This window comes from Mycolicibacterium parafortuitum, from assembly GCF_002086815.1.
GTDB lineage: Bacteria > Actinomycetota > Actinomycetes > Mycobacteriales > Mycobacteriaceae > Mycobacterium > Mycobacterium parafortuitum.
Genome location: NZ_MVID01000018.1, coordinates 1 through 112923, shown reverse-complemented (window position 1 = coordinate 112923; position 112923 = coordinate 1). Strand labels below are relative to the sequence as shown.

At 69.6% G+C, this 112923-nt stretch carries 117 protein-coding genes (1 of these 117 only partly in view); 38 read left to right on the top strand and 79 right to left on the bottom strand.

The annotated features are described in order from the left end of the window. The 4 genes from BST38_RS18935 to eccCa all read right to left on the bottom strand — a co-directional run. Nucleotides 1-39, bottom strand: partial view of a WXG100 family type VII secretion target gene (locus BST38_RS18935; protein ID WP_083144996.1) — the start only. It extends 258 nt beyond the left edge of the window; 39 of the gene's 297 nt are visible here — the first part of the coding sequence; its start codon is at nt 37-39; the stop codon falls past the left edge of the window. A gap of 7 nt (nt 40-46) precedes the next feature. After that, a complete protein-coding gene (locus tag BST38_RS18930) occupies nt 47-376 on the bottom strand; it encodes a WXG100 family type VII secretion target (protein ID WP_083144995.1) in 330 nt (109 codons plus the stop codon). 76 nt (nt 377-452) lie between these two features. Further along, a complete protein-coding gene (locus tag BST38_RS18925) occupies nt 453-1574 on the bottom strand; it encodes a type VII secretion-associated protein (RefSeq protein WP_237160839.1) in 1122 nt (373 codons plus the stop codon). Next, on the bottom strand, nt 1571-5038 hold the full coding sequence (gene eccCa / locus BST38_RS18920; RefSeq protein ID WP_083144994.1) for a type VII secretion protein EccCa: 3468 nt from the start codon (nt 5036-5038) through the stop codon (nt 1571-1573). Before eccCa ends, BST38_RS18925 begins: the two co-directional genes overlap by 4 nt. 97 nt (nt 5039-5135) lie before the next feature. Between eccCa and eccD the strand changes: the two genes are divergently transcribed. Together eccD and mycP are read left to right on the top strand one after the other, a co-directional pair. Further along, complete coding sequence (gene eccD, locus BST38_RS18915) at nt 5136-6449, top strand: type VII secretion integral membrane protein EccD (RefSeq protein WP_083144993.1); 1314 nt, start codon at nt 5136-5138, stop codon at nt 6447-6449. Beyond that, nucleotides 6446-7756 carry a type VII secretion-associated serine protease mycosin gene (gene mycP / locus BST38_RS18910; protein ID WP_083144992.1) on the top strand — a complete coding sequence of 437 codons (1311 nt, stop codon included), beginning with the start codon at nt 6446-6448 and terminating at the stop codon, nt 7754-7756. The genes eccD and mycP overlap by 4 nt, the downstream gene beginning before the upstream one ends. Here the strand turns inward: mycP and eccB are convergent. Together eccB and BST38_RS18900 are read right to left on the bottom strand one after the other, a co-directional pair. Next, nucleotides 7698-9038, bottom strand: a complete 1341-nt coding sequence (gene eccB, locus BST38_RS18905; RefSeq protein ID WP_083145013.1) for a type VII secretion protein EccB — start codon at nt 9036-9038, stop codon at nt 7698-7700. The genes mycP and eccB overlap by 59 nt on opposite strands. Before the next feature lie 44 nt (nt 9039-9082). Then, nucleotides 9083-9634 carry a CGNR zinc finger domain-containing protein gene (locus BST38_RS18900; RefSeq protein ID WP_083144991.1) on the bottom strand — a complete coding sequence of 184 codons (552 nt, stop codon included), beginning with the start codon at nt 9632-9634 and terminating at the stop codon, nt 9083-9085. A gap of 88 nt (nt 9635-9722) precedes the next feature. Here BST38_RS18900 and BST38_RS18895 point away from each other — a divergent pair, with 88 nt between their 5' ends. The 4 genes from BST38_RS18895 (at nt 9723) to BST38_RS18880 (ending at nt 12820) form a co-directional block, all read left to right on the top strand. After that, nucleotides 9723-10772, top strand: coding sequence for an EamA family transporter (locus BST38_RS18895; RefSeq protein ID WP_083144990.1), 1050 nt, complete (start codon nt 9723-9725; stop codon nt 10770-10772). After that, on the top strand, nt 10756-11433 hold the full coding sequence (locus BST38_RS18890) for a cutinase family protein (protein WP_083144989.1): 678 nt from the start codon (nt 10756-10758) through the stop codon (nt 11431-11433). Before BST38_RS18895 ends, BST38_RS18890 begins: the two co-directional genes overlap by 17 nt. Before the next feature lie 87 nt (nt 11434-11520). Further along, a complete protein-coding gene (locus BST38_RS18885; protein ID WP_083145012.1) occupies nt 11521-12129 on the top strand; it encodes a cutinase family protein in 609 nt (202 codons plus the stop codon). 28 nt (nt 12130-12157) lie between these two features. Beyond that, nucleotides 12158-12820 carry a cutinase family protein gene (locus tag BST38_RS18880; RefSeq protein WP_083144988.1) on the top strand — a complete coding sequence of 221 codons (663 nt, stop codon included), beginning with the start codon at nt 12158-12160 and terminating at the stop codon, nt 12818-12820. Here BST38_RS18880 and truA read toward each other — a convergent pair. From truA to infA, 8 genes are all read right to left on the bottom strand, one after another. Next, on the bottom strand, nt 12817-13701 hold the full coding sequence (gene truA / locus BST38_RS18875; RefSeq protein ID WP_083144987.1) for a tRNA pseudouridine(38-40) synthase TruA: 885 nt from the start codon (nt 13699-13701) through the stop codon (nt 12817-12819). The two genes, BST38_RS18880 and truA, sit on opposite strands and share 4 nt — an antisense overlap. Nucleotides 13702-13708: 7 nt before the next feature. Then, nucleotides 13709-14269 carry a 50S ribosomal protein L17 gene (rplQ, locus tag BST38_RS18870; RefSeq protein WP_083144986.1) on the bottom strand — a complete coding sequence of 187 codons (561 nt, stop codon included), beginning with the start codon at nt 14267-14269 and terminating at the stop codon, nt 13709-13711. 71 nt (nt 14270-14340) lie between these two features. Continuing rightward, complete coding sequence (locus tag BST38_RS18865) at nt 14341-15393, bottom strand: DNA-directed RNA polymerase subunit alpha (RefSeq protein WP_083144985.1); 1053 nt, start codon at nt 15391-15393, stop codon at nt 14341-14343. An 82-nt stretch (nt 15394-15475) separates the two neighbouring features. After that, complete coding sequence (gene rpsD, locus BST38_RS18860; RefSeq protein ID WP_083144984.1) at nt 15476-16081, bottom strand: 30S ribosomal protein S4; 606 nt, start codon at nt 16079-16081, stop codon at nt 15476-15478. Nucleotides 16082-16101: 20 nt separating this feature from the next. Further along, nucleotides 16102-16512, bottom strand: a complete 411-nt coding sequence (gene rpsK, locus BST38_RS18855) for a 30S ribosomal protein S11 (RefSeq protein ID WP_083144983.1) — start codon at nt 16510-16512, stop codon at nt 16102-16104. Nucleotides 16513-16518: 6 nt separating this feature from the next. Further along, a complete protein-coding gene (rpsM, locus tag BST38_RS18850) occupies nt 16519-16893 on the bottom strand; it encodes a 30S ribosomal protein S13 (RefSeq protein WP_083144982.1) in 375 nt (124 codons plus the stop codon). Nucleotides 16894-17097: 204 nt separating this feature from the next. After that, nucleotides 17098-17211, bottom strand: a complete 114-nt coding sequence (gene rpmJ / locus BST38_RS18845; protein WP_003879483.1) for a 50S ribosomal protein L36 — start codon at nt 17209-17211, stop codon at nt 17098-17100. A gap of 38 nt (nt 17212-17249) precedes the next feature. Next, entirely contained in the window at nt 17250-17471 is a 222-nt protein-coding gene (infA, locus tag BST38_RS18840) for a translation initiation factor IF-1 (RefSeq protein ID WP_003418601.1), read from the bottom strand. A 295-nt stretch (nt 17472-17766) separates the two neighbouring features. Here infA and BST38_RS18835 point away from each other — a divergent pair, with 295 nt between their 5' ends. Next, nucleotides 17767-18642, top strand: coding sequence for a universal stress protein (locus BST38_RS18835; RefSeq protein ID WP_083144980.1), 876 nt, complete (start codon nt 17767-17769; stop codon nt 18640-18642). A gap of 6 nt (nt 18643-18648) precedes the next feature. Here the strand turns inward: BST38_RS18835 and BST38_RS29695 are convergent, their stop codons facing one another. Continuing rightward, nucleotides 18649-19095: a transporter associated domain-containing protein gene (locus BST38_RS29695; RefSeq protein ID WP_237160837.1), complete on the bottom strand. Its 447-nt coding sequence runs from the start codon at nt 19093-19095 to the stop codon at nt 18649-18651. Continuing rightward, nucleotides 19032-19916 (bottom strand): hemolysin family protein, encoded by an 885-nt coding sequence (locus tag BST38_RS18830; protein ID WP_237160836.1) that lies wholly within the window; start codon nt 19914-19916, stop codon nt 19032-19034. The genes BST38_RS29695 and BST38_RS18830 overlap by 64 nt, the downstream gene beginning before the upstream one ends. Nucleotides 19917-20014: 98 nt before the next feature. On the opposite strand from BST38_RS18830, the gene ppsA reads away from it, so the two are divergent. The 5 genes from ppsA to BST38_RS18805 all read left to right on the top strand — a co-directional run bounded on the left by ppsA (nt 20015) and on the right by BST38_RS18805 (nt 29009). Then, the gene (ppsA, locus tag BST38_RS18825) at nt 20015-22297 is read left to right on the top strand and encodes a phosphoenolpyruvate synthase (protein ID WP_083144979.1); all 2283 of its coding nucleotides are present in this window, start codon (nt 20015-20017) and stop codon (nt 22295-22297) included. Next, nucleotides 22294-24912, top strand: a complete 2619-nt coding sequence (gene mgtA / locus BST38_RS18820; RefSeq protein ID WP_083144978.1) for a magnesium-translocating P-type ATPase — start codon at nt 22294-22296, stop codon at nt 24910-24912. Before ppsA ends, mgtA begins: the two co-directional genes overlap by 4 nt. A 70-nt stretch (nt 24913-24982) precedes the next feature. After that, nucleotides 24983-25774, top strand: a complete 792-nt coding sequence (locus BST38_RS18815; protein ID WP_083144977.1) for a universal stress protein — start codon at nt 24983-24985, stop codon at nt 25772-25774. 27 nt (nt 25775-25801) lie between these two features. Further along, the gene (locus BST38_RS18810; protein ID WP_083144976.1) at nt 25802-26698 is read left to right on the top strand and encodes a universal stress protein; all 897 of its coding nucleotides are present in this window, start codon (nt 25802-25804) and stop codon (nt 26696-26698) included. After that, complete coding sequence (locus tag BST38_RS18805; RefSeq protein WP_083144975.1) at nt 26691-29009, top strand: heavy metal translocating P-type ATPase; 2319 nt, start codon at nt 26691-26693, stop codon at nt 29007-29009. Before BST38_RS18810 ends, BST38_RS18805 begins: the two co-directional genes overlap by 8 nt. Nucleotides 29010-29014: 5 nt before the next feature. Here BST38_RS18805 and BST38_RS18800 read toward each other — a convergent pair whose 3' ends face one another. The 4 genes from BST38_RS18800 to BST38_RS18785 all read right to left on the bottom strand — a co-directional run bounded on the left by BST38_RS18800 (nt 29015) and on the right by BST38_RS18785 (nt 33258). After that, on the bottom strand, nt 29015-30475 hold the full coding sequence (locus BST38_RS18800; protein WP_083144974.1) for a bifunctional aminoglycoside phosphotransferase/ATP-binding protein: 1461 nt from the start codon (nt 30473-30475) through the stop codon (nt 29015-29017). Next, complete coding sequence (locus tag BST38_RS18795) at nt 30472-31530, bottom strand: alcohol dehydrogenase catalytic domain-containing protein (RefSeq protein WP_083144973.1); 1059 nt, start codon at nt 31528-31530, stop codon at nt 30472-30474. The genes BST38_RS18800 and BST38_RS18795 overlap by 4 nt, the downstream gene beginning before the upstream one ends. 12 nt (nt 31531-31542) lie before the next feature. Then, nucleotides 31543-32343, bottom strand: a complete 801-nt coding sequence (locus BST38_RS18790; protein ID WP_083144972.1) for a ribosome hibernation promotion factor — start codon at nt 32341-32343, stop codon at nt 31543-31545. Nucleotides 32344-32406: 63 nt separating this feature from the next. Beyond that, nucleotides 32407-33258, bottom strand: coding sequence for a universal stress protein (locus tag BST38_RS18785; protein ID WP_083144971.1), 852 nt, complete (start codon nt 33256-33258; stop codon nt 32407-32409). A 147-nt stretch (nt 33259-33405) separates the two neighbouring features. Between BST38_RS18785 and BST38_RS18780 the strand changes: the two genes are divergently transcribed. Genes BST38_RS18780 through BST38_RS18760 form a run of 5 tightly spaced genes read left to right on the top strand, consistent with a single transcriptional unit; the run spans nt 33406 to nt 39725 of the window. Further along, nucleotides 33406-35070: an NAD(P)/FAD-dependent oxidoreductase gene (locus tag BST38_RS18780; protein ID WP_083144970.1), complete on the top strand. Its 1665-nt coding sequence runs from the start codon at nt 33406-33408 to the stop codon at nt 35068-35070. Between the two features lie 6 nt (nt 35071-35076). Next, nucleotides 35077-36540 (top strand): ATP-binding protein, encoded by a 1464-nt coding sequence (locus BST38_RS29790; RefSeq protein WP_083144969.1) that lies wholly within the window; start codon nt 35077-35079, stop codon nt 36538-36540. Then, entirely contained in the window at nt 36533-37993 is a 1461-nt protein-coding gene (locus tag BST38_RS18770; protein ID WP_083144968.1) for an ATP-binding protein, read from the top strand. Before BST38_RS29790 ends, BST38_RS18770 begins: the two co-directional genes overlap by 8 nt. Then, on the top strand, nt 37986-38825 hold the full coding sequence (locus BST38_RS18765; RefSeq protein WP_083144967.1) for an LLM class F420-dependent oxidoreductase: 840 nt from the start codon (nt 37986-37988) through the stop codon (nt 38823-38825). Before BST38_RS18770 ends, BST38_RS18765 begins: the two co-directional genes overlap by 8 nt. A 9-nt stretch (nt 38826-38834) precedes the next feature. Further along, nucleotides 38835-39725 carry an LLM class F420-dependent oxidoreductase gene (locus BST38_RS18760; RefSeq protein WP_083144966.1) on the top strand — a complete coding sequence of 297 codons (891 nt, stop codon included), beginning with the start codon at nt 38835-38837 and terminating at the stop codon, nt 39723-39725. Between the two features lies 1 nt (nt 39726). Here the strand turns inward: BST38_RS18760 and BST38_RS18755 are convergent, their stop codons facing one another. Further along, nucleotides 39727-40437: an LpqN/LpqT family lipoprotein gene (locus BST38_RS18755; protein WP_083144965.1), complete on the bottom strand. Its 711-nt coding sequence runs from the start codon at nt 40435-40437 to the stop codon at nt 39727-39729. Between the two features lie 87 nt (nt 40438-40524). Here BST38_RS18755 and rfbB point away from each other — a divergent pair, with 87 nt between their 5' ends. The 4 genes from rfbB to mmsB all read left to right on the top strand — a co-directional run bounded on the left by rfbB (nt 40525) and on the right by mmsB (nt 45213). Then, complete coding sequence (gene rfbB / locus BST38_RS18750) at nt 40525-41532, top strand: dTDP-glucose 4,6-dehydratase (protein WP_083144964.1); 1008 nt, start codon at nt 40525-40527, stop codon at nt 41530-41532. 79 nt (nt 41533-41611) lie between these two features. Beyond that, nucleotides 41612-43132, top strand: coding sequence for a CoA-acylating methylmalonate-semialdehyde dehydrogenase (locus BST38_RS18745; RefSeq protein WP_083144963.1), 1521 nt, complete (start codon nt 41612-41614; stop codon nt 43130-43132). Nucleotides 43133-43156: 24 nt separating this feature from the next. Next, nucleotides 43157-44317 carry an acyl-CoA dehydrogenase family protein gene (locus BST38_RS18740; RefSeq protein WP_181792109.1) on the top strand — a complete coding sequence of 387 codons (1161 nt, stop codon included), beginning with the start codon at nt 43157-43159 and terminating at the stop codon, nt 44315-44317. Between the two features lie 14 nt (nt 44318-44331). Continuing rightward, nucleotides 44332-45213, top strand: a complete 882-nt coding sequence (mmsB, locus tag BST38_RS18735) for a 3-hydroxyisobutyrate dehydrogenase (RefSeq protein WP_083144962.1) — start codon at nt 44332-44334, stop codon at nt 45211-45213. Nucleotides 45214-45220: 7 nt separating this feature from the next. Here mmsB and BST38_RS18730 read toward each other — a convergent pair whose 3' ends face one another. Next, the gene (locus BST38_RS18730) at nt 45221-45994 is read right to left on the bottom strand and encodes an HAD family hydrolase (protein ID WP_083145010.1); all 774 of its coding nucleotides are present in this window, start codon (nt 45992-45994) and stop codon (nt 45221-45223) included. 67 nt (nt 45995-46061) lie between these two features. On the opposite strand from BST38_RS18730, the gene BST38_RS18725 reads away from it, so the two are divergent. Further along, nucleotides 46062-46691: a response regulator gene (locus BST38_RS18725; protein WP_083144961.1), complete on the top strand. Its 630-nt coding sequence runs from the start codon at nt 46062-46064 to the stop codon at nt 46689-46691. Further along, nucleotides 46688-47917 carry a GAF domain-containing sensor histidine kinase gene (locus BST38_RS18720; RefSeq protein WP_083144960.1) on the top strand — a complete coding sequence of 410 codons (1230 nt, stop codon included), beginning with the start codon at nt 46688-46690 and terminating at the stop codon, nt 47915-47917. Before BST38_RS18725 ends, BST38_RS18720 begins: the two co-directional genes overlap by 4 nt. On the opposite strand, the gene BST38_RS18715 is transcribed toward BST38_RS18720, so the two are convergent. From BST38_RS18715 to secY, 6 genes are read right to left on the bottom strand one after another with little or no spacing between them, the layout of a single operon-like run. Continuing rightward, on the bottom strand, nt 47914-48411 hold the full coding sequence (locus BST38_RS18715; RefSeq protein WP_083144959.1) for a MarR family transcriptional regulator: 498 nt from the start codon (nt 48409-48411) through the stop codon (nt 47914-47916). The genes BST38_RS18720 and BST38_RS18715 overlap by 4 nt on opposite strands. A 17-nt stretch (nt 48412-48428) precedes the next feature. Continuing rightward, nucleotides 48429-49139, bottom strand: coding sequence for an anti-sigma factor family protein (locus BST38_RS18710; protein WP_083144958.1), 711 nt, complete (start codon nt 49137-49139; stop codon nt 48429-48431). Beyond that, complete coding sequence (locus BST38_RS18705; protein WP_083144957.1) at nt 49136-49651, bottom strand: sigma-70 family RNA polymerase sigma factor; 516 nt, start codon at nt 49649-49651, stop codon at nt 49136-49138. Before BST38_RS18705 ends, BST38_RS18710 begins: the two co-directional genes overlap by 4 nt. Nucleotides 49652-49693: 42 nt before the next feature. Then, a complete protein-coding gene (map, locus tag BST38_RS18700; RefSeq protein WP_083144956.1) occupies nt 49694-50494 on the bottom strand; it encodes a type I methionyl aminopeptidase in 801 nt (266 codons plus the stop codon). Then, nucleotides 50495-51040, bottom strand: a complete 546-nt coding sequence (locus tag BST38_RS18695) for an adenylate kinase (RefSeq protein ID WP_083144955.1) — start codon at nt 51038-51040, stop codon at nt 50495-50497. After that, nucleotides 51037-52374: a preprotein translocase subunit SecY gene (gene secY, locus BST38_RS18690; RefSeq protein ID WP_083144954.1), complete on the bottom strand. Its 1338-nt coding sequence runs from the start codon at nt 52372-52374 to the stop codon at nt 51037-51039. The genes BST38_RS18695 and secY overlap by 4 nt, the downstream gene beginning before the upstream one ends. Nucleotides 52375-52655: 281 nt before the next feature. On the opposite strand from secY, the gene BST38_RS18685 reads away from it, so the two are divergent. Genes BST38_RS18685 through BST38_RS18675 form a run of 3 tightly spaced genes read left to right on the top strand, consistent with a single transcriptional unit; the run spans nt 52656 to nt 55433 of the window. Continuing rightward, nucleotides 52656-53582 (top strand): SAM-dependent methyltransferase, encoded by a 927-nt coding sequence (locus BST38_RS18685; RefSeq protein ID WP_083144953.1) that lies wholly within the window; start codon nt 52656-52658, stop codon nt 53580-53582. Nucleotides 53583-53601: 19 nt separating this feature from the next. After that, a complete protein-coding gene (locus BST38_RS18680) occupies nt 53602-54537 on the top strand; it encodes an SAM-dependent methyltransferase (protein WP_083144952.1) in 936 nt (311 codons plus the stop codon). After that, the gene (locus BST38_RS18675; RefSeq protein WP_083144951.1) at nt 54534-55433 is read left to right on the top strand and encodes a class I SAM-dependent methyltransferase; all 900 of its coding nucleotides are present in this window, start codon (nt 54534-54536) and stop codon (nt 55431-55433) included. Before BST38_RS18680 ends, BST38_RS18675 begins: the two co-directional genes overlap by 4 nt. 4 nt (nt 55434-55437) lie before the next feature. Here BST38_RS18675 and sppA read toward each other — a convergent pair whose 3' ends face one another. The 20 genes from sppA to BST38_RS18575 all read right to left on the bottom strand — a co-directional run bounded on the left by sppA (nt 55438) and on the right by BST38_RS18575 (nt 69071). Then, nucleotides 55438-57210: a signal peptide peptidase SppA gene (gene sppA / locus BST38_RS18670; RefSeq protein ID WP_083144950.1), complete on the bottom strand. Its 1773-nt coding sequence runs from the start codon at nt 57208-57210 to the stop codon at nt 55438-55440. A 30-nt stretch (nt 57211-57240) separates the two neighbouring features. After that, nucleotides 57241-57591: a DUF732 domain-containing protein gene (locus BST38_RS18665; protein WP_083145009.1), complete on the bottom strand. Its 351-nt coding sequence runs from the start codon at nt 57589-57591 to the stop codon at nt 57241-57243. 127 nt (nt 57592-57718) lie between these two features. Then, nucleotides 57719-58162, bottom strand: a complete 444-nt coding sequence (gene rplO, locus BST38_RS18660) for a 50S ribosomal protein L15 (protein ID WP_083144949.1) — start codon at nt 58160-58162, stop codon at nt 57719-57721. Nucleotides 58163-58164: 2 nt separating this feature from the next. Next, nucleotides 58165-58377 carry a 50S ribosomal protein L30 gene (gene rpmD, locus BST38_RS18655; protein WP_083144948.1) on the bottom strand — a complete coding sequence of 71 codons (213 nt, stop codon included), beginning with the start codon at nt 58375-58377 and terminating at the stop codon, nt 58165-58167. Nucleotides 58378-58379: 2 nt separating this feature from the next. Next, nucleotides 58380-59048 carry a 30S ribosomal protein S5 gene (gene rpsE, locus BST38_RS18650; RefSeq protein ID WP_024446213.1) on the bottom strand — a complete coding sequence of 223 codons (669 nt, stop codon included), beginning with the start codon at nt 59046-59048 and terminating at the stop codon, nt 58380-58382. 25 nt (nt 59049-59073) lie between these two features. Next, on the bottom strand, nt 59074-59487 hold the full coding sequence (rplR, locus tag BST38_RS18645) for a 50S ribosomal protein L18 (protein ID WP_083144947.1): 414 nt from the start codon (nt 59485-59487) through the stop codon (nt 59074-59076). Between the two features lie 3 nt (nt 59488-59490). Beyond that, the gene (rplF, locus tag BST38_RS18640) at nt 59491-60030 is read right to left on the bottom strand and encodes a 50S ribosomal protein L6 (RefSeq protein ID WP_083144946.1); all 540 of its coding nucleotides are present in this window, start codon (nt 60028-60030) and stop codon (nt 59491-59493) included. Nucleotides 60031-60044: 14 nt separating this feature from the next. Then, nucleotides 60045-60443 (bottom strand): 30S ribosomal protein S8, encoded by a 399-nt coding sequence (gene rpsH / locus BST38_RS18635; protein WP_011895861.1) that lies wholly within the window; start codon nt 60441-60443, stop codon nt 60045-60047. Nucleotides 60444-60542: 99 nt separating this feature from the next. Beyond that, nucleotides 60543-60728 carry a type Z 30S ribosomal protein S14 gene (locus BST38_RS18630; RefSeq protein WP_011778599.1) on the bottom strand — a complete coding sequence of 62 codons (186 nt, stop codon included), beginning with the start codon at nt 60726-60728 and terminating at the stop codon, nt 60543-60545. A gap of 4 nt (nt 60729-60732) precedes the next feature. Then, entirely contained in the window at nt 60733-61305 is a 573-nt protein-coding gene (gene rplE, locus BST38_RS18625) for a 50S ribosomal protein L5 (RefSeq protein ID WP_083144945.1), read from the bottom strand. 3 nt (nt 61306-61308) lie between these two features. Beyond that, nucleotides 61309-61626 (bottom strand): 50S ribosomal protein L24, encoded by a 318-nt coding sequence (gene rplX, locus BST38_RS18620; RefSeq protein WP_083144944.1) that lies wholly within the window; start codon nt 61624-61626, stop codon nt 61309-61311. Beyond that, nucleotides 61627-61995, bottom strand: a complete 369-nt coding sequence (gene rplN, locus BST38_RS18615) for a 50S ribosomal protein L14 (protein WP_003892852.1) — start codon at nt 61993-61995, stop codon at nt 61627-61629. It abuts the gene before it with no gap. A gap of 203 nt (nt 61996-62198) precedes the next feature. Continuing rightward, nucleotides 62199-62630, bottom strand: a complete 432-nt coding sequence (locus BST38_RS18610) for a RidA family protein (RefSeq protein ID WP_083144943.1) — start codon at nt 62628-62630, stop codon at nt 62199-62201. Continuing rightward, complete coding sequence (locus BST38_RS18605; protein ID WP_083145008.1) at nt 62620-64176, bottom strand: gamma-glutamyltransferase family protein; 1557 nt, start codon at nt 64174-64176, stop codon at nt 62620-62622. The genes BST38_RS18610 and BST38_RS18605 overlap by 11 nt, the downstream gene beginning before the upstream one ends. Before the next feature lie 41 nt (nt 64177-64217). Continuing rightward, nucleotides 64218-64574 carry a Rieske (2Fe-2S) protein gene (locus tag BST38_RS18600; RefSeq protein WP_083144942.1) on the bottom strand — a complete coding sequence of 119 codons (357 nt, stop codon included), beginning with the start codon at nt 64572-64574 and terminating at the stop codon, nt 64218-64220. Between the two features lie 29 nt (nt 64575-64603). Then, on the bottom strand, nt 64604-66055 hold the full coding sequence (locus tag BST38_RS18595) for an aldehyde dehydrogenase family protein (protein ID WP_083144941.1): 1452 nt from the start codon (nt 66053-66055) through the stop codon (nt 64604-64606). Then, nucleotides 66052-67299: an NAD(P)/FAD-dependent oxidoreductase gene (locus BST38_RS18590; protein WP_083144940.1), complete on the bottom strand. Its 1248-nt coding sequence runs from the start codon at nt 67297-67299 to the stop codon at nt 66052-66054. Before BST38_RS18590 ends, BST38_RS18595 begins: the two co-directional genes overlap by 4 nt. Beyond that, nucleotides 67296-67655, bottom strand: coding sequence for a Rieske (2Fe-2S) protein (locus tag BST38_RS18585; RefSeq protein WP_083145007.1), 360 nt, complete (start codon nt 67653-67655; stop codon nt 67296-67298). Before BST38_RS18585 ends, BST38_RS18590 begins: the two co-directional genes overlap by 4 nt. A gap of 73 nt (nt 67656-67728) precedes the next feature. Continuing rightward, a complete protein-coding gene (locus BST38_RS18580; RefSeq protein ID WP_083144939.1) occupies nt 67729-68448 on the bottom strand; it encodes an iron-containing redox enzyme family protein in 720 nt (239 codons plus the stop codon). A 170-nt stretch (nt 68449-68618) separates the two neighbouring features. Further along, the gene (locus BST38_RS18575; protein ID WP_083144938.1) at nt 68619-69071 is read right to left on the bottom strand and encodes a GlcG/HbpS family heme-binding protein; all 453 of its coding nucleotides are present in this window, start codon (nt 69069-69071) and stop codon (nt 68619-68621) included. 209 nt (nt 69072-69280) lie between these two features. Here BST38_RS18575 and BST38_RS18570 point away from each other — a divergent pair, with 209 nt between their 5' ends. After that, on the top strand, nt 69281-70954 hold the full coding sequence (locus BST38_RS18570) for a PucR family transcriptional regulator (RefSeq protein WP_083145006.1): 1674 nt from the start codon (nt 69281-69283) through the stop codon (nt 70952-70954). Here BST38_RS18570 and BST38_RS18565 read toward each other — a convergent pair whose 3' ends face one another. Next, the gene (locus tag BST38_RS18565) at nt 70955-72361 is read right to left on the bottom strand and encodes an MFS transporter (protein WP_083144937.1); all 1407 of its coding nucleotides are present in this window, start codon (nt 72359-72361) and stop codon (nt 70955-70957) included. Nucleotides 72362-72711: 350 nt separating this feature from the next. Between BST38_RS18565 and BST38_RS18560 the strand changes: the two genes are divergently transcribed. From BST38_RS18560 to BST38_RS18550, 3 genes are read left to right on the top strand one after another with little or no spacing between them, the layout of a single operon-like run. Continuing rightward, nucleotides 72712-74283 (top strand): hypothetical protein, encoded by a 1572-nt coding sequence (locus BST38_RS18560; RefSeq protein WP_083144936.1) that lies wholly within the window; start codon nt 72712-72714, stop codon nt 74281-74283. Beyond that, nucleotides 74283-75071, top strand: coding sequence for a YoaK family protein (locus BST38_RS18555; protein ID WP_083144935.1), 789 nt, complete (start codon nt 74283-74285; stop codon nt 75069-75071). Before BST38_RS18560 ends, BST38_RS18555 begins: the two co-directional genes overlap by 1 nt. After that, a complete protein-coding gene (locus BST38_RS18550) occupies nt 75031-75630 on the top strand; it encodes a sigma-70 family RNA polymerase sigma factor (RefSeq protein WP_083144934.1) in 600 nt (199 codons plus the stop codon). The genes BST38_RS18555 and BST38_RS18550 overlap by 41 nt, the downstream gene beginning before the upstream one ends. Here BST38_RS18550 and BST38_RS18545 read toward each other — a convergent pair. The 20 genes from BST38_RS18545 to BST38_RS18455 all read right to left on the bottom strand — a co-directional run bounded on the left by BST38_RS18545 (nt 75566) and on the right by BST38_RS18455 (nt 94315). Beyond that, nucleotides 75566-76759 carry an alpha/beta hydrolase gene (locus BST38_RS18545; RefSeq protein WP_110781796.1) on the bottom strand — a complete coding sequence of 398 codons (1194 nt, stop codon included), beginning with the start codon at nt 76757-76759 and terminating at the stop codon, nt 75566-75568. The two genes, BST38_RS18550 and BST38_RS18545, sit on opposite strands and share 65 nt — an antisense overlap. Continuing rightward, on the bottom strand, nt 76756-77118 hold the full coding sequence (locus tag BST38_RS29080; protein ID WP_110781789.1) for a hypothetical protein: 363 nt from the start codon (nt 77116-77118) through the stop codon (nt 76756-76758). Before BST38_RS29080 ends, BST38_RS18545 begins: the two co-directional genes overlap by 4 nt. A gap of 19 nt (nt 77119-77137) precedes the next feature. Further along, nucleotides 77138-77992 carry a helix-turn-helix domain-containing protein gene (locus tag BST38_RS18540; RefSeq protein ID WP_083144933.1) on the bottom strand — a complete coding sequence of 285 codons (855 nt, stop codon included), beginning with the start codon at nt 77990-77992 and terminating at the stop codon, nt 77138-77140. 48 nt (nt 77993-78040) lie between these two features. Continuing rightward, nucleotides 78041-80392, bottom strand: a complete 2352-nt coding sequence (locus tag BST38_RS18535; protein WP_083144932.1) for an arylsulfatase — start codon at nt 80390-80392, stop codon at nt 78041-78043. Between the two features lie 74 nt (nt 80393-80466). Further along, nucleotides 80467-82143, bottom strand: coding sequence for an ABC transporter (locus tag BST38_RS18530; protein ID WP_083144931.1), 1677 nt, complete (start codon nt 82141-82143; stop codon nt 80467-80469). Beyond that, entirely contained in the window at nt 82140-83555 is a 1416-nt protein-coding gene (locus BST38_RS18525) for a glycosyltransferase family 2 protein (protein ID WP_083144930.1), read from the bottom strand. The genes BST38_RS18530 and BST38_RS18525 overlap by 4 nt, the downstream gene beginning before the upstream one ends. Continuing rightward, nucleotides 83552-85060, bottom strand: coding sequence for a hypothetical protein (locus BST38_RS18520; RefSeq protein ID WP_083144929.1), 1509 nt, complete (start codon nt 85058-85060; stop codon nt 83552-83554). Before BST38_RS18520 ends, BST38_RS18525 begins: the two co-directional genes overlap by 4 nt. 1 nt (nt 85061) lies before the next feature. Then, nucleotides 85062-86930 (bottom strand): cellulose biosynthesis cyclic di-GMP-binding regulatory protein BcsB, encoded by a 1869-nt coding sequence (locus BST38_RS18515; protein WP_237160835.1) that lies wholly within the window; start codon nt 86928-86930, stop codon nt 85062-85064. Between the two features lie 142 nt (nt 86931-87072). Next, nucleotides 87073-87381, bottom strand: a complete 309-nt coding sequence (gene rpsQ / locus BST38_RS18510) for a 30S ribosomal protein S17 (protein WP_083144927.1) — start codon at nt 87379-87381, stop codon at nt 87073-87075. Next, on the bottom strand, nt 87381-87614 hold the full coding sequence (rpmC, locus tag BST38_RS18505) for a 50S ribosomal protein L29 (protein ID WP_083144926.1): 234 nt from the start codon (nt 87612-87614) through the stop codon (nt 87381-87383). Before rpmC ends, rpsQ begins: the two co-directional genes overlap by 1 nt. Further along, nucleotides 87614-88030: a 50S ribosomal protein L16 gene (gene rplP / locus BST38_RS18500; protein ID WP_083144925.1), complete on the bottom strand. Its 417-nt coding sequence runs from the start codon at nt 88028-88030 to the stop codon at nt 87614-87616. The genes rpmC and rplP overlap by 1 nt, the downstream gene beginning before the upstream one ends. Nucleotides 88031-88032: 2 nt before the next feature. Next, complete coding sequence (rpsC, locus tag BST38_RS18495) at nt 88033-88854, bottom strand: 30S ribosomal protein S3 (RefSeq protein ID WP_083144924.1); 822 nt, start codon at nt 88852-88854, stop codon at nt 88033-88035. Continuing rightward, nucleotides 88854-89312 (bottom strand): 50S ribosomal protein L22, encoded by a 459-nt coding sequence (gene rplV, locus BST38_RS18490; RefSeq protein ID WP_083144923.1) that lies wholly within the window; start codon nt 89310-89312, stop codon nt 88854-88856. The genes rpsC and rplV overlap by 1 nt, the downstream gene beginning before the upstream one ends. A gap of 2 nt (nt 89313-89314) precedes the next feature. After that, nucleotides 89315-89596 carry a 30S ribosomal protein S19 gene (rpsS, locus tag BST38_RS18485; protein ID WP_010908582.1) on the bottom strand — a complete coding sequence of 94 codons (282 nt, stop codon included), beginning with the start codon at nt 89594-89596 and terminating at the stop codon, nt 89315-89317. Nucleotides 89597-89608: 12 nt separating this feature from the next. Then, a complete protein-coding gene (gene rplB / locus BST38_RS18480; protein WP_083144922.1) occupies nt 89609-90445 on the bottom strand; it encodes a 50S ribosomal protein L2 in 837 nt (278 codons plus the stop codon). A 35-nt stretch (nt 90446-90480) separates the two neighbouring features. After that, the gene (gene rplW / locus BST38_RS18475; protein WP_083144921.1) at nt 90481-90783 is read right to left on the bottom strand and encodes a 50S ribosomal protein L23; all 303 of its coding nucleotides are present in this window, start codon (nt 90781-90783) and stop codon (nt 90481-90483) included. Then, on the bottom strand, nt 90783-91451 hold the full coding sequence (gene rplD, locus BST38_RS18470) for a 50S ribosomal protein L4 (RefSeq protein WP_083144920.1): 669 nt from the start codon (nt 91449-91451) through the stop codon (nt 90783-90785). The genes rplW and rplD overlap by 1 nt, the downstream gene beginning before the upstream one ends. Then, on the bottom strand, nt 91451-92107 hold the full coding sequence (rplC, locus tag BST38_RS18465; protein WP_083144919.1) for a 50S ribosomal protein L3: 657 nt from the start codon (nt 92105-92107) through the stop codon (nt 91451-91453). The genes rplD and rplC overlap by 1 nt, the downstream gene beginning before the upstream one ends. A gap of 15 nt (nt 92108-92122) precedes the next feature. Next, the gene (gene rpsJ, locus BST38_RS18460) at nt 92123-92428 is read right to left on the bottom strand and encodes a 30S ribosomal protein S10 (protein WP_003883485.1); all 306 of its coding nucleotides are present in this window, start codon (nt 92426-92428) and stop codon (nt 92123-92125) included. A gap of 288 nt (nt 92429-92716) precedes the next feature. Then, a complete protein-coding gene (locus tag BST38_RS18455) occupies nt 92717-94315 on the bottom strand; it encodes a carboxylesterase/lipase family protein (RefSeq protein WP_083144918.1) in 1599 nt (532 codons plus the stop codon). Nucleotides 94316-94386: 71 nt separating this feature from the next. Between BST38_RS18455 and BST38_RS18450 the strand changes: the two genes are divergently transcribed. After that, entirely contained in the window at nt 94387-95634 is a 1248-nt protein-coding gene (locus BST38_RS18450; protein WP_083144917.1) for a cytochrome P450, read from the top strand. A 13-nt stretch (nt 95635-95647) separates the two neighbouring features. On the opposite strand, the gene BST38_RS18445 is transcribed toward BST38_RS18450, so the two are convergent. Beyond that, on the bottom strand, nt 95648-97213 hold the full coding sequence (locus BST38_RS18445) for an MFS transporter (RefSeq protein WP_083144916.1): 1566 nt from the start codon (nt 97211-97213) through the stop codon (nt 95648-95650). A 133-nt stretch (nt 97214-97346) separates the two neighbouring features. On the opposite strand from BST38_RS18445, the gene BST38_RS18440 reads away from it, so the two are divergent. Then, a complete protein-coding gene (locus BST38_RS18440) occupies nt 97347-98597 on the top strand; it encodes a cytochrome P450 (RefSeq protein WP_083144915.1) in 1251 nt (416 codons plus the stop codon). On the opposite strand, the gene BST38_RS18435 is transcribed toward BST38_RS18440, so the two are convergent. After that, nucleotides 98563-99195 carry a TetR/AcrR family transcriptional regulator gene (locus BST38_RS18435; RefSeq protein ID WP_083144914.1) on the bottom strand — a complete coding sequence of 211 codons (633 nt, stop codon included), beginning with the start codon at nt 99193-99195 and terminating at the stop codon, nt 98563-98565. The two genes, BST38_RS18440 and BST38_RS18435, sit on opposite strands and share 35 nt — an antisense overlap. A gap of 95 nt (nt 99196-99290) precedes the next feature. On the opposite strand from BST38_RS18435, the gene BST38_RS18430 reads away from it, so the two are divergent. Together BST38_RS18430 and BST38_RS18425 are read left to right on the top strand one after the other, a co-directional pair. After that, the gene (locus tag BST38_RS18430; RefSeq protein WP_083144913.1) at nt 99291-100979 is read left to right on the top strand and encodes an MFS transporter; all 1689 of its coding nucleotides are present in this window, start codon (nt 99291-99293) and stop codon (nt 100977-100979) included. Further along, nucleotides 100903-101523: an aspartate/glutamate racemase family protein gene (locus tag BST38_RS18425; RefSeq protein ID WP_237160841.1), complete on the top strand. Its 621-nt coding sequence runs from the start codon at nt 100903-100905 to the stop codon at nt 101521-101523. The genes BST38_RS18430 and BST38_RS18425 overlap by 77 nt, the downstream gene beginning before the upstream one ends. On the opposite strand, the gene mftG is transcribed toward BST38_RS18425, so the two are convergent. The 7 genes from mftG to mftA all read right to left on the bottom strand — a co-directional run bounded on the left by mftG (nt 101507) and on the right by mftA (nt 107990). Further along, the gene (gene mftG / locus BST38_RS18420; RefSeq protein ID WP_083144911.1) at nt 101507-102919 is read right to left on the bottom strand and encodes a mycofactocin dehydrogenase MftG; all 1413 of its coding nucleotides are present in this window, start codon (nt 102917-102919) and stop codon (nt 101507-101509) included. The two genes, BST38_RS18425 and mftG, sit on opposite strands and share 17 nt — an antisense overlap. After that, nucleotides 102916-104328 (bottom strand): mycofactocin biosynthesis glycosyltransferase MftF, encoded by a 1413-nt coding sequence (gene mftF, locus BST38_RS18415; protein ID WP_083144910.1) that lies wholly within the window; start codon nt 104326-104328, stop codon nt 102916-102918. The genes mftG and mftF overlap by 4 nt, the downstream gene beginning before the upstream one ends. Beyond that, the gene (gene mftE, locus BST38_RS18410; RefSeq protein WP_083144909.1) at nt 104325-105080 is read right to left on the bottom strand and encodes a mycofactocin biosynthesis peptidyl-dipeptidase MftE; all 756 of its coding nucleotides are present in this window, start codon (nt 105078-105080) and stop codon (nt 104325-104327) included. The genes mftF and mftE overlap by 4 nt, the downstream gene beginning before the upstream one ends. Before the next feature lie 102 nt (nt 105081-105182). Next, nucleotides 105183-106358 carry a pre-mycofactocin synthase MftD gene (gene mftD / locus BST38_RS18405; protein ID WP_083144908.1) on the bottom strand — a complete coding sequence of 392 codons (1176 nt, stop codon included), beginning with the start codon at nt 106356-106358 and terminating at the stop codon, nt 105183-105185. Between the two features lie 8 nt (nt 106359-106366). Next, nucleotides 106367-107572 (bottom strand): mycofactocin radical SAM maturase, encoded by a 1206-nt coding sequence (gene mftC / locus BST38_RS18400; RefSeq protein WP_083144907.1) that lies wholly within the window; start codon nt 107570-107572, stop codon nt 106367-106369. Next, complete coding sequence (gene mftB, locus BST38_RS18395; protein WP_083144906.1) at nt 107569-107895, bottom strand: mycofactocin biosynthesis chaperone MftB; 327 nt, start codon at nt 107893-107895, stop codon at nt 107569-107571. The genes mftC and mftB overlap by 4 nt, the downstream gene beginning before the upstream one ends. A gap of 2 nt (nt 107896-107897) precedes the next feature. After that, entirely contained in the window at nt 107898-107990 is a 93-nt protein-coding gene (mftA, locus tag BST38_RS18390; RefSeq protein ID WP_083144905.1) for a mycofactocin precursor MftA, read from the bottom strand. A 104-nt stretch (nt 107991-108094) separates the two neighbouring features. Here mftA and mftR point away from each other — a divergent pair, with 104 nt between their 5' ends. The 4 genes from mftR to BST38_RS18370 are packed head-to-tail and all read left to right on the top strand — an operon-like array spanning nt 108095 to nt 111174. Further along, nucleotides 108095-108685: a mycofactocin system transcriptional regulator MftR gene (gene mftR, locus BST38_RS18385; RefSeq protein WP_083144904.1), complete on the top strand. Its 591-nt coding sequence runs from the start codon at nt 108095-108097 to the stop codon at nt 108683-108685. 1 nt (nt 108686) lies between these two features. Next, nucleotides 108687-109334: a sensor domain-containing protein gene (locus tag BST38_RS18380; protein ID WP_083144903.1), complete on the top strand. Its 648-nt coding sequence runs from the start codon at nt 108687-108689 to the stop codon at nt 109332-109334. A 44-nt stretch (nt 109335-109378) separates the two neighbouring features. After that, nucleotides 109379-109900 carry an RNA polymerase sigma factor gene (locus BST38_RS18375; RefSeq protein WP_083144902.1) on the top strand — a complete coding sequence of 174 codons (522 nt, stop codon included), beginning with the start codon at nt 109379-109381 and terminating at the stop codon, nt 109898-109900. After that, nucleotides 109897-111174 carry a VOC family protein gene (locus tag BST38_RS18370; protein ID WP_083144901.1) on the top strand — a complete coding sequence of 426 codons (1278 nt, stop codon included), beginning with the start codon at nt 109897-109899 and terminating at the stop codon, nt 111172-111174. Before BST38_RS18375 ends, BST38_RS18370 begins: the two co-directional genes overlap by 4 nt. Before the next feature lie 55 nt (nt 111175-111229). Here BST38_RS18370 and BST38_RS29680 read toward each other — a convergent pair. Then, nucleotides 111230-112923 (bottom strand): HNH endonuclease signature motif containing protein (locus BST38_RS29680; RefSeq protein WP_237160834.1); only part of this gene is annotated, 1694 nt, incomplete at its 5' end.

Sequence of the window (112923 nt, the reverse complement as noted above, 5' to 3'; positions counted from 1 at the left end):
CTCGATCTCGCCGAAATCATAGGACAGGGTGTCGGTCATCGCCGGCTCACAGACTCTGCGCGACGGAAGCGATGCGCTGCGAGTGGCCCTCGGCGGCGTCGCGCAGGACGCGTTCGTTGTCACGGATCGTCTGGGCGATGCGCTGCAGAGCGGAATGGAGTTTCGCCGACTCCGCGTTCCACCGCTCCACCACCTCCCGGAAACGCACCGCGGCGACACCGCCCCACACCGACGGCGGCACACTGCTCATCGCGCCGATGAACTGCTGCAGCATCGCGCGGATCTCGTCGTTGCGGAGGTCGGTCTTGTCGGCCACCGACACCATGAGCTCGAAATCGGTGGCCAGTGCGGGCCCGTGTGGACCTGACGGTGTCATGGGGATCCTTTCGTCGTTTCCTGCGTCTATAGAGTTGGACGCGCCGTGAGCCAATACGGTTCCGTGTGAGCCGAATTCATTTCACGGCGTGCGCTGAGCGCACCGCATCGACGCACTCCGGGGCGAGCTGCCCGCGGGATGGTTCGTCCTGGCATCCGATCGCGATGCGTACCTCGCCGTCGGTCAGCACCGCCCAGCGCGTCAGGGTGTCCGACCGTCGTTCGACGTAGGTCACCGCCGGCCGTCCTGCGCGTTCACCCGCCGGGTCGAAGTCGGTGAACACGCCGTCCGGTTCGAGTTCGAGAGCCCGCCGCAGAGACTCGGCGACCTCCTGCAGCGCCACCGCACCACCGACGGATTGCGTGATGTGCAGTGCGGGAAGCCCATTCGGCGCACTCACACGTACCCGCGCCGACCCGGAACCGCGCGTCACGCGCTCGGCCGTCCAGCGGGCGGGTACCCGGACGGCGACCCGCCCCTCGACGAGCATCCGGGTCGCCTCCGGCGCAGACGCGGTGCGCGTCTCGGCGGCCCATCCGCCGGCCACCGCCGCCGCTGTCACCGCGGCACCGGTCAGCACCGCGGCCATCCGGGGCGATACCCGCGGGCGCACTCGTTCGACGGGAACCGGTGAACGTCGGGTCAGCACCGCCGCGGCGGCCGCCTCGACGAGTCGGGGTGTGCTGCGCCGCAGGCCGATACCGCGGTGGCGCAGTTTCGCGACGAAGTCGGGGGACGGTTCAGCGACACCGGCCGGGATGTCGACGAGCACGCAGCCCGCAGCAGGCAGGTACTGCGCCAGGTCCGGCGAATCACGCGCCACGGCGACAGGATCGGAGGACGGCGTCACGATCACGGCATGATCGGGCGCGAACTCCAGCACGGTGACTTCGCCGTCCTCGAACAGCGACGCCCGCCGCACGACGACGGGATCTGCGAAGACGCCGGCTGCCGCGGTGGCGACGACCTCGACACGGCCGGCCGGCCACCAGGTCGGGACGACCACGACCACTGTCGATGCGGTGTCGCCGCACGCGGTCCGCAGCACGTCACACCACAGTTCGGGCACCGGCACGGCCTCGTCGCCGACCAGTGCGACGGGATCGTCGATGCCGTCCAGCGCTGCGGCGGCGAGCGATTCCGGCACCGGGCACGGCCCGCGCAGGGTGTGCGGGCCGACCTCGACGACCGTCGTCACGGCGGATCCACCCACCCGACCTGGATCAGCTCGTCCTGCCGGCCCCGCACCACGAGCGTGCCGCGTCCGGCAGGCAGCCGGGCAGGCCGGACGCCGCCCAGTAATACGCCGTCGTCGGCCGTGGCGCTCATCATCAAACCCGCGCAACCCATATCGCGCATCCGGGCCAGCACCGGGTCGAACATCGCCCGCGCCGCTCCGCCGGATCGGCGCGCGACGATGAGGTGCAGCCCGAGGTCCTTGGCGTGCGGCAGGAACTCGGCGAGTGGGTTGAGCGGATTCCCGGTGGCGCCCGCCACCAGGTCGTAGTCGTCGACCAGCACGTACAGCTCCGGGCCCGACCACCAGGACCGGTCCCTCAGCTGCCGTTGCGTCACGTGTTCGTCGGGCATTCGCGCGGTCAGGGTTTCGATCAGCGCGGCCAACCGCGATGTCACCGCGGTGCCCGTCACCGCATAGCCGGTGAGCCGCGCGGATTCGACGACACCGAGCAGCGTGCGCCGGACGTCGACGATCTCCAACCGCAGATCGCGTGGTGCGGCTTCGAGTTCGGTGCACAACAAGCGCAGCACCGCGGTCTTGCCGCACTCGTTCTCCCCGAGGATCAGCAGATGTGGGTGCTCGTCGAAGTCGAGTGTCACCGGTGTCAGGTCGCGCTCCCCCAGTCCCAGCAGCACCTCGCCGCGCCGTGCGACGGCCGCGATGGACCGCCGGTCGATACGGGCGGGCAGCAGTTCCACCGGTGGGGCGGTGTGCGCACCGGTGCGCACAGCGGTCACGTCGGGTACCGCGATCGCCATCTCGCTGCCGTCGCGCGTGAGGCCGTGGCCCACCGGCCGGTCGGCGATCTCCCGGGCGCGCCGGCGATCCATCTCGGATTCGGACGGATCCCCCAGCCGCAGTTCGATGCGTGTGCCGATCTGGTCTTTCAGCGCCGGGCGCAGGTCCGCCCAGCGCGACGCCGCGAGAACCACATGGACGCCGTAGGCCAGTCCTTGCGCGGCAAGCGCGGTGATCGCCGGTTCCAGCCCGTCGAAGTCCTGCCGCACGGTCGTCCACCCGTCGACCACCAGGAACACATGCGTGTCCCGGCCCGCCGATTCCGATTCCCGTTGGCGCAGTACCGCTTCGACGTGCGCGACGGTACGCCGGGCGAGATCCGCGTCGCGCCGTCCCGCCACCGCGCCGACGTGGGGCAGCGTTTTCAGCCGGGCCAGTTCGCCGCCGCCGAAGTCCAGACAGTAGAACTGCACCGCACCGGCGTCGTGTGTGGCGGCCAGCGCGGTGATCATCGTCAGCAGTGTCGTCGACTTGCCCGCCCGCGGCGCTCCGACGACGGCGACGTTGCCCGCCGCCGCGGACAGGTCGACGAGGTGCGGTGTCTGGCGCTGTTCGAACGGGCGGTCCACCACGCCGATCGGCACGTTCAGCAGCCGGGCGGGTGCGGCGGCCAGCAGTTCGGCAAGGCTGGGAGCGCAGCGCAGCGGCGGCAACCACACCCGGTGCGCCTCCGTGCCGCGGCCGCACACCTGCCCGAGGACCGTGTCCAGCAGCGACGCCGTCGCCTGCGGCGTGGGGTCAGGTCGGGTGTCGGAGCGGGTGAAGCGCCGCACCTCGGCCGCGGGCTGCTGCCCCGGGGCCGCCGGGGTGTAGCCGCCGGAGACGAACGCGGTCTGAAAGCGGGTCAGCTCACCAGATGCGGTCTTCAGGTAGGCCGCGCCCGGCTCGGACGGCAACGCATACGCATCCGGCACCCCGAGTACCGCGCGGGATTCGGCGGCGGAGAACGTCTTGAGACAGATGCGGTAGGACAGGTGCGTCTCCAGTCCACGCAGTCGACCCTCGTCGAGGCGCTGGCTGGCCAGGAGCAGGTGGATGCCCAGCGACCGACCCAGGCGGCCGATCGCGACGAACAGGTCCGCGAAATCGGGATGCCGGCTCAGCAATTCGGAGAACTCGTCGACGATGACGAACAGTGCGGGCAGCGGGGGCAGGCCGCCGTCGCGGGTGCGGGCCCGGGCGTACTCACCGATGTTGGCCAGGTTGCCCGCCGCCCGCAGGGTCTCCTGCCTGCGATTGATCTCCCCGGACAGCGCGTCACGCATCCTCGACACCAGGGGCGCCTCGTCGGCGAGGTTGGTGATCACCGCCGAGACGTGCCGGGCCTTCTCCAGACCGAGGAAGGTCGCGCCTCCTTTGAAGTCGACCAGGACCAGGTTGAGGAGCTCCGGCGGGTGATCGGTGATCATCCCGAGCACGAGCGTGCGCAGAAACTCCGACTTCCCCGAACCTGTTGCGCCGACGCACAATCCATGCGGCCCCAGGCCGCCGGCGGCGGACTCCTTGATGTCCAGCACGACGACCGAACCGTCCTCGGCCACCCCGATGGGCGCCCGTAGCCGGCCGGACTCCGAACGCGGTGACCATCGGCTCCGCACATCGATCGCGGTGGGGTCGTCGATACCCGCCAGCGCACACCAGTCCCGCCGACCGCGGGGCCGCGCCGTCCCATCGCGTCGCCGGCCGGTGATCCGACGGGCGAAGGCCAGCGCATCGGCAGGTGACATCACGTCGTAGACGGCCGCGACCGGACTGCCGTCGACGCTGACCCCGACGTCACCGGTGCCGGCGGCGACGGTGATCGACGTGCCCGGACTCGGTGGCGCGGCAACACCGTCGGTGACGACGACACGAAGCCGACAGGATTCCGAATCACGTTGGTGAGGTAACCATTTCAGCCAGTCCCAGTCCCGCCCCGGGGGTGCCGCCACGGACACCAGGTCGGGGTGGTGCCACGCGGCGACCTGACACACCATCGCCGACACCACCGACCTCGCCGTGTCCGGGTCGCCGGTGACGGTGATCCGTGTGCCCGCGCGCAGCGCGACCGTCACCGGCACGTCGAGCACGACGGACCGGTTGCCGATCATCCGGTGCACGGCGTCCGCGGTGACCGGGTCGGCTTTGTCCGCGGACCCGAAATCCGGTGCCACCGCCGTGATCGCGCACGGTTGCTCGCCGATTCCGATCCGGATCACGCCGAAATCGCCGTCGCCCTCGGCGCGTTCCCACATCCGCGACGAGCCCGCCAGCGTCCACAGCGATGTGGGTTCGGGATGGGTGCAGTGCAGTCGGCGGTGCTGCGCTTCGGCGCTGCGGGCGAGCAGATCGTCGACGGTGTCCAGATACCGCAGGTACTCGGCGCGTTGTGCGGTGAGCTCACCGGCGCGGCCCGCGCCCCGACCGCCGTAGGCGAGGGTGCCGATCAGCGAAACCAGCATCATCACCGGGAAGAACAGGAACATCGGGCTGCGCGTCGCGGTGTCGGTCGAGGTCATGTACAGCACGGTCATGCCGCCCATGGCGGCGATCATCGCGACGGGCATCAGCCGCGCCAGCGGGTTCGTCCGGGTCGGCTCCGGTGGGGCCGGGGGTGCGTCGATGACCATCCGGCCGGTGTCCATATAGGAGTAGACGCACCAGGCCGGTCCGGGGTTCCCCGGAAAGTGGTGCCCAGAAAAGGTGCACAGCGCCGGCACTGGGCCGAGTTACGTTGATCCGGTGCCGGATACGTTGCGCAGGATCGTCGTCGAGGTCGCCGCGGAGGGCCGATCGCGCAGCGTGGATCTGGTGCTGCCCGCGCAGCGCCCGGTCGGTGAGCTGGTCCCGTCGATCATCGACACGGTGTTGGGGGACACGGGACCGCACCGCCGCTGGCACCTGAGCCGGCTGGCCGGACCGCCGTTGGACCCTCCATTGTCTCTGCGCGACAACGGCGTCCGTGACGGTGACGTGCTGACGATGACCTCGGCGCCGATCACTCCCCCGCGCCTGCTGCCCACCGAACCCTGCGCTGTGGTCGCGACGGTCTGCGATACGACCACCACCGCGGCCCGTGCCGCCGTGGTGACGGCGGTCGGGGTTCTCGGTGTTCTGGTGGGTGCGGTCGCACTCGTCGGGTCCGGTCTGACGACCGGGCACGGGGGGCATCTCTGGTCGGCGGCGGCGCTGTCGGCCGTCGCCGCCACCACGTCGGTGGCCGTCGGACGCGGCGATCCCGCCCTCGCCTCGGTGCTCAACACGGCCGCGATCGTGTTCGCCGTCGCGACAGGGGTTCTCGCGGTTCCCGGAGCGGCACCGCCTGCGGTGCTGCTGTTGTGCGCGACCTCGGCGCTGGCGATGGCCGCAGTGCTGCTGTGGACCGCGCGCCGGGGCGGGGAGCTGCTCGGCTTCGCCGCGGTGGCCTCCGCACTGACGCTCGCCGCGTCGGTCGGCGCCGTCGTCGACCCGCGCCCGCAGACGGTCGGCGCCGCACTGCTCGTCGTGTCCTTCGTCGCCGTCGCGGCCGCACCCAGGATCACGATCCTGGCGGCCCGGCTGGGGCCGCCGAGGGAGGTCGTCGGCGAAGCGCAGGCCACCGGCGCACACCGGGTTCTGACCGCCCTGATCGCGGGCTGGTCGCTGTCGGCCGCACTCGGGTCCGCCGGAGTCGGGGCGGCAGCGTGGCGGGCTGATGCGCCGGGCCCGGTCGCCGCAGGGCTGTGCGTGGCCGCCGGGATCGCGTTGATGCTGCGCGCCGGCTCACATGCCCACCCACTGCGCCGAATATGGCTGATCACTTGCGGATTCGTGTCCGTGGCGATCGGTGTGCTGGTGGTGGTGTGCTGGGCTCCCGGTCAGGGTTGGTGGATCGGCGCGGCAGCGGTGCTGGTGTGCACCGCGGGTGTCCGGTGGGCGGGCCGGCCTGCGACGCTGACGCCGACGGCGCGCCACGCGGTGCAGGTGTGCGAATACGTCGCCCTCGCGGCGGTGGTGCCGTTGGCGTGCTGGGTGTCCGGCGTCTACGGGTTGGTCCGGGACGCGAGCCTGTCATGACCGTGCGCGCATGCCGGGTGCTGGCGGTCAGCATGATCGCGCTGACGCACACCGCACCCGTGGCGGCCGCGGTGAACCCGCCCGCGGTCGACGATCTGCGCCTGCCTGCTGCCGGACCGGTCGCCCCGGCGCACCCCACCGCCCAGTTCAACGCCTGCATCTCCGCACCCCCGGCCGCGACCGCCGCGCCGGGCCAACTCACCGGCATCGACCTGCCCAGCGTGTGGGCGCTGACCCGGGGCGCCGGCCAGACCGTCGCGGTGATCGATACCGGGGTGGCCCGCCACCGCAGGCTGCCCCATCTGGTGGCCGGTGGCGATTTCGTGTCCCACCACGACGGGACCCATGACTGCGACGGGCACGGCACGATCGTCGCCGGGATCATCGGGGCCACCCCCGACGCGGCCGATCCCGGCGGGTTCACCGGTATCGCACCGGATGTGTCGCTGCTGTCAATCCGCCAGTCCAGCACCAAGTTCCACGCGATCGACGATCCGGGCGGTGGTGGTGTCGGCGACGTCGAGACACTGGCCGCGGCCGTGCGCACCGCGGCCGACCTCGGGGCCACCGTCATCAACATCTCGACGGTGGCGTGCCTGCCGGTCGGCTCCGAGTTCGACGACCGTGCGCTGGGCGCCGCGCTGTCCTACGCCGTCGAGGTCCGCAACGCCGTCGTGGTGACCGCGGCAGGCAATGTCGGCGGGCCGGGTCAGTGTCCGCAGCACAACACACGCGAGGCGGCCGGCGCCGGAGACGTCAGCGTGGTCGCCAGCCCCGCCTGGTACGACGAGTACGTGCTCGCCGTCGGTTCCGTCGGCCCCGACGGGACGCCGTCCGAGTTCAGCCTGGCCGGCCCGTGGGTCGACGTCGCCGCGGTCGGTGAGGGCGTGGTGTCCCTGGCCGCGGCCGCCGACGGCCTGGCCGACGTGACACCGTCGGGCACCGCGATCTCCGGTACCAGCTATGCGGTGCCGGTGGTCGCCGCGGTCGCGGCGCTGGTGCGTGCCCGCTTCCCCGAACTACCCGCGCGGCAGGTGATGCGGCGCATCGAGGACACCGCGCGGCGCCCCGCGGCCGGATGGGATCCGGTGGTCGGACACGGAATCGTCGACGCGCTCGCGGCGATCAGTGGACCCGGGGCGCTGCCGGATCCGCCGCGCGGCGGCCCGCCGGTCGCTCCCGCCGGACCCGACGTCGTGCCACCGCAGAGCGCCACCGCGGTGCGCGGCGCGGTGATCTGCCTGGCCCTCACCGCGACGGTTGCGGTGGGGGCGACGTTCCTGTCCGGAGTGCGGCGTCGCGGCTGAGTTCGGGGCCGGCCGGCAGGAGCGCGAGCACCGGCCACGGCGCGGGCACCGGATCATCGGGCAGACCCAGTGCGGTCGCGGTGCCGGCGTCTCGGATTCCGTAGCGCGTGCCGGTGTCGGTGACCAGGAACAGTGACCCGCTGCTGTGCCCGCCACCGGTCAGCCCGACCGATCGGACGAACAGACTGCGACCCGTCGGGACGGTCGGCCCCGCCGGTGCCTGCGCACCCACCCGGATCCTGGTGTGCGATCCATCCTGCCCCCGTTCGGGACTCCACACCGCGCAGACGACAGCTTCCGTGACCACCCCGGCATGCTCGGGATATGTCCCGACCGGCAGGGAGGTCACCACCGGCACCGCACCGACGACATCGGACGCGACCGCCGGGACACCCGCGCCCGCCTGCGGGCCGGTGAAGCGGATCAGGTCCGCGGCGACCTCGCCGATGCGCTGCAGCCCGCCGTCGAGGACCACGTAGAAGTCGCCGGCCCCGCCGTCGGCGCGTGCGACCGTGACGACGGCACCGACGGGCTGGTCGCGCAGAATGCCGGGTCCCGCGGCGCCACGACCGGGGATGTGCGGCGGGACGATGGCGGGTGCCTCGGGCACGGCTGCCAGCAACTCCGGCGACACCGCTTGTGGCACAACACCGTCGAGTTTCAAAGCCCGTACGACGGCGCTGTGGCGCAGGTCGACGCGCGACCGCCTGCCGTCGTGCAGCAGGTAGGTCAGCGCCGCGCTCTCCCCGCGCGGGGTCACCAGTACGTTGCCGGCCACCGTGGCGGCGCCGGCGGCCGGTCCGGCGGTCACCGTGGCACCCTGCTGCCCGTCGCACACCGTCCACTGAGCCTGCTCGGTGCCCAGCGGCGGGGAAATCTGTTCGGGCGCACCGGGAATACCGAGCTGAGACCCGGTCGCTGTGCGTTCGAGCGCGCGCTGGGAGACCACCCGGGGCGCCGCCGCCTCGCCGAGGACCAGCCGCGCCGACGCCAGGTTGAAGACCGGGTGCATCACGTCGTCGACCCGGACGTACACCGCGCCGGACTCCCGGACCACCACGATCCGGGCGTCACCGAGGCTGCCGCCGGGCCGCAGCACGGCCAGCACCGCGCAGACCGCGACGGCGATCACCGCGGCCACCGCTCCCGCGGCGAGCGAGATCGATTGCGTGCGAAGCGGATCGTCGAGCATCCCGGTATCGCCGCGCACAAGCGCGTGCGCCATCCGGTGTGCCAGGAATCGGTGTCCGCTGAGCTGCAGCCGTGCCCTCGGATCTCCCATCACCACCCCTCGGCCAGCGTATCGGCCGCCGCCGGAGGGTCAGATCACTTGTTGGAGCGGCGTTCCCGGTAGGCCGCGACGTGCTGACGGTTTCCGCAGTTGCCGGTGTCGCAGAACTTGCCGGACCGGTTGCGGGACAGGTCGACCAGCGATGCCTCGCAATCCGGGGCGGCACAGATCTTCAGGCGTCGCAGTTCCCCGGCGCGGATCAGGTCGGCCAGGGCCATCGCCATCTCCGCCCCCATCCGTTGCCACAGCGGGTCGTGGATGGACGCCAGGTGCAGATGCCACTCGGGCATCTCGGGGTGCCGGGTCAGCCACGGCGACGCCCTGGTATCGGACAGCAGCGCGTTGACCTGCCCCACCGCGCGCTCCTCGTCGTCGGCGGCCCCCCAGATTCGACCCAGCCGGTCGCGCAGCTTGTGCACCGACGCCAGCTCCGCGTCGTCGTGGTCCCGGCGGCCGGTCCAGCCGAAGTGGTCGAGGTACGCGTCGAGCGCGGCGAGATCCGCCAGCTGATCGCCGTCGACGCGGTTGGTGTTGATCAGCACACTCGCCGCACGCAGCGTGAGCTCGGTGTCATAGGTGAAAAGCATTTGACTCCTGACTCGGCTCGGCGGTAGCGTCATCACCAAAGTTGATTTTACTCATGTCACCCCTGTCGGACCCCGGAGGACTTCAGTCATGGCTGCGTTGGATGCTGGGCAGTTGGATGCTGGGCCGGCCCGCGCACGCGCAGACCGCTTCCGCTCAGGTCTACTCTTCGCGATCGGATCGGCGTTCGCGTTCGGCTGCTCCGGCCCGTTCGCGAAGTCCCTGATGGAGGCGGGCTGGACCCCGACCGCCGCGGTCACCGCCCGGCTGGCCGGCGGCGCGCTCGCGATGGCGCTGTTCGCCTCGATCGTGCGTCCCGGGTGGCTGCGCGAGGCACGCCACCACGCGAAAACGGTGGTGCTCTACGGTCTGGTCCCGATCGCGGGTGCCCAGTTCTTCTACTTCAACGCCGTCTCCCATCTGTCGGTCGGGGTCGCGCTGCTGCTCGAGTACACCGCGCCGGTGCTGGTGGTCGGCTGGCTGTGGGCGACCACCCGCAGACGCCCGACCACTCTGACGCTGACCGGCGTGGCGCTGGCCATCGCCGGGATCACGTTGGTGCTCGGGATCTTCGGACCCGGTGGTGTGGCCGCCGCGCAGGTGAACCTGATCGGCGTCGGCTGGGGTGCCGCCGCCGCGGTGTGTGCGGCCTGCTACTTCCTGATGTCGGACAAAGTCGGCGGCGCCGAGGGCCCCGAGGGCCAACCCTCATTGCACCCGATCACGCTCGCGGCCGCCGGGCTCATCGTCGGTGCCGTCACGGTGGCCGCGATCGGCGTGTCCGGTCTGATGCCGCTGCGGTTCACCGCCAACGACGCCGTCGTCGCCGGTTGGTCGACGCCGTGGTTCATCCCCGTCATCGCGCTCGCGCTGATCCCGACCGCGATCGCGTACACGCTCGGCATCGTCGGGATCGCGCGACTGCGCCCGCGGTTCGCGTCGCTGGTCGGTCTGTCCGAGGTGATGTTCGCGGTGCTGGCCGCCTGGGTGCTGCTCGGCGAGTCCATCTCCGCGATGCAGGCGGCCGGCGGCGCGGTGGTGCTGCTGGGTCTGGCGCTGGCGCGCCAGGGCGACCGGGAGGAACTACCCGATCCGGACGCCCTGACCCCGCTAGCATCGACACGTGCAGATCGATCTTGAGTCGCTGACCAGCAAGGTTTCCGCGCTCGCCGCGTCCCTCGTCACGGCCCTCGTCATGGCTGGGGCCCTGCTCGTCGCACCGGCGGTCCCCGCGCCGACCGCCAACGCCCAGGGCTGCACCGACATCCAGGTCGTCTTCGCCCGCGGGACCGACGAGCCCCCGGGCCTCGGCCGCGTCGGCGCGGCGTTCGTGGACTCGCTCAGCCGACGGGTCGGCGGCCGCTCCGTCGGCTCCTACGCCGTCGTCTACCCGGCGACCTTCGACTTCCTCGCCGCCGCGGGCGGCGCCAACGACGCCAGCAACCACATCCAGTGGATGATGGCCAACTGCCCCCAGACCCGGCTGGTTCTCGGCGGTTACTCGCAGGGTGCCGCGGTCATCGACGTGATCGCCGCGGTCCCGTTCCCGGCCGTCGGGTTCGACCGCCCGCTGCCCCCGAACACCCCCGACTTCGTGGCCGCGATCGCGCTGTTCGGCAACCCCACCGCGAAGGTCGGACTACCGATCACGACCAGCCCTGTCTGGGGGTCACGCTCGATCGACCTCTGCACCCTCGGCGACCCGGTGTGTTCGGCCGGGGACGACATCGCCGCGCACAGCAACTACGGTCCCGCGGGTCTGACCGACCAGGCGGCGGCGTTCGTCGCCGGTCTCGTGTAGCTCAGCTATGCGATACCGTGTCTTGTGCTTTTTCGTCGTTTGAGCCGCCGCACGCTGGCGGCCGCAGCCGCCGTCGCGGCGGTGCCGATGGCCGCGGCCGCGGTGCAGCCCGTGTCCATCGCGTCCGCCCAGCCCTGCCCTGACGTCGAGGTCGTCTTCGCACGCGGCACCAGCGAGCCCCCCGGCATCGGACGTGTCGGGCAGGCCCTGGCCGACACGCTGCGCAACCAGCTCGGCGGCCGCACCGTGGGCACGTACGGCGTGTCCTACCCCGCCACCTACGACTTCTTCGGATCCGGGGACGGGGCGATCGACGCCACCAACCGCATCTCGGCGATGGCGGCGCAGTGCCCGAACACCCGCATCGTGCTGGGCGGCTACTCGCAGGGCGCGGCCGTGGTCGACATGCTGGCCGGGGTGCCGCCACTGGGTGACCGCATCGGCGACGTGGGGCTGGCGCCGCCGCTGCCGGGCGCACTGCACGGCAACGTCGTCGCGGTCGCGGTGTTCGGCAACCCGTCGGCCAAGTTCGGCAGCCCGGTCTCCACGCGCGGCTCGTTCGCGGGTAAGGCTCTCGACCTGTGTGCCGACGGCGATCCGATCTGCTCGCCCGGGCGCAACCCGTTCGCGCACACGAGCTACGAACGCTCCCCGCTGATCGTCCAAGCTGCGAGCTTTGCCGCAGGCCGCATCTGAGTCCGCTCGGCCGGTTAAGATCGGCGAAGTGATTCGTCAGCTGCGAAAATCCCGGGTCCTTCCGCTGGTGGCTGCACTCCTGATGGGTGCAGCCTCCCTGGTTCTGCCGCCGGCGGCCTCCGCGCAGGCCTGCCCCGACGCCGAGTTGATCTTCGCTCGCGGCCGCATCGAATCACCTGGTCCCGGCCAGATCGGCAACGCGCTGATCAGCGCGCTGCGGAACCGGACGAACAAGGACATCGACCTCTACGCCGTGAAGTACCCGGCCGACACCGAGGTCGACATCGGCGCCAACGACATGAGTCAGCGCATCCAGTACATGGCGGCGAACTGCCCCGATACCCGGCTGGTGCTGGGCGGCTACTCGCTCGGTGCGGCCGTGACCGACGTCGTCATCGCCGTGCCGATCGCGGCGTTCGGGTTCAAGAGTCCGCTGCCCGACGGCGTCGACCGGCACATCGCCGCCGTCGCGCTGTTCGGCAACGGCAGCCAGTGGGTCGGTCCGATCGCCAACTTCACCAACCCGGCGTTGCGCGACCGGATCGTCGAGTTGTGCCACGGGGACGACCCGATCTGCAATCCGACCGCTCCGGAGAACTGGCAGGACTACTGGCCCGCGCACCTCGCTCCGGCCTACATCGGCGCGGGCATGGTCAACCAGGCCGCCGACTTCATCGTGGGCCGGCTCTAAAGCTCATCGGGAGTGCGCAGGTCGCGGGTGATCAGATTCCGCGCGGCCAGATCCTCGTCGGCGGGATAGTCGACGCCGATCAGCGTCAACCCGCGCGCGGGCGCGGCGGCGAAGTCGCTGGACCGGCGTGGGCAGCCCAGCAGTGCGGCCACCCACGGCGCGTCACGGCGGCCCTCGCCGACGGCCAGCAGGGCACCCACCAGTGAGCGCACCATGTTCCAGCAGAACGCGTCGGCGCTGACGTGCACCGAGATCCGGTCGGCGTCGCGTACGCAGTCCAGCCGCTGCAGTTCCCGGATCGTGGTCGCACCGGCGCGGTGCCTGCAGAACGCGGCGAAATCGTGCAGCCCCAGCAGGTTGCGCGCGGCAGCCGCCATCGCGTCCACGTCGAGCGGGCGCGGCCACGCGGTGACGAACCGGGCCTCCGCCGGTTCGGCCCCGTACGGTGCCGTGGACAACCGGTAGACGTAGTGGCGGCGCAGCGCCGAGAACCGGGCGTCGAATCCCGGTGCGGCGCGCACGATCCCGCGCACCCGGACGTCCTCGGTGAGCATCCGGCCCAGCCGCCGCACCAACGGGCCGAACTCGGCCTCCCCGGGCCGCACCGTGCGCGGGTACGCGTGACTCAGCGCGTCGGCGGGTACGTCGACGTGCGCCACCTGACCGGTGGCGTGTACCCCGGAATCCGTGCGTCCCGCGGCGCGGGTCACCACCGGGGTGCGGAAGACCGTCGACAGTGCCTCGTCGATGACCCCGGCCACCGTGCGCTGGCCGGACTGGGTCGCCCAGCCCGCGAAATCGGTGCCGTCGTAGGCAAGATCAAGGCGCAAGCGGACAGATGCGACAAGCCCGCCACCGGTGTCGGTGGCGGGCTCGTTCATCGGATGACTACTTGGCGTCGTCGGCCTTGTCCTCTGCTGCAGACTCCTCGGAAGCTGCCGACTCCTCGGCCGGGGCCTCGGCTTCAGCCTCTTCGACAGCCGGCGCCTCTTCGACAGCCGAAGCCTCTTCGGCAGCCGGCGCCTCGTCGGCCTTGGCCGCCTTCTGAGCCGCGTCGACACGGCGGGCACGGTTGGCCTCGGAGGTCACGGTCTTCTCCCGCACCAGCTCGATGACCGCCATCGGGGCGTTGTCGCCCTTGCGGTTCTCGACCTTGATGATGCGGGTGTAGCCGCCGTCGCGGTCGGCGAAGAACGGGCCGATCTCGGCGAACAGGACATGGACGATGTCCTTGTCGCGGATCTTCTTCATCACCTCACGCCGGTTGTGCAGCGTGCCCTTCTTGGCATGGGTGATGAGCTTCTCCGCGTACGGACGCAGCGCCCGTGCCTTCGGCTCGGTGGTCTTGATCCGGCCGTGCTCGAACAGCGACGTGGCCAGGTTGGCCAGCAGCGCCTTCTGGTGCGAGGACGACCCGCCGAGGCGAGGACCCTTGGTGGGTTTGGGCATTGCGACTATCTCCTATTCGGGGCCGGCCCCCGTATCAGGTAGGACCGGGACGGTTCTCTTACGAGATCGGGTTAGAGCTGTTCGGTTTCTGCGTAGTCCTGGGTGTCGTCCAGGTCGTAGCCGGCATCGCTGTTCCAGGTGCCCGTGGCCACGTCGTAGCCGGCCACCTCGGACGGATCGAAGCTGGCGGGGCTGTCCTTGAGCGACAGACCCAGCTGGTGCAGCTTGATCTTCACCTCGTCGATGGACTTCTGGCCGAAGTTACGGATGTCCAGAAGATCGGACTCCGTGCGGGCGACCAGTTCGCCCACGGTGTGCACACCCTCGCGCTTGAGGCAGTTGTACGACCGCACCGTCAGGTCCAGATCGTCGATCGGCAGCGCGAAGTGCGCGGCCTGATCGGCTTCGGCGGGCGACGGGCCGATCTCGATGCCCTCGGCCTCGACGTTGAGTTCCCGTGCCAGACCGAACAGTTCGACCAGGGTCTTACCGGCCGAGGCCAGCGCGTCACGCGGGCTGATCGAGTTCTTGGTCTCGACGTCGAGGATCAGCTTGTCGAAGTCGGTGCGCTGCTCGACACGGGTGGCCTCCACCTTGTAGGTGACCTTGAGGACCGGCGAGTAGATCGAATCGACCGGGATACGGCCGATCTCGGCGCCGGAGGCCTTGTTCTGCACGGCAGGCACATAGCCGCGGCCCCGCTCGACGACCAGCTCGACCTCGAGCTTGCCCTTGTCGTTCAGGGTGGCGATGTGCATGTCCGGGTTGTGCACCGTGACACCGGCCGGCGGGACGATGTCACCGGCGGTGACCTCACCCGGGCCCTGCTTGCGCAGGTACATCGTGACGGGCTCGTCCTCCTCGGAGGACACGACCAGGCCCTTGAGGTTCAGGATGATGTCGGTGACGTCTTCCTTGACCCCGGGGACGGTGGTGAACTCGTGCAGCACACCGTCGATGCGGATGCTGGTCACGGCCGCGCCCGGGATGGACGACAGCAGCGTGCGACGCAGCGAGTTTCCGAGGGTGTAGCCGAATCCGGGCTCCAGCGGTTCGATGACGAACTGGGAGCGATCCTCGGCAAGGACCTCTTCGCTCAGGGTGGGGCGCTGAGAAATCAGCATGGTGTTTCGTTTCTCCTTCTCGGCAACCGCTATTTGATGCCGTTAGGTGGCCTGAGCCCCGGTGGATTCCGGGGTCAGGTGACTACTTCGAGTAGAGCTCGACGATGAGCTGCTCGGTCAGCGGCACGTCGATCTGCGCGCGCTCGGGCAGCTGGTGCACGAGGATGCGCTGACGCTCGCCGACGACCTGCAGCCAACCCGGGATCGGGCGCTCGCCGGCGGTCTGCCGGGCCACCTCGAACGGGAGGGTGTTGATCGACTTGTCCCTGATGTCGATGATGTCGTACTGCGACACCCGGTAGCTGGGAACGTCGACCTTCACGCCGTTGACGGTGAAGTGACCGTGGCTGACCAGCTGACGCGCCATGCGGCGGGTGCGGGCCAGGCCTGCGCGGTACACGACGTTGTCCAGCCGGCTTTCCAGGATGCGCAGCAGGTTGTCACCGGTCTTACCGGGAAGGCGGTTGGCCTCCTCGTAGTAACGGCGGAACTGCTTCTCCATCACGCCGTAGGTGAAGCGGGCCTTCTGCTTCTCCTGCAGCTGGGTGCGGTATTCGCTCTCCTTGATCCGCGCGCGACCGTGCTGGCCGGGCGGGTAGGGGCGCCTCTCGAAGGACTGATCTCCACCGACGAGGTCGACGCCGAGACGGCGCGACTTGCGGGTGACGGGTCCGGTATAACGAGCCATGACTCTCTAACTCCTTCTTCCTAGACCCGGCGCCGCTTGGGCGGACGGCAACCGTTGTGCGGCTGGGGGGTGACGTCGGCGATCGCGCCCACCTCGAGGCCGGCGGCCTGCAGCGAGCGGATGGCGGTCTCACGACCCGAGCCCGGGCCCTTCACGAAGACGTCGACCTTCTTGACGCCGTGCTCCTGCGCCTTGCGGGCCGCGTTCTCGGCGGCCAGCTGCGCGGCGAACGGGGTGGACTTACGCGACCCCTTGAAACCGACATGTCCCGACGACGCCCAGGCGATGACGTTGCCCTGGGGATCGGTGATGGACACGATCGTGTTGTTGAACGTGCTCTTGATGTGGGCGGCGCCGTGCGGGACGTTCTTCTTTTCCCTGCGACGGGTCTTCTGACCCTTCTTCGCGGTGCCCTTCTTTGCCTGTGCCATCCGGGGTTACCTGGCCTTCTTCTTGCCGGCGATGGTGCGCTTGGGGCCCTTGCGGGTACGCGCATTGGTCTTGGTCCGCTGGCCACGCACCGGAAGGCCGCGGCGGTGCCGCAGACCCTGGTAGCAGCCGATCTCGATCTTGCGGCGGATGTCGGCCTGCACCTCGCGGCGCAGGTCACCCTCCACCTTGAGGTTGGCTTCGATGTAGTCACGCAGCTGGGTGACCTGGTCGTCGGTCAGATCCTTGGTGCGCTGATCCCGGCTGATGCCGGTGGCTTCCAGGATCTCCTGGGAGCGGGTACGGCCGATGCCGTAGATGTAGGTCAGCGCGATCTCCATGCGCTTGTCGCGCGGGAGATCAACGCCCATGAGACGTGCCATCAGGCAGTGTTCCTTTTCTCTGCGGAGGTCTGATCCCAGTCCGTTCCCGGAACTCTTGCCGGGGCCCGGCCTCCGTGCCGGACGTTTCCGATGCTCTTCGCGCAAGCGCTCATCGGTTTCGAGGGGCTCTTCTTCTACAAAAACCAGCCGCTCAGTGGTACTGGGAGGTCATCATTCAGTTGTGGGTACTGCGTAGCTGAGTGATCAGCCTTGCCGCTGCTTGTGGCGCGGATCGGAGCAGATCACCATGACCCGCCCGTGCCGGCGGATCACCCTGCACTTGTCGCAGATGGGCTTGACGCTCGGGTTCACCTTCACGGCTTGTTCGATCCTTCTTCTCAGTGCTGGTTCTGGGATTACTTGTAGCGGTACACGATGCGACCCCGGGACAGGTCGTAGGGCGAGAGCTCCACCACGACACGGTCCTCGGGAAGGATGCGGATGTAGTGCTGCCGCATCTTGCCGCTGATGTGGGCGAGGACCTTGTGTCCGTTCTCCAGCTCAATGCGGAACATCGCATTGGGCAGGGGCTCGACGACACGACCCTCAACCTCTATGGCACCGTCTTTTTTGGCCATACTCTGTAACGATCCTTGCTTTCGTTTCGTACCAACTGCGCTGGCCTGCTCGGCACAGCCCTCCATCCGACTTGAAAACGTGGGCCGGATCCGGGGCATTCCCCGCCGTCAGGCGGGTCCTCCCGATGGGGCACGCAAAAAGTCGGCGCGGAAGCCGCACCGTTGATCCATGGTACGCGCACACGGCGCTACCCCAAAATCCGCGCCGCAGGGCCCAACGACACGCACCTCACCCACCCATGACCGGTGGCAGAGCGCACTGCGCCCCGTCACGCGCACGAGAACAGGAGTGACGATGCCCGCTGATCCAGAGAATTCGAAGGTGGTCGTCGGCGTCGACGATTCGCCGGCGTCACTGCCCGCCCTGAAATGGGCCGCCGCGGAGGCGGCGCTGCGCGACGCTCCGCTGGTCATCCTGTACGCGACCACCCTACCGGTCGGGGCCTGGCCGGCGGTTCCGGTGCCGACCGGGTTCCTGGACTGGCAGCGTCAGGTCGGCGAGGACATCCTCACCGACGCGCGCCGCGTTGCCGAGCAGCTGACCGGCGGCGCGGTGCCGGTGCGCATGGAGTTCGCCGTCGCGACCCCGACGGCGGCGTTGGTGGAGCAGTCCCAGGACGCACAGATGGTGGTCGTCGGCTCCCGCGGCCGCGGCGGGCTCGCCCGCAGGATGCTCGGCAGCACCAGCATGGGGCTCGTGCACCGGGCGCACGGCCCGGTCGTGGTGGTGCACGACGAGGGACCCGAGCCCGACGCCGGCGCACCGGTGCTGCTCGGGTTCGACGGCTCGTCGGCGGCCGAAACCGCCGTCGAGATCGCCTTCGAGGAGGCGTCGCGCCGGCGGGTGGGTCTGGTCGTGCTGCACGCGTGGTGGTCGCCGGGTGCGTTCGAGATGCCTGGCTTCGACTGGGAGGAAACCCGCCCCGAGGTCGAGCGCGAGGCGGCCCGCCAGCTCGCGGACTGGCGAGAGCGTTATCCCGACGTCGGGGTCGAGCTCGTGGTGGTACCCGACGAACCGGCGCGCAGGCTCGTCGAGCGCGCCGAGACCGCACAACTGGTGGTGGTGGGCAGCCACGGATACGGCGCGGTCACCGGCACACTGCTCGGCTCGGTCAGCGGGGCGGTGGTGCAGGCGGCGAAGGTTCCGGTGATGGTGGTCCGTCCGCGCTGACGGCACTCACCCGGGCGGGCTCAGGCGCACCTCGGTGATGGCGTGCCGGTCCACCGCCAGCACCTCGAACCGGTAGCCGGCGACCTCGACGTGGTCGCCGGGCTCGTCCGGTATCCGTCCCAGGCGGCTGAGCACCAGCCCGGCCACCGTCGTGTAGTCGTCGCCGGCGAGCTCGGGGGCGTCGATTCCGACGTCGATCAGATCGTGGATCGGGAACGAGCCCGGCATGATCCGGCTGCCGTCGGGCAACACCCGTACCGCTTTGACGTCCTCGTCCTGTTCGTCGTAGATCTCGCCGACGACCTCTTCGAGGAGGTCCTCCAACGTCACGATCCCGGTGACGCCGCCGTCTTCCGCGATCACCAGGGCGAACTGCTCGCGCTCGGCCATCAGCCGCGACATCGCGCCGGTGACCCGCAGGCTGTCGGGCAACAGCACCGCCGGGCGCGCCACGTCGGCGACCGTGCCGTCGTCCCCGAGCAGATCGCGCAGGTGCACCACCCCGACCGCGTCGTCCAGCTCGTCACCGGGCACCACCGCGCCCGGACGTGCCCCGACTCCCCCAGCACCGAACGGGCTTGTGGCACCGGGAGATCGGCACGCAGCCGGAACACCGACATCCGCGGCACCGCGACCTCGTGCAGGGAACGTTCGTGGATCTCCAGGGCACCGGAGATGATCCTGCGCTGTTCGTCGCTGAGGCCGCTGTGGCTGACGATCAGCTCCCGCAGCTCGCCGAACGTCGGTTCCTCCTTCCCGACCTGCGGGTCACCGCCCAGCGCCGCGACCACCACGTCGGTCGCCTTGCCGAGGAACCACACGACGGGCGTGGCCAGGACCGCCATCGCCCGCAGCGGCCGGGCCACCAGCCGAGCCCAGCGACGGGCGTACTGCATGCCGAGCCGTTTGGGCACCAGCTCGCCGACCACCAGCGTGGACGCGGTGACCAGCACGGTCACCAGCGCGATACTGACCGGACCCGCTGCGGCGCCGAGGAATTGCAGCCGGGCCCGCAGCGGTTCGGCAAGCGACACCGCGGCGGTGGCCGAGGCGAGGAACCCGGCGAGGGTGATGCCGAGCTGGATGGTCGCCAGGAAGCGGTTCGGCTCCCGGGCCAGGCGCACCACGATCCGGTCGACGCCGCCGCCGCGGCGTTCCATCTCCCGCAGCTGCTCCTCTCCGAGGGCGATGAACGCGGCCTCGCTGCCCGAGAGCGCGCCGTTGATCAACACGAGCACCGCGACCAGCGCCAGATCTGTCCAGTACCCGGTCACCGGCGCCCCTCCCCTCTCGTTCCCTCTCGTTCGAAGAAGCGAGATCGAGCCGCGTCAAACGCTACGCATGAGCCGCGGCCGAGGCGCAGGATTGGCTGATGGACGCAGGAACTCGTCGCCGCAGCGTCCGCGACATCACCGCGCTGACGATCCGCGACGCGGAGGAGGCCGGCGGCAAGGGCGCCAACATGGGCGAGCTCGTCGCCGCGGGCCTGCCGGTGCCGCCGGGCTTCGTGCTGCTGCGGGACTGCTACCTGGACTCCATGCGGGCCGCCGGCGTGGACGCCGAACTGGCCGCGCTGCACCGGCAGGCACTCGACGAGGTCGCCGACACCGCCCGGCTCGGCGAGCTGTGTGACCGCCTGCAGGAGCTGGTGCGGACGGCAGGCATCGACGAGACCACCAGGTCGCTGACGCTGGCCGCCTACCACGCGCTGGGTCCCGCCGCGGTCGTCGCGGTGCGGTCCTCGGCCACCGGCGAGGACGGCGCCGACGCGTCGTTCGCCGGGATGAACGCGACCCTGACCAACGTCACCGGCGACGACGGCCTGCTCGCCGCGGTGACGCGCTGCTGGATGTCGTTGTTCAGCCCCCGCGTGATCACCTACCGGGCCAGCCGGGGTTTCCTCGACGCACCGGCGATGGCCGTGGTGGTGCAGCAGATGATCGGGTCGGAAAAGTCCGGTGTCGCGTTCACCGCCGACCCGAGCACCGGCGCGCGGGACCGCGTCGTGATCGAGGCGGCGTTCGGCCTCGGCGAGGTCGTGGTCTCCGGCGAGGTGGAGCCCGACACCTACGTGGTGTCCAAGGAGACGCTGCGGCCGATCGACATCCGGGTCGGCCACCAGGATTTCGAGATCGTGCGGGGCCCCGACGGCCACGACACCACGGTGCGCCTCGACGAGGAGCGGGCGTCGGCGCGGGTGCTCGACGACGACGAACTGCGCACGATCGCCGAGCTCGCGATCGCCACCGAACGGCACAACGAGTGCCCGCAGGACACCGAGTGGGCGATCAGCGACGGTGCGACGTACCTGGTTCAGGCCCGGCCGATCACCACGCTCGGTCACACCACGCCGCCGGCCGCGGCCGAACACGTGGTGCTGGCGCGCGGGCTGGCCGCCGCACCGGGCATCGCGTCGGGAAAGGTCCGGGTGCTGCAGACCCCCGACGAGGGCCACCGGCTGCAGGACGGCGAGATCCTGGTCGCCCAGATGACCAATCCGGACTGGCTGCCGACGATCCGGCGCGCGGCCGCGCTGGTCACCGACAGCGGCGGTATGACCTGTCACTCGGCGATCGTGGCGCGCGAGTTGGGTGTTCCGTGCATCGTCGGCACCCGGAGTGGGACCCGGGACCTGCACGACGGCACCACCGTCACCGTCGACGGGGCCCGCGGCGAGGTGGTGTCGGGGCGGGCGCGGCCGACGTCGACGGTCACCGCCACCGTGCGCTCCGCCGCCGGCACCGCAGCGACCGGCGAGGTCACCGGCACCCGGGTGTATGTGAACCTGGCGATGCCCGACAGCGCGGAAACCGTTGCCGCGCAGCCGGTGGACGGCGTCGGACTGCTCCGCGCGGAGTTCATGCTGACCGAGGCGCTCGGCGGCCGCCACCCCCGCGACCTGATCGCGCGGGGCGAGCAGCAGACACTTGTCGAGAAGATGGTGGCCTCGGTAGGCAGGATCGCCGCGGCGTTCGCTCCGCGGCCGGTGGTCTACCGGGCCACCGACTTCCGCAGCAACGAGTTCCGCGGACTGGCCGGCGGTGCGGAATACGAACCGGTGGAACACAATCCGATGATCGGTTTCCGCGGCTGCTACCGGTACATCAGGCAGCCGGAGTTGTTCGCGCTCGAGCTGGAGGCGCTGGCCCGGGTGCGTGATCGGTACCCGGCCGTCGCGCTGATGATCCCCTTCGTGCGCACCCGGTGGGAGCTCGAAGAGTGCCTTGCGCTCGTCGACGCCAGCGCGCTGGGCCGCCAGCGGGGCCTGCACCGGTGGGTGATGGCCGAGGTGCCGTCGGTGGTGTACTGGCTGCCCGAGTACATCGGCATGGGCATCGACGGGGTGTCCATCGGCAGCAATGACCTGACCCAACTGGTGCTGGGCGTCGACCGCGACTCCGACGTGTGCGCCGAACTGTTCGACGAATCCGATCCGGCGGTGCTGCACGCCATCGGCCGGATCGTCGACACCGCCAACGAGTACGGGATCACCTCCTCGCTGTGCGGCCAGGCACCGTCGACCAATCCCGCATTCGCCGAACACCTGGTGCGCCTGGGCATCACGTCGGTGTCGGTCAACCCCGACGCCGCCGACGCCACCCGCCGGGTGGTGGCCGCCGCCGAACGCCGGATCCTGCTCGCCGCCGCGCGATGACCGCGCCACCGGCCGTCGCGCCGCCCAGCCGGGACCGCATCGCCTCCGGCTCGGTCGGCGACACGTTGGCGCTGCTCGGCACCTCGACCGAGGGGCTGTCGAGCGCCGAGGCGCAGGCGCGGCTGCACAGCATGGGCGCCAACGTGGTGCACACCCACACGGTCAGCGCGCTGGCCGTGCTGCGCCGTCAGCTCGCCAACGCCCTGCTCGGCCTGCTCGCGGTGACCGCGGCGCTGTCCTACTTCCTCGGCGACTCCACCCAGGCCGTCATCATCGGGGTCATCCTGGTGATCAGCGTGGGGCTTGGGTTCTTCAACGAGTACCGCGCCGAGCGCGCTTCTGCGGCAATGCATTCGGCGATACGGCACAGCGCGGTGGTGCGGCGGGACGGGACGTTTCGCCGCGTCGACGTCAGCGAGCTGGTTCCCGGCGACGTGATCCGGCTGACCATCGGCGAGCTGGTGCCCGCCGATGTACGGATCATCGAGGTCAACGGATTGGAGTGCAACGAGGGCATTCTCACCGGGGAGTCCGCGATGGTCGAGAAGTCCACCGCGCCCGCCCCCGCCGGATCGTCGCCCGCGGACTGCGTCGACCTGGCCTTCATGGGTACGGTGGTCAGCGCCGGTGAGGCCGTCGCGGTGGTGTTCGCCACCGGCCCGAATGCCGAATTCGGGCGAATCGCGGTGGGTTTGGCCGAGAGTGCACCCGAGACCGCGTTCCAGGCCGGTCTGCGCAGGTTCTCCTATCTGCTGCTGCGGGTGGCGCTCACGCTCACCGTGGTGATCTTCGTGACCAACATGCTGCTCGGCCGTGCGCTGATCGATTCGGCGCTGTTCGGGTTGGCCATCGCCGTCGGTATCACCCCGCAACTGTTGCCCGCCATCGTCAGCACCAGCCTGGCGACCGGGTCGCGCCGGCTGGCCAAGGCCAAGGTTCTGGTCAAGCGGCTGGTCTGCATCGAGGACCTCGGCGACATCGACATCCTGATCACCGACAAGACCGGGACGCTGACCGACGGTCAGGTGGCGTTCGTCGACGCCGTCACCCCGGCAGGACTGTCCTCGGAGCCGTTGGTGCGCAAAGGAATTCTGGCCACCGATGTCGACCCGGCAGCAGGGGGCGCGAGCGCCAACGACCTCGACGCGGCGCTGTGGGCGGGCCGGCAACCGCTGCCCGATGTCATACGGGTGGCGTTCCTGCCGTTCGACCACGATCGGCGCGCCAGCTCCGCGCTCATCGACGACGGCCCCGCCCGGATCCTGGTGGTCAAGGGCGCCCCCGAGCAGGTGATGGCGCGCTGCACCGAGGTTCACCCGCAGGCCCAGCAGACCCTCTCGGACCTGTTCGCCGACGGCCGCCGGGTGGTGGCGGTGGCCTCCCGCTCCGCCGCCTCGCTGACAGCACTGACCGCCGACGACGAGGCGGGTCTGACCCTCGACGGGTTCCTCGTCTTCGCCGACAACCCCAAACCCGCCGCGCGGGACTCCCTGGCCCGGCTCGCGGCGCTGGGTATCGAGGTCAAGATCGCCACCGGGGACAACCCGCGGGTCGCCGAGAAGGTCTGTGCAGAACTGGGTTTGGTCTCGCGGGGCACGCTGACCGGAGCCGAGCTGGAGCAGCTCGACGACAGCCAGATCGACGCAGCGGCCCGCGACCACACCATCTTCGCCCGCATCTCCCCCACCCAGAAGGCCCGGATCGTGTCGTCGCTGCGGCGCACCGGCCGCTCGATCGGTTTCCTCGGTGACGGCGTCAACGACGCACTGGCGCTGCACGCCGCCGATGTCGGCATCTCGGTGGACACCGCGACCGACGTCGCCAAGGACGCCGCCGATGTGGTGCTGCTGGAGAAGGATCTCGGCGTGCTGGCCACCGGCGTCGCCGAGGGCAGGCGGATCTTCGCCAACACCGTCAAGTACGTGCTGATGGGAACCTCGAGCAACTTCGGCAACATGTTCAGCGCCGCGGCGGCCTCGGCGGTGCTGCCGTTCCTGCCGATGCTGCCGGGCCAGATCCTGCTCAACAACCTGCTCTACGACACCTCCCAGCTCGCCATCCCGGCCGACCGGGTCGACGAGGAGCAGCTGCACGCGCCCGCGCATTGGGACATCGCGTTCATCCGCCGGTTCATGTTGACGTTCGGACCGGTCAGCTCGCTGTTCGACTTCCTGACGTTCGGGTTGATGCTGGGGGTGCTGCACGCCGGCCCGGTGGAGTTCCGCACCGGCTGGTTCGTCGAATCGCTGGCCACCCAGACGTTGATCATCTTCGCCATCCGCACGAGGAAGGTGCCGTTCCTGCGCAGCCGGCCCGCCGGCGCACTGGTGCTGTCCACCGGCCTGGTGATCGTCGTCGGGATCGCCGTGACCCTCTCCCCCGTCGCCGCGAACCTGGGGTTCACACCGCTGCCCTGGCAGTTCTTCGCGGCGCTGGTGGCGCTGACGGTCGCCTATTTGGTCCTCGTCGACATCACCAAGACGATGTTCTACGCCGAACCGATGCGCGCCGCCGGCCCACCCGAGCGCACCCGCGGCCACGCCCACCGGGTGCACCGGCGGGCGGCCCGGTTCAGCGCGAACCGGGCGGGGCGAGCCGATGACCAAGGCCGATGACCAAGGACCCTAGACGGGCACGCGGTGTAGCGCATAGCGTCGGAAGGCGCACCCTCGATCGGAGCCCGCGATGACAGCCGCGAATATCTCTGGACCCGTGGTCGCCGGCATCGACGGTTCGGCGGCGGCACTGCACGCAGCGCTGTGGGCGGTCACCGAAGCCGCCGCCCGGGCAACCACACTGCGGTTGGTCTACGTGCTCACCCCGGACGACCGCACCGCCCCCGAGTACGCCGAGGATGTCGCGCGCGCCCACGAAAGCCTGCACACCGCACGCACCACCGTCGAGGTCGTCGACGCCCCGGTGACGGTCGAGACCGCGATCCTGGACGGTCCGGCCTCCGAAGCGCTGATCGCCGAATCGTCGGGCGCACAGCTCATTTGCGTCGGTACGGTCGGTATCGGCCGGTACGCCCGATCCGTCGTCGGCTCCACCGCGGCCGATCTGGCCGAGAAAGCGCACTGCCCGGTCGCGGTGATCCGCACCGACCTGCACCCCGAGGCGCCGCTGCACTGGATCATCGTCGGGATCGACCGGCCGGGTGATGACGCGGTCGTCGAGTACGCGCTGCGGGAGGCGGCGCTGCGGCACGCCCCGGTGCTGGCCCTCGGCGACGGGACCGCCGGCTCCGCAGAAACACGCGGGGACCGGATCCAGGCCTGGCGTGCCCGCCATCCCGACGTCCACATCCATCCGATCGACGGCGCGGGGGACGCCGCGCACTTCCTCAAAAAGCACGACGAACCCGTCGCGCTGGCCGTGATCGGACCCGACGAAGCCGGCGAGCTCGCGCAGATCGCCGGGCACGGCCATTCCCTGTTCCGACACGGCGCCGCCTCGGTGCTCGTGGTCCGACCCTGATTCACCGCCAACCCCAGGAGGCAGAACGTGTCCGAAACAGCAACAGACATCGGGGTTCTCGTCGCCGTGGACGGCTCACCGGAGTCCGACGCCGCGGTGCGGTGGGCAGCGCGGGAAGCCGTGCTGCGCAACCGGCCGGTCACCCTGATCCACGTCGTGGCGCCCGTCGTGGTCACCTGGCCGATCGACGGGGTGATGACGGACTTCTACGACTGGCAGGAAGACAACGCCCGCACCGTGGTCGCCGCGGCCGAGAAGATGCTCACCGCCGCCGCGGAGGGCCACACGCTGCCGGCGGTCAACGTCGAGATCCGCCACGACGGCATCGTTCCCGAGCTGACCGCCGCATCCGAGCACGCCGATCTGCTCGTGCTCGGCAGTCGCGGACTCGGTCGCATCGGCGGGGCGCTGCTGGGTTCGGTCAGCCGCACCCTGCTGCACCATGCGCGCTGCCCCGTCGTCGTCACCAAGGAGGTCGTCACCGAAGAGTCCGGGGCCGGCAAGCAGCACGACACGCTGCCGGTGGTGCTGGGCATCGACGGCTCTCCGGCGTCGGAGAACGCGACGGCGTTCGCCTTCTCCGAGGCGTCGTTTCGTGGCGTCGACCTGATCGCGCTGCACGCGTGGAGCGATGTCGCGGTCTTCCCGGCGCTCGGAATGGACTGGCGCCAATACGAAGAACAGGGACACGAGATCCTCGCCGAGCGCCTCGCCGGCTGGCAGGAGCGCTACCCCGACGTCCACGTGCAGCGCCGCCTGGTAAGCGACAAACCGGCACGCTGGCTCATCGAGGAATCCGCCAACGCCCAGTTGGTGGTCGTCGGCAGCCGCGGCCGCGGAGGCATCTCCAGCATGCTGCTCGGCTCGGTCAGCACCGCTGTCGCCGAATCGGCCCTCGCGCCGGTCGCGGTACTTCGTGGCTGACGGTACCGGCCGGTGGCGGGCTCTGCTGGAGCCCGCGCTGGTGGTGCTCACCGTCGGGGCGCTGGCCGCGGGCGGTCTCGCCTGGCTGTTGGGCGCCCGCACGGTCGCTGACATCTGCTGGGCCGCAGGCACTCTGATCGCCGTCGTGCCCGCGGTGGCGTGGGTGGTCGGCGCGCTGCGTCAGGGCCGGCTCGGCGTCGACCTGATCGCGGTGCTGTCGTTGGTCGGGACACTGTGGGTCGGCGAGTATCTCGCGGGCTCGCTCATCGCGGTGATGCTGGCGGGTGGCCGCGCGCTGGAATCCGCCGCGTCCAGGCGCGCCTCGCGCGACCTCAAGGCGCTGCTCGAGCGGGCGCCGAGATTTGCCCGCCGCCGGGTCGGCGACCAGGTCACCACGATTGCCCTCGGCGAGGTGGCCGCTGGCGATCTGCTCGTCATCGCGCCCGGGGACGTGGTGCCCGTCGACGGGCGGGTCGCCGACACGGTGGCGGTTCTCGACGAGTCGGCGCTGACCGGCGAACCCCTGCACGTGGAACGGCCCGTCGGGGACACGGTCCGCAGCGGCGTGGTCAACGCCGGCGGAGCGTTCGAGCTCAAGGCCACCGCGACCGCCGAGGACAGTACCTACGCCGGCATCGTCCGGCTGGCCCAGCAGGCCGGCGCCGAGAGTGCACCGGTCGTGCGGCTCGCCGACCGCTACGCGGCCTTCTTCCTGCCGCTGTCGCTGCTGATGGCCGGCGCGGCGTGGCTGGCCAGCGGCTCGGCGGTGCGTGCGGTGGCCGTGCTGGTGGTGGCCACGCCGTGCCCGCTGCTGCTCGCGGCGCCGGTGGCGATCGTGTCCGGGCTGTCGCGGGCGTCCCGGGTCGGGGTCGTGATCCGCAGCGGTGGAGCGCTGGAGAACCTCGGCCACGCCTCGACGTTGGTGATGGACAAGACCGGCACGCTGACGATGGGTCGCCCCCAGGTCGTCGACGTCGTCGCGGCGCCGGGTACCGACGCCGGCGAGATCCTGCGGCTGGCCGCCTCGGTGGACCAGCTGTCCCAGCATGTGCTCGCCGAAGCCATCGTCACCGAGGCGACGGCCCGCGGACTGCAGCTGTCGATGCCCACCGACTCCGCCGAGGAGGCCGGGCGCGGGGTGAGCGCCACCCTGGACGGCGTCCGCGTCACCGTCGGGAGGTTGAGCGACACCGCCACGTCCACCGACGACTGGATGCAGACCGCGCTCAACCGCGCCCGGCTGGACAGTGCGGCGATGGTCTGGGTCGCGGTCGACGGCGAGCCGCGCGGTGCCGTGTTGCTGCGGGATCCGTTGCGCCGGCAGGCTCCCCGGACGATGCGCAGACTGCGCAGCGCCGGGATCGACCGCCTGGTGATGCTCACCGGCGACCGGGCCGAGCCGGCGCGGGAGGTCGCCACCGTGCTCGGCCTCGACGAGGTCTACGCCCAGCAGACCCCGGCCGACAAGGTCGCGGCGGTGCGCGCCGAACGCGAACGTGCGGTGACGGTGATGGTCGGCGACGGCATCAACGACGCGCCGGCGCTGGCTGCCGCCACCGTGGGCGTGGCGATGGGTGCGCGCGGCGCCACCGCGTCGTCGGAGGCCGCCGACGTGGTGCTGACCACCGACCGGCTCGACCGCCTCGCCGACGCGATGGACATCGCCCGCTGGTCGCGGCACATCGCGGTGCAGTCCGCCGTCGTCGGCATGACGTTGTCGGTCGCGGCGATGGCGGCCGCCGCGTTCGGCCTGCTCCCCCCGGCGGCCGGCGCGCTGCTGCAGGAGGCCATCGACGTATCGGTGATCCTCAACGCGCTACGGGCACTGCGCGCCAATCCGCGTACCGAGGTGCCGTTGCCGGCGGACACCGAGGCGCTGCTGCGCGAGTTCGCCGCCGAGCACGACGAACTGCGCGACACCCTCGCCCAGATCCGGGACAGCGCAGACAGATTGGTGCAGCGCCCCGACGCGGCAGCGCTGGACTCGGTGCGCCGCACCAACCGGCTGCTGATCGAACGGATCCTGCCGCACGAACGCGCCGAGGAGACCACGCTGTACCCGGCGCTGGCCGTACCGCTGCACAGCGGCGAGGCGACGGCCACCATGAGCCGCACCCACGCCGAGATCCAGCGCCTGGCCGACCGGATCGGCACACATGTGCAGCTGGCCGAGCAGGCCGGCGGGATCGAGCCCGAACAGGTCGACGATCTGCTGGCGTGTCTCTACGGCCTCTACGCGGTGCTGCGGCTGCATTTCAGCCAGGAGGAGGAGAACTACTTCGCGCTGGCGCAGGACGACGCCGACAGCTGACCGGGTCAGAGCGCGTCGAGGCACAACCGGTGGGCCGTGGCGACCGTGTCGGGCAGCGGCGCGCCGGTGTCGAGCGGATACGCGCCGGGCCAGTCCGTCTCCCACCGCGACAGCTCGGCCGCCAGTTCCGGGGTGGCGTCCGAGGTCGTCGGCCCTCGGTGCGCGATCCGCCGCTGCGCTTCGGAAACCGGTACGGTGCACCGCAATTCGATGAGGGCGGAGTGCGTGTCCGCCGCCACGGCGTGTGCGCGGTCGCGGTGCCCGGCGTCGCGCCAGGTGCCGTCCAGCACCACCGAATGCCCGGCCCCGAGCCAGGCGCGCGCCCGGTCGAGTACCTCGTCGTAGACCGCCGACACGTTCTCCTCGGAGTAGAGACCGGCGCCGAGGTCCCCTGCCCGGCCGTGCACCGCGCCGGCGCGGATCAGCTCGCGCCGCACGTCGTCGGTCGAGATCACCTGTGCGTCAAGTTTTTCGGCCAGCCCGCGGGCCACGGTGGTCTTTCCCGTGCCGGGGCCGCCGCCGACCATCACCAGCCGCACCGCGCCCGACCGCAGATGCGCCAGCGCCATCGAGAGGTGGTGTCGCGCTTCGGGCACCGAGTCGTCGCGACCCTGGCCGGCCCGCACACAGTCGGTCTTGGCGCGCACGGTCGCGCGGTAGGCGATGCAGAAGTGCCGCAGGGAGGCCGGGGCGGCGTCGCCGGCGCGGCGGCAGTATTCGTCGAGGAACAGCGCACCGAGGTCGGGGCGGCCGAGGAACTCCAGATCCATCGCCAGGAACGCGGCGTCGTCGACCCCGTCGACGTAGCGGAGCTGATCGTCGAACTCCAGGCAGTCCAGCATCACCGGGCCGTCCGCGGTGCAGAAGATGTCCTGGGTCAACAGGTCTCCGTGCCCGTCGACGACCCGGCCCTCCGCGATCCGGCCCGCGTAGAGGGGCCCACGGCCGGCCAGGTACCGCTCGGCGCGGCGCGCGATCTCGGCCAGGGACGCCTCGTCGAGGAGCGTGCCTGCGTGCCGCTGCAGCTCGGTCAGATTCTGCCGCCACCGCCGCGTCAGTGTCTCGGCGGTGGCCTCGTGGTCGATCCGCGGTCCGCGGTCGCCGCCGCGGTGGAACCCGGCCAGGATCCCGGCGATCGTCACCAGCCATCCCGCGACGTCGTCCCCGGCGCGCACCAGCGCGGCGAGCCGCTCGGTGTCGGGATACCTGCGCATCACGATCACCGGCTCCGGCTCACCCGCCGGCGACCGGTAGGACCCCAGACCGAGATACGCCTCGGGGGCCAGCCGCCGGTTCAGCTCCAGCTCGCGGCGGCACGCGGCCTCTCGCTTGTCCCTGGTGCCGAAGTCCAGGAAGTCGGTGCACACCGGTTTCTTCACCTTGTACGCGCGGTCGCCGACCAGCACGACCAACCCGGTGTGCGTCTCGTGGAGTTCGGCGCCGAGATCGCCGCGGGCCGGGCTCACCCGGACGCCGAGTGGGGCGCCGTCACCAGGACCTTCAACGCACCGGAGTTCGCGGCATCACTGAAAACCTGGTAGGCCGTGTCGAATTCGTCCATGGTGAAGCGGTGCGTGACCATCGGGGTGGTGTCGAGCCTGCCGGAGGCGACCAGCCCGATCAACGTGGGTGTGGAGAACGTGTCCACCAGCCCGGTCGTGATGGTCAGGTTCTTGCTCCAGATCTGCTCCAGATGCAGGGTGGCGGGGGCGCCGTGCACCCCGATGTTGGCGACGTGCCCACCCGGACGCACCAGCCGCACCGACTCCTCGAAGGTCGCGGGCACACCGACGGCCTCCATCACCACGTCGGCTCCGAGCCCTGCGGTCAGCTCGTCGATGAGCTCGCGCGCGGACTGCGTACCGGAGTTCACGGTGTGGTCGGCACCCAGCGCGCGCGCCGCATCCAACCGGGCGTCGGCGAGATCGATCGCCACGATGTGGCTGGGGCTGTACAGCTTCGCGGTGAGGATCGCCGCCAGGCCGATCGGCCCGGCACCCACGATCGCGACCACGTCGCCGGGGGTGACGGTGCCCGCGAGCACACCCACTTCATAGGAGGTGGGCAGGATGTCGGCCAGCACGATCATCTGCTCGTCGCTGACCCCGGGCGGCACCTTGTGGGTCGAGTTGTCGGCGAACGGCACCCGGACGTACTCGGCCTGGGTGCCGTCGATGTAGCGACCCAGGATCCATCCGCCACCGCCCAGGCACTGGCCGTAGTGGCCCTGCCTGCAGTACCGGCAGGCCCCGCAGGAGCTGACGCAGGAGACCAGCACCCGGTCACCGACCGAGAGCGTCTGCACCGCGGCGCCGGTCGCGGTGACGGTGCCGACCGCTTCGTGGCCGAGAATCCGCCCCGACTCCACCTCCGGCACATCCCCTTTGAGGATGTGCAGGTCGGTACCACAGATCGTCACCGCGTCGACGTGCACGATCGCATCGCCGGCGTGCAGGATCTGCGGGTCGGGAACCGTCTGCCATGAGCGGCGTCCGGGTCCGTCGTACACCATCGCGAACATGTCGCGCCCCTTTCAGGACGGCCCGGCCGGGGTGATCAACCCGTAGTCGCCGTCGTAGCGTCGGTAGAGGACGCCGGCCCGGCCCTGCGCCGCGTCGACGAAGAACAGGAACGGCCGGTCGAGCAGCGCGAGCCGTTCGACTGCGTCCTGCTCGCGGAGGCAGGGCAGCGGTTGGGTGCTGATCGTCACCCTGCCCTGATGCGGCGCCAGCGTGTCGGCGACCGACGGCGCCACCAGCGCCGCCCGGTAGCCCGCCGGTCCGTCCCGGTACACGACCACCGCTGTGCCCGAACCACTTTCGGCGAACAGGTGGAAGTCGTAGTCGAGCAACTCCATCTCGGTCACGGCGTCGTCGAGCGTGCAGGGCGCCATCGCGTAGGACTTGCGCCGGACGATCCTGGGGGCCGCGCCCTCGCCCGTCGTGCTCTGCGGTCCGCGGGCGGGCGTCTCGTCGTGGCGCCACGGGGGCGCCGCGTCCGGGCCCTTGCCGGCCTCCCACCGCGCGGCGAGGTGCTCCAGCCGACGGCGCAGCCGCGACTCCAGCGCGTCGACGGCCTCGCGTGCGGAGTCCGCCGTCACCTGGGCGCGCACCGGGCGCCCGCCCACCTCAAGGTTGGCCTGGCCGACCACCGGCTGCGCGACGGCCGGATCGCCGTGACGGGTCAACCGGACCCGCGCCCGGGTCACCGGGCGTTTGGCCAGCCGGGCCAGGCCGCCGATCTTGGCCTGCGCGTATTCGTCGGCCCCCGGGAACTCACCGTGGGTGGTGACCTCGACGTCGACGACGGGCAGCGGTCCAGCGGCATTGCTCACAACTCAGTCGTACGCCGAATCGGCCGACGATGTAAGGGCCTAAGGTCCTCCGGCCCCGGCCGGTCAGCCGTGGGTCACCAGCACCGGGCGCTGCGACCGGTGCACGGCGGCCACAGCGACGCTGCCCAGCAGCACCTCACGCGGCAGGGACCGGCCGCGGGATCCCACGGCCAGCACGGCGGCGCCGCGGCGGTCGGCGCAGTCGATCAGCGCGTCGGCGACGGCGCGCTCGCGCCACCTGCCGAGGCCGGCCGGTTCGTCGAGGCGGACGAGTTCCAGGTCTGTCGCCGCAGGGCTCACCGGGATGTCGGCGCCCTCGTCGCGGACGGCCACCAGGATCACCTCGCGGCTCGGGAACAGCCGGCGCACACCGTCGACGGCGGCGTCGGCGCCGGGCGATCCGTCGTAGCCCACCACGACCGGCCCGGCCGCCAGCGCGGCGGCCTCGTCGGCCAGCATCGGGTTGGGCACCACCAGCACCGGGACGGTGGCGTAGTGCACGACCATGTCGCTGACCGAACCGAGAAGCGCCTCGGAGCCGCCCAGCCCGCGGTCACCGACCACGATGACGTCGGTGTCCAGTTTCTCCGCCAGCTGGGCCAGCCGCAGTCCCTCGGAACCGATCGTGCGCTTGACCATCGGCTCGGCGTCCCACTCGGCGGCCTTGGCCAGCGCGACCCCGGTCGCGGCGATGGCGTCGGCTTCGCGGGCGCCCTCCCGTTCGATGAGCTCCACCAGCTCGTCGGCACTGGCCGCGGCGGTGCGCAGCCGGCGCCGGAGCTTGGTGCTGGCGAACGGCGGCGTCCAGATGTGCGTGATCCAGGCATGCGCGTTCGGGAACAGCACTGCCGCGGCGTTGAGGGCCGCACAGGCCGTCGGCGAACCGTCGTAGCCGACCATCACATTCGCCGGCATCCGCACTCCCCTTCCCTCGTCGGACCGCACAGCCGTCACCACTGACGACGGTAGGTTCGGCCCCGGTCGCGCAAATAGGGTCCAAATACCCTTGCCGGTCCATCCGCGCCGGGCAATTCCCTGGACACGGGGCGCATACTTATTGCGATGACTGGACCTGAGCACCAGCCCCGAAAACCCGTGATCCTGACCGTCGACGACGACCCCGCGGTGTCGCGCGCCGTGGCCCGCGACCTGCGCAGGCATTACGGGGAGAAGCACCGCATCGTGCGCGCCGAATCCGGCCCCGACGCGCTGGAGACCCTGAACGAACTCAAGCTGCGCGGCGAGACCGTCGCGGTGTTCGTCGCCGACTACCGGATGCCGCAGATGAGCGGCATCGAGTTCCTCGAAGCCGCGATGGACATCTTCCCGATGGCCCGCCGCGTGCTGCTCACCGCGTACGCCGACACGCACGCCGCGATCGACGCGATCAACGTGGTGGATCTGGACCACTACCTGCTCAAACCGTGGGATCCGCCGGAGGAGAAGCTCTACCCGGTGATCGACGCGCTGCTGGAGGCGTGGCGGGCCACCGGTGACCGCGCGATCCCGCACACCAAGATCATCGGGCACCCGTGGAATGCGCGATCCTCGGAGGTGCGCGAGTTCCTGGCCCGAAACCGGCTGTACTACACGTGGTTCCGCTCCGACGAGCCGCGCGGCGCGCAACTGCTGGAAGCCGCCGGGCAGGACGGGCTGACACTGCCGGTGATCATCACCGAGCAGGGCGAGACCCTGGTCGACCCGACCGACGCCGAACTCGGCGCGACGCTCGGGCTGACCACCACGCCGGCCGACGACTTCTACGACCTGGTGGTGATCGGCGGCGGCCCCGCCGGGCTGGCCGCCGCGGTGTACGGCGCCTCCGAAGGCCTCAAGACCGTGCTGATCGAACGCACCGCCACCGGCGGGCAGGCCGGCCAGAGCTCACGCATCGAGAACTACCTCGGCTTCCCCGACGGGCTGTCCGGTGCACAGCTCGCCGAGCGGGCCCGCAGGCAGGCCGAGAAGTTCGAGGCCGAGCTGATCACCGCGGCAGAGGTCACCAAACTGGAGGTCGACGGCGTCGCCCGCACCGTGCACCTGTCCGACGGGCGCACGATCGGCACCCGCGCGGTGATCCTCGCGATGGGTGTCGAGTACCGCCAGCTGCCCGCCGAGGGCTGCGCCGACCTGACCGGCGCCGGGGTGTACTACGGCGCCACCGCGTCGGTGGCGGCCGACTGCGAGAACGACGAGGTCTACGTCGTCGGTGGCGCGAACTCCGCGGGCCAGGCCGCGATGTTCCTGTCCCGCACCGCCAAATCGGTCACCATCGTCAGCAGGCGCACCCTTGAGGAGTCGATGTCGCACTACCTGATCCAGCAGATCAGGGCGCAGGACAACATCAAGGAGCTGCCCAACACCGTGGTGCACGCGGTCAAGGGCGACGGGCACCTCGAGGGCATCTGCCTGGAGAACACGAAAACCGGTGCGCGCGAAGAGTTCCAGTGCGGGCGGATGTTCATCTTCATCGGCGCCGAGCCGCGCACCGACTGGCTCGACGGTGTGGTGGTGCGCGACGACCACGGGTTCATCCTGGCCGGGCCGGATCTGCGCGACGTCAGCGGCTGGACGCTGGACCGTCCGCCACACCATCTGGAATCCAGTGTTCCCGGCGTGTTCGTGGCCGGTGACGTGCGCGCCGAATCGGCCAAGCGGGTCGCCGCGGCCGTCGGCGAGGGATCCATGGCCGTGATGCTCGTCCACCGGTACCTGGCCGAGACGTAGCCGCCCGTGTCGACGTGTGATCTGGCGGAGCTGCGCGGACTGTTCCTGTTCGAGGCCCTCACCGACGACCAGCTGGCCAGGTTGTGCGCCGACGCCCGGATCGAGACGTTCCCGGCCGGCCGGCTGTGCCGCGAAGGCGACCCCGCAAAGCACTTCTATGTGCTGCTCGACGGCGAGATCGCGTTGTCGAAACGCTCCGGCGACCGCGACATCGACATCTGGCGCGCCTCCGAGCCGGGGGTGTACTGCGGGGCGTGGTCGGCGTTCCTGCGCGACCCGGATGTGCGGTACGAGAACAGCGCCAGCCTGACCCGGCCGTCCCGGCTGCTCGTGCTCGACGCCGAGACACTGGGCGAGTTCCTGGCCGCCGAGTTCCCGATGGCCACCCATCTGCTGGTCGGGCACTCGCACGGCCGGTTCCACGCGCACCAGATCCTGGGCCCGCACGACCGGCTGGTGCAGCTCGGCAAACTGACCGCCGGCCTGACCCACGAACTGAACAATCCGGCGGCCGCCGCGGTGCGGGCCGCGAACGCGTTGCGGACCCAGATCGCCGGCATGCGGCACCGGCGCGCGGAACTGCCCGCGCACGAGCTCTCGCCGGCCGCGATGGCCTCGCTGGTGGAACTGCAGGACCGGATCGCCGAGATCGCGGGCAAACCCAAGGCGCTCACACCGGTCGAGAAGTCCGACCTCGAAGAGGCGCTGGGCCAGTGGCTGGAGGGCCGCGGGGTCACCGATGCGTGGGAGCATGCCGCGACGTTCGCCGAGGCGGGCCTGGACGTGGATTGGATGGAACGCATCTCGGCCTCGAGGTGCTGCGAGTCCGCCGCCGGCCTCGACCCGGTGGTCCGCTGGCTGGCCACCACCGCCGAAACCGAGCTGCTGCTGACCGAGCTCACCGACTCGACGACCCGCATCTCCACGCTGATCGAACAGACCAAGCAGTACTCGCAGCTCGACCGGGCCCCGCTCGGCGTCGCCGACGTCCACGACCTCCTCGACTCGACGCTGGCGATGTTCGCCCACCGCCTCGGTGAGGTCACGGTGGTCCGGGACTTCGACCGCAGCCTGCCTGCGCTGCCGTGCTACCCCGCCGAGCTCAACCAGGTGTGGACGAACCTGATCGAGAACGCGCTCGACGCGATGACCGGCCACCCCGGACATCCCAGTCCGGTGCTGACCGTGCACACCCGACGGGAGCTGGACATGGTCCGCGTCGAGGTGCGCGACAACGGCCGCGGAATCCCCGGCGACCTGATGGAGCGGGTATTCGACCCGTTCTTCACCACCAAACCGTTCGGCAACGGCGCCGGATTGGGCCTCGACATCGCCGCCCGCATCGTCGACCGGCACAACGGCAGCCTGTGGGCGGAATCAAATCGCGGCGATACGCGTTTCATTACCTCGCTCCCTCTGGCCACATCCGGCTCGGTCGCAGCGTCACAGGAAGGACCCTCCGATGGGTGATAAATGTGTGCCCGAGGAACTGCGCACCCTGTTCCTGTTCGAAAGCCTGACTGACGAGCAGCTGGACACACTGTGCGCCAACGGGCACATCGCGACGTTCGAACCGGGGCCCATATGTACCGAGGGCGACCCCGCCACCTGCTTCTATGTGATGCTCGACGGCGAGTTGGTGATGTCGAAACGCTCCGGTGGCGTCGACCTGGAGACCAACCGGACATCGCAACGCGGCGTGTACTGCGGGGCCTGGTCGGCCTACGTGCCCGGCGAGGACAAGACCTATCAGGCGTCGGTGCGGGTGACCCGGCCGTCCCGGTTCTTCGTGCTGGACGCCGCGGCGTTCGCGCAGTTCATGCAGACCGAGTTCCCGATGGCGGTGCACCTGCTGGAGGGCCACATGGTCGGTGGCATGCGGCAGCGCCAGATCATCGACACCCGGGAGAAGCTGCTCGCCCTCGGCCAGCTGTCGGCGGGCCTGACCCACCAGCTCAACAACCCGGCCGGGGCGACCGCCCGCGCGGTCGCCGACCTGCGCGAGGGTGTCGGAAAGATGCGCCACAAGCTCGCGATGCTCGCCGACGGGAAGTTCACCCCGGAGGCGCTGCGGGTGCTGGTCAGCATCCAGGACGAGGTCGCCGAGCAGGTGGCCAAATCGAAGACCCAGGATCTGACCGCGCTGGAGACCGCCGACCGGGAGGATCAGATCGGCGACTGGCTGGAAGCGCACGGGATCTCGGCGGCGTGGGACTACGCGCCGTCGTTCGTGGAGGCCGGTCTCGACGTGGACTGGCTCGAGCGGGTCGAGGCCTCGATCGACGATGTGGACTGCTCGGCGACGCTGCCCGGCGCGATCGGCTGGCTGAAGTACACCATCGACAACGAGCTGCTGATGAACCAGATCGCCGAGGCCAGCAAGCGGATCTCGGCGCTGCTGGCCGGCGCCAAGCAGTACTCGCAGATGGACCGCGCCGAATACCAGAAGGTCAACGTCCACGAGTTGTTGTTCAGCACGGTCAAGACGATCTTCGGCGACAAACTGGGCAGGGACAAGGTCGACCTGGTGTGGGACAAGGACAAGACTCTGCCTGAATTGCTCTGTTACCCAGGCGATCTCAACCAGGTGTGGACCAACCTCATCGACAACGCGATCCAGGCGATGAACGGCGTGGGTACCTTGACCATCCGCACCATGCGCGAGAACGAGGACATGATCCGGGTGGAGATCTGCGACGACGGGCCCGGCATCCCCGAGGACATCCAGGACCGCATCTTCACACCGTTCTTCACCACCAAACCCGTCGGCGAGGGCACCGGGCTGGGCCTGGACCTCGCGTGGCGCATCGTCGTCGAGAAGCACAAGGGCAACCTGACCGTGCAGTCGCAACCGGGCGACACCCGCTTCGTCGTCTGCCTGCCGCTGGCGGCACCCGCCCCGGAAGCGCCGTCGGGTGAGTGACGTGAAACCGGACCTCGGCCGGTTCGGGTCCTTCGGGCGCAGGGTCACCCCCGAGCAGGCCGCGCAGATCGAGGCGCTGGGGTACGGCGCAGTCTGGGTCGGCGGCTCCCCGCCCGCCGAACTCGACTGGGTCGAGCCCATCCTGGCGGCCACCACCACCCTGAAGGTGGCCACCGGCATCGTGAACATCTGGACCGCCGCGGCGGGTCCGGTCGCCGAATCGTTCCACCGCATCGAGACCGCCCACCCAGGCCGGTTCCTGCTCGGCATCGGCGTCGGCCATCCCGAGGCGCACCAGCAGTACCGCAAGCCGATCGATGCACTCACCGAGTACCTCGACAAGCTCGACGAGTACGGCGTGCCCCGCGGACGGCGCGTCGTCGCCGCGTTGGGCCCCAAGGTGCTCAAGCTGTCGGCGCAGCGGGCCGCCGGCGCGCACCCGTACCTGACCACACCGGAGCACACCGCCTGGGCGCGCGAACTGATCGGGCCGGAAGCGTTCCTGGCACCCGAACACAAGGTGGTGCTCACAACCGACGCCGATCAGGCCCGCGAGGTCGGCCGCACAGCGCTCGACATCTACCTGAACCTGGCCAACTACCTGAACAGCTGGAAACGTCTCGGATTCAGTGATCAAGACATCGCGAAACCGGGTAGTGACCGACTGGTGGACGCCGTGGTCGCCTACGGCACCACCGACCAGATCGCCGCGCGGCTGCGAGAACATCTCGACGCCGGCGCCGACCATGTACCCGTACAGGTGCTGACCGGACCCGACAAGCTGGTTCCTGCGCTGGCCGAACTCGCCGGTCCGCTGGGACTGAACGGATAAGGAGCAACGATGTCCGACACCGCAACGACCGACCCCGCAACCGAAACCGACGGCCCGTCGCTGAAGCCCGCGCTCGGGCGGTTCGGGGTGTGGACCGGCCAGCCGGTGTCACCCGAACAGGCCGTCGAGATCGAGAAGCTCGGGTACGGCACGGTCTGGGTCGGAGCGTCCCCGGCCGCTGAGCTGGCCTTCGTCGAACCGATCCTGGAGAAGACCGACACACTGCAGGTCGCCACCGGCATCGTGAACATCTGGACGGCCGACGCGGGCGAGGTGGCCAAGTCCTACCACCGCATCGAGAAGGCGTTCCCCGGCCGGTTCCTGCTCGGCATCGGGGTGGGCCACCCCGAGCACACCCAGGAGTACACCAAGCCGTACCAGGCGCTCGTCGACTATCTGGACGCGCTGGACGCGGCGAAGGTGCCGACCAGCCGGATGGTGATCGCCGCGCTCGGGCCCAAGGTGCTCAAGCTCGCCGCGCAGCGCAGTGCCGGCGCGCATCCGTACCTGACCACGCCGGTGCACACCGGCCAGGCCCGCGAGCTCCTCGGCCCCACCGTGCTGATCGCACCCGAGCACAAGGTGGTGCTGACCAACGATGCCGACAGAGCGCGCGAGATCGGCCGTGAGACGGTCGACTTCTACCTCGGGCTGTCGAACTACGTGAACAACTGGAAGCGGCTCGGCTTCACCGACGAAGACCTGACCCGGCCGGGCAGCGACCGGTTCATCGACGCGGTGGTCGCGCACGGCACGCCGGACGAGATCGCCGAGCGACTGTCCGAACACCTGGCGGCCGGTGCCGACCACGTCGCGATCCAGGTGCTCGGCGGCAGCGACGAACTGTTGTCGACGCTGGAGGAACTCGCCGGACCGCTGGGGCTCACGGCGCGGGGTTGATTCACGGCGCGGGATTGATCGTGGTCCCGTCGTCGATCACGCCCATCGCCTCGAGCATCGCGGGCGCCTGATCGGCCGGGCCCTGCGCGTCGAGGGCGAGGATGTAGATGTTCTGCGGGCCTTCGATCACCACGGACTTTCGGGCCACGAAACCGGGCGCGTCGTCGATGGTCGCGTTGCCGGCGATGTCGACCGCCGCGCTGCCGTCGAGTTCGCTCGGGGTCCCGGTGGTCGGGCCGTCCCAGCCCGCCAGCCGGGTGACCGCGTTCGGCGACAGTTCGAGGATCTTGGCGACCTCGAAGGTGCCGCCGTCCAGTCGCGCCATCCTGGCGATGATCACCGGCGGGTTCGGGGAGTCCTTGGCCGCCGACAACGCGATCGCCCCGTAGGCGTCCTGCGGCAGGTCGCTCTCGGGGATCGACTCCCAGCCGTCGGGCATCGGAAGGTCCACCACCGGGACACCGGGCTCGTTCGCCTTGACGATGGTCTGCGAGACGCCGCCCGCGGTGAGGTACTCCCCGACCGTCTGGCGGTCCATCGCCGCGGTGCCGGTCGGTTCAGGGGTCCCGGTCGGTTCAGGGGTTTCGGTCGTCCCGGTGGCCGCGCTCGTGGTCTCGGCAGGTTTCTCGCCGCCGGAACCGCAGCCGGTCACGGCCAGCGCGACAGCCAGTGCGGCCGCTGCGAGAACGCTGAGTGTCGTCGATGAGCGCATGGCGATCCCTCTCTATTACCGGGTGCTGGTAGCAGACCACAGGGCGCCGGATTCCAGAGCGGAATGGTCTGGATAGGGTCACTGTCCATGCGGTTGCTGGTCACCGGCGGAGCCGGGTTCATCGGCGCCAACTTCGTCCGCGCGACGGTGCGCGAGCGCCCCGACGTGCGCGTGACGGTGCTGGACTCGCTGACCTACGCCGGGAGCCGGGAGTCGCTCGCCGACGTGGAAGCCGACATCCGGCTGGTGGAAGGCGATATCACCGACGCCGGAGTGGTCGGCACGCTCGTCGCCGAATCCGACGCCGTGGTGCACTTCGCCGCCGAGACGCACGTCGACAACGCGCTGGCCGATCCCGCGCCGTTCGTACGCTCCAACGTGGTCGGGACGTTCACCATCCTGGAGGCCGTCCGCCACAGGTCGGCGACGAAACCGGTTCGCCTGCATCATGTCTCGACCGACGAGGTGTACGGCGACCTGACCCTCGACGAGCCGGCCCGGTTCACCGAGTCGACGCCGTACAACCCGTCGAGCCCGTACTCGGCGACCAAGGCCGCCTCGGACATGCTGGTCCGCGCATGGGTGCGCTCCTACGGTGTCGCGGCGACGCTGTCGAACTGCTCGAACAACTACGGGCCGTTCCAGCATGTGGAGAAGTTCATCCCGCGCCAGATCACCAACATCCTGACCGGGCGCCGTCCGAAGCTCTACGGCACCGGCGCCAACGTGCGCGACTGGATCCACGTCGACGACCACAACAGCGCGGTGTGGCGGGTGCTGACCGACGGCGCGGTCGGGCGCACCTATCTGATCGGCGCCGACGGCGAGCGCGACAACCTGTCGGTGATGCGGATGATCCTGCGGTTGATGGGCCACTCCCCCGACGACTTCGACCACGTCACCGACCGCGCCGGCCACGACCTGCGGTACGCGATCGACGCCACCCCGCTGCGCGACGAACTCGGGTGGCGACCCGGCCACGCCGATTTCGAGGCCGGGCTTCGCGCCACCATCGAGTGGTACCGCGACAACGAATCATGGTGGGGCCCAATCAAGGACGCCGTCGAGACGGCGTACGAGGCGCGGCAGCAGTAAGCCCGGCCACACAGCCCCTTGCGGAGGGCTGTAGGTCATTACTAGGATATCCAAGTATCTACGCTCGGAAGGCTTTGTCATGACCACACGGATCCCTCATTTCATCGATGGAAAGCGCAGCGAGCTCGCGTCGACCCGCACCGCAGGCGTCTTGAACCCGAGCACCGGCGAAGTTCAGGCCGAGGTCCTGCTCGCCAGCGCGGCCGACGTCGACACCGCGGTCGCCTCCGCGGTCGAAGCCCAGAAGGAATGGGCCGCCTGGAACCCGCAGCGCCGCGGCCGCGTGTTCATGAAGTTCATCCAGCTGGTCAACGATCACATCGAGGAATTGGCCGAACTGCTGTCCATCGAGCACGGCAAGACCGTCGCCGACTCCAAGGGCGACATCCAGCGCGGCATCGAGGTCATCGAGTTCGCGATCGGCATCCCGCACCTGCTCAAGGGTGAGTTCACCGAGAACGCCGGCACCGGCATCGACGTCTACTCGATCCGCCAGCCGCTGGGCGTCGTCGCGGGCATCACGCCGTTCAACTTCCCCGCGATGATCCCGCTGTGGAAGGCCGGCCCGGCGCTGGCCTGCGGTAACGCATTCATCCTCAAGCCGTCCGAGCGCGACCCGTCGGTGCCGCTGCGCCTGGCCGAACTGTTCCTCGAGGCCGGACTGCCCGCGGGCGTCTTCCAGGTCGTGCAGGGCGACAAGGAAGCCGTCGACGCGATCCTGACCCACCCCGACATCCAGGCCGTCGGCTTCGTCGGAAGCTCCGACATCGCGCAGTACATCTACTCGACCGCCGCTGCCCACGGAAAGCGCTCACAGTGCTTCGGCGGCGCGAAGAACCACATGATCATCATGCCCGACGCCGATCTCGACCAGGCCGTCGATGCGCTGATCGGCGCCGGGTACGGCAGCGCCGGCGAGCGCTGCATGGCGATCAGCGTCGCGGTGCCGGTCGGTGAGGAAACCGCGAACCGCCTGCGCGCCCGCCTGGTCGAGCGGGTCAATCAGCTCCGTGTCGGCCACAGCCTGGACCCGAAGGCCGACTACGGCCCGCTGGTCACCGAGGCCGCGCTGAACCGGGTCAAGGACTACATCGCCGCGGGTGTCGAGGCCGGCGCCGAGCTGGTCGTCGACGGGCGCGAGCGCACCACCGACGAGCTGACGTTCGACGACCAGAGCCTGGAGAAGGGCTACTTCATCGGACCCACCCTGTTCGACCACGTCACCACCGACATGTCGATCTACACCGACGAGATCTTCGGCCCGGTGCTGTGCATCGTGCGCGCCAAGGATTACGACGAGGCCCTCAAGCTCCCGACCGAGCACGAGTACGGCAACGGCGTCGCGATCTTCACCCGCGACGGTGACGCCGCGCGCGACTTCGTGTCCAAGGTCCAGGTCGGCATGGTCGGCGTGAACGTGCCGATCCCGGTTCCGGTGGCCTACCACACCTTCGGCGGCTGGAAGCGGTCCGGATTCGGCGACCTCAACCAGCACGGCCCGGCGTCGATCCAGTTCTACACCAAGGTCAAGACGGTCACCGAGCGCTGGCCGTCGGGCATCAAGGATGGCGCCGAGTTCGTCATCCCGACCATGAAGTAGGGCGGTTCGGTGTTCGAGTTGGACATGTTCGGATTGAACAGCGACGAACGCGTCATCACCGAGACGGCTGCCGCGTTCGCCGCCAAACGCCTTGCCCCGCATGCCCTGGACTGGGATGCCGAAAAGCACTTCCCCGTCGATGCACTGCGGGAGGCCGCCGAGCTCGGCATGGGCGCGATCTACTGTTCCGAAGAGGTCGGCGGCAGCGGACTGCGCCGCCTCGACGCGGTCCGCATCTTCGAGGAGCTGGCCGCCGCGGATCCGGCGATCGCGTCGTTCATCTCGATCCACAACATGTGCGCGTGGATGATCGACACCTACGGCACGCCCGAGCAGCGCAAGAAGTGGGTGCCGTCGCTGGCGTCGATGGACAGCATCGCCAGCTACTGCCTGACCGAACCGGGTGCCGGCTCCGACGCGTCGGCGCTGCGCACCCGGGCGGTCCGCGACGGTGATTCCTACGTGCTCGACGGGGTCAAACAGTTCATCTCCGGCGCCGGAACCTCCGACGTCTACGTGGTGATGGCGCGCACCGGGGTCGACGGCCCGCGCGGGATCTCCACGTTCATCGTCGAAAAGGACACGCCCGGGCTGAGTTTCGGCCCCAACGAGGCGAAGATGGGCTGGAACGCCCAGCCGACCGCCCAGGTGATCCTCGAGAAGGTCCGCGTGCCCGCCGACGCGATGCTCGGCGGCGCCGACGGTGAGGGCACCGGGTTCGGCATCGCGATGAACGGCCTCAACGGCGGGCGGATCAACATCGCGGCCTGCTCGCTGGGCGGTGCCCGCACGGCGCACGAGAAGGCGGCCGGCTATGTGCGCGACCGGGAGGCGTTCGGCGGGTCTCTGCTCGACGAGCCGACCATCCGCTTCACGCTGGCCGATATGGCGACCTCGCTGCAGACGTCCCGGATGATGTTGTGGCGGGCGGCATCCGCGCTCGATGCCGACGACCCCGGCAAGGTCGAGTTGTGCGCGATGGCCAAGCTGTACGTGACCGACGCCTGCTACGACGTGGCCGATTCCGCGCTGCAGCTGCACGGCGGCTACGGGTATCTCAAGGAGTACGGACTGGAGAAGATCCTGCGCGATCTTCGCGTTCACCGGATCCTCGAAGGCACCAATGAAATCATGCGCGTGGTGATCGGCCGGGCCGAAGCGGCCCGGGCCCGAGCCGCCGTCTAAGAAAGGTTGTGTCGATGACGACGATCGCGTTCCTGGGCCTGGGCAACATGGGCGGCCCGATGGCGGCGAACCTGGTTGCGGCCGGACACCCCGTGCACGCCTTCGACCTGGTACCCGAGCTCAAAGAGGCGGCAAAGGCCAAGGGCGCGAATATCTTCGACACTGCTGCCGCCGCGGTGGCGGATGCCGATGTGGTGATCACCTCGCTGCCGAACGGCACCATCGTCAAGGCCGTCTACGACGAGGTGGTGCCCGCCGCCAAGGCGGGCGCGCTGCTGATCGACACGTCGACGATCTCCGTCGACGATGCCCGCGCCATCCACAGCCAGGCGGCCGAGAAGGGCCTCGCGCAGATCGACGCGCCCGTTTCCGGCGGTATCAAGGGCGCGACGGCGGGCACGCTGGCGTTCATGGTCGGCGGCGATGACGAAGCCTTCGAGCGGGCCAAGCCGGTGCTGGAACCGATGGCGGGCAAGATCATCCACTGCGGCGCCTCGGGTGCGGGGCAGGCGGCCAAGTTGTGCAACAACATGGTGCTGGCCGTGCAGCAGATCGCGATCGGTGAGGCGTTCGTGCTCGCCGAGAAGCTGGGCCTGCCCGCGCAGTCGCTGTTCGACGTGATCACCGGCGCGACCGGCAACTGCTGGTCGGTGCACACCAACTGCCCTGTGCCCGGCCCGGTTCCGACCTCCCCGGCCAACAACGGCTTCAAGCCGGGCTTCGCGACGGCGCTGATGAACAAGGACCTGGGGCTGGCGATGGCCGCGGTCGAGTCCGCCGGATCGAAGGCGCCGCTGGGCAGCCACGCCGCCGAGATCTACGCGGAGTTCGCCCAGTCCGATCCGACCCACGCCGCACTGGACTTCAGCGCGATCATCGAGGCGCTGCGGGACTGACCCGGGGTCAGGCCGCGCTCGGCCTGCGGTGGCTGTCGAGCCACGCGTCGTGCAGGCGCTGACAGTCGGCGATACTGCGCGGCTGCGCCGCGGAGTCGTCGCCGAGCAGCACGGTCGGCACACCACAGGTCTCCGCCGCCCGAAGGCTCACCTGCGACCCCGCGAACGCAAGAGAGTTGTGCGCCGGCGCCCCGAGTTCGGCCAGCGCTGTGCGGAACAGTTCGCAGCGCGGGGCGTCGTCGACGGTGACGATCGTGTCGACCATGCCTTCCCCGACCAGCTGCCTCACCAAGGGTTCGACCCAGGTGTGGCGGCCGGTGCTGACCACGCCCACCGCGATGCCCGCACCGAACGCCTCGGCGATCAGCTCCGCCATCCCGGGACGGGCGGTGATGTCGGCGTCGAGGATCGTCTCGGCCAGGATCATCTCCTTGGTCGCGCAGATCTCGTCGACGAGCAACTCGGCCAGCACATCGCATTCGCTGCTGACCCCGCGCTTGCGCAGTTCGGCGGCGACCCGGCGGCGCTCGTCGGGAAGCTCCTGCAGTTGCCGGTAGCGCGCCGGGGACCACGAGATGTCGAGTTCCAGCTCCGCGAACGCCGCGTTGAAGGCGAGCCGGTGGCCGGTGCTCTCCACGTCGGCGATCGCGTCGAGGTCGAGGATCACCGCGCTCAGGGTGGACAGGGGGCGTACCGCGGTGTCACCTGGGGTGTCACCGGGTCCGGACCAGTCCCACCAGAACCGGCCGGCACGCCATGCTTTCTGCTGTGAGGGCTGCACGAATTCATAGTGGCCCACATCACACCATCGCACCTCCCCCGTGAGGGGGAATCTCTAAGGTGGGGCCATGACCCCCGATCCGGTGCGAATCGTGCTGGTCGACGACCACGAGATGGTCATCGAGGGCTTGAAGGCGATGCTGGCCGCGTTCAGTGACAGGGTCACCGTCGTCGGCCAGTCGGTCGGCGCCGAGCGGGTGATGGGCGTGGTCGCCGACCTCGATCCGGACATCGTGCTGTGCGATGTGCGCATGCAGGGATCCAGCGGGCTGGACGTCTGCCGGCAGCTCCGCGCCTGGGATCCGGACCGCAAAGTGGTGATGCTGTCGGTCTATGACGACGAGCAGTACCTGTTCCAGGCCCTGAAGGTCGGCGCGTCCGGCTACCTGCTCAAGAGCATCAGCAGTGAGGACCTGGTCAGACAGCTCGAGTCGGTGCACATCGGCCAGACGGCGATCGACCCGTCGATGGCGGCGCGGGTGGTGGAGTGGCCCGGTGCCCGTCAGGGCCTGACCCAGCGGGAGAGCGAGATCCTGGAGCTGGTGGTCAACGGACTGTCCAACCGCGCCATCGCCGCGAAGCTCGTCATCGGCGACGAGACGGTCAAGACCCACCTGAGTTCGATCTACCGCAAGCTCGGCGTCAGCGACCGGACCGCGGCCGTCGCGACCGCGTTGCGCGAAGGCATCTTCCAATGACGCGGCCGGTGCTGACCGCTGACCGCGAGCTGGCGCTGCTGCGCGAGCTGATCCAGGCCGCGTCGCGCGGACCCGGGGTGGAACCGCTGGCCGCGGCGGCCGCCCGGATGATCACCGCGGCCACCGACAGCGACGTGTGCTTCGTGCACGTGCTCGACGACACCGAGCGGTCACTGACGCTGGCCGGCGCGACGCCGCCGTTCGACGCCGAGGTCGGCAAGATCAGACTGCCGCTCGGACAGGGCATCTCGGGTTGGGTCGCGAGCCATCAGCAACCGGTGGTGATCCGCAAGGACAAGGAGTCCGATCCGCGCTACCTGCCGTTCCGGTCGCTGCGCGGCCGCGACTTCACCTCGATGGTGTCGGTGCCGATGCAAACCGAACCCGGCGGCCTGGTGGGTGTGCTCAACGTGCACACCGTCGCCGAACGCGATTTCGCCGACGCCGACGTCGAGCTGCTTCTGGTGATCGGCAGGCTGATCGCGGGTGCGATGCACCAGGCCCGCCTGCACCGCCAGCTGGTGGCGCGCGAACGCGCCCACGAGAACTTCGTCGAGCAGGTCATCGAGGCCCAGGAGCTGGAGCGCCGGCGGCTGGCGGGCGACATCCACGACGGCATCTCCCAGCGGCTCGTCACACTGTCCTACCGGCTCGACGCCGCCGCGCAGGCCGCGAAGTCGCCGGCCGATCACGCCGCGCTGACCGAACAGCTGGACCGGGCCCGGGAACTCGCCGAGCTCACCCTGCAGGAGGCCCGTGCCGCGATCAGCGGGCTGCGGCCCCCGGTGCTCGACGACCTCGGGCTCTCCGGCGGGCTGGCCAGCCTGGCCCGGTCCATCCCGCAGATCGACATCGACCTCGACATCGGCGGGGAGCTGGCCGACAACCGGCTCCCCGACCACATCGAGCTGGCCCTGTACCGCATCGCGCAGGAGTGTCTGCAGAACGTCGTCAAACATGCCCGCGCCGACCATGCCCGGCTGACGTTCGGCGTCGACCGGACCGACAACGGAGAGGTCGCGCGGCTGGAGATCGTGGACGACGGCGTCGGTTTCGACACCCTGGAGAACCCGCTCGGCGGCGACGAGATGGGCGGCTACGGGCTGCTGTCGATGGCCGAGCGCGCCGAGATCGTCGGGGGCAGGCTCAACATCCGCTCCCGGCCCGGCAACGGCACCGCGGTCACCGCGACGATCCCGCTGCCCGCGAACCGGGAACCCGGCTAGAAATCGCCCGCGCTGTGCCGCAGCGTCTCGATCGCGCCGGACAGCGCGCGGGACTGTTCCTCGGAGATCCCGATGTCACCGAACACTTCCTTGTTCAGCGTCTCGGTGGCGTCCTCGACCGTCGAGCGACCGAGGTCGGTGATGCGCACCAGCGTGGTGCGACCGTCGGTGGGGTGCGGCAGCCGCTCGACGAGCCCGTCGGCCTCCAGCCGCCGGATCGCGTGCGTGACGCTGGTGACGTGTACCTGCAGCCGGTCCGACGCTTTGGTGATCGGGAGCGCCCCGGTGCGGCTGAACGCCAGCAGGCGCAGCAGTTCGAACCGGGAGAAGCTCAGATCGTAAGGGCGCAGCGCGTTCTCGACCCGGGCCAGCAGGATCTGATGGGCCCGCATCACCGAGGTCACCGCGACCATCCCGTCGGCGACATCACCCCAGCCCGCGCGCTCCCAGTTGGCGCGTGCGGTGGCGATAGGGTCGCGCCGGTCCGGTCCCACGCACCTTTCTTACCTCATCACAGCTGTTTCTCCAGCAGCACCCTGCCGTCGTGCGTCGACACCAGCTGCACGGCCTTGATGTCGTCGGCCGCCATCGGCGTCGTCCCGCTCGGCAGCGCCGTCGCCCCGGAAAGCCCGAGCCATGTGGCGATCTGGGACCGGGTCCCGTCGTGCCCGACGACCACCATGCCGAGGTCCTGCGGTGGCGTGCTGTGCGGGCTCTGCCCCCAGTCGCCGTACGAGCACGCCATGTCGATCCGGGTGCCCCAGCCGTATCCGGTCAGCGCGACGCTGGCGTTGATCGGGGTCTCCGACACCTTGGCCATCGTGAGCAGCGGCGCCGACGCCTGCTCGTCGGTGCGCGCATCGCGGCCGAACAGCTCCGGTTTGACCACGAGCGCCAGGGCCAGCGACAGCATCGCCGCGGCCACCGCGACGGCGGCCAGGGTCATCGCGCGGGTCCTGCGGCGGCGCGCCCGGACCCGATCGATCACCGAGGTCAGCACCTCCGGCCGCAGCGGCGGCTCGGGCTGCTCGTCGTCGAGCGCGCTGACCTCGTCGAGGTCGAGCATCGACAGCACAGCCGGTATCCCGCTGAGTTCGGCGACCGCGGTGCGGCAGCTCGGGCAGTCGGACAGGTGGTCCTCGTACTCGTGGCGGTCGTCGCGGGCCAGCGCGCCGAGCACATAGGCGGCATCCCACGTCTGGTAGCGATCCCGGGGAGTCATCGCGTCACCCCCATCTCCTCTAGTCCGAGCCTCAGTGCGCGGACGGCGTAGTGCAGCCGGGATTTCACGGTGCCCTCCGGGATCTGCAGATCGGCTGCGATCTGCCCGGTGGTCCAGCCCTGGTAGTAGGCGCGCCGCACGACGGCCCGGTGTTCCTCCGAGAGTTGGCGCAGCGCGGCGCTCAACAGGATCCGGTCCAGCGCGGTGTCCACCTCGTCGGGCGACGCGCTGTCCGCGACGCTGCCGGGGTCGGGCACGTCGGTCTCGTGGCGGAACCGGGCGCTGCGGCGTTCGTCGATGATCATGTTGCGGGCCACAGTGAACAGCCAGGCTCGGGCCGGGCGTTCCACATCGGCGATGACGCTCGGATGCCGCCACGCGCGCAACAACGTCTCCTGCACGACGTCCTCGGCGCGGGCCCGATCCCCCGTCAACCGCAGCGCATAGCGCCACAGCGCGGTGGCGTGCTCGTCGTAGAGCACGCGCATCATCGCGGCTTCCGGGTCATCCATCCCAACCTCCGTCTTCAAGTACGACGGACAGGCGAGATTAGTTCAGCCGGCTGTCAGAATCCTGGGACCGCCGTCGGTGACGGCGACGGTGTGCTCCCAGTGCGCGGCGCGGGAACCGTCGGTGGTCACCACGGTCCAGTCGTCCTCGAGCACCGCGGTCTTGCGGGTTCCCAGCGTCAGCATCGGCTCGATGGCCAGCACCGAACCGGGCGCCAGGTACGGGCCGCGGCCCGGCGCGCCCTCGTTCGGCAGGAACGGGTCCATGTGCATCTCACGGCCGATGCCGTGACCGCCGTAGCCGGCGACGATGCCGAACTTGCGGCCGTAGCGCTGCTCGGCGGCGTGGGTGCCCTTCTCGATCGCGTGCGACACGTCGCTGAGCCGGTTGCCCGGCAGCATCGCCGCAATCCCGGCCTCCATCGACTCCCGGGTGGCCGCCGACAGGTTCGCGTCGGCGTCGATGAGCGTGCCGACACCGAACGTCACCGCCGAGTCACCGTGCCAGCCGTCGAGGATCGCGCCGCAGTCGATGGACACCAGGTCGCCCTCGGCGAGCAGTTCGGTCGCCGACGGGATGCCGTGCACGACGCGGTCGTTGACCGAGGAGCAGACCGTGGCCGGGAAGCCGTGGTAGCCGAGGAACGACGGGGTTCCGCCGCCGTCGCGGATCACCGACTCGGCGACCGCGTCGAGGTCGAGCGTCGACACTCCCGGCGCGGCGGCCGCCTGCACCGCCTTCAGCGCGGCGGCGACGAGCGCACCGGCAGCGGCCATCGCGTCGAGTTCCCCCGCGGTGCGCTGGGGGACGACTTTGCGGCTACGCAGGCCGGGCAGGGAGACCATCTACTGGCCGAGCGCCTTCAACGCCCGGTCGAAGACCTCGTCGAGTTCGCCGACGGCGTCGACGGTCTTGACGTCGGCGGAGTAGAAGTCCAGCAGCGGGGCCGTCTCGTCCCGGTAGACCTTGAACCGGTTGCGGATGACGTCCTCGGTGTCGTCGGCGCGTCCGCGACCCTTGAGCCGCGAGACGAGCTCCTCTTCGGGCACCCGGAACTCGACGACCGCGTCGAGCGAGAGCCCGCGCTTCTCCAGCATCTCGGCCAGCGCCTTGGCCTGCTCGACCGAGCGCGGGAAGCCGTCCAGGATGAACCCGGCCTTCGCGTCCTCGTCGTCGAGCCGGTCGTCGACCAGCGCGTTGGTCAGGGTGGCCGGGACCAGATCACCGGCGTCGAGGTACTTCTTGGCCTCGATGCCCAGCTCGGTGTTGTTGCTGATGTTGTACCGGAACAGGTCGCCGGTGGAGATGTGCGGGATGCCCAGCTTCTCTGCCAGTTTCTGGGCCTGCGTGCCCTTGCCCGCTCCGGGCGGTCCCAGCAACACGATTCTCACTTCAGGAACCCTTCATAGTTGCGCTGCATCAGCTGGCTTTCGATCTGCTTGACGGTGTCGAGTCCGACGCCGACGGCGATGAGGACCGCAGTACCGCCGAACGGCAGGTTCTGCACGGAGCCGGTGTTGCCGATCTCCAGGAAGAGGTTCGGCAGCACGGCGATCACGCCCAGGTAGATCGAGCCCGGCAGGGTGATCCTGGACAGAACGAAACTCAGGTACTCGGCGGTCGGCTTACCGGGCCGGATGCCCGGGATGAAGCCGCCGTACTTCTTCATCTCGTCGGCGCGTTCCTCGGGGTTGAACGTGATCGAGACGTAGAAGTAGGTGAAGAAGATGATCAGCCCGAAGTAGATCGCGATGTAGACCGGGCTGCTCGGGTCGGTCAGGTAGTCGGCGACGAACGACTGCCACCACCCGGTGCTGGGGCTGTCGCTGGCGCTGGTGATCAGCTGGGTGATCAGGTGCGGGATGTAGATCAGCGACGACGCGAAGATGACCGGGATGACGCCGGCCTGGTTGACCTTCAGCGGCAGGTAGGTCGAGGTGCCGCCGTACATCTTGCGGCCGACCATGCGCTTGGCGTACTGCACCGGGATACGGCGCTGACCCTGCTCGACGAACACGACGCCGACCACGATCAGCAGTGCCGCGACGCAGACCAGGGTGAAGACCATGCCACCGCGGCTGTCGAGGATGTTCTTGCCCTCGCCCGGGATCGCCGAGGCGATGCTGGCGAAGATGATCAGCGACATGCCGTTGCCGACACCGCGCTCGGTGACCAGCTCGCCCATCCACATCACCAGAGCCGCACCGGCGGTCATCACGATGACGATGACGGCCAGGGTCCAGATGTTCATGCCTTCGCTCTGGCCCTCGATGATGTCCAGCGAGCAGCCCTGCAGCAGCCCGCCGTTGGCGGCCAGCGCCACGATGCTGGTGGCCTGCAGGATCGCCAGCGCGATCGCGAGGTAGCGGGTGTACTGCGTGAGCTTGGTCTGCCCCGCCTGCCCCTCCTTGCGCAGCTGCTCGAAGCGCGGGATCACCACGCCGAGCAGCTGGACGATGATGCTCGCGGTGATGTACGGCATGATGCCGACCGCGAACACCGACAGCTGCAGCAACGCACCGCCGGAGAACAGGTTGATCAGCGAGTAGATCTGACCCGACTCACCGCCGCTCACGTCGGCGATGCACTGCTGCACGTTCGGGTAGTTGACGCCCGGCGACGGAACGTTGGCACCGACCCGGTAAAGGATCACGATTCCGAGCGTGAACAGGATCTTTCGCCTGAGATCTACTGTCCGCAGGGACGAGATGAAAGCCGACAGCACTCTTTCCTCCTGCACGGCCGTGGGTCTCGCTCGCGGCGTGCTCATGGGGCTGGCGTAACCAGCGTCGTGGTTAAGTCCTGTGCGCGACGGCACGCGCAGGCCAAACAGCCTGCGCAAGTCACGCGTTCAAACAGTCTACGAGACTAACAGCTGCATGTTCTCTCCCCGAATCGTGGATTGCCGCACATCCGACGCTCAGGGCGCATTCAGTTTCCGAGCGTACAGTCGCCGACAGTTGTTAACTGCCCTAATTAATAAAGCCGAGTACTGAGGATTCGCCCATGCCACGTACCGAGAACGACACCTGGGATCTGGCCTCCAGCGTCGGCGCGACCGCCACGATGGTCGCCGCGGCCCGCGCGGTCGCGACCAAGGCCGACAACCCCGTCATCGACGATCCGTACGCCGAACCCCTCGTGCGCGCGGTCGGCGTCGACTTCTTCACCAAGCTCGCATCCGGCGAGTTGACCGCCGCCGACCTCGACGCCAACGACTCCGGACAGTCACCGGTCGGGATGAGCCGCTTCGCCGACGGGATGGCCGCGCGCACCCGGTTCTTCGACGACTTCTTCGCAGCCGCGTGCGCGGCGGGTATCCGGCAGGCCGTCATCCTGGCCTCCGGGCTCGACGCACGCGGATACCGGCTGTCCTGGCCGCAGGACCTGACGCTGTTCGAGATCGATCAGCCCGAGGTCATCACGTTCAAGAAGACGACACTGGCCCAGCTCGGCGCCGCACCGACGGTCGACCTGAAGACCGTCGCGATCGATCTGCGCGGCGACTGGCCTGCCGCGCTGGCCGCGGCCGGGTTCGACGCGAGCGCGCCGACGGCGTGGATCGCCGAGGGACTGCTCGGCTACCTGCCACCCGATGCGCAGGACCGGCTGCTGGACACCATCGGCGAGTTGAGCGCACCCGGCAGCCGCCTCGCCGTCGAATCGGTGCCGTCCCAGACCGTCGCCGACCAGGACGAGCTGCGCGAGCGGATGAAGGAGTCGACCGATCAGTGGCGCAGCCACGGCTTCGACCTCGACTTCTCCGAGCTGGTGTTCCTCGGCGAACGCGCCGAGGTCTCCGCGTACCTGCGCGAACAGGGCTGGCAGGTGGAGGCCACGCCGACCAACGACCTGCTGCGCCGCTACGGGCTGGAGCCGCTGGACAGCGACGAGGGCTTCGCCGACGTCGTCTACGTCGACGCGACGCGATAGAGCGCACACGGGAGCCGAGATGTCACGCACCGAGGGCGACACCTGGGACCTGGCCACCAGCGTCGGCGCGACGGCGACGATGGTCGCCGCCGCCCGGGCGGTGGCCAGCGGCGACCCCGATCCGCTGATCGACGACCCGTACGCCGCGCCGCTGGTGCGCGCCGTCGGGATCGAGTTCTTCACCAAGATCGTCGACGGCGAGCTCGACTATGCCGCCGGGGACGACTCGGGCGTCGGCCGGCTGATGACCGACGTGATGGCGGTGCGGACCCGGTTCTTCGACGATTTCTTCGCCGCCGCGACGGCGGCCGGCATCCGGCAGGCCGTGATCGTGGCCTCCGGCCTGGACTCGCGTGCCTACCGGCTGGACTGGCCGGCGGGCACCGCGGTGTTCGAGATCGACCAGCCCGCGGTGATCGGATTCAAGACCGCGACGCTGGCAGCGCTCGGCGCCGTGCCCGCGGCGCGGCTGCATACCGTCGGCGCCGACCTGCGCGACGACTGGCCGGCGGCGCTGCGGGCCGCCGGCTTCGATCCCGGCGCCCCGACGGCATGGATCGCCGAAGGGCTGCTCGTCTATCTGCCGCCCGACGCCCAGGACCGGCTCTTCGACGACATCGACCGGCTCAGCGCGCCCGGCAGCAGGCTGGCCACCGAGTACCACCCCGACGCCGGCGCCGGCATCGGCGAACGCGCCCGCGCCCTGCGCGACCAGTGGCGCAGCCAGGGTTTCGACAGCGGCATCCCCGACGTCGCCGACCTGTTCCAGCCCGGCGAGCGCACTCCCCCGGCCGAGCAGCTCGGCGCGCTGGGCTGGGACGTCACCGCGTGTCGGCGGCCAGAGGTCTTCGCGCGCTACGGCAGAAGCCTCGACGCGCCGGACACCCTCGGGACCCTGCGAGACTCGATGGCACTGGACGCGATCAAGACACCGCACGGAAAGGACCAGCCATGACACGCACCGACGGAGACACCTGGGACCTCGCGACGAGCGTCGGCGCGACCGCGACGTCGGTGGCGGCATCCCGCGCGCTCGCCTCCCGCGAACCGGACGCGCTGTTCGACGACCCGTACGCCGGACTGCTCGTCGAGGCGGTCGGGCTGCCGCATTTCGTGAAGGTGGCCCGGGGCGAGATCGACTTCGAAGGCGACCCGCTGTTCGGCGCCCGGCAGGCGATCGACCAGATCTCGGTGCGCACCCGCTACTTCGACGACTTCTTCGCCCGGGCGGCCCAGGACGGGATCCGGCAGGCCGTCATCCTCGCGTCGGGACTGGACACCCGCGCCTACCGGTTGCCGTGGCCTGCGGGCACCGTCGTCTACGAGATCGACCAGCCAGCGGTGATCGAGTTCAAGACCCGGGTGCTCGCCGACGCCGGCGCCACACCGGCCGCCGAACGCCGCACCGTCGGTATCGACCTGCGCGACGACTGGGCCACCGCACTGCGCGACGCCGGTTTCGACCAGGACCGCCCGACCGCGTGGATCGCCGAGGGACTGCTGATCTACCTACCGCCGGAGGCGCAGGACCGGCTGTTGGACACCGTCACCGCGCTCAGCGCACCGGGCAGCCGGATCGCGACCGAACACATGGATCCCAAGGCGCTGACCGGTGACTGGGCCAAGGCGATGACCGAGCGGGCCCAGCGGCACGGCAGTGACATCGACCTGACCAAGCTGTTCTACAGCGGCGAGCGTAGGACCGCGACCGAGCACCTGAGCGCGGCGGGCTGGCAGACGACGGTGCTGACGAGCAACGAGGCCTACGCCGCCCACGGTCTGGAACCGGTCCGTGACGAACTGGTCGCGATGATCGGCGGCTCCGGGTACCTGACGGCTGTGCGCGTCTGAGGAACTACCAGAAGCGGCTCTCCCCGAGCCACAGCGCGTTGACGCCGGTGAGTGAGCGCTGCGTCTGATCGACCACGTCGGCCAGCGAGCGGATCGCCAACCCGCCCACCAGTTCCGTCAGCGACGCCGCCGCGGGCTGTGACGACGGCTTGGGCCGCAGGACGTCCCGCAGCGACGCACTCGGCAGGTACCGCAACCCGACCTTGGTGTCCTCGTCGATGCCCGCCAGCGCCTTGGCCCGCCGGACCGCGGTGCGCAGTCCGCCGAGCTCGTCGACGAGCCCACGCTCGTGCGCATCCGCACCGGTCCACACCCGGCCGCGGGCCACCTTCTCGACGGCCTCGACGGTCATGTCGCGGCCGGCGGCGACGCGTTCGAGGAAGTCGCGGTAGAACAACTCGGCCTCGGCGGACACCTGCGCGTGCTGCTCCTCGGTGAACGGCGCGTTGATCGACCACGCGTCGGCGTTGGCGTTGGTCTTCACCGAGTCCGATCCGACCCCGAGCCGGTCCTTGAGGTCGCGGGCCACGAACTTGCCCGTCACGACGCCGATCGAGCCGGTGATGGTGGCGGGGTTGGCGACGATCGCGTCGGCGGCCATCGACACGTAGTAACCGCCCGACGCCGCGACCGCGCCCATCGACGCGACCACCGGTGTACCGCTCTCGCGGGTGCGGACCACCTCGCGCCAGATCGTCTCCGACGCGGTGACCGATCCACCGGGGCTGTCGACACGCAGCACGACGGCCGCGACGTCGTCGGCGGCGGCGGCCTCGCGCAGCGCGGCAGCGATGGTGTCCCCACCGGCGTTCGAGCCGCCGCGCGGCGACAGCTGCCGTCCACCCCGCCCGCTGACGATCGGGCCCGCCACGGTCACCACCGCGATCCGCTGCCGGTGCTGCAGGTTCGGAACCGACGGGCGCTTGGTGCGCGCGTAGCGGTGCAGGTACAGCCGGGGGGCTTCTTCTTCCTCGTTCGCATTGTCGGCGCCGGCTCTCTTTGCGCAGGCCAGTTCCCCGATCCGGGCGTACGCCTCGTCCCGGAATCCGACGCGGTCGATCATCTTCGCGGTGAGGGCGTCGTCGCGCAGCAGCGGCGCACGGTCGGCCAGCGCGTCCAGCGCCGCGGAGTCGATGCCGCGGGACCGGGCCACCGCCTCCCATACCTGTGTGCGCAGCCCGGTGACCAGCGCGGTGTCTGCCTCGCGGTGCGGTTGGGTGTAGCTGTGCTCGGTGAAAAGGTTCGGCGCGGACTTGTACTCACCCATGGCGATGAACTGGGCCTCGACACCGAGCTTGTCGAGCGCGTCGCGCAGGAACAGCGCGTTGGTGGCGAAGCCGACCAGGCCGACCGTGCCCGACGGCTGCATCCACACCTCGCCGAACGCCGAGGCCAGGTAGTAGGACAGCGTGCCGGGGTAGGTCTCGGCCCACGCCAGCGACGGCTTCTTCGCGGTGAACGCCTCGATCGCCTCGCGCAACTCCTGAACGGGCCCGGGCGGGGCGGCGTCGATCTGCACCCGCGCGATCAGGCCTGCGACGCGTGGATCGTCGGCGGCGCGGTGCAGCGCGGCGATCGCTTCCCGCAGCAGCAGCGGCCGGCCCGCGCCGTTGAGCAGCGCGACCGGGTCGAAACCGGCGGACTCCGGCGGGGCGCTGCGCAGATCCAGCTCGAGGATGCAGCCGTCCGGAACGCCCTGGTGACGGGCGGTGTCGACCTTACGGGCGAGCTGGCGGACCTCGTCGAACCCGGGCACGCCGGACAGCAGAGCGAACATGCTTCGAGCGTACCGACGGGTCGCGGGAGGTCAGCGGCCGATCAGCCGGCCCCACTGGGGGCAGTAGACGTACGAAGAAGCCCGCATCAGGCCGACGGCCTGCTCCTTGGTGATGTTGGCGTTCTTCGACAACGTGCCGACGACGCCGCGCACCGCGGGCGCCGGGTTCGGGTTGCCCTGCAGACCCGTGGTGAGCATCTCGCACACCCGCTGGCCGACGGCCTTGAGGTCCTGATCGGGTGAGCGCGGGATGCCGATCTGGTCGATGTAGGCCGCGAAGCGATCGTCGGGCGAATCGGCATGGGCGGGCGCAAGGCCGCCGAACAGGGCGAAACCGGCGGCGATCAACGCGGCGGTGACGGTTCGACGGTGGCGGGTCATCGGCATTACTCCTCGGGGGTGTCGGCATGCGAAGTGTAGATCGTCTCGACACTTTGTGTCGTTACGAGCGAACGGCCTCCCAACGCAAGAACCCCCGCCTGAGGCGGGGGTTCTTGGTTGAGCACGTCTACAGTTCGGTGGCCGAACCGCCTGCGGCGGTGATCGCCTCGCGGGCGCTGCCGCTGAACTTGTGCGCGGTGACGTCGATCTTGGCGGTCAGCTTGCCGTCGCCGAGCACCTTGACGAGCACGTTCTTGCGAACCAGGCCCTTGGCCACCAGCTCGGCCACACCGACGGTGCCACCCTCGGGGAAGGCCTTGTTGATGTCGCCGACGTTGACCGGGGCGTACTCGGTGCGGAAGCGGTTACGGAAGCCCTTGAGCTTCGGCAGCCGCATGTGGATCGGCATCTGGCCGCCCTCGAACGTCACCGGGACGTTCTTGCGGGCCTTGGTGCCCTTGGTACCGCGACCGGCGGTCTTGCCCTTGGAGCCTTCACCACGACCCACGCGGGTCTTCTTGGTCTTCTCCCCGGGAGCCGGCTTCAGGTCGTGAAGCTTGATCGGAGCCATGTCTATACCTTCCGCTCTTCGCGCGAGCGCTCATCGCCGACCACCTCGACGTCGACGAGATGGTGCACGGTGTTGATCAGACCGCGCGTCTGTGCGTTGTCCTCGCGGACCACGGACTGACGGATCTTGCGCAGCCCGAGGGTCCGCAGCGTCTCGCGCTGCTTCCAGCGCGCACCGATGGTGCTGCGCACCTGGGTGATCTTGAGCTCTGCCATGGTTACGCCGTTCCTTCACGCGCTGCGCTGGCGGCCAGGGCCTCGGCCTCGCGACGAGCCCTGAGCATGCCCGCGGGCGCTACATCCTCGATAGGCAGGCCGCGGCGAGCCGCGACCTCTTCGGGACGCTGCAGCAGCTTCAGCGCGGCAACGGTGGCGTGCACCACGTTGATTGCGTTGTCGCTGCCCAGCGACTTGGCCAGGACGTCGTGCACCCCGGCGCATTCCAGCACCGCGCGGCAGGCACCGCCGGCGATGACGCCGGTACCCGGGCTGGCCGGACGCAGCATCACGACACCGGCCGCGGCCTCACCCTGAACCGGGTGGGTCACGGTGCCGCCGATGAGCGGCACGCGGAAGAAGTTCTTACGCGCTTCTTCGACGCCCTTGGCGATGGCGGCGGGAACTTCCTTGGCCTTGCCGTAGCCGACACCGACCATGCCCTTGCCGTCGCCGACGATCACCAGCGCGGTGAAGCTGAACCGGCGACCACCCTTGACCACCTTGGAGACGCGGTTGATCGTGACCACGCGCTCCAGGTAGTTGCTCTTCTCGCGATCGTCACGACCGCCCCGGCCGCCGCGATCGTCACGGCGGCCACGGCCACCGCGATCGTCACGGCCGCCACCGCGATTGTCCTGCGCCGAACCGGCGCCAGCCTGCTCGGCCATCATGCAGTCCTCTCGTTGACAGTCATCAGAATTTCAGCCCGCCTTCGCGCGCGGCGTCGGCCAGTGCCGCGATCCGCCCGCCATAGGTGTAGCCACCGCGGTCGAACACGACCTCCTCGATGCCTGCGGCCTTGGCGCGCTCCGCGATCAGCTGTCCGACGCGGGCGCTGGCGGCCTTCTTGTCGCCGTCGGTCGCCCGCACGTCGCCCTCGATCGAGGACGCGGCAGCCACCGTGACGCCGTCGAGGTCGTTGACCAGCTGCACGTGGATGTGCCGCGACGACCGGTTGACCACCAGACGCGGACGGTCGGCGGTGCCGGCGACCTTCTTGCGCAGGCGTGCGTGCCTGCGCAGCCGCGAGGTGCGGCGCGTCTCGGAGACGTTCTTGCCCACCGGCGTGTGGCCGGCAGCTTCTTTGGTGTTGGTCTTGGTAGCCATCTACTACTTACCCGTCTTTCCGACCTTGCGACGGATCTGCTCGCCCTCGTAGCGGATTCCCTTGCCCTTGTAGGGATCGCTCTTGCGGAGACGGCGGATGTTCGCCGCGATCTGGCCGACCGCCTGCTTGTCGATACCGGAGATCGAGAACTTCGTGGGGGTCTCGACCGTGAAGGTGACACCCTCGGGTGCGTCGATCTGCACCGGGTGGCTGTAGCCGAGGGCGAACTCCAGGTTGCTGCCCTTGGCGACCACGCGGTAACCGACGCCGAAGATCTCCATCTTGGTGGTGTAGCCCTCGGTCACACCGGTCACCAGGTTGGCGATCAGCGTGCGGGACAGCCCGTGCAGCGAGCGGTTGCGCCGCTCGTCGTTCGGGCGGGTGACCAGGATGGCGCCGTCTTCGTTGCGCGAGACCTCGATGGGCTCGGCGACGTCGAGCGTCAGCGTCCCCTTGGGACCCTTGACGGACACGTGCTGTCCGTCGATCGTCACATCGACCCCGGCAGGAACCGGGACCGGCTGCTTTCCAATGCGCGACATGTCTTATCTACCCCTCACCACACGTACGCGAGAACCTCGCCGCCGACACCCTCGCGGGAAGCCTGGCGGTCGGTCCTCAAGCCGGACGACGTGGAAATGATGGCCACACCGAGCCCGCCGAGCACGCGCGGCAGGTTGGTGGACTTGGCGTACACCCGCAGGCCGGGCTTGCTGACGCGGCGGAGGCCGGCGATGCTGCGCTCACGGCTCGGGCCGTACTTGAGCTGCACCACCAGCGACTTGCCCACACGAGCATCCTCGGTGCGGTAATCGCTGATGTACCCCTCCGACTTCAGGATCTCGGCGATGTTCGCCTTGATCTTGCTGTGCGGCAAGGTCACTTCGTCGTGATACGCCGAGTTGGCGTTGCGCAGACGTGTCAAGAAGTCTGCGATCGGATCCGTCATGGTCATGACAGCCGGTTCACCTTTCTCGCGGCGGTTCCCACTGGGTTGAATACCAATCGGGGCCTACCGCAACATGTTTCGCTTGTGGTCTGTGGTTTCCGGCTGCTACCAGCTGGACTTCTGGACACCCGGCAGTTCGCCGGCGTGCGCCATTTCGCGGAGGCAGATACGGCACAGGCCGAACTTGCGGAACACCGCGTGCGGGCGACCGCACCTGTTGCAGCGCGTGTAGCCACGCACCTTGAACTTCGGCTTCTTGTTGGCCTTGTTGACCAGAGCCTTCTTTGCCATGTGCTCAGTTCTCCTTGAACGGGAAGCCGAGCGCCCGCAGCAGCGCACGTCCCTCGTCGTCGTTCGTCGCCGTGGTGACGACGGTGATGTCCATGCCACGGGGGCGGTCGATGCTGTCCACGTCGATCTCATGGAACACCGACTGCTCGGTCAGACCGAACGTGTAGTTGCCGGTCCCGTCGAACTGCTTGGGGCTCAGCCCGCGGAAGTCGCGGATACGGGGCAGCGAGATCGAGATCAGGCGATCCAGGAACTCCCACATGCGGTCACCGCGCAGGGTGACCCGGGCGCCGATCGGCATGCCCTCGCGAAGCTTGAACTGCGCGATGGACTTGCGGGCCCGGCGGATCTCGGGCTTCTGGCCGGTGATCAGCGTGAGGTCGTTGACCGCGCCGTTGATCAGCTTGGCGTCACGGGCGGCGTCGCCGACGCCCATGTTCACGACCACCTTGGTGACGCCGGGGATCTGCATCACGTTCGCGTAGCCGAACTCCTTGAGCAGCTGCTCGCGGATCTCTTCGCGGTAGCGCTGCTTCAAGCGCGGGAGGGTCTTCTCAGTGCTTTCGGTAGTGGTCATGCTCTAGATGTCCTTGCCGTTGGACTTGGCGATGCGGACGTTCTTGCCGGTCTCTTCGTCCTTGCGGAAGCCGATGCGGGTCGGCTTGCCGTCGGAGTCGAGCAGCATCACGTTCGACACCGAGATGGGCGCCTCCTGCGTCACGATGCCGCCAGAGGCCGCGCCGCGCTCGGTGCGCGATTCAGGGGTGTGCTTCTTGATGCGGTTGACGCCCTCGACCAGCACCTTGTTGCGGTCGGGGTAGGCCACCAGCACCTTGCCCTTGGCGCCCTTGTCCTTGCCCGAGATGACGAGCACGGTGTCGCCCTTGCGGACCTTCATCTACAACACCTCCGGGGCGAGCGAGACGATCTTCATGAACTTCTTCTCACGCAACTCGCGCCCGACCGGCCCGAAGATGCGGGTGCCGCGCGGATCGTTGTCGTTCTTGATGATGACGGCGGCGTTCTCGTCGAACTTGATGTAGCTGCCGTCGGCACGCCGACGCTCCTTGACGGTGCGCACCACGACGGCCTTGACCACGTCGCCACGCTTGACGTTGCCGCCGGGGATGGCGTCCTTGACCGTCGCCACGATGACATCACCGATGCCCGCGTAGCGCCGCGACGAGCCACCGAGCACGCGGATGCACAAGATCTCCTTTGCGCCCGTGTTGTCGGCGACCTTGAGCCGCGATTCCTGCTGAATCACTAGATCTCCTCGACCTGGTTATTGTGTGCACGGCAGATACCGACCTGACGTGCGCGGTCTTTGTTGCAATTCCTGTCACCCAAGAGCACGCGGGGCTTTCTCACGACATGAGAGAACCGAGGTCTGCCCTAGGCAACCGTTACATACTAGGTGAGCTCGGGGAATGCTCCAAATCGCCGGGCTCGCCCGGCAGATCGCCCCGTTCAGGCGGTCTGTACCCCGCATACGAGTTCGACCTCGACGGGCGCCCCCGACGGCAGCGCGCTGACGCCGATCGCGCTGCGTGCGGGCCGGCCGCGGTCGCCGAGTTCGGCGATCAGCGCCGCCGACGCCCCGTCGGCCACCGCGGACAGCGCGGTGAACTCCGGTGGACACGCGACGAACACCGTCATCTTCACACAGCGCAGCACAGCACCGTCCGGGGCCGCGGCACGGGCGGCGGCCAGCGCGTTGGCCGCCGCGAGCCCGGCCGCCGCGCGGGCGGCGGCCGGATCCACACCGTCGCCGACACGGCCGGTACAGGTCAGCGCGCCGGCACGGCGGGGTGTCATCCCCGCGGTGTAGACCACACCGTCGTGCAACACCGCCGGGACATACTCGCCCTGCGGCACCGGCACGGCACGCTCAGTCGACACCGAGGGCTATCCCCTCCTGGCGCGGATCCGCTGCGCCGCAGAGCACCCCGCGGTCGTCGACGGAGACCACCTGCACGCTGCCGCCCCCACCCAGCGGAGGCTGGGCGACGAGCCGGTGGCCGGCCCGCTCGAGCCCGCGCAGCGTGTCATCGGGCAGGCCGTGCTCGACCCGCAGTTCGTCGGGGCGGCCGATCACGTCGGCGTCCGAACCGGGAAAGACGGTGAACCGCGGCGCCGACACCGCCTCGGCGGGGTCGAGACCATGGTCGAGCAGATGCGAGAGGACCTGCATGTTCCACTGCACCTGCCCGTCCCCACCCGGGGTGTTGCCGACGTGGCGCAGCCCGCCCGCCTCGTCGGTGACGATCCACGCGTTGAGCGTGTGCAGGGGCTTGCGCCGGGGCGCGACCTCGTTGGGGTGGCCCGCGATCAGGTAGGCGCCGCGGCCCAGCCGGTTGTTGAGCACCACCCCGGTGCCGGGCACGGTCAGTTTGGCGCCGAAGGTGAAGGCCAGGGAGTGGATGAAGCTGACCGCGCGCCCGTCGGCGTCGACGGCGACGGTCGAGGTGGTGTCGCCCGCCCGCACGTCCACCGGCGCCCGGGATTCCCGCCGGGCGTCCAGGTCGCGGCGCTGGGCGGCGAGCCGGGCCGGTGCGAGCACCTCGGCCGGGCCCGAGTTGTCGGCGCCGCACAGCGCGAACCGGTCCTGGAAGGCCACCCGTGCCGCGCGCGCCATCCGGTCGATCGCGTCGGCACCCATCCAGCCCGAGAACCCGACGACGCCGTCGCACAACGCCGCCTGCTGCAGCACCATCCAGCCCGGGGTGGGCAGCGGGGTCTGGTGCAGCACCGCACCCGCGTACCGACCGCTGACCGGCGCTTCGGCGCCGACGTCCCACCCGGCCGCCCATTCGTCGCCGCTGAACGGCGCACCGCCGGCGCGCAGTGCCGCGACCGCGCGCTCGGCGAATTCGCCGTGATAGAAGCCGCGCGGGTCACGTCCCAGGCGGCGGATGGTGGCCGCCAGCTCGGGCTGGGGCAGCCGGGTGCCGACATGTGGCGGGGCCCCAGCGGGGGCGTAGACCGCGCGCAGGTCGCCGTCGTGCGCGATGGCGCTCAACGCCGCGGCCACGTCGCCGGCGGTGCGGGCCGAGCACGCGAGCCCCGTCTCGGCGCGGCGGGCGGCCGGTTCCCACAGCTCGTCGAGCGGACGGGTCGCGCCGCCTGCGGCCAGGGCGGCCAGGGCGGCCGGCGCACCCGGCACCGCGACCGCCAGCGCCCCGTCCAGCGGTATCGACGAAAAGCCCTGAGCGGCATAGAAATCGGGAGTTCCACCGTCGGGTCCGTAGCCGGAGCCGTTGACCGTCCACACCCGACCGTCCGGTTCGCGCACCACCGCGAAGGCGTCCCCGCCGATACCGCACTGCCCGGGCAGCGTCAGCCAGGTCATCGCCGCCATCGCCAGTGTCGCGTCGATCGCATTGCCGCCGGCCGCGAGCACCTGCACTCCGGCGAGGCTGGCCGCGGGGTGGCTGGTGCTGACCATCCCGCCCGTCGCCAGGGTCGCGGGACGGATGCCCGGGCCGGTCACAGCTGCCGTCGCAGCCGTCGGGTCGGGCCGGCCGGCGCCTCGCCGGGATCGAAACCCACGAAGATCTCCCCGTCGCGCTCCTGCACCGGGAAGGTCCGGATCGGCTCGGTGGCCGGCGGGCTGATCGGCTCACCGGTCTCCAGGTCGAAAGCGCTTCCGTGGCAGGAGCATCCGATGCCGTCGTCGCGCAGCCGGCCCGACGACAGCAGGCAGTCCAGGTGCGTGCAGTAGTTCGAGGTGGCGTAGGCCTTGCCGTGCAGCCTCGCGACGGCGAACTCGTGCTCGCCGGCGTAGAAGCGCCGCACGATACCCTCGGGCACCTGACCGGATCTGGCCACTCGGACGAATTCCATTGTCACACTCCGTGTTCTCTTGCGGTGGGTCAGATCGCGGGGTTGAGGTAGACGGTCTTCTCGGTCAGGTAGAACTCCATCGTCGACGCGCCGGCCTGCTCCTTGTAGGTGGCCGTCGACGAGGCCTTGTAACCGCCGAAGGGCGCGTTCATCGCCATCCCGGTGGTGGGCTGGTTGATCTTGACCAGCCCGGTGCGGGAGCGCCGCGCGAACATCTGCGCGACGGCGAGGTCCCCGGTCACGATCGCGGCGGACAGGCCGAACTCGGTGGCGTTGGCCAGGTGCACCGCCTCGTCGAGCGACGCAGCGCGCTGCACCGCCAGCAGCGGGCCGAACACCTCCTCGTCGACGATGCGCATCCCCGGCAGCGCGTCGGTGAACACCGCCGGGCGCACGAAATGCCCACCGGGACAGTCCTCGACGGTCACGGGCTGACCGCCGCAGCGCAAGGTGGCGCCGTCGTCGAGGCCGCTGCGGACGTAATGGGTGAACTTGTCGAACTGTTCCCGGCTGGCGAGGGCACCCATGTCGATGCCCGCGCGGTCCCCGGCCCCGACGCGCAGCGCTTCGGTTCTGGCCACGATCGCGTCGACCACGGCGTCGTGGTTGGCGTCCGTGACGATCACCCGGCTGGTGCCGGTGCACGCCTGCCCGGACAGCCCGAAGGCACCCTTGACGATCAACGCCGCCGCCCGGTCGGGATCCGCGTCACCGGCGACCACCACGGGGTTCTTGCCGCCCATCTCCAGCTGCACCCGGCGGTGCGGCCCGGTCTGGGCGTGGATCAGCCTGCCTACTCGCGTCGAACCGGTGAAGGTCACCGCGGCGACCCGGTCGTCGGCGGCCACGGCCGCACCCGCGGTGCCGTCGCCGTGCACCAGCGCGATCACGTTCGGCGGCAGGCCGCCGGCCAGCAGCGCCTCGACGAGGCGCTGCCCCATCAGCGGTGTGAGCTCGGACGGCTTGAACAGCACCGGGTTTCCGAGCGCCAGCGCGGGCCCGAGCTTTCGGGACGGGATGTTGAGCGGGAAGTTCCACGGGGTGATCGCACCGACGACACCGACGGGCTCGCGCAGCGTGTAGAGCAGCGTGTCCCCCGCCGCCGGATACGTCGCTCCCCCGCAGCGGGTCGCCTCGGCCGCGTAGAACCTCAGGTTCATCGGCGTGCGGCTGACCTCCATGGTGGCCTCGGCCACCGTCTTGCCCTCTTCCCGGACGAGCTCGCCGACCAGTTGGTCCTTGCGTGACTCCAGTTGTGCGGCAGCATTTTCCAGGATCGACGCGCGGCGCTCCGGCGCGGTCGCGGCCCAGTCCGGGGCGGCCTTCTCCAACACGTCGACCGCGGTGCGCACGTCCTCGGCGTCCGAGAGCGGGAAGGTGCCGACGATGTCGGCGGGATGGGCGGGGTTGCACCGGGTGAATGTCGCACCGGAGGCGGCGGGCACCCAGCTGCCGTCGACGAAGTTCGCGCCCTCGATCATGCGCCCGCCCCCTCCGCCACCAGGTCGTCCTCGCCGTAGGCGAGATCCCACAGATCGGCGTCCTCGTCGCCCAGCACGGCGGGATCGACGGTGCGGCCCAGCAGTTCGCGGGCGACGGAGATGTCCTCGCCGCGCTCGACGGCGAACGCGCCGCACAGGTGCGGGCCGTCGAAGAAGAACGCGGTGAAGTCCAGGCCGTCGGCATCCCCGCGGACCACCACGCCGGCGGACGCGGTTCCGAGGAACTGCATGTTGCGGTCGAACTGATCGGACCAGAACCAGTGCGGATCGTCGTTGACGGTGTCACGGCCGAGCATCGCACCGGCCACCGCGACGCCCTGGCGGCTGGCGTTGTCGAAATGCTCGACCCGCACGTGCCGCCCGCGGCGCTCCGAGTAGCGCCGCGCGACGTCGCCGGCGGCGTAGACACCGGCGACGGCGGTGCGCCCGGCGGCGTCGACGACGATCCCGTCGTCGACGGCGAGTCCCGAGGCCGCCGCCACCGCGGTGTTCGGCAGGATTCCGATCCCGATCACCACGGCGTCGAACTCCAGCGGCGCCGCCGCGCCGGCGACGTCGATGAGCACGTGGTCGGCGGTGGTCCGGATCGCCGAGACGCCGGCTCCGGTGCGCAGGTCCACTCCGTGGTCCCGGTGCAGCGCGCAGACCCGCCGGCCCATCTCGGGCCCGATCACCGCGGCCAACGGGATCTCGGCGGCCTCCAGCACGGTCACCGCGGCACCGGCCGCGGTCGCCGTCGCGGCGACCTCCAGGCCGATGAATCCGGCGCCGATCACGGCCAGCCGGCGACCGGGCGCCAGCTGCTGTGCGAGTCCCGCGGCGTCGTCGAGAGTGCGCAGGTAGTGCACCAGGTCCGGTCGCGGCCCGGGCACCGGCAGGCGGCGGGGGCTGCCGCCGGTGGCCAACAGCACCGCATCGGCAGGCAGCGCCGGACCCTCGGCGAATTCGACACGGCGCGTGGCGGTGTCGATGCGGGTCACGGTGGTCCCGGTGAGCAGTTCGACGTCGTTGTCGGCGCGCCACTGCTCGGGCAGGATCCACAGCGAGTCCTGCGAATCGGTGCCGGCGAGGAATTCCTTGGACAGCGGCGGACGCTGATAGGGCGCGTGTGCCTCGTCGCCGATAAGCACGATGCGGCCGTCGAATCCACCGCGGCGCAGGTTGCGCGCGGCCACGGCGGCGGCCTGTCCGGCGCCGACGGTGACATAGGTGGGGCGGTTCACGTCCGTACCTCCTCGGGGGCCTGTGGGGTCTGTTGGGTGCGCGGGGTCGGGTCGACGTAGACGGTGCCGCTGTCCTCGTCGACGCGTACCGCGTAGGTGGGCTGGCAGCGGTCCTGGTCGGCTTCGTAGCCGGTCTCCAGGTCGAACTGCCACTGGTGGCCCGGACAGATCAGCTTGCCGTGCAGCAGCGTGCCCTTCGACAGCGAACGGTCTTGGTGCACACAGAGATCGGCGAACGCGTAGACCTTTCCGCCGGCCTGCAGCAGCGCGATCGCGGTGCCGTCGAGCTCGACGCGCAGCTTGCGCCGGCGGGCCAGTTCCCTGGTGGTGGCCACGGCCACCCACGGTTGCGACACGGGCACTCCTTCTGGGGTCTTGCGGTATGGCTTCGCCCCGTGCGGGGCGAAGCCATACCGCGGTCGGGCGGGCCTAGACCCCGGCGGCCTGCAGGTCCGGGGCGACGTAGGTGTCGTAGAGCCCCTTGGTGTAGGCGAAGCGCATCTCGGCGCCCCAGCGCACCATCTGCAGGCAGCGCTGCTGCAGCTGCGGGGTGTCGGCGTGGTCGAGCACGATCTGGTAGCCGCGCTCCCCGTGCACCACGTCGGAGGTGATGTGCAGGTCGAAGAACTCGATCTCGTCCTCGGTGAACTTGTACACCTCACGCAGCGGCACGATCTGCTTGGTGTAGATGCTGGGCACCTGCGACTCCAGACCCACGACCAGCGCCGCGGTGGCCACCACGAAGTGTTCCCGCTGCGAGACCGCGTAGCACCACGACTGCAGACCGCGGGTGATCGCGTTCATGTTGTCGGGGTCCTCGATGCGTTCCTTGGTGGTCCCGCAGGCCTCGCCGAACTTGATCAGCAGATCGGTGTGGCGGATGTCGGCGAGCTCCTCCTCGTACATGTTCTGCAGCGTGAAATCCTTTGCGCCGGTGAACTCGTCGGGGGTGTTGGCGTAGATGTTGGCCAGGTAGTCGGCGAACGGTCCCACGTAGTGGTAGTGGTTCTCGGCCCACCGGGCGAAGTGGTCGCGGGTCAGGGTGCCCTCGGCCCAGGCCTTCGAGAAGGAGGCGTTCTTGGCCTCGCGGCCCTTGATGGCGTTCTCCAGCGCGGCGCGGAACTCGTCGCGTCCCAGCAGTTCGGTCATGGATTTCGGTCCTTTCGGTGTGTTCACCAGGTACGTTCGATCAGAGGCTGCGGAGCGCCGCAACGGTGCGAAATGCTCACTGCAGCAATGACGTTAACCAGCGATGCGGCGCGGTGACCATGGACAACTTCACCGGACCGGAGCCGCCGACGGGTCATCGTGCACAACCGTCAACGCCCGGTGACCGCGGCGGTCAGGGCCTCGAACTCGGCGAGGATCGCGGCGCCGACGGCCTTGTCCTGCGCACCGTTGCCGCCGCTGATCCCGACACCGCCGACGATCTGGCCGTCGAAGACGAGCGGGAAGCCGCCCACGAACACCGCGAACTTGCCGGGCAGCATGTGGCTGATGCCGAAGGCCTCGTTGCCCGGAAGTGCCGGGCCATCGGGGGCCTCGTTGAACAAATGGGTGGCGCGTTCGTGCCCGGCCGCGGTGAACGCCTTGGCTATCGAGATGTCGACCCCGGTCAGTCGCGCACCCGGAAGACGATGCAGGGCAAGGACATTGCCGCCGTCATCGCAGATGCACAGGGTTTGCTTGACGCCGATCTCCTCGGCCTTGGCCCGCCCGGCCGCCAGCAGCGGCAGTGCGTCGTCGAGGGTGATCCGGTAGATCTGATGCATGGCGGGACTGTCTCCTGTGGGTCGGGACGGTGACGCGGCGCGTCATCGCCGTATCGGTCTGCCTGCCTGGAATGTTTACCGGCGCCGCCCCGGGGAAGCTCTGGTCAACATGTCCCCGATCCGCCGGGCATTCGAGTCAACCTGCACATAGTGTGGCGGCGGAGCGGGTGCGATCGTGCACAGATGCCGCGGTACGGAGCAGGTGTGTGATGACAGCGGAGCGACGCGACGAGAGCCGGATGACGGTGTCGGGGCTGCTCGACGAGACCCTGATGGCGGGTGCCCGCGTGGTGGCCGGCCACGACCGGCTCGACCGGGAACTGCACTGGGTGCTGCCGCTGGCGGAGGTGATGTCACGGCACGACCCCCTCGCCGGGGTCGCGGTGTACAGCAGGCCAGAGGCGTTGCTGGGCAACGGCGCAGCGGTGGCGGCACTGGCCGCGCGCGGGGCCACCACGCTGCTCGTCGACGGCGAGGCGCCCGCCGACTTCCCGTACTCCCGGCTGCCCGCCGACATGGTGGTGGTGGAGATGGGGTTCCCGGTCGGGTTCGCCGCCCTGAACCGGCTGCTCGCCGAACGGGCCCTGAGCCAGGAAGTGCACGCGATGCGCTATGCGACCCACGTGCACGCGTCGCTGGCCGGACTGTTCCACCGCGGCGCGGGGCTGCAGATGCTGGTGCGCGAGGTCTCCAACCTCGCCCGCAACCCTGCGATGGCCCTCGATGCCCGCGGCAACGTGGTGGCGCACAACGGATTCAACGCCGACTCGGCCACCACGGTGGCCGAGTCGATCCTGCCCCTGCTGACCGCGGATCTGACCGCGGCGGCCCGGCAGTCGTCGCACCACGACACCAGGGTGGAGCGCTTCGAGGCCCCCACCGGCGGCCACTGGACGCTGATCTCCACGGCGATCCGGCTGGGGAAGGCGTTCGAAGGCTGGGTTCTGGTGCTGGTGCCGTCCGCGGAGCCGGGCAGCCACGATCTGGCACGCCACGTCGTGGTCACCGAACAGGCCACCGCGATCATCGGCTCGGAGATGCTGCGCCAGCACAGCGTCGACGAGGCCGAGGAGCGGGCCAGAGGCGACTTCGTCCAGGCGCTGGTCCACGGCCACTTCTCCAGCGAGCACGACATGCGCGCCCGCGCCGACTATCACGAGATCGACATCGACGCGCAGTTCGGTGTGTTCGTCGCCCCCGGTGCGGTGCCCCGCGGCGTCGACAACCCGACCGCGAGCATGGTGCGGCTGGCCCGCTACGCCGCCAACGTGGCCCCCGATCCCGCGGTGCGCTCCTATGTCACCGTGCTCGGCGACGTGCTGGTGGTCGTCCGCTCACTGCGCGGCGACGACGACACCGCGATGCGCAAGGAGATGACGCACTACGCCGAGGCGATGGCCGCCGAGCTGGAGAGCCGGCGCGCCACCGCGGTCGCCGTCGCCTACAGCCGGCCCGCCCGGGGGGCCCAGGAGATCGCCGGCAGCTATCGGGAGGCGCGCATCGCGCTGGGCATCGCAGGCCGGCTGCATGTCACCGGTGCGGTGTCCTACCAGGATCTGCGCAGCTTCACCGTGCTCGCCGACGTCGCCGACACCGAGCGGAGCCGGGCGCTGGTCACCGACATCCTCGGACCGCTGCGGCCGACCCCGGACCTGCTGGAGTTCCTGACCGGATACCTCGCCCACGGCGGGAACGTCAACGCGACCGCACGCGCCCTCAACGTGCACCGCAACACCATGCTGACCAAGCTGGACCGGGTGTCGCGGGCGATCGGGCTCGACATCCGGGAGCCCGACCACCAATTCACCGTCTGGCTGGCGATCCGGCTGGACATGCTCACCGAGATCCACGCGGCGGTCGACCGCGAGGCCCGGTTCCGCTGACTATCGCGCGGGTTCGGGATCCGGGCCGGCGAACGACCCGAGCAGCCCGAGCACCGCGACCGCGGCGACGACGAGGAACGCCAGCGGATAACCGGCCCCGCCTGCCCCGTCTGTGCCGCTGAGCGCGATCGCCACCCAGGCCGCCCCCATCGCCGAGCCGCTGAACCGGATCAGGTTGTACAGGCCCAGCCCGGTGCCCTGCGCACCCGCCGGGGAGCGGGTCGCGCCGGTGGCCGCCGGGGTCTGGACGAACGCGATCCCGACACCGACCAGCAGCAGGATGCCCGCGGTCGCGGCCAGCCCGTGGGCGCGCTCGGCGATCCCCGCCGAGGTCGCCGCGGCCAGTGCGAGCTGACCGGCGATCAGCAACGCGAGTCCGGTGCGCAGCACCCGGCGCGGCCCGATCCGGTCCAGGTATCTGCCCACCAGCGGCCCGAGGACCGTCATCGCCGCCGGAACCGCCAGCAGCACCAGCCCCGCCACCGACCCCGACTGCCCACTGCCGACCAGATACAGCGGCACCGCCAGCAGCGTGGCGCCGAGGCAGAACATGAACGAGAAGGCGCCCAGCGTGCTGCGCGCGAACCTGACCTCGGCCACCAGTCGGACGTCGACGAACGGTTCGGCCGCGCGCAGGCAGTGCCGGACGAAGAACGCCAGCACCACCACGGCGGCCCCGATCACCGCGAGCACGGCGATGGACGCGCCGAGCCGCGGCACCAGGGCCACCCCGAGGATCAGCAGACCGGAGCCCGCGGTCAGCGCGGTGGCCCCGACGGCGTCGAAGCTCATCCGCGTGCCGGGATAGCGCGGGATGTGCCGCAGCGTCCCGATCAGGCCCGCCAGCGCGACCGGCACCAGCGGAACGAAGACCCACCGCCACCCCCACGCGTCGGCGATGAAGCCGCCCATCGTCGGGCCGACCGCCTGGCCGATGCCGTTGACCGACGCCCACGCACCGACCGCCCCGCCCCGCCGCTCCCCGGCGAACAGCCATGTCAACAGGCCCATCACCGCCGGGCCGAGCGCCGAGGCGGCCATCCCGCCGAGGCAGCGCCACATGATCAGCAGCTCGAGCGTCGGCGCGGTCGCGGCCCCCACCGCGCACACCGCGGTGCCGATCATCGAGGCGCAGTACACGCGCCGGCGACCGAAGCGATCCCCGATCCAGCCGACCACCGGCATGGTTGCGGTGAAGGTCAGCAGAAACCCGACCACGATGAACACGCCGCTGCCCAGCGGGGCGTCGAAGTCGGCGAGAATGGCCGGCATCGGCACGTTGACGACGTTGTTGCTGATCGTGCCGACCAGCGTGCCCGACAGCAGCGCGGCCAGCGCCAGCGGCGTGCCGTCGCGGCCCTCGGGGACCGCTGGTCCTGCGGGGGGATGGCTGTCGGTGTCGGTCATCTCGGCGCTGTCGTCACGATCTGTCGGCGGTTGCGGGTGGCGGGGTTGCCGGGGGCGTGCCCACCCCAGTCACTGTCTCACCGACGACCCCGCCACGCGGCCGTCCCCTCGGGTCAAAGTGCCCAGTGCGGAAGGTGGATCGCGGCGCAACTGCACATCGCCGCAGCATCCGCAGGAGTATTTACCTGGCCGAAACGCCGGGACATGTGGCCGACAACCGGCGAGCATATTGCACAGAGGGACTGTCACAGCGGTGTGCACTCTGTGCGTTGACCCACGCTCGTATCGCGCCGAGCATTCCCCCATCAGACTGCACAGCCCATGAGCAGTTGTGAGCGAAAGGCCGTCGGATGCAGACTCATCTGGGCGCGGCGCACTGGATATACCTCGCCGGCATCATCGTCATCCTTCTCACGATGGCATTGCGCAAGAACATCGTCGTCCCCGCGGTCATGGCGACATTCCTGACCGCGTGGGTGTTCTCCGGCAGCGTCATCACCGGACTGTCGTCGATCTTCAACGCCAGCCTGGTCGCCGCGCACGAACTGTTCAACATCTTCCTGATCATCGCGCTGGTCACCGCGATGCTCGGCGCGCTGCGCGAGATGGGCGCCGACCGCCTGATGGTCACCCCGTTCCGCCGTGTGATGCGGGCGGGCACAAGCAGTTTCGTGATGCTCGCGCTCATCACCTATGTGATCTCGCTGTTCTTCTGGCCCACCCCGGCAGTCCCTCTGGTCGGCGCGGTGCTGATCCCGGTCGCGATCCGGGCCGGGCTGAGCCCGCTGTCGGTGGGCATGGTCATCGCGATCGCGGGACAGGGCATGGCGTTGTCGTCGGACTACATCATCAAGGTGGCCCCCGGCATCTCGGCGACAGCAGCCGGCGTCGACACCGACAGCGTGGCCGACAAGGCCCTCGTGCTCTCGCTCATCGTGGGCTTCACCGCATTGGTCATCACCTACCTCACCCAGCGCCGGACCTGGCGTGCTCCGTCGCCGGAGTTGCTCGTCGCCTGGGAGAACAAGGCCGACAAGTTCGGTGTGACCGCTTCGGATGACGGCACGCCCGACGGCGGAGAACCGGCGCCTGCCGCGGGCGGGGCTGCCGCGCCCGTCCCGCCTGCTGCGCGCGCCGCCGCCGGCGGGGTCGGGGCCCCGACGGCCACGATCGTGCGCGACACGTCGGCCGCGGAGCCTGACAGCTCCCCGAAGCCCCTGGCGGCCAAGGCGTTTGCGATCCTCGTGCCCGCCGCTTACCTGGTGTTCATCGTCTACCTGCTGCTGGGAAAGTTCACCGCCGCGGTGCCGCCACTCAAGGGCGGTGACGCCGCAGGCATCGTCGGGGGAATCGCGGCGATGATCCTGTTCGCGGCGTGTCTGACCAACAGCCGCCGGGCCTGCCTGGAGGCCTCCTCGCAGCACGTGGTCGACGGCCTGGTGTTCGCGTTCAAGGCGATGGGTATCGTGCTGCCGATCGCCGGCTTCTTCTTCATCGGCAACGGCGACTTCTCGGCCCGCATCCTCGGCATGCCCGAGGACGCCACCGGTCCCGCGTTGCTGTTCGATCTCATCAACGCGGGGCTCTCGCACGTCGCGCCGAACGCGTTCGTGGTCGCGTTCACGGTGATGTTCGTCGGCGTGATCGCCGGCCTGGAGGGGTCCGGCTTCAGCGGGTTGCCGCTGACCGGGTCGCTGTCGGGCGCCCTCGGCAGCGCGGCGGGAATGGATCCGTCGACGCTGGCCGCGATCGGGCAGATGGGCAACATCTGGTCGGGCGGCGGCACATTGGTGGCGTGGTCCTCGCTGGTCGCCGTGGCCGGCTTCGCCCGGGTTCCGGTGCTCACGCTGGCCCGCAAGTGCTTCCTGCCGGTGATGGCCGGGCTCGTGCTGTCCACGCTGTTCGCGATCATCGCGTTCTGATGCGCCAGACCCTCGCGCTGGCCGCCACCGTGGTGCTGACGTTCGTCACCGGCGTGGTCGACGCGGTCGGCTTCCTGGCCCTGGACCGGGTGTTCACCGGGAACATGACGGGCAACATCGTGATCCTGGGCATGGGTGTGGCCGGCGCCGACGAACTGCCCGTGCTCGGCCCGGCGATCGCGCTGGCGGCGTTCACCGCCGCGGCCTATCTCGCCGGCCTGGTGCTGCGCGGCCGCGGCGAGCCCCGCGGTCCGGGCTGGCACCACCGGGTGACCGTGCTGCTGTCGGTCGGGGCGGCCACGCTCTCGGCACTGGCGGTGGCGGCGGTCCTGGCGGGCAGTCACCTCGGGACGGCGCTGCAGATCGTGATGGCCGCGGCGACGGCGGCGGTGATGGGATCCCAGGCGATGGTCGCGCGCACCGTCGCGGTCGCCGACATGACCACGGTGGTGGTCACCTCCACTCTCGCCTCGCTGGCCGGGGAAACGTGGACCCGCGGCGGGCGCGGCGCGGTGTTCAACCGCCGGCTGGTGGCGATCGCGGTGATCTTCGCCGGCGCCGTCGCGGGCGCGGCCCTGCTCCGGGTGCACGTGGCGGTGCCGTTCGGCCTGGCGGCCGTGCTCACCGCGGCCGTCGCGGTGCTCGGGCACCTGCGGTTGTCGGCCCCGCGCGGGTCCGATCTCTCCACGCGATCTCCACACAGTCTCCAAGCACCGCGGCGCGCTCCGGCGCAGGATCATCTTCGTGATGACGACAACGACTCCGAAATGCGCTGCACCACAACGTGAACAGCGCGCGGATGACACCGAGTTCGAGCGCGCGGCCCTGAGCCTGGCTCCGATGCTGAAGCGGCGCGCGTACGGCTACACCGGAAACGCCGCCGACGCCGAGGATCTGGTCCAGGAGACACTCCTCAAGGCGTATCGCGCCTTTCCCAGGCTCGGGCCGGATCCCTACCTGAAGGCCTGGCTGCTGAGCATCCTGCGTAACACGTGGATCGCGAAATACCGTGCCGCCCAGTGCCGTCCCGCCGAAACATTGACCGCGGAGTTCCAAGACGGAGACACCGGGGCGGTGTCCGCAGAGGAGCTCGTGCTGCGCGACATCGCTGACGACCGGCTCGTCGCGGCGCTGGCCGAGCTCTCCGAGCCGATGCGCCTGACGGTCTATTACACCGCGGTCGAGGGCATGTCGTGCCGCGAGGTCGCCCGGGTGATGGGAGTCCCCGAGGGCACGGTGATGTCGCGGATGCACCGTGGCCGGGCCCAGCTGCGCCGCCGGCTCAGCCAGCCAGGAACGCGTCCAGCTCCGCGCAAAAAGTCCCCCATGCCGGCTCGTCGGCCGTGAGCAGGTGGTTGTCGCCCTCGAGCGGGACGAACCGCGCCCGCGGGATCAGCGTGGCCAACTCCTCCCCGTACTGCAGGGGCACCCGGCGGTCACCGCGGGCGTGCATCACCAGCGTCGGGCAGGCCACCTGGCCGGCGAGGTCGCGGACGTCGATGTGAGCGAACTGCTCCAGGAAACGCACCGCGTTCTCGGCCGAGGTGGTACGGCGCTGCAGATGGTCGAAGGAGTTCCAGTCCTCCCGTGTGCCCCCGGGGATGAACTGCGCGGCGAACACCTGCCGGAAGGCCGGATCGTCATGGCCCCAACCAACCCGTGCAAGGTCGAGATCCAGTGCGGCCGCACGCCGTTCCTCCGGCCCGACCGCGCGCACCGCACGCCCGCGCGCGTACGCCCCGCAGAGCACCAGCCGTGACACCCGTTCGGGGTGGCGCGCGGCGTAGGCGACGGCCACGGCACCGCCCTGGGAGACACCGAGCAACGGGAAACGGTCCAATTCGAGGGAGTCGACCACCGAGGCCAGATCATCGACCCAGTCGTCGAAGGTGAATCCCGGTGCATCCCAGTCCGAGAGACCGCATCCTCGTTCGTCGTAACGGATGTAGCGGTACCGCTGGGACAGATCGCGCACCCAGTGCCGCCACACCGGGCTCTCCACGTCGTAGCGCAGATGCGTCATCCAGTTGCCTGCGCGCACCAGCGGCGGGCCCTCCCCCGCCACCGCGTAGGCCAGCCGCAGTCCGTCGGCGGCGCGGCAGAACGCGACGCGCTGCTCGACCGTCGGCGCGACGTCGCCGGAGGATGGCTCGACGGCGGGATCGGTGACGGTACCGACGAACTGGTAGCCGCGCCCGCGCACCGTCTTGATGTACCGCTGGGACTCCCCGTCGTCACCGAGCGCACGCCGGGCCGCCATGATGCGGCTCGACAACGCGGCCTCGCCGACGAACTTTCCGCCCCACACCGCCTCGAACAGCTCCTGTTTGGTCACACAGCGTCGACGGTTGACCACCAGCACGGCCAGCACGTCGAACACCTGCGGCTCCACCGGGACGGCCTGACCGTCGCGCCGCAACTCGTAACGCTGCGAGTCCAGCACGAACTCGCCGAATACGATCTCCGCCGTTCTCACCGCGGTCCCACCTGCGGCCACCACCAGGTCAGAGCCGCCAGCGCCGTCAGCGCGGTGGCACCGAGGGTGATCACGACACCGACGGTCAAGCGTTGTACCGCAACACTTCTGGGCACCGGTCGACCCGCCACCGGCTGCGCGACGGTGGCGACGAACACCACGCCCAGCGCCGCGAGGAGGAACCCGGCGAGCGCCGAGATCGCCCCGAATTGCGCCAACCACGGCGGGCGGGCCCGCCCGTCACCGCCGTCGGTGAGAACACCGCAGAGCCCGACGAAACCCAATACGCCGAGTTGAAGTTTCTGCCACTCGCGGGCTGAATCCTGGATACGCTCATCGTCGTGCCGACCGGAATACACGCCGGCCAGTCTGGGGTGATCAGCGCGATCCCATCCAGACCGGATCATTCCTGGTAACGGCACTGCCACTCTCCCTGTGCCACAGCCGCGCGAGCCGGCACGCCGACATCGAGTCCGCAGCGGCGAAGTAGACGTAGAGGTGGAGTCGTTCGGCGCCGGTGACGGCGAACTTCTCACGATGAAGTTCCAGCTCCCCGACGTCGCAGTGACGCACCCGCACCGGGCTCACCGCGCGCTGCTGGACCTCCTGCCGGGACCACAGCCGGCAGAAGTGCCGGGAGCGCTGGCGCAGATCGCCGATCAGGGCCTGGGCCCGCGGTGATTCGCACTCGTTGCCGATGTCGGCCCGTAACTGCGCGACGCTGTCGGCGGCGGCCTGTTCCCAGTCGACCCAGAAGTCCCGTTCGCGGGGGTCGAGGAACACCGCGTGCAACCGGCTGGTGTCCGGCTCCATGTTCGGGAACAGCAGCTGGGCCCGCGAGTTGGAGGCCACGACGTCCATGTAGCGGTCCACGAGTATCGCGGGCAACTCCAGCTGGTCGATCAGCAGCACCACGCCGTCGGGCACCCTGGAGTGGGCGACGCCGCCGCGCCGGGACGCCGGCCGGGTCAGGCGATGCAGATGGGTTGCCTCGTCCGCGTCGAGGCGCAGCGCATCGGCGAGCGCGTCGACGACGGCGACCGACGGCGAGCGCTCCCGGCCCTGTTCGAGCCGGATGTAGTACTCGGTGCTGATGCCGGCGAGCTGGGCCACCTCCTCGCGGCGCAGCCCCGGCACCCGTCGCCTCCCGTGGTCAGGCAGCCCGACGTCCTGCGGCGTCAATCGATGGCGGTGCCAGCGGAGAAAGCTCCCGAGCACGCTGCTGTTGGTCATGCACAGATAAACCCCGAGGGGACGCAATATATTGCATGTCGCGGGAGATCAGTCTTTCGCGAAGGCGCGGGCGAACTCACGCTCCAGGTCGACGTACGGGTGGCCCGACACGTCGATGCCGACCCGGGCGATGGTGCCGCCGGTGAACGGGAACGGTGCCCGGTACGCCGACGACACCGCAGACCCCGAGTTGCGCCCGACGCCGAGGGTTGCCCCTGCAAGTCCAAACGTTCCCGGATGCGAACGCATTTCAGCGAGGCTCGCGACCAGCGCGCCGTCGATGAAGAGGGCGGCGTCCCCGACCGGGGTGTGGCTGCCCTCGGCGGTGCCGGTCAGCGTGTAGGAGAAGCCCAGCGTGTGCACGCCCGCCGGGATCGGATCCGGCGCGGCCAGCGTCTGGTCGTACTCGCCGAGGAAGTTGTAGCAGAAGTGCAACCGCCCGCCCTGCACGTACATCACGTACCCGCCGTGCGCCCCGCCGTGTTTGACGATCACACCCTCGGCACCGCCGTCGTCGATCGTCACGTCGGCCAGGACCGCGAAGGACCTGCCGTGGATCTCGACCACCGCGCCCATCCCGACGTCGGCCGTTCCCGGATAGTAGACATAGGAGGCACGCTCGCCGGTCAGATACGGCCGCCACCGCGACATGGTCTCCAGGATGTTCAGATCGCTCAACGGCAGACCGTTGTACTTCTCGGCCTCGGCGAACCACAGCGCCTTGAGCTCCTCCAGCTTCTCCGGATGCTGGGCGGCCAGGTCGTGACACTGGCTGCGGTCGGAGTCGACGTGATAGAGCTCCCAGCGGTCCTGGTCGAAGTGCGACCAGCCCGCCGGCGACGCCGCGTGCACGGCGCTGGCGAACCAGCCCTTGTGCCAGATCCCGCGGGTGCCCAGCATCGTGTAGAACTGCGTCTCCTTGCCGGTCGGCGCAGTCGGATTCTCCAGTGCCACTTTGAAACTCACGCCGTCGAGTGGCTTCTGGGCGACTCCGCGGACCGTGGCGGGCGGAGTGATGTCGAGCAGGTCGTACACCGTCGGGGTGATGTCGGCGACGTTGACGTAGTTGTCCCGGACCTCGCCGTGTGCGGCGATTCCCTTGGGCCACGAGATGATCGCCGTGTCCGCGATCCCGCCTTCGTGGGATGCGTAGCGCTTGAACAACTTGTACGGGGTGTTGAACGCCATCGCCCAACCGATCGGGTAATGGTTGTAGGTCTCGGTCCCACCGAGGTCGTCGAAGGCCTTGAGGCTCTCCTCGACCGCATCGATGTAGCCGTTGAAGAATTTGACCTCGTTGACCGACCCGTTCGGCCCGCCCTCCCCGCTGGCGCCGTTGTCGGAGATGACGACGATGATCGTGTTGTCGAGCTGCCCGGACTCTTCCAGGTAGTCCAGGACCCGCCCGATCTGGGCGTCGGTGTAGGACAGGAACCCGGCGAACACCTCGGCCATCCGTGCGAACAACCGCTTCTCGTCGTCGCTGAGCGACTCCCAGGGCCGAACCGTGTCCTGCGCCGGCCAGTCCTGCCCGTCCGGGCCCTTTACGTCGAGGTACGGGTTGATCGGGGACAACTCGGTGTCCGGGGGGACGATGCCGAGGCGCTTCTGGTTCTCCAGCACGATCTCGCGGTAGAGCTCGTAGCCCATGTCGAAGCGCCCGGCATACCGGTCCGCCCATTCCTTGAACACGTGATGGGGCGCGTGCCCCGCTCCGGGGCACACGTAGGAGAACCACGGCTTGTCCGGCGCGATCACCTTGGAGTCACGGATGAACTCGATGGTCTTGTCGGCCAGGTCCTTCGACAGGTGATACCCCTGCTCCGGCGTGGCCGGTGGCGCGACGGGGTGGTTGTCGTACATCAGGTCGGGATACCACTGGTCGGTCTCGCCGCCCATGAACCCGTAGAACCGCTCGAAACCGCGGGACAGCGGCCAGTGCCGTTTGGTCGCGGCCAGATTCGACTCCTCCAGCGGCGTCAGATGCCACTTGCCGATGCAGTAGGTGTTGTAGCCGTTCTCGGCGAGCACCTCCGACAGCAGCGCGGTGTCAAACGGGATGCGCCCGTTGCAGTTCGGGAAACCGTCGGTGAACTCCTCGATGGTCGCCATGCCGACGGTGGTCGCGTTGCGGCCGGTCAGCAGCGACGCCCGGGTGGGTGAGCACAGCGCGGTGGTGTGGAACTGTGAGAGCCGAACCCCACGTTGGGCGATCCGCGACATCGCCGGCATGTCGACGAGTCCGCCGAAGCAGTCCCACGTCGCGATGCCGATGTCGTCCCAGACCAGATAGAGGACGTTGGGCGCATCAGGCTGGGCGGTCGGTGCGGCGAACGGCCCCCAGTCCGGTTCCGAATCCCGGATGTCGAGCTCGATCTTGCCGTTGAACTCCGTCGTCACGCACGGAGATTACCCCGAGCTCCCCAGATCGAGGCCGAGAACCTCCGATGGCCGCCCCCGCCGTCACCGACTTGTCAGCCCGGCACCGGCACCGGTTCGTTGACCCGGTAGAGCCGGTAGTCCGGCTGATAGGCTCCCGAATTGGGGATCTCGAGTTCCAGAGTGGCCACATCCGATCCGGTGTCGTAGAGCGTCGGATAGCGCAGATTGAGCGCGTCCGCGGTGCCGCGTCCGGTGTTCGGCACCGCCAGCAGGTACCGGATACCGGAGGCCGAGGGCGTGTTGAGCAACTTCACGAAATCTCTATCCGACGGCACGACAAAAGTTTTCGGCTTACGTGAGGCCACGACCACGGCGAACCCGTACATGGTGTCGGTGATCACCGAACTCGGCGGCAACCCGAGGCCGTCCAGGTACTGCGCCAGCTCCCGTTCGGTGGCGAAGGTCGCCGCGATACGGCGCTGTTCCTCCTTGCGTGGACTCGTATCGTCGGGGTCGGGCCGCAGCACCGCCGCCAGCGCGAACTCCTGCGGGGCGTAGGCCGGCAGGCTCATCCCCCAGCCGGCCACCGGCAGGCAGACCGCGAACAGCACCGCGGCCACCAAACCCGCGCGGTACGACGGGACCGCCTCGGGTGGCGGGATGTCCGGCGCGTGGCGGCCGCGCCGGGTCGGTGTCCTCAGCACGCCGTCGGGGACGACGAGCAAGGCCATGCACGCCGCGAACGGTACCGCCACGATGTAGAACCGCAGGAACGGGAACGTACCGCCGGTGGCGTACGTCAGGGTCTGAAACGCCAGCGCCGCTCCGAAGATCAGGATCGGCGGCAGCAGCATCTGGCGGGTCGGGCGGCGCAGGCCGGTGACCGCGGCACACCCCAGCAGCGGCACCAACGTCGGCGCCAGCAGCAGCAGACAGACCCCCGAGTACCCCAGTCCGGCAACGATGTTCGCCGCGCCGCCACCGGACTGTTCGAGAATCGCGGCGTTGCCGTATTGCGAGCTGAACTGAGCCAGTGCCTCCCCGGTGATCAACCAGCTGGCCGCCGCCCAGCCCAGGACCGCGGCGATCCCGGGTCCGCTGACCAGGACGACGTCGAGCAGCGCGCGCTTGAGCCGAGGCCCCTCCCGGGCGCGCAGATAGGTGGTCGCCCCGACCAGCACACCCACGGCGGCAACACACGCCGCCGCGTCATAGCGCGTCAGGTAGGCCAGGCCCATCGCGACGGCGCCGGCGGCGATCAAGTGGTGCACGTCGTCGTCGACCATCCACATCGTCAGCCGGCGCACCGCCCAGATCAGGAAGAACACGAACGGCGCTTCGCTCATCCCATTGGATCCGTAGAACACGATCATCGGGTGGCACGCGAACAGCGCGGTGATGAGCAGGGTGTAGCGCCGCGGCAGGCCACGGTCATTGCCCATCGACAGGATCTGCACCGACGCGCCGGCCATGAACGCCGCCGACATCACCGTTCCGGCGAAGGCCCGCGCCGTGATGTCCGGCCACCACGATGCCAGCGCCACCAGCGGCAGCTGCACCATCGCGGTCAGCGGCGTGAAGATGAAACCGATTGCGGCCAAATGCGGTTCGCGACTGAACAGCACGCCCTGGGCGGCAGCCGTGCGCGACAGCGCGTCGCCGAGGAGGAAACCCTGGCGCACCTGCAACCAATACCCCGCCGCGGTGTAGCCGGCGAAGGCCACCACGAACACGACTGCCTTGAGTCGCCGATCGGAGACGTCCCTCATCGCCCGGCCAGGCCGTGAACGGTCTTCTCCCAGTACGACGGATTACGGATCAGCTGGTAGAGCCCCTTGGCCGCGGCCACGCTCATCAACACCCAGAACAGCGGCACGGTCAGTGCCGACAACAACAGATCGGGCCGGTCGTCCTCGCGCAGGGCGACCAGGTTCAGGTAGATCATCGCGAGATTGCCCAGCACCAGGCACACCAGTGCCGGGAAGTACACGAACGCCGGGAACACCGCGGCGACGGCGGCGGGCTGGCCGAGGAACCACAGCACGGTGATGAGCCAGAAGAACAGGTTGAGCACCGCGACCACAGGGGTCCCGCCGAGGATCAGGTTGAAGCGGATGAAGGCCCGCACGCCGAGCGTGCGCAGCAGTTGCCGGGGCCGGCGCATCTCCACCAGCCAGGTCTGCAGATAGCCCTTGTACCACCGGGATCGCTGGCGGATCCAGTTGATGTAGTCGCTGTTGGCCTCCTCCAGCGTCGTGGACTCGACCACCGCAGTGACGAACCCGTTCGCGGCGATCCGCAGGCCCAGGTCGGCGTCCTCGGTGACGTTGTAGGGATCCCATGCGCCGACGCTGTCCAGCGCCGAGGCCAGCAGGTGGTTCGAGGTGCCGCCCAGCGGGATCGGGGTGTCGGTGCTCGACATCCCCGGTAGCAGATAGCCGAACCACAGCCCGTATTCCGCGGTGAAACAGCCGGTCAGCCAGTTCTGCTGCCCGTTGTAGAACGCCAGGCGCGCCTGCACGCAGACGACGTCGTCCCCGGCCCGGCGGAACACCGCGGCCACCCGGCGCAACTGCAGCGGATCCGGCCTGTCCTCGGCGTCGTAGATGGTGATGATCTCCCCGGTGGCGAACTCCAGTCCGTAGTTGCAGGCCTTCGGCTTGGTCCGGGGTTCTGCCGGCGGCACCAGCACCACCTCGACGAACTCCACCTCCGCGCACCGACGGGCCGCCGAGATGGTGATCTCGTCGTCGGCCTCCAACAGCAGCAGGATCTGCAGCTTGTCCTTCGGGTACTCCAGCGCGGCCATCCCGGCGATCAATTCGCCGATGACCTCGGGCTCCCGGAACGCCGGCACCAGCACGGTGTAGGACGGCAGCTCGGAGTCCGGTATCGACCGCGCCTCGTCGTCGGTGACGACGATGGCCCGCGTCGCCAGCCCGTGCCGGAAGATCAGCACCCGGTCGAGGATCGTGAACACGTATGCCGCGGTGCAGAGCCCGACCAGGATGATCGCGGTGGCCTGCGGCCAGAACACCACGCCAACAGCGACGGCCACCAGGACGACCCACAGCGCGGGCCGCTGCCAACCCATCAGCGGCAGCGCCGCGGACCGCATCGGGTCCTGTTCGAGCAGCCCGTTGACGGCCCGGTGCAGCGCGCGTGGCTCGTCGACGGTCATCGCGATCCCGCTGCCGCAGAGTGCATCTGGGCCTCGACGAATCCCCGGCCGAATTCGGTGAGCATGTCGGCGTCCTTGAACGACGAGGTCTCGTCGTAGACGACCGAGGATCCACGGAAGAAGATGGCGAATATCTGGCTGAGGGTTTTGCCCGCCGCGCCGTTGGGTTCCGGGAACGGAGCGTCGGGTTCGTGGTTGTCCACCGAGGCGACGATGAATCTCTGTGCCAGGCCGTCCTTGCCCCACTCGAATTCGAGCAGACTCCAGGTGAGCAGCAGGTCGTCGTCGACGGCGGTCAGCAACTCGCCAGTGACCCCGTGGCCGAGGTCCACTCTGCGCCGCTCGCTCAGCCGCTCGTTGACGGCGAAGAGCACCTGGGGAGGGAAGACCCGTAGTGACATCGGCCAGTCCGTGGTGACGGTGTCGACCACTACCGTGCGGGGCCTGCCGAATTTGTCCCACTCCGGGTTGCCGACGTCGGCGACCAACTTCTGCCGGTCCAGCGTGGCGTTGCCGCCGTAGAGACGCCGGGCGACGTCGTAGGAGCCGGTCTCGACCACGTGCCAGCCGGCCGGAGGCGCGGGGAGCTGCCCCACGACGATTCCGTCGGACTGCGGTAGCGGGGGCAGTCGGGTGCCCGGCGGCAGCGGAATCGCGGCTACGGCGATCCCGACGGCCGCGACCAGCAGCGAGCCCCACCACACATCGGTGGTGGTCAGCGGATCGGTGCGGGTGGCGGCCGCCGCCGGCACCGGGCGCGGCTGCACGAGCAGCACCGCGCTGACGCACACGATCGAGGCGAGCGTGGGTATCTGCTGATAGAGCAGCAGCGACGTGTCCGGGCGCAGCGCGACGATCACCAGGAGCGCCAGCGGCCCCACCGACCACGCGACGGCCGCGGCCGCGGCCACGCGCAGATCGTCGGTCCCCACCGCGATCGCGGTGGCGGCCGCGGTGATCATCAGGGCGGCCACACCCCCGGCCGTTTTGCCGCCGCCCAATTCGATCACCGCGATGTGGTACCCCCAGGGCAGCGCCAGGATCGTCATCGCCCAGACCGGATTGAACCGGACCACCGCACGCAACCCGAACAGCAGGATGCCTGCCCCGACGACGAACAGCACCATCGCGACCAGGTCCAGCCGCAGCATCAAGTAGAAGGCGGCGTAGCGCGGCGTCAGGACCCCGTACACCAGCACCGCGAACGTCAGCACCATCACCGCGACGATCACGTCGGTCTGCCGATCGTCGATGCGCGCCGCAGCGGCCTTGCGGCGGGCGAGACCACCGGCGGCCAGCACCGCGGACGCCGGAATGATCCAGGTGTAGCCGTTGATGCCGTTCACCCGCGTGTTGTCCAGCGAAATGCGCAGGGAATCGGCAAAGGCCAGGACGGTGATGGCGGCGATGAGCGCCCATCGCACCAGTCGGCTCAGCGTCGGGTCCCCCACCACGCCGGCGATCGGCGGGGATTCCGCGGGCGGCGCCTCGACCGGCGGGGTCATCTCACCCTCGTCGCCGCCGCAGCAACAGTGCTCCGGTGACCACCGCGGCGGCGAAGACACCCGCGGCCACCCAGATCGGCACGGTGCCACCGCCCCCGGAATCCCGCGGCGCGGCCTGCGCCGTGACGGCCGGGGCCGGTACCGTCACGGGGGTGCGGCCGGGGGCCGAGATGACCGCGCTTCCGTAGAGCCGCGGCCAGCGCGCGGGGTCCTCGTCGAGCCAGCGGAGCAACTGGTCGAGCTGACGCGGCGCGCCGTTGGAGGTCGCGACCAGCAGAGACCGGCGGCCGTCGAAGACCCACTGAAGCGCTCCGAACCCGACGGCCGGATCGAGGCGCAGCGTCACGGCGGCGCCCGACGTGTCGGCGCCCTCGACGGTGAGCTCATCCTCTGACACCGAGACCGGCAGGGTGATGTCGTCGCGGTCCCAGCCGTCGGCGGCGATCAGCACGGCCGGGCCACCGCTGTCGACAGCCTGCTGGACACCGACGACCACCGTGTCGATGGGCAGCGCGCTGAGGCGCTGCAGCCCCGTCATGATCGACACGGCTCGCGCGGTGTCGGCGTAGCGGTCGTCGCCGATCCCGATCTCGACGCGGGGCATCAACGCCTGCGGGAGTGACTGCAGCCCCGGCGGCACGGGAGGCCTCGCCGGGGTGCTCTGCACCGTGCTCTCACCGTCGATGGACAGGGTGAGCGGCTGGAACTCGCCGCAGCGTCCGGTGTTGCCGGTGATGTCGACCGCGACTTCGAGGTTGGTGAAGCGCTGGAGCAGGCGGTCGGGGATGTCGACCCAGTGGTCGATGACGCCGTCTCGGTCGGCGACCCACCGGTCGATGGTCTCGCCACCGGTCCGGACGACGACCTGGGCGCCGATGTTCTCCGGTACCGGGGTGTAGGACCCGACCAGGTGGACCCGGACATTGTGGGCCGACCTGCCCAACCGGGTCTGATCGATGCCGAAAACCACCCGTGGGGCCAGCGCCTCCGTCGTCAACTCGTTCTCGCCGAGTTCACGCAACGTGGTCGTGTCACCGGGAAGCTGCGGGGCGTCGCGCAACGGTCCCACCACGGCCCGGGTGCTGATCGCCAGCCGGCGCAGGTCACTGGCGAGCAGCCGGGTTTGATTTGCCAGTTCGGCTGCCGGACCCGAGATCAGCAGCACCGGGATCCCCGGGCCGCCCTGCAGCGACAGCCCGCTGTCGGGTCCCTCGGTGATCGAAATCTGCCGTTCGAAGGGCGCCGACTCGGCGGCAGGCAGCACCCGCCCGCGCGGCAATGCGGTGATCTGCACCCCGGTGTTCTGCTGCCGATACCGGGAGGTCACCGCGGTGGCCAACCGCACCGCGGCATCGGACTCCGCCTGCGACGGGTCCGGCGGGACGGCGATGGTCAGCGTGCGCAGGACCGGAGGCAGGAAGTCGGCGACTGCGGCGGGCACGGTTTCGACCCCGGCGAACTCGACAGCGCCGTCGACGAGTCGCAACGGATTGCTCGGGTCCACGCAGTATCCGTCCAGTGGAAGGAGATACGCGTTGAGGGTGATCGTGACCGCGTTCTCGACCACGACCACACCGTCCAGGGGGATCCGCACCGGGCCCCGCGGCAGCAGCGGCACGTCCAACTGCGCGATGGTGCGCCGATCCTGGACCACGGTGACGGCCGCCGACCGCAGGAAGACCGGGAGCTCCAGCGTCGCGTCCAGTGCGGTCGGGGTCATGCCCGGCGGCACCGGGAAGGTCACGGTGGTGGTTCCGGCCTGACCGTAGAACTCCAGCGGGCCCGCCGACCCCAGCTCATCGAAGGTCAGGGGAACGGCGCGCGCGGGCGGTGCAGACGACGCGACGACCGGCATCAGCACGGCGCACACTGCCAAAAAGCACCCCCCCACCCACCGCATACGGAAATGTTACGTGGATCACACCGGGCCCGTCGGGCGCGGCGCAATTCGGATAACAAACACCGCTGCCCACCGCGCGAAGCGGTGGGCAGCTGGATGAAAGCAGGGCCGGTTACTTGGCCTTTTCGAGCACCTCGACGAGACGCCAGCGCTTGGTGGCCGACGTCGGGCGGGTCTCCATCAGCGAGACGCGGTCGCCGACACCGGCGTCGCCGTTCTCGTCGTGGGCCTTGACCTTCGTCGTGGTCCGGATGATCTTGCCATACAGCGGGTGGCTCTTACGCGACTCGAGCTCGACGACGATCGTCTTCTGCATCTTGTCCGACACGACATAGCCGATGGCGGTCTTGCGACGGCCGCGCGGCTTCTCGGTCCGCGGGGTGTGCGCCGGGCCCTTCGACCCAGCCTGAGTGTCTGCCATTACGAATCCTCACCTCCGGGTCCGGCGGCCAGACCCAGCTCACGTTCACGCAGCACGGTGTACACGCGCGCAATTTCCTGCCGCACGGTACGAAGCCGGCGGTTGTTGGCAAGCTGGCCGGTCGCCATCTGGAAGCGCAGGTTGAACAGCTCTTCCTTCGACTCGCGGAGCTTGTCGGTCAGTTCGTCGTCGCTGAGCTCACGCAGTTCACCGGTGGTGGTTCCGACAGCCATCAGAACTGCTCCTCTCTTGTGACGATGCGTGCCTTGATCGGCAGCTTGTGGATGGCGCGGGTCAGGGCTTCCCTGGCGATCTTCTCGTCGGGGTAGCTCAGCTCGAACAGGACCCGGCCGGGCTTGACGTTGGCGACCCACCACTCCGGCGAACCCTTACCCGAACCCATGCGGGTCTCGGCGGGCTTCTTGGTCAGCGGGCGGTCCGGGAAGATGTTGATCCACACCTTGCCGCCACGCTTGATGTGCCGGTTGATGGCGATACGAGCGGACTCGATCTGCCGGTTGGTGATGTAGGCATGGCCCAGGGCCTGGATGCCGTAGTCACCGAAGCTCACCGAGGTGCCGCCGCTGGCGACGCCGCGCTGCTTCGGGTGGTGCTGCTTGCGGTGCTTGACCTTACGAGGAATCAGCATTCTCAGCTCTCCGTTTTCTCAGCGGCACCGGCCGCGGCGTCGGCCGCGGCGGGCGCCTCACCGGTGGCGGCGCGCCCCGCGTCGGTGCTCGTCGCGGTGGTACCCGACGCGCCGCTGCGGCGCGGGCGGGTGCCCGACGGACGGTCACGACGCGGACGGTCGGCGGCCGGCGCGGCGGCGGTCAGCTCACGCTTGCCACCGACGATGTCGCCCTTGTAGATCCACACCTTCACGCCGATCCGGCCGAAGGTGGTCTTGGCCTCGTAGAGGCCGTAGTCGATGTCGGCGCGCAGCGTGTGCAGCGGCACCCGACCTTCGCGGTAGAACTCCGAGCGGCTCATCTCGGCGCCGCCGAGGCGGCCCGAGCACTGCACCCGGATGCCCTTGACGTTGGGCTGACGCATCGCCGACTGGATCGCCTTGCGCATCGCGCGGCGGAACGCCACACGGTTGCTCAGCTGCTCGGCGACACCCTGCGCGACCAGCTGCGCCTGGCTCTCGGGGTTCTTCACCTCGAGGATGTTCAGCTGGACCTGCTTGCCGGTCAGCTTCTCCAGGTCGGCACGGATGCGGTCGGCCTCGGTGCCGCGGCGGCCGATGACGATGCCGGGACGCGCGGTGTGGATGTCCACCCGGACGCGGTCACGCGTGCGCTCGATCTCGACGTCGGCGATGCCGGCGCGCTCCAGGCCGGTGGCCAGCAGCTTGCGGATCGCAACATCTTCCTTGATGTAGTCCGCGTACTGCTTATCGGCGTACCAGCGGGACTTCCAATCGGTGGTGATGCCGAGACGGAAGCCGTGCGGATTGATCTTCTGGCCCACTACTCCGAGCCCTCCTTCTGGCTGGCTGCCTTGCTGGCCTGGGCACGACGTGCACGGGCGCTGGAGGCGGAGCCCTGCTGCCCGCCCTTCTTCGATGGACGGCTCTCGACGATCACCGTGATGTGGCTGGTGCGCTTGCGGATCCGGAAGGCGCGGCCCTGGGCACGCGGCCGGATGCGCTTGGCGGTCGGCCCCTCGTCGGCGTAGACCGTCGCGACCACCAGGGTCGACGGGTCCAGGCCCTCGTTGTTCTGCGCGTTGGCCGCGGCACTGGCGATCACCTTGGCGACCGGCTCGCTGGCGGCCTGCGGAGCCCAGCGGAGGATGTCGAGGGCTTCCTCGACGCTCTTCCCGCGGACCAGGTTGATCACGCGACGCGCCTTGGTCGGCGAGATGCGCACGAAGCGCGCCTTCGCCTGCGCGGACGGGTATTCCGTGCCTTTTAGTGCAGTTGTCATCTCTAGCGCCTCTTGGCCTTCCGGTCATCCTTGATGTGACCCTTGAAGGTGCGGGTGGGGGCGAACTCGCCCAGCTTGTGCCCGACCATCGCCTCGGTGACGAACACCGGCACGTGCTTGCGACCGTCGTGGACGGCGAAGGTGTGCCCGATGAAGTCGGGGATGATCGTGGAGCGACGGGACCAGGTCTTGATGACCTGCTTGGTGTTCTTCTCGTTCTGGACGTCGACCTTCTTGAGCAGATGGTCGTCGACGAACGGGCCCTTCTTCAGGCTGCGTGGCATCGCTATTTACTCCTAGCGCTTCTTGCCGGTGCGCCGGCGACGGACGATGAGCTTGTCGCTCGCCTTGTTCGGCTTGCGAGTGCGGCCCTCGGGCTTACCCCACGGGCTCACCGGGTGGCGACCGCCGGAGGTCTTACCCTCACCGCCGCCGTGCGGGTGGTCGACCGGGTTCATCACGACGCCACGGACGGTCGGGCGCTTGCCCTTCCACCGCATGCGGCCGGCCTTACCCCAGTTGATGTTGGCCTGCTCGGCGTTGCCGACCTCGCCGACGGTGGCGCGGCAGCGCACGTCGACGCGGCGGATCTCGCCGGACGGCATACGCAGCGAGGCGTAGGTGCCTTCCTTGCCCAGCAGCTGGATCGACGCACCGGCCGAGCGCGCCATCTTGGCACCGCCACCGGGACGCAGCTCCACGGCGTGGATCAGCGTGCCCGCGGGGATGTTACGCAGCGGCAGGTTGTTGCCCGGCTTGATGTCGGCGTTGGCGCCCGACTCGATGATCGCACCCTGCTTCAGACCCTGGGGGGCGATGATGTAGCGCTTCTCGCCGTCCAGGTAGTGCAGCAGCGCGATGTTCGCGGTGCGGTTCGGGTCGTACTCGATGTGCGCGACCTTGGCGTTGACGCCGTCCTTGTCGTGGCGACGGAAGTCGATGACGCGGTAGGCGCGCTTGTGCCCGCCACCCTTGTGCCGGGTGGTGATGCGGCCGTGGGCGTTGCGCCCACCCTTGCCGTGCAGCGGGCGGACCAACGACTTCTCCGGATGATCACGGGTGATCTCGGCGAAGTCGGAGACGCTCGAACCGCGACGGCCCGGGGTCGTCGGCTTGTACTTGCGAATAGCCATCTTCTACTCAGTCCTGTTCTTGTCGTGTCCGGCGATCAGGCCGGCGCTCCGAACAGATCGATGGGCTTGCTTCCGGCGGCCAGCGTGACGATGGCGCGCTTGGTGCCCTTGCGCTGGCCGAAGCCAGTGCGGGTGCGCTTGCGCTTGCCCGGTCGGTTGGCGGTGTTCACCGAGTCGACCTTGACCTTGAAGATCTTCTCGATGGCGATCTTGATCTGGGTCTTGTTCGAGTCCGGGTGCACGATGAACGTGTACACGTTGTCCTCGATCAGGGCGTAGGACTTCTCCGAGATCACCGGGGACAGGATGATGTCGCGGGGATCGGTCACGTTTGCCATCAGGCCGACACCTCCTCAGTCTTGGTGTTCGCAGCGATGTACGCGTTCAGGGCCTCGACGCTGAAGACCACGTCGTCGGCCTTGAGGACGTCGTAGGTGTTGAGCTGGTCCGGCGAGATCACATGCACACCGGCGAGGTTGCGCACGCTCAGCGCGCTGGTCTCGTCGGCGCGGCCGATCACGACCAGCACCCGGTTCTTCTCGACCGCACGGTCGGCCAGCAGCGTCGACAGGAACGCCTTGGCGTTCTTGGTCGACGGGGTCTGGCCCTCGACGACCTCGGTGATCGCGTGGATCCGGTCGTTGCGCGCCCGATCCGAGAGTGCACAGCGCAGTGCGGCGGCGATCATCTTCTTCGGGGTGCGCTGGCTGTAGTCGCGCGGCTGCGGGCCGTGCACGACGCCACCACCGGTGAACTGCGGCGCACGGGTCGAACCCTGACGGGCGCGGCCGGTGCCCTTCTGCCGGTACGGCTTCTTGCCACCGCCGGAGACCTCACCGCGGGTCTTGGTCGAGTGGGTGCCCTGACGCTTGGCGGCCAGCTGCGCGTTCACGACCTGGTGCATCAACGCGATGTTGGGCTCCACGTCGAAGAGCGCAGCCGGCAGTTCAACCGTGCCGTCCTTCTTGCCCGCCGGCGTCACTACGTCAATTGTCTTGTTAGCCATTACTTCTCGCCTCGCTTGATTGCGCTGCGGACAACCACCAGTCCACCGTTACGTCCGGGGATGGCGCCCTTGATCAACAGCACGCCGTTCTCGGCGTCGACCTTGTGCACCTTGAGGTTCTGGGTCGTGACGCGGTCGTGGCCCATCCGGCCCGACATGCGCGTGCCCTTGAAGACGCGACCCGGGGTGGCGCAGCCACCGATCGAGCCCGGCCGACGGTGCACGGCCTGCGCGCCGTGAGACGCCCCTTGACCCCTGAAACCGTGGCGCTTCATGGTGCCGGCGAAGCCCTTGCCCTTGCTGGTGCCGGTCACGTCGACGTACGCGCCGTCGGCGAAGATCTCGGCGGTCAGCTCCTGGCCGACCTCGTAGAGCGCAGCCGCGTCTTCGTTGTCGGCGAGCCTCAACTCGGCGAGGTGGCGGCGCGGGTTGACACCGGCGGCCGCGAACTGACCCGTGACGGGCTTGTTCACCTTGCGGGGGCTGATCTCGCCGTAGGCGAGCTGCACGGCGCTGTAGCCGTCACGCTCCGGGGTCCGGATGCGCGTCACAACGTTGGGCCCGGCCTTGACGACCGTCACCGGCACGACCTTGTTGTTCTCGTCGAACACCTGCGTCATGCCCAGCTTGGTGCCCAGAATGCCTTTTCTAGCCATTTCTCGGGAATTCCTTTACTGGATGTTGACGTCGACGCTGGCCGGCAGATCGATGCGCATCAGAGCGTCAACGGTCTTGGGCGTCGGGTCGAGGATGTCGATCAGCCGCTTGTGCGTCCGCATTTCGAAGTGCTCTCGCGAGTCCTTGTACTTGTGCGGGGACCTGATGACGCAGTACACGTTCTTCTCGGTCGGCAGCGGCACAGGGCCGACCACACTTGCGCCCGTCCGGGTGACCGTCTCGACGATCTTGCGTGCAGAGGCATCAATGGCCTCATGGTCGTAGGCCTTGAGCCTGATGCGGATCTTTTGTCCCGCCACGCTTCTCCTACCTCACTACTAACGGGCCCTGAATGGGCCTGGCTGTGCCGCCGCTGTTTACCTGTCTGTGGTTCACCGACCCCCGCGGTCGGGCGTGTCGCCCTTACGCACGCTCATTCGCGTCAAATTTCGTCGCGATCGAGGTGGGGACCGGATACGCCCCGCTAGGGGCGCTGGTCGCATGCCCGTGCCGGCCCGGCGTAATCACACACCGTCCCGGCTCAAGGCAACCCGAACAGTATGCCTCAGATCCCGGCCTGCTCCAAATCCCTGGCGGACGGCTCGCGCCTAGCGCAGACCGTCCCAGAACGCGCACCGATGGTCGGCGCCGAAGTCGCCGCTCATGCGGCTGCCGTCGGGTCGCAGCGACATCACCCGGCCCTCGGGCCCGAACTCGGTCCAGTCGGGTTGACCGCCGGCGCGAGGTGCCCCGGTCCTCACGAAGGCCGCCCAGTAGTCGACCATCTGCTCACCGAGTCTGACCTGCGCGGGGTCCGGCGGGGGCGCTCCCCCGACGTCGAACAGATAGCGCAACTCCAGGGCGTGGCTCGCCCCGACCGGGAACGGCAGGGTCCGCAGCGGATCGGGCGTCGGCGGATTGCGGTCGTCGAACTCGTAGAAGTACACATCGGCACCATCACCGAGATCGCGCGCCCAGCGCGCGCCGCCACAGGCGAGCACACCGTCGGTGACCGTCGCCGCGTAGGCGAGCGCGACGTCCGGGAACGCGCCCAGCGGATAGCGGGCCTCCACAGCCGGGGCGTCGGCACCGAAGGTGTCGGCCAGCAGACCCGGGTACTCGGCGGGTTCATAGTCCTTGCCCGCGCGCAGATGCTGCAGCGCGACGAACAGCGTCCACTCGTCGCGGGTCGTTCCGATCAGCACCGGGACCTCGGCCGCGTCACCGGCGGCGAACGCGTCGGGCGGGGCCACGGGCAGCGCGGCGGACCCGGTGACCGGGCCGCTGAGCTGGTCGGCGCCGATGCCGTAGTACCAGACAGGGGTGCGCAACGTGTTCGCGTCGAGTGCACGCAGGCAACGCGCGGCCTCGGGGCCCGCGCATCCCGCGCCTGCGGCGTAGGCGACGCTTCGCTGCTCAGCCTCGGGCAGCCCGAGTTGGGCCTGACACAGCGCGCTCATCATGATCGCCGCGTCGAAGAGCCCCTTCGAGCCGGGCGCGACGAGGTGGTCGCAGACCGACATCGCCCCGGCGGACTCCCCGGCGATCGTCACCCTGGCCGGGTCTCCCCCGAACTCGGCGATGTTGTCGCGCACCCAGCGCAGCGCGGCCTGCTGGTCGGCGAGCCCGTAATTGCCGACCCCGCCCGGCCGCCCGAGCGCCGGGTGCGCCAGGAAGCCGAGCGCGCCGAGCCGGTAGTTGATGGTGACGACAACGATGTCGCCGCGGGACACCAGCCGGCGGCTGTCGTAGATGCCGCCGCTGCCGGCGACGAACGAGCCGCCGTGGATCCACACCATGACGGGCTTGGCTTCGCGCGGTTCGCCGACCTCGCCGCCGCGGACCGGCGGGGTCCACACGTTCAGCGACAGGCAGTCCTCGTCGGTCTGTTTGCCGAGTTCGATGTCACCGTCGAGAGGTTGCATGCAGCGCGGGCCGAACGCGGTCGCGTCGCGCACGCCGTCCCAGGCCGGCGCCGGCTGCGGGTCACGCCAGCGAAGATCACCGAGAGGCGGCGCGGCATAGGGGATTCCGGCGAACAGTCGGTGATCGTCGGCGACCACACCACGCAGCATCCCCGCCGCGGTCCGCACCAGCGCGGGATCCGGGGACGGCTCACCGGCCGATTCGGGACCGCCCGCCCCGCCGCGGCCGCAGGCCGCCACCACCAGCAGTGTGACGAGCAGCACGATCCCCCGGAAGATCATGATTTACGAGAGTAGCGGCGGTCACATATGCTTCACTTGACACCCGTCAAGTTTCTTTCGAGTGAGGGCACATGAGCACGCCGGTTATCGACGACGCAGCGAAGGTATTGGCCGAACCCCGGGCCTATGCGGATGAGCCGCGGTTGCACGCAGCACTAGCGCATCTACGGGCGAACGCACCGGTGTCCTACGTGGACGTGCCCGACTACTACCCCTTCTGGGCCGTCACGAAGCACGCCGACGTGATGGCGATCGAGCGCGCCAACGAGCTCTGGATCAACGAGCCCCGGCCGATGCTGAACACCAAGGCGACCGACGACCTGGCCGCGGCCAACCTAGCCAACGGCGGCGGCCTGCGCACGCTGATCCACATGGACGACCCGCTGCACCGCGACATCCGCAAGATCGGCGCGGACTGGTTCCGCCCCAAGGCGATGCGGGCACTGAAGGAGCGCGTGGACGAACTGGCCAAGCGATACGTCGACCGGATGGTCGAGATCGGGCCGGAGTGCGACTTCGTCCAGGAGGTCGCGGTCAACTTCCCGCTGTACGTGATCCTGTCGCTGCTCGGCCTGCCCGAGTCGGACTTCAGCCGCATGCTCAAGCTCACCCAGGAGATGTTCGGCGGCGACGACGACGAGCTGAGCCGCGGCAAGAGCGCCGAGGAACTGCACGAGGTCATCACCGACTTCTTCCGCTACTTCACCAAGCTGACCGCCGACCGCCGGGAGAACCCGACCGAGGATCTGGCGTCGGCGATCGCCAACGCCAAGCTCGACGGCGAGTACCTCAACGACATCGACTGCCTGTCGTACTACGTGATCGTCGCCAGCGCCGGCCACGACACCACCAGCGCCGCGATCTCGGGTGGCCTGCTGGCGCTGATCGAGAACCAGGACCAGCTGGCGCGACTGAAGGCCGACCCGGGCCTGATGGGCACCGCGGTCGAGGAGATCATCCGCTGGACCGCGCCGGTCAAGGAGTTCATGCGCACCGCCACCGCCGACACCGAGGTGCGCGGCGTGCCGATCAAGAAGGGCGAGTCGGTGCTGCTGTCCTACGTGTCGGCCAACCGGGACGAGGAGATCTTCGAGAACCCGATGAGCTTCGACGTCGGCCGCGACCCCAACAAGCACCTGTCGTTCGGCTACGGCGTGCACTTCTGCCTCGGCGCCGCGCTGGCCCGGATGGAGATCAACAGCTTCTTCTCCGAGCTGATCCCGCGGCTGAAGTCCATCGAGCTGGCCGGCGACCCGGACTTCATCTCGACGATCTTCGTCGGCGGCCTCAAGCACCTGCCGATCCGCTACGAGCTCTGAGCCAACTCCCGCGTCAGGAGCTCGGAGCCAACTCCTCGGTGTATCCGGCGAAGACCGCGGCCTCCCGATCGCGCCGCGGATACCAGCGCCACACCACCGCCAGGGCGACGGCCACCAGCACGATCGCGATGACGAACGCGTAGGTCTTCCCGTCGGAGAACGCGGCCGCGGCGTCGGCCATCAACCCGTCGCCGGAGGCGGGCGGGTACTCGGCCGCCACCGATTCGGCTTTCTGATAGGACCCGGCGATCGCCTCGGCGGCTTCGGCGCTGGTGCGCTGGGCCTCCTCGGCGGGCAGCGCGGCATACGAGGCCAGCATCGAACCCGAGTACACGACGGTGAGCACCGCCGCCATCGACGCCTGCACCAGTGCGCCGCCGAAGTCACGGGTGAGATCGGTGAACGACGACCCCATCCCGGCGCGGCTCGCCGGCAGGCTGCCCATGATCGCGGTCGACGCCGCCGCCCCGGCGAACGCCGTTCCGGCGCCCAGGATCGCGTAGGGCAACAGCACCACCCAGACCGAGGCGCCCGGCGCCCACAGCGTCGCGATGATCACGAAACCGGCGCCCATGCACAGAATTCCGGCCGTCAGTGTGAATCGCCCGCCGCGCTCGGTCATCCATCGGCTGGCCAGCGGAGAGCCGGCCAGGAACAACACGGCGGCCGGAATGGTCGTCGCCGCTGACTGGAAGGTGTCGTACTGCAACACGTTCGCGGTGAACTGCTGGCCGATGTAGAGGGCCCCGATGAGCGCGCCGAACGACACCGCCCCGGCGACGGCGGCGACGAGAAACGTCGGTTGCCCGGCCAGCTTCAGATCGACCAGCGGATAGGGCGCGCGCCGCTGGCGCACGACGAACAGCACCGCCACCACGAGTGCGGTGACGAAGAGCCCGATCAGCTCGGGGCTGACGCCGCCGGTGATCTCCTGGACGCCGAGCACCAGCGCGGCGACGCCGATCACCGACAGCAGTCCGCCCAGATGGTCCACCGGTTCGGTCGCGAGGTCGCCGTCGGCGGGGATCACCAGCTTGCCGAGCACCAGCACCGCGGCCGCGAACGGCGCGGTGAGCAGGAAGACCGACCCCCACCAGAACCAGAGCAGCAGCGCCCCCGCGACCACACTGCCCAGAAACGCCGCGCTGCCCCCGATCCCCGACCACAGCGCGATGGCGCGGGTCCGGGCGCGACCCGACCACAGCACCGAGATCAGCGACAGCGTGGTCGGGAACAGCAGGGCGGCGCCGACACCACCACCGAGTCGGGCGGCGACGAGCACCTCGACCGACGGCGCCCACGCCGCGACCACGGCGGCCGGAATGGACACCACGGCACCCCACAGCAGCAGCGCCTTGCGCCCGTACCGGTCGCCGACCGCCCCGAGGTAGAGCACGGTCGCGGCCAGCGCCATCGTGAACGCGTCGGCGATGAGGTTCTGTTCGTCCTGGGTGGCGTCGAGTGCCACCGCGACGTCGTTGAGCGCGACGTTGGCGATGGACATGTTGATGTTGGCCACCGCGGCCGCCACCAGCAGGCACGTCAGTATCCAGCCCGCCCGCTGCGGTCTCTCGCACATGAGTCGGTGAGCGTAGCCGCGCCCGTCGCGGCAGAACGCGCGAAAGCGCGCATCTTCCGCGCGTGGCGTGCGTCACATAGGCTCCCTGTTGACGCCCGTCAACTTTTTGACCCCCCCGGGACGAGGAGCACGCATGAGCAGACCGACGATGGATGACGCCGCCAAGGTCCTGGCCGATCCGACGGCGTACGCCGACGACGACCGCCTGCATTCGGCACTCACCCACCTTCGGGCGCACACCCCGGTCGCCTACGTCGACCACGGTCCGTACCGGCCGTTCTGGGCGATCACCAAGCACGCCGACATCATGGCCATCGAGCGGGCCAACGACCTGTTCCTGTCGGAGCCGCGGCCGTTGCTGGTCACCGCGCAGGCCGACGACCTGGCCCGCGAGCAACTCGAAGCCGGGATGGGACTGCGCACGCTGATCCACATGGACGATCCGCACCACCGCAAGGTGCGCGCCATCGGGGCCGACTGGTTCCGGCCGAAAGCCATGCGGGACTTGAAGGTTCGCGTCGACGAGCTGGCCAAGCGCTACGTCGACCGGATGCGCGACATCGGCCCGGAGTGCGACTTCGTCACCGAGATCGCGGTGAACTTCCCGCTGTATGTGATCCTGTCGCTGCTCGGGCTGCCCGAGGAGGACTTCGGCCGGATGCACATGCTGACCCAGGAGATGTTCGGCGGCGACGACGACGAGTACAAGCGCGGCACCACCCCCGAGGAGCAGCTGGCGGTGCTGGTCGACTTCTTCAACTACTTCGGTGCGCTGACGGCGTCGCGGCGGGCGAACCCGACCGAGGACCTCGCGTCGGCGATCGCGAACGGCCTCGTCGACGGCGAGCAGTTGTCGGACGTGGACACGTTGTCCTATTACGTCATCGTCGCCAGCGCCGGGCACGACACCACCAAGGACGCGATCTCCGGCGGCCTGCACGCGCTGGTCGAGAACCCCGAGCAGCTCGCGCGGCTGCAGAACGATCCCGGGCTGATGGGCACCGCGGTCGAGGAGATGATCCGGTGGAGCACACCGGTCAAGGAGTTCATGCGCACCGCGGCCGCGGACACCACGGTGCGCGGCGTGCCGATCGCCGAGGGCGAGTCGGTGTACCTGGCCTACGTGTCGGGCAACCGCGACGAGGAGGTCTTCGACGACCCGTTCACGTTCGACGTCGGGCGCGACCCGAACAAGCACCTGTCGTTCGGCTACGGCGTGCACTTCTGCCTCGGCGCCGCGCTGGCCCGGATGGAGATCAACAGCCTGTTCACCGAGTTACTGCCGCGACTGGAGTCGATCGAGCTGGCGGGCCCGGCCGAGCTGTCGGCGACGACGTTCGTCGGCGGCCTCAAGCACCTGCCTGTTCGGTACTCACTGCGCTGAACGTGCGCAGGAACCCGTCGACCGCGGCGACCGCGACGGCCCGGTAGTCGAAGTCGGCCAGCGTGCTGATCCGGCCGAACGCCAGCGGGCCGATCAGCAGCGCGAACGCCATCGTGCGGTCGACCGGGCGCAGTGCCGCGGCGGCCTCAGGGCTGTCGAACACCGCGTCGAACGGCGCCGAATAGTGCTCGGCGATGTGCTCACGCAGCGAGCGCACCCCCGCGCCCTGCTGCGCCCCGGCGTCGGGAAGCGTGTCGATGTCCGGGCCCAACGACAGCCAGGCCATCGCGGTCAGCGTGGTCGGGGCCTCGGCGATCGATTCGGCCCACTCCACCACGACCGCGATCAGCCGTTCCCGCAGAGTGCCGTCCTGCGGTGGCATCGGCGGCGGCGGGATGAGACCCATGAACGCGGCGGCCACCAGGTCGTTCCCGCTCGGGAAGTGGCGGTACAGCGTGGCGCGCGCGACGTTGGCCTTGCGGGTGACGGCGTCGATCGTCACCGCACCGGGTCCGCCGGTGCGCAGCAGTGTGGTCGCGGCGTCGAGGAGCCGTGCCCGCGAGCGGGCCGGCCGCGGGTCGCCGCTGGCGGCCGCCATGGGTTTCCTTCACCTCCCGACGGGGAACAAGACTGACGGTCTTACTACGAGACTGTTAGTCTCGAAACTACGCCCTGCTGAAATGAGACGCCGACATGGTCGACACCTCTTCGCGCTCTGCCCAGGATATCGACGTCGCCGTCACTGCCCTGTCGAAACGCCGCCGGATCTGGCTGCTCACCGTCGCCAGCCTCGACGTGCTGATGGTGATCGCGTCGATGGTGGCGCTCAACGCGGCGCTGCCCGACATCGCGGTGCACACCTCGGCCACCCAGGGCCAGCTCACGTGGATCGTCGACGGATACACGCTGGCGCTGGCGTGTCTGCTGCTGCCCGCGGGTGCGCTCGGCGACCGGTACGGCAGGCGGGGCGCGCTGCTGGCCGGTCTCGCGATCTTCGCGCTGGCGTCGGTCGCCCCGGTGCTGCTCGACAGTCCGATGCAGATCATCGTCGCCCGCGCGGTCGCAGGCGTCGGGGCAGCGCTGGTGATGCCGGCGACGCTGTCGCTGCTGACCGCGGCGTTCCCGAAGTCCGAGCGCAACAAGGCCGTCGGCATCTGGGCCGGCGTCTCGGGCTCGGGTGCGGTCGTCGGCTTCCTCGGCACCGGTGTGCTGTTGCACTACTTCTCGTGGCACTCGATCTTCTACATGTTCGCCGCCGGCGCCGCGGTGATGTTCGTGGCCACCTTCACCATCGGCTCGTCGCGGGACGAGACCGCGGCGCCGATCGACTGGGTCGGTGCGGCGCTGATCGCCTCCGCCATCGCGATCTTCGTACTCGGCGTGGTCGAGGCACCGGTGCGCGGGTGGACCGATCCGATCGTGGTGGGCTGCATGGCCGGCGGGGTGGTGCTCGGCGCGGTGTTCGCGTGGGTGCAGTTGCGCCGAGAACACCCGCTGCTCGACGTGCGGCTGTTCCGCCGGCCGGATTTCGCGACCGGCGCCGTCGGCATCACGTTCCTGTTCCTGGCCAACTTCGGCTTCTTCTTCGTCGAGATGCAGTTCATGCAGCTGGTGATGGGCTACAGCGCGCTGCAGACCGCATTCGCGCTGAGCCCGCTGGCGATTCCGGTTCTCGTCCTGGGCGCCAGCCTGCACCTGTACCTGCCGAAGGTGGGTCTGCGCTTCGCGGTCAGCGTCGGCCTGGCCCTGATCGCCGTCGGGCTGCTGTGCATGCGGCTCCTGGACGCCGACTCCACCTACATCGATCTGATGTGGCCGTTGCTGATCGCCGCCTCGGGCATCGGGTTGTGCACGGCACCAACGACTTCGGCGATCATGAACGCGGTCCCCGACGAGAAGCAGGGCGTCGCGTCCGCGGTCAACGACGCGACACGGGAGGTCGGCGCGGCGGTCGGCATCGCGGTGGCCGGCTCGATCCTGGCGGCGGTTTACCACGGCACGCTGGCACCGAAGCTGGCCGACTTCCCCGCCGAGGTGCGTGACACCGCGACCGATTCACTGGCCTACGCGCAGTCCATCGCCGACCGGTTGGGCCCGGAGGGCGCCCGGTTGACCAGCCTCGCCGAGGACGCGTTCATGTACGCGACCAGCCAGGCGCTGCTGGTACTGGCGTTGGTGTTGATCGCCGGATCGGTGTTCGTCGCGGTGTGGTCACCGGGTCGCGACGGTCAGCAGTGGGCGGTGATCCGCCGTAGGCTTTCACCTCGTGCGCCTGCTGCTGGTCAACCCGAACACCACCGCGTCGATGACGGCGGCGATCGCGGCCGGTGCGTCGGCAGTGGCTCGGGCAGACACCGTCGTGGAGGCGATCAACCCGACTGACGGACCGCCCGCCATCGAGAACGACGACGACGAAAAGCGCTGCATCCCCGGCCTTCTGGACGTCCTGAGGGCTGCACAGCAGCGCCCCACCGGGCAACGTCCCGACGCGTGTGTGGTGGCGTGCTTCGGCGACCCCGGCCTCGAGGAGGCCCGAGCCGCGCTCGACGTCCCGGTGCTCGGGATCGCCCAGGCCGCGATGCATGCCGCGGCGCTGGTCGCCGGCGGCTTCTCGGTGGTCACGTCGATGTCGGCGACGATCGAACGCGCCTGGCAGCTGGCCGAGGACTACACGCCCAACCACTGCCTCGGCGTGTACGCGTGCGACATCCCGGTGCTGCGCATCGACTCCGACCCGACGACGATCGAACCGATCGGTGACCTGTGCGCGCAGGCGCTGGAGCGCGACGAGAGCGCCGCCATCGTGCTCGGCTGCGCGGCGATGGCGCCCTACGCCGCGGAGCTGACGCGCCGCCTCGGCGTGCCGGTGATCGATGGTGTCGCCGCCGCGACGGTGCTGGCCGAGGCGCTCACCGTGTTGCGCTGACGAACTCGGCCGCCCGGTGCCCGGCCATCACGATGGTCGCATGCGGCCCCCGGCTGGGAATGTCGGGCAGTATCGAGCCGTCCACCACCCACAGGTTGTCCACCCCGAACACCCGGCACCGCTCGTCGACCACCTCACCCATCTTCGCGGTTCCACACAGGTGCTGCGATGTCGCCCACGAGGAATCGGATTGCACTGTGCTGCCGGCCAATTCGCTCGCCAGCTGCGTCCCTGCCCGTAACCGGTCGACGTCGCCGGGCGCACTGTCGTAGCGGTACTCGATCAGCGGTGCGGCGTCCGGGTCGGCGGAGGTGATGCTCACCCGTCCCCGCGACTGCGGCCTCATCAGCGTCACGCCGAGGTGCGGCTGGTCGGTCGGATCGTGCCGGCCGCCGGTCATCATCGCCTCGAATCCGACGGTGTAGGGCCGGATCTCGATGCCGTCGTCGGTGGTCAGCACCGCTTCCAGCGGCGGCACGCCGTGGGTCGGCGGCCAGCTCACCGGCAGCACCCACTCCGGGTGGTCGATCGTGTCGACGCCCACGGGCAGATCCAGGTGCGTCTCGACCCCTGCAGCGCGCAGTACGCGCTGCGGGCCGACACCGGAGAGCTGAAGCAGCCGGGCCGTCTCGATCGCGCCCGCGCACAGCACCACCCGATCCGCCGACAGCGTCACCGGGCCGTCGGGCCCGACGCAGACCACGCCGCTCACCCGGGTGCCGCTGAACTCCAGCCGCAGCACTCTCGTGCCGGTCAGCACGTTCAGGTTCGGGCGTCCCGCCGCCGGCGCCAGGTACGCCCCGCCGGGCCCGACGCGGGTGCCGCCGTCGATGTTCAGCGGCACCGCCCCGACCCCGGACGGCACCGGTCGATCGACGGTGGCGCCGTTGAGATCCTCGACCCAGCCGAAGCCGGCGTCACGGGCGGCCTGCACGAACACCGCTGTGCAGCCGTCGAACTCGGGGACGCGCCGCACGGTGATCGGGCCGTCCGTGCCGTGTACCGGGGTGTCGAAGTCCAGATCGGTCTCGATGGCGCGGAAGTGCGGGAGCACGTCGTCCCAGGCCCAGCCCGGTATCTCCCACGCGTCGACGTCGGTCGGCAGCGCGCGGCAGAAGTAGCCGCCGTTGACCGCACCGGAGCCGCCCACCACCGCGCCGCGCATGATGTGGGCGTGGCGCACCGGATCGTCGGTCAGCGCGGCACGGTACCGGTGCACCACCGAGCTCGCGGCGCCGATCGGCAGCCGCAGCGCGTCCTGGATCTGCGCGGCGACCCGCGGATCGTCAGGACCGGGACCGACTTCGAGCACGGTGACCTGGACGCCCTCCTCAGCCGAGAGACGTTCTGCGAGCACCGATCCCGCGCTGCCCGCACCGACGATCAGGACCCTCAAGTCCGGATCTGCGGCTTCAGGGCGCCGGCGTGACGCTCGCGAACCACACCGGTCCACAGGCCCAGCCCGTACGCGATGTCGTCGATCCGCTTGAGCACCAGGTAGGTCGGCAGCCCGACGCGTTTGGTGTCCTCGTCGGCGTGGCCGCTGCGCGCGATCCAGTCGATGACCCCGTCGAGCACGGCCGCCACCACCACGGCGCGCCTGCACCGTTTCGACATCACCGCGGCGATCAGTGCGAGCGGCCAGTAATGCCTGCAGATCGCCGACGCCAGCTGCACCGCGGCCGACCCGATGCCGTGGGCGGCGACGACGGCCACCTCCAGCGGCTCGGTCTGCACGCTCGACAGCGATTTCGCTATCCGCCGCCCCGTCATCGCTGCCACCAGGATCGAGGCCGCATAGCCGGTTCCCGATCCGATCGCGACGAGCATCCAGACCACCAGGGTCCAGCCCGAGATCACCAGCGGGGCGGTCTTGCCGGGGTGACGGATTGTCAGCGGAGCCGCGGACGCACCATAGAAAGACTTGCGCGCGAACCACTTCCGCAAGTCGGTGCGGTGATCGTGGGCGACCGTCGCGATCGGCTCGTAGCGCAGTCGCGCACCGGATTCGTTGAGCCGCCAGCACAGGTCGACGTCCTCGCCGGAGATCAGCGTCTCGTCGAAGCCGCCGATGTCGAGCAGCGCGCTGCGCCGGCAGATGATCGCCGCGCTCGGCACGTACGACACCGATCCGAACGGGACCACCGGCGCCTCGCGCAGCCCGAGATCGAGCGACGACCGCACCGCCTCGTACCGGGCCACCACGTTGTCCGACTGTTCCAGCCCGACGATCCGCGGCGCCACCAGGGAGACCGCCGGATCGCAGAAGTGCCCGAGCAACGCTTCCAGCCAGCCCTTGCGCGGGACCACATCCGAGTCGAGGAATGCGACGAAGTCGGTGGTGCACACCGCCAGACCGGCATTGCGTGCGGCGGCCGGACCTTTGCTGCGCGGGATACGGAGGATCCGCACGTCGCAGCACGTCTCCTCGAAGTCGCCCGCGCGCACCGGTCTGCTTGAGCCGTCGTCCACGACGACGACCTTGAGGCCGCGGAGTGTCGAGGCCAGGCGGCCGAGCCCGGAATGGTTGTCGCGCACCGGGATAACGATGGTGACATCCCGGTGCGAAGGTCCGCTGAGCGGCCTGGGGTGAGCGACGGTGGCATCGAGCAGCGTGCGCGCCAGCTGGGCACTGACAGCGTCACGCACCTCGAGGCGGCCGCCGTGCAGCATCGTCTGGGCGGCGGGGGCCAACCGGAGCAGCCGGGTCGGTGTGCCGCCGAGCAACGCCGCACCCTCGCCGAGCACACGCACCCGCCGGTCCACCTGAACGGCGAAACCGTCCGGAAGCCGCGGCCCCGTCATGTCAGCATCCCCCCGCTGTCAGGCGCCCATCGGAGGATGCGTCCAGCACAGGCGTCGACCATTTCGGCAAAGATCTTCCTCCCCTCGTCTGCGGTCGCCGTGGTGGGGTCCCCCAAGACCCCCAGCGAACTCACCGCAGCCACTCCCCCGCGGAGCATCTGCGGCATCAGCTCCGAGAGCGGAGCCCGGTTTCCCGGGACCCGCTCGTCCTGCCGGACGACGTCCGGCGAAAGGTGGAGCAGTACCGACGTTTCGGTGTGGCCGGCGTGCGCGTCGGCGTTGCGCGCCGGACACGGGCACCATGCCACATCGCGCCCCTCGTAGCGCAGCAGCGTGACCGCGCGGCGCAGTGCCCCGACATTACCCCCGTGACCGTTGACGAAGACCACCCGCGGCGCCCACCGGCACGCCGAGCGGGCGAATTCGGTGAGCAGTTCCGCCAGTACCGGTGTGCCGATCGAGACCGTGCCCGCGAAACCCTCGTGCTCACCGCTGGCGCCGTACGCGACAGCCGGGGCGATCACCCAGTGCGCTGCGTCTTTCGCGGAGTCCCCGGTGCTCAACCGCGCGACGACGGCGTCGGCGACCGCGGCCGCGATGCGGGTGTCGGTGTCCAACGGCAGGTGGGGTCCGTGCTGCTCGGTGGAACCGACCGGGACCACCACGGTTGGCGCTGCGTCGTTCAGCTGCCTCGACGTCGAGTTCCCGAGCTCACGGGGGAAGACCACGCGACGATGGTAGGCCGAATTCACCTGGTATGCGCCAATTGTTGGCGCATGCGTAGCGGTTGATTTCCCATCCACGATGTGCATCGCGGCCGGGGATTCACGTCAGCCCCCTTGGCCACGCCCGTATCAGGCTCCGAGGGTCCGGGTGAACCCTTCGGGCACCAAAATGTCTTCCGGCGTCAAATCGTGGATCGAGGACTTACCGAGCCCCCGCAGCGCAGAGTCGATGCCACCGCTGAGGATGTCGAGGACGTTCTCCACACCGGCTTGACCGTTGGCCGCCAGACCCCACAGGTAGGCCCGGCCGATCATCACCGCGCGGGCACCCAGAGCAACGGCCTTCACGACATCGCTGCCGCGCCGGACCCCGCCGTCCAGCAAAACCTCGACCTGATCGCCGACCGCGTCGGCGATGGCGGGCAGGCACCGGATCGCCGCCGGGGTGCTGTCCAGGTTGTTGCCGCCGTGGTTGGACACCGTGAGCGCTGAAACACCCGCGTCCACAGCACGTTTGGCGTCGTCGACCCGGACCAAGCCCTTGAGCAGGAACGGGCCGCCCCACTGCTCGCGCAGCCATGCGACGTCTTCCCAGGTCGGCGGCGGCGTACCCATCCATTCGCCGTAGGCCTGGAAGAACGTCGGGCCGGGTTCGCCCCGGCGGCCCTGGTTGGGCACCCGCAGGTCCGGCGGACGGAAGGTCTTGGCGAAGCTGAAGAACCAGCTCGGCTTGGTGATGACCTCGGGCGACATCTTCAGGATCGTCTTGAGGTCCATCTGCTCGGGAATCTTGGGGCTGCCCCAGTCCCGGCCGTGCGAGAAGCTCCAGTCGGTGGTCAGGATCAGGCCCTTGGCGCCTGCGGCGCGGGCCCGCTCCATCCGCGCCAGGATCTCGTCGCGGCTGCCCAGCCAGTAGATCTGGAAGAAGATCTTGTCGTTGACCGCGGTCACTTCTTCCATCGGCTTGCTCGCGAACGACGACAGGCCCATCGCGGTGCCACGAGCCGCGGCGGCCCGTGCGACGGCGACCTCACCGTCGGGGTGAACGGCCTGCACACCGGTCGGCGAGATGATGACCGGCAGCGAAATGTCCTGCCCCATAACGGTTGTCGCCAGCTCACGCTTCTCGGTGGCGCCGATGACGTGCGGCGCGAAGCCGAGTTCGCCGAACGCGTCGACGTTGTCGGAGACCGTCAGGCCTTTCTCGCTCGCCGAGATCAACGACGAATAGGCGGACTTGGGCAGTCGTTTCTTCGCCCGCTGCTGGGCGATCGCGACGGTCTCGAACCAGGTATCTCGTGCCATGGGGAGGTCTACACCGGACTTTCGTTACAGAACTTTTTCGGAGGGGCGCTCAGCAGGGTGAGCGGGATGGGGCCTTTCGGCTTGTTACGTCCGCCTGCGCGGGAGTGGTCCACGCTGGACTTGGGCTTGTCACGGTCGAGCGCCAGGGCCGGTTCGCCGTATCCCTGCACGCACTCGGGATCCGGGCCGTCCATCGGCAGGCCCGTGAAGAACTTGGCGGCCATGCAGCCGCCGCGGCACGCGTCGTAGTGTCCGCAACCGCTGCAGGCACCCGCCGACTGCGGTTCGCGCAGCTCGCGGAACAGCTCGGAGTTCTGCCACACCCCTTGGAATCCCGGCGAGTCCGGACCCACGCCCGTCAGGACATTTCCGGCCAGGAACTTGTCGTGGATCGCGAACGGGCACGCGTACACGTCGCCGACCGGGTCGATCAGGCACACCACGCGGCCGGCGCCGCACAGGTTCAGGCCGGCCAGCGCGCCGGGCTCACCGAGCCCGGACAGGTGGAAGAACGAGTCACCGGTCAGCACCCGCTCGCCGTGTGCGACCAGCCAGTTGTAGAGCTGCACCTGCTGATCGGCGGTCGGGTGCAGGTCGTCCCACACGTCGGCGCCGCGGCCCGACGGACGCAGCCGCGTGATGCGCAGGGTGGCGCCGTAGTTGTCGGCCAGCGCCTTGAAATCGTCGAGCTGGTCAATGTTGTGACGGGTCACCACGACGGAGATCTTGGCGTCTTTGAAGCCCGCCTCTTTGAGGTTCTCCAGTGCGCGCACGGCCATCGCGAACGAGCCGGGGCCGCGCACGGCGTCGTTGACCTCGGCGGTCGCCCCGTCGAGGGAGATCTGCACGTCGACGTAGTCGCTGGCGGCCAGCTTCGCGGCGACCTTCTTGTCGATCCGGACGCCGTTGGTGGAGAACTTGACCCCGACGTGGTGTTCGGTGGCGTAGTCGACGAGCTCCCAGAAGTCGCTGCGGACGGTCGGTTCGCCGCCGCCGATGTTCACGTAGAACACCTGCATGCGCTCGAGCTCGTCGATGATGTCCTTGCACTGCTGGGTGGACAGTTCGCGCGGGTCGCGCTTACCGGAGGACGACAGGCAGTGCACGCACGACAGGTTGCACGCGTAGGTCAGTTCCCACGTCAGGCAGATCGGCGCGTCCAGTCCGCGCTCGAACTGGTCGACCAGGCGGGGCACCGGCGCGGCGAGTGTCATGAGTCTGCTCCTGGGGCTGGGATGAGCATCTGTGACTGGACGAGCACGCCCAGCGCGTGGAAGTAGGGCGCCTGGTCGGAATCGTCGATTCCGGCGGCGCGGCAAGCGGAACGAGCGTCGGGGTGATCGGATAGCGAGTTGATCACCTCGACGATCGTCCGGTTCTTCAGGAACGACAGCTTGCGGGTCCCGAAGTGGTAGAGCAGGGCGCCGAACGGCTCCGGCCGCACGGCGACCTGCGGATGCAACCGCCAGTGCCGGTCGGCATCGAAGGGTGTCGCGGATTGCTCACTCCTCGCGCGAGCGCTCGTCGGCGCGGTCATGCTCAGTAGACCCCGCACATCCCGTCGATCGAGACTTCCTCGACCAGGCTCTCGGTCACCAGTTCGCCGGTCTCGACCTGCTGATTCTGATCCATCTGATCTGGCCTTTCTTCTGGCGCGACCCCGATAGGGTCTCGACATTTGTGACGTAGGTCGCCCACAATATGGCATCGAGTGCCGAAACGGAAGAGGGGTTGCGATGGGCGCCGGCAAGGCGCGGGTGGGTCGCCGTCGATCGACGAGCTGGGAGCACATCAGCGACGTCGCGATCGACCTGTTCATGGAGCGCGGCTTCGACGACGTCAGCGTCGACGACGTGGCCGGGGCGGCCGGGATCGCGCGCAGGACGCTGTTCCGCTACTACCCGTCGAAGAGCGCGCTGCCGTGGGGCGACTTCGACGCCCACCTCGACCACATGCGCGAGCTGCTGGCCGAACTCGACCCGACGGTGCCGATCCGCGACGCGCTGCGCACCGCGCTGCTCGCGTTCAACGATTTCGACGACCCCGACCGGCACCGCCAGCGCATGCGATTGATCCTGGAAACCGAGGCGCTGCAAGCCTATTCGATGACGATGTATGCCGGCTGGCGGGCGGTGGTGGCGAGGTTCGTCGCCGACCGGCTCGGGGTCGCCGAAAGCGATCTGATGCCCCAGACGGTGGCGTGGACGATGCTGGCGGTGTCGCTGTCGGCCTACGAGCACTGGCTGGAGGACGAGGCGGTGAGCCTGCCCGTCTCGCTCGGTGAGGCATTCGACCTGCTCGCCTCCGGGCTATCGGAAATCGGTTGAGATGAAACGGTTCTGGTGGTGGGTGGCGTTGTCGGCGACCGTCGGGACGCTGGGCTGTACCCGGGTCGTCGAGGAGCCCAGACCCGTCCGGGCGTGGCCCGTCGCGCCGATCACCGCCGGCCAGGTGTCCGATGTGCTGAGCCCGAGGGCCAGCCGGGAGGCGGAGTCCAACCTGTTCTCCACCGTCGCACCGCAGCGTTGCGCCGGGCTGGCCCGTGAGGTGGATCCGCCGTTCCTGTTCGACATCGGGACGGTCCCGGCAGCGCACAGCGCCGGGCAGTGGAACGGCGCCAACCGGTTCTCGATCCAGGAGATGGCGGCGGTGTACCCGGCCAACTTCGACGCGGCCGACGCGGTGGACGCGGTGAAGCGCACGCTGGGTGACTGCCGCGACGAACAGTTGACCGTCGTCACGATGCAGGACGAGACGCTGCACTTCGAGTCGATTCCGGCCGCCGGGCACGCGTCGCCGCAGATCGCGCTGTGGTCGATCACCAGCGCGCGGCGGTCCTGCGACAACGCCTACATCGCGGCCCACAACGCCGCGATCGAGATCACCGCATGCGGCGATCTGAACGGATACGACGTGGCCGGACTGGCCGACGAGGCCCTGGACCGGCTGAATCTGCTGGCGAACATGACGTCCTGAAATTCGGGTGTCGGAGTTCAGGCCTGGGAGGCGACGATAAGGGTGTGAGCGCCGAACCGGATGGCGAGCATCCGCGGGCACTGCTCGCGCTGTACGACGAGGCCCTGCCACAGGTGTACGGGTACTTCGTCAGGCGCTGTGGTGACCGCGGGACGGCCGAGGACCTGACGTCGGAGACCTTCCTGGCGGCGATGGATGCTGCCAGGAAACCGGAACCGCCACCGCTGACGGTGCCGTGGCTGATCGGGGTGGCGCGCCACAAGCTGGCCGACCACTACCGGCGCGGGCACGACCGGGTGACGGTGCCGGTGGCCGAGATGCCCGAACCGGATGATCCGGACGACACGTGGGACGCCCACCTGGACCGCATCGTCGCCGAGCAGGTGCTGGCGCGTCTGGCGTCGCAGCACCGGCTCGCGCTGGTGCTGCGGTATCTGGACAACCTGTCGGTGCCGGAGTGCGCCGAATTGCTCGGGCGCACGGTGCACGCCACCGAGGCGTTGCTGGTGCGGGCCCGGCGGGCGTTCCGAGAACAGTATCCGCGACCGGAAGGAGGACTGCCGTGATCGATCCGCTGGATGTGCTGCGCTCCGGCGACCTCCCGGTCGCACCGGATCCCGAGTTCGCGCGAGAGCTACGCGACCGGCTGGAGGCCGCGGCGAATCTGTTTGAGCAGCAACCTGATCGAACCCGAGGAGTGACGATGACCGGTACCGATACGGCGATCGCGGAGCTCAACCGTCCCGCGGCCGCCACCAGTTCGGGAGCCCTGCTCCCCTATCTGACCGTCGCCGACGCACGGTCGGCCATCGCGTGGTACGGCGACGTGTTCGGCGCCGAGGTGGTCGGTCAGCCCGTGGAGATGGACGACGGCCGGATCGGGCACGCCGAGCTCACGATGGCGGGGGCGACGGTGTACCTGGCCGACGAGTATCCCGAGATCGGTCTGAGAGCGCCGTCGCCGCAGGCGGTTTCGGTGAGCCTGATGCTGACGGTCGCGTCGACCGACGAGACGCTGGAACGTGCCCGACGCAACGGGGCCCAGGTGCAGCGGGAGCCCTACGAGGACTACGGGTCGCGCAACGCGGCGCTGATCGACCCGTTCGGGCACCGGTGGATGCTCACCGGACCGGTCACCGGCGTCGCGATCCCGATCCGGCACGGCGACGTCGGGTTCGTCGCGGTGTGGACACCGGATGCCCAGCGCGCGGCGGAGTTCTACGGCCGGGTTCTGGGCTGGGTGTACGACCCGACGACGCAGCGGGTCACCAATACCGGTCAGCGGATCGGCATCTATTCGGTTCCGGGTAGGAACACGCTGTTCTGCTGCTACGCGGTGACGGACCTGGACGGCGCGCGGGAGAGCATCACGGCCGGTGGCGGCACCGTCGACGAGGTGACCGAGTTCGACTTCGGAAACGTGATGGGCGCGAAGGATCCGTCCGGCCTCGACTTCGCGGTGTATCGCCCCCGCCCCGACGAACCGCGGCCGTCGCTGAACGGTGATGGCCCCGGGGAGCTTTCGTACATCACCTACCAGGTGCCGGATTCGGCGGCGTTCCGGTCGTTCTACAGCCGGGTGCTGTTCTGGACGTTCGAGCCGGGCCGGATCGACGACGGATGGGGTGTGGTCGGATCGCACCCGATGGCCGGCGCCGCGGGTGGCAGCCCGGAGGCGGTGACGGTGCCGATGTGGACCGTGGCCGATATCGACGAGGCGGTGGCCCGCGTCCGGGAGGCCGGTGGATCCGTGATCGAGGAACCGTCACAGCAGTCCTACGGGCGTTCGGCTTTGTGCACCGATGACCAGGGCGCGCGGTTCTATCTCGGCGAGTTCTGATCGAAGATGACTGGGGAGCAGTCGAATTCGTCACGAGCCGCGTCAACGCCGTCCGTCAGAACGGTGGTGGGTCGTTGCCGCGGGGTGTATCGCCGCGGTGGTCGGCGTTGTGTTGGCGTTCGCGGGTGATGTAGGCGGCGCGGCTTTGGGCGCGTGTGCGGATGCGGCGCGGCATCATCGCCGCGCGTGACTCGTGGTGTGGCACGTGGGGTGGGTCGCCGGTCCATAGTGTGCCGGTGGGTTTACACAAGGCGGGGAATAGGAGTCGGCTGCCGGGGTGGGTGGTGTAGGTGTGCCCGGTCGGTGAGGTCCAGATGATAGTGCCGTCGGGGTGTTGGCGGTCTGTCCAGCCGCCGGGCCCGGTCCAGAACGTTTTCAGTAGGTGGTGGAAACGGCACAGTGCTTTGAGGTTCGAGGCGTGGGTGGGTCCGATCGGGTGTGGCACGGTGTGGTCGATGTCGGCGGTGGTGGCCGGTTTGTCGCAGCCGGGGAAGCGGCAGGTCAGATCGCGGCAGCGGACGAATTCCGCGAGCGCGGCCGAGGGGGTGTAGCGCGGCTCGGGTGCGGTGGTGCCGGGGTGGATGATTTCGCGGACCTTCGCTCCTTCGAGCATGGCGTCGAAGAACGGTGCGGGCAGGAACCCGGACCCGAACAGGTAACCCGACCGGCCCGGGACAAGGGCGGGGGTGTTGCGGCGCGGCCTGACCACGGGCGGCGCGGGCGCGGGCGCGGGCCGCTCCTCGGCCGCAGTGTCGCTGTCGCTGTCGGTGTCCGCGCCTTCGGGTGACTCCTCGACCGGGGTGGCGTCCTCTGCCTGCGGCTCGGGTTGCGGTTCGTCGGCAGCAGTGTCAGCCGCGGTGTCGCTGTCGGTGTCCGCGCCTTCTGGTGACTCCTCGACCGGGGCGGCTTCCTCAGGCTGCGGCTCGGCGACACCCTCGACATCGCCGAGTGGATCGTTCCGCGTTTCGGCGGGTGCCTGATCACCGCAGGCGGGCGCAGCGGGCTGCGAGGCGGCGGTACTCGACTCGGATCCCTCCGCTTCAACGCCCACGTCCTCGGGCTGCGACTCGACACTCTCAGCGTCGGCAGCAGGCGCGGCGGGAGTGGTCGTGGTGGTGTGGTCGGTGAGGGCGTAGACGACGACCTCGGGCACGGGCCGCGGGTTGACGGCGGCTTCACACTCATCGTTGCCGCAGCGACACGCCAGGCTGGTGATCCCGTGCAGCAGCGCTGTCCAGGCATCCATGCGGCGCTCGGCCAGCGTGCGCGGATCCGCATCACAGACGCTGTAAGCCATCGCCGTCAACGTGCGCCACCCGGCCGCGGCGTCCCCGTCGAACACCCGCGACCAGATCGTGGTGAACCCCGGCGCATCAGTGGGCGCACCGAACTCCAGCGCCGGCCCGATCTCGGCATCACGGGATTTACGCACCGCATCCGGATCATGGCGCTCGACGATCTCATCGATGGTCGCCTCGGTGGCCTTCACCGACAACGCCCCCCACCCCGCCACCGTCGCGGCCAGTTCAGCGTCCACGGCGGCGATCAGGGCGGGGTCGGTGATCAGGTCGGTGCGGGTGATGATCGCGCGCACCAGCAGCTCCGAGATCGCCCCGGCCAGAAACAATGCCCCCACTCGGGGGAGGCGGTCGCGTAGCACCACCGCCCGGTAGGTCTGGTGCAGCGCCAACCCTTGGGTGATCCGATACGCCGCGGCGATCTCGGCGGTCACCGCGGCCTGGGGATCGA

Excerpts from the sequence above, each read along its gene's own strand:
- BST38_RS18930 (WP_083144995.1), bottom strand. The coding sequence starts at position 376 with ATGACACCGTCAGGTCCACACGGGCCCGCACTGGCCACCGATTTCGAG.
- eccCa (WP_083144994.1), bottom strand. The coding sequence starts at position 5,038 with ATGGACACCGGCCGGATGGTCATCGACGCACCCCCGGCCCCACCGGAG.
- mycP (WP_083144992.1), top strand. The coding sequence starts at position 6,446 with ATGACCGTGCGCGCATGCCGGGTGCTGGCGGTCAGCATGATCGCGCTG.
- eccB (WP_083145013.1), bottom strand. The coding sequence starts at position 9,038 with ATGGGAGATCCGAGGGCACGGCTGCAGCTCAGCGGACACCGATTCCTG.
- BST38_RS18900 (WP_083144991.1), bottom strand. The coding sequence starts at position 9,634 with ATGCTTTTCACCTATGACACCGAGCTCACGCTGCGTGCGGCGAGTGTG.
- BST38_RS18895 (WP_083144990.1), top strand. The coding sequence starts at position 9,723 with ATGGCTGCGTTGGATGCTGGGCAGTTGGATGCTGGGCCGGCCCGCGCA.
- BST38_RS18885 (WP_083145012.1), top strand. The coding sequence starts at position 11,521 with ATGGCCGCGGCCGCGGTGCAGCCCGTGTCCATCGCGTCCGCCCAGCCC.
- truA (WP_083144987.1), bottom strand. The coding sequence starts at position 13,701 with ATGAACGAGCCCGCCACCGACACCGGTGGCGGGCTTGTCGCATCTGTC.
- rplQ (WP_083144986.1), bottom strand. The coding sequence starts at position 14,269 with ATGCCCAAACCCACCAAGGGTCCTCGCCTCGGCGGGTCGTCCTCGCAC.
- BST38_RS18865 (WP_083144985.1), bottom strand. The coding sequence starts at position 15,393 with ATGCTGATTTCTCAGCGCCCCACCCTGAGCGAAGAGGTCCTTGCCGAG.
- rpsD (WP_083144984.1), bottom strand. The coding sequence starts at position 16,081 with ATGGCTCGTTATACCGGACCCGTCACCCGCAAGTCGCGCCGTCTCGGC.
- rpsK (WP_083144983.1), bottom strand. The coding sequence starts at position 16,512 with ATGGCACAGGCAAAGAAGGGCACCGCGAAGAAGGGTCAGAAGACCCGT.
- rpsM (WP_083144982.1), bottom strand. The coding sequence starts at position 16,893 with ATGGCACGTCTCATGGGCGTTGATCTCCCGCGCGACAAGCGCATGGAG.
- infA (WP_003418601.1), bottom strand. The coding sequence starts at position 17,471 with ATGGCCAAAAAAGACGGTGCCATAGAGGTTGAGGGTCGTGTCGTCGAG.
- BST38_RS18835 (WP_083144980.1), top strand. The coding sequence starts at position 17,767 with ATGCCCGCTGATCCAGAGAATTCGAAGGTGGTCGTCGGCGTCGACGAT.
- ppsA (WP_083144979.1), top strand. The coding sequence starts at position 20,015 with ATGGACGCAGGAACTCGTCGCCGCAGCGTCCGCGACATCACCGCGCTG.
- mgtA (WP_083144978.1), top strand. The coding sequence starts at position 22,294 with ATGACCGCGCCACCGGCCGTCGCGCCGCCCAGCCGGGACCGCATCGCC.
- BST38_RS18815 (WP_083144977.1), top strand. The coding sequence starts at position 24,983 with ATGACAGCCGCGAATATCTCTGGACCCGTGGTCGCCGGCATCGACGGT.
- BST38_RS18795 (WP_083144973.1), bottom strand. The coding sequence starts at position 31,530 with ATGTTCGCGATGGTGTACGACGGACCCGGACGCCGCTCATGGCAGACG.
- BST38_RS18785 (WP_083144971.1), bottom strand. The coding sequence starts at position 33,258 with ATGCCGGCGAATGTGATGGTCGGCTACGACGGTTCGCCGACGGCCTGT.
- BST38_RS18780 (WP_083144970.1), top strand. The coding sequence starts at position 33,406 with ATGACTGGACCTGAGCACCAGCCCCGAAAACCCGTGATCCTGACCGTC.
- BST38_RS18770 (WP_083144968.1), top strand. The coding sequence starts at position 36,533 with ATGGGTGATAAATGTGTGCCCGAGGAACTGCGCACCCTGTTCCTGTTC.
- BST38_RS18760 (WP_083144966.1), top strand. The coding sequence starts at position 38,835 with ATGTCCGACACCGCAACGACCGACCCCGCAACCGAAACCGACGGCCCG.
- BST38_RS18755 (WP_083144965.1), bottom strand. The coding sequence starts at position 40,437 with ATGCGCTCATCGACGACACTCAGCGTTCTCGCAGCGGCCGCACTGGCT.
- rfbB (WP_083144964.1), top strand. The coding sequence starts at position 40,525 with ATGCGGTTGCTGGTCACCGGCGGAGCCGGGTTCATCGGCGCCAACTTC.
- BST38_RS18745 (WP_083144963.1), top strand. The coding sequence starts at position 41,612 with ATGACCACACGGATCCCTCATTTCATCGATGGAAAGCGCAGCGAGCTC.
- BST38_RS18740 (WP_181792109.1), top strand. The coding sequence starts at position 43,157 with ATGTTCGGATTGAACAGCGACGAACGCGTCATCACCGAGACGGCTGCC.
- mmsB (WP_083144962.1), top strand. The coding sequence starts at position 44,332 with ATGACGACGATCGCGTTCCTGGGCCTGGGCAACATGGGCGGCCCGATG.
- BST38_RS18725 (WP_083144961.1), top strand. The coding sequence starts at position 46,062 with ATGACCCCCGATCCGGTGCGAATCGTGCTGGTCGACGACCACGAGATG.
- BST38_RS18720 (WP_083144960.1), top strand. The coding sequence starts at position 46,688 with ATGACGCGGCCGGTGCTGACCGCTGACCGCGAGCTGGCGCTGCTGCGC.
- BST38_RS18710 (WP_083144958.1), bottom strand. The coding sequence starts at position 49,139 with ATGACTCCCCGGGATCGCTACCAGACGTGGGATGCCGCCTATGTGCTC.
- BST38_RS18705 (WP_083144957.1), bottom strand. The coding sequence starts at position 49,651 with ATGGATGACCCGGAAGCCGCGATGATGCGCGTGCTCTACGACGAGCAC.
- map (WP_083144956.1), bottom strand. The coding sequence starts at position 50,494 with ATGGTCTCCCTGCCCGGCCTGCGTAGCCGCAAAGTCGTCCCCCAGCGC.
- BST38_RS18685 (WP_083144953.1), top strand. The coding sequence starts at position 52,656 with ATGCCACGTACCGAGAACGACACCTGGGATCTGGCCTCCAGCGTCGGC.
- BST38_RS18680 (WP_083144952.1), top strand. The coding sequence starts at position 53,602 with ATGTCACGCACCGAGGGCGACACCTGGGACCTGGCCACCAGCGTCGGC.
- BST38_RS18675 (WP_083144951.1), top strand. The coding sequence starts at position 54,534 with ATGACACGCACCGACGGAGACACCTGGGACCTCGCGACGAGCGTCGGC.
- sppA (WP_083144950.1), bottom strand. The coding sequence starts at position 57,210 with ATGTTCGCTCTGCTGTCCGGCGTGCCCGGGTTCGACGAGGTCCGCCAG.
- BST38_RS18665 (WP_083145009.1), bottom strand. The coding sequence starts at position 57,591 with ATGACCCGCCACCGTCGAACCGTCACCGCCGCGTTGATCGCCGCCGGT.
- rplO (WP_083144949.1), bottom strand. The coding sequence starts at position 58,162 with ATGGCTCCGATCAAGCTTCACGACCTGAAGCCGGCTCCCGGGGAGAAG.
- rpmD (WP_083144948.1), bottom strand. The coding sequence starts at position 58,377 with ATGGCAGAGCTCAAGATCACCCAGGTGCGCAGCACCATCGGTGCGCGC.
- rpsE (WP_024446213.1), bottom strand. The coding sequence starts at position 59,048 with ATGGCCGAGCAGGCTGGCGCCGGTTCGGCGCAGGACAATCGCGGTGGC.
- rplR (WP_083144947.1), bottom strand. The coding sequence starts at position 59,487 with ATGGCTACCAAGACCAACACCAAAGAAGCTGCCGGCCACACGCCGGTG.
- rplF (WP_083144946.1), bottom strand. The coding sequence starts at position 60,030 with ATGTCGCGCATTGGAAAGCAGCCGGTCCCGGTTCCTGCCGGGGTCGAT.
- rpsH (WP_011895861.1), bottom strand. The coding sequence starts at position 60,443 with ATGACCATGACGGATCCGATCGCAGACTTCTTGACACGTCTGCGCAAC.
- BST38_RS18630 (WP_011778599.1), bottom strand. The coding sequence starts at position 60,728 with ATGGCAAAGAAGGCTCTGGTCAACAAGGCCAACAAGAAGCCGAAGTTC.
- rplE (WP_083144945.1), bottom strand. The coding sequence starts at position 61,305 with ATGACCACTACCGAAAGCACTGAGAAGACCCTCCCGCGCTTGAAGCAG.
- rplX (WP_083144944.1), bottom strand. The coding sequence starts at position 61,626 with ATGAAGGTCCGCAAGGGCGACACCGTGCTCGTCATCTCGGGCAAGGAC.
- BST38_RS18605 (WP_083145008.1), bottom strand. The coding sequence starts at position 64,176 with ATGGTCAGCACCAGCCACCCCGCGGCCAGCCTCGCCGGAGTGCAGGTG.
- BST38_RS18600 (WP_083144942.1), bottom strand. The coding sequence starts at position 64,574 with ATGGAATTCGTCCGAGTGGCCAGATCCGGTCAGGTGCCCGAGGGTATC.
- BST38_RS18595 (WP_083144941.1), bottom strand. The coding sequence starts at position 66,055 with ATGATCGAGGGCGCGAACTTCGTCGACGGCAGCTGGGTGCCCGCCGCC.
- BST38_RS18580 (WP_083144939.1), bottom strand. The coding sequence starts at position 68,448 with ATGACCGAACTGCTGGGACGCGACGAGTTCCGCGCCGCGCTGGAGAAC.
- BST38_RS18575 (WP_083144938.1), bottom strand. The coding sequence starts at position 69,071 with ATGCATCAGATCTACCGGATCACCCTCGACGACGCACTGCCGCTGCTG.
- BST38_RS18570 (WP_083145006.1), top strand. The coding sequence starts at position 69,281 with ATGACAGCGGAGCGACGCGACGAGAGCCGGATGACGGTGTCGGGGCTG.
- BST38_RS18565 (WP_083144937.1), bottom strand. The coding sequence starts at position 72,361 with ATGACCGACACCGACAGCCATCCCCCCGCAGGACCAGCGGTCCCCGAG.
- BST38_RS18560 (WP_083144936.1), top strand. The coding sequence starts at position 72,712 with ATGCAGACTCATCTGGGCGCGGCGCACTGGATATACCTCGCCGGCATC.
- BST38_RS18555 (WP_083144935.1), top strand. The coding sequence starts at position 74,283 with ATGCGCCAGACCCTCGCGCTGGCCGCCACCGTGGTGCTGACGTTCGTC.
- BST38_RS18550 (WP_083144934.1), top strand. The coding sequence starts at position 75,031 with ATGACGACAACGACTCCGAAATGCGCTGCACCACAACGTGAACAGCGC.
- BST38_RS18540 (WP_083144933.1), bottom strand. The coding sequence starts at position 77,992 with ATGACCAACAGCAGCGTGCTCGGGAGCTTTCTCCGCTGGCACCGCCAT.
- BST38_RS18530 (WP_083144931.1), bottom strand. The coding sequence starts at position 82,143 with ATGAGGGACGTCTCCGATCGGCGACTCAAGGCAGTCGTGTTCGTGGTG.
- BST38_RS18525 (WP_083144930.1), bottom strand. The coding sequence starts at position 83,555 with ATGACCGTCGACGAGCCACGCGCGCTGCACCGGGCCGTCAACGGGCTG.
- BST38_RS18520 (WP_083144929.1), bottom strand. The coding sequence starts at position 85,060 with ATGACCCCGCCGGTCGAGGCGCCGCCCGCGGAATCCCCGCCGATCGCC.
- rpsQ (WP_083144927.1), bottom strand. The coding sequence starts at position 87,381 with ATGGCAGACACTCAGGCTGGGTCGAAGGGCCCGGCGCACACCCCGCGG.
- rpmC (WP_083144926.1), bottom strand. The coding sequence starts at position 87,614 with ATGGCTGTCGGAACCACCACCGGTGAACTGCGTGAGCTCAGCGACGAC.
- rplP (WP_083144925.1), bottom strand. The coding sequence starts at position 88,030 with ATGCTGATTCCTCGTAAGGTCAAGCACCGCAAGCAGCACCACCCGAAG.
- rplV (WP_083144923.1), bottom strand. The coding sequence starts at position 89,312 with ATGACAACTGCACTAAAAGGCACGGAATACCCGTCCGCGCAGGCGAAG.
- rpsS (WP_010908582.1), bottom strand. The coding sequence starts at position 89,596 with ATGCCACGCAGCCTGAAGAAGGGCCCGTTCGTCGACGACCATCTGCTC.
- rplB (WP_083144922.1), bottom strand. The coding sequence starts at position 90,445 with ATGGCTATTCGCAAGTACAAGCCGACGACCCCGGGCCGTCGCGGTTCG.
- rplW (WP_083144921.1), bottom strand. The coding sequence starts at position 90,783 with ATGGCAAACGTGACCGATCCCCGCGACATCATCCTGTCCCCGGTGATC.
- rplD (WP_083144920.1), bottom strand. The coding sequence starts at position 91,451 with ATGGCTAACAAGACAATTGACGTAGTGACGCCGGCGGGCAAGAAGGAC.
- rplC (WP_083144919.1), bottom strand. The coding sequence starts at position 92,107 with ATGGCTAGAAAAGGCATTCTGGGCACCAAGCTGGGCATGACGCAGGTG.
- BST38_RS18455 (WP_083144918.1), bottom strand. The coding sequence starts at position 94,315 with ATGATCTTCCGGGGGATCGTGCTGCTCGTCACACTGCTGGTGGTGGCG.
- BST38_RS18450 (WP_083144917.1), top strand. The coding sequence starts at position 94,387 with ATGAGCACGCCGGTTATCGACGACGCAGCGAAGGTATTGGCCGAACCC.
- BST38_RS18445 (WP_083144916.1), bottom strand. The coding sequence starts at position 97,213 with ATGTGCGAGAGACCGCAGCGGGCGGGCTGGATACTGACGTGCCTGCTG.
- BST38_RS18440 (WP_083144915.1), top strand. The coding sequence starts at position 97,347 with ATGAGCAGACCGACGATGGATGACGCCGCCAAGGTCCTGGCCGATCCG.
- BST38_RS18435 (WP_083144914.1), bottom strand. The coding sequence starts at position 99,195 with ATGGCGGCCGCCAGCGGCGACCCGCGGCCGGCCCGCTCGCGGGCACGG.
- BST38_RS18430 (WP_083144913.1), top strand. The coding sequence starts at position 99,291 with ATGGTCGACACCTCTTCGCGCTCTGCCCAGGATATCGACGTCGCCGTC.
- BST38_RS18425 (WP_237160841.1), top strand. The coding sequence starts at position 100,903 with ATGACGGCGGCGATCGCGGCCGGTGCGTCGGCAGTGGCTCGGGCAGAC.
- mftF (WP_083144910.1), bottom strand. The coding sequence starts at position 104,328 with ATGACGGGGCCGCGGCTTCCGGACGGTTTCGCCGTTCAGGTGGACCGG.
- mftD (WP_083144908.1), bottom strand. The coding sequence starts at position 106,358 with ATGGCACGAGATACCTGGTTCGAGACCGTCGCGATCGCCCAGCAGCGG.
- mftC (WP_083144907.1), bottom strand. The coding sequence starts at position 107,572 with ATGACACTCGCCGCGCCGGTGCCCCGCCTGGTCGACCAGTTCGAGCGC.
- mftB (WP_083144906.1), bottom strand. The coding sequence starts at position 107,895 with ATGACCGCGCCGACGAGCGCTCGCGCGAGGAGTGAGCAATCCGCGACA.
- mftA (WP_083144905.1), bottom strand. The coding sequence starts at position 107,990 with ATGGATCAGAATCAGCAGGTCGAGACCGGCGAACTGGTGACCGAGAGC.
- mftR (WP_083144904.1), top strand. The coding sequence starts at position 108,095 with ATGGGCGCCGGCAAGGCGCGGGTGGGTCGCCGTCGATCGACGAGCTGG.
- BST38_RS18380 (WP_083144903.1), top strand. The coding sequence starts at position 108,687 with ATGAAACGGTTCTGGTGGTGGGTGGCGTTGTCGGCGACCGTCGGGACG.